The following is a 114,100-nucleotide window of genomic DNA, read 5'->3' as shown; positions in this document are numbered from 1 at the left end:
CATCAGGGTGCCCACGGTATACTCGTTGTGCCAGCGCATCAGCCCAGGGCCGGCCTCGCGGCGCGCCTGCTCGCGCGTCTCGGCGATGTGCCAGGACAACAGCACGCGCCAGTTCGCGCGGCTCACGCTCGTGCCGTGCTTCTTCGCAGCATCCTCGGCGAACTCCCATTGCTGCGGCAGCGCCATCAGGCCCTGCGTCGACATCGAGCCGAGCGAGATGATGCCGATGCCGTATTTGCCCGCGAGCGTCATGCCGGACGGCGAGATCTGCGACGCCACGACGAACGGCATCTCCTCCTGCAAGGGGAGGATCTGCAGCGCTGCGTCATTCATCGTGAACCAGTCGCTCTTGGCGGTGACGCGTTCGCCGTTGAACAGGCGACGGATGATCGCGATCGCCTCGTCCTGACGGTCGCGCTGCGTCATCGGATCGATGCCGAGCGTGTGGGCATCGGAGGCGAGCGCGCCCGGGCCCGAGCCGAAGATGGCGCGGCCGCCGGTCATGTGATCGAGCTGCACCATCCGCTGCGCGACGTTGTAGGGATGATGATAGGGCAGCGAGATGACGCCGGTGCCGAGTCTGATGCGCTTGGTGCGCTCGCCGGCTGCGGCGAGAAACATCTCGGGCGAGGCAATCATTTCCCAGCCGCTGGAATGATGCTCGCCGCACCAGAACTCGTCATAGCCGAGCTCGTCGAGCTGAGAAACCAGATCGAGGTCGCGGCGGAATTGCAGCATCGGATGCTCGCCGATCGGATGATGCGGAGCGAGGAAAGCGCCAAATTTGAGCCGCGCCATGTGTGTTTTCTCCCAAGCGGAATTCGTTGTTGCTTGCCGATCAGGCTAGTTGGCGCCTCGGTGTGAGGCAATCATCTTGCCGCGCACGGCGACCGGTGCATGGCTGCCATTTGTTTGTTTACTGATCGCCGATCGGTGCTCACACTTCATTCGCGCGGAGCGATTCGCCATGTGATGATGCCGTCGAGCGCGTGGTGCGGGTCTTGCTGGTTGCGGCGCGCCTCGCTCTCACGTTCGCGGCGATTGACGTGCTCCGCGGTTCGCGTTTCGGTGATTGCTGCGTGAAGTGCCGCCTCGGCGTGGCATTTAGATCGCAGCAAGAACGAAATTCGCAATCAAATTGCTGAGGTCCGCAGTCTCGCGGGCTTTTTCTTTTGCGCTGCAGCAACCATCTGGGTGATGGTGGATTGTCTACCCGCTGACGTGAATACGTGAATGCCTAAGGAGCTTGCCGTTGTCCCTCGCTGAAAATGTTGAGTACTTGCGAAGGCTGCGCGAGCTGAACAGCATCACCGGATTTGCCGATTTTCATCGTCAGCCGCGTCGCGCCCCGGAGACTCCACTGATCGAGATCGAGCATTTCGGCACCAATCCTGGGCGCCTGAAGATGTTCGCCCATGTGCCGGCGCAGCGTCAGCCGCTGGCGCCGCTGGTCGTCGTGCTGCATGGCTGCGGGCAGGGCGCCGCCGAGTACGATCTCGGCGCCGGCTGGTCGACGCTCGCCAAGCATTTCGGCTTCGCGCTGCTGTTGCCGGAGCAGCAGCGGGTCAACAATCCGCAGCGCTGCTTCAACTGGTTTCAGTCGGAGGACATCACGCGCGACCAGGGCGAGGTCGCCTCGATCCGTGAGATGATCGCGCGCATGGTGGCGGACTATGCCATCGATCCCAGGCGCATCTACGTCACCGGCCTGTCGGCGGGCGGCGCGATGACCATGGCGCTGCTCTCCGCGCATCCCGAATTGTTCGCTGCCGGCGCCGTCATCGCCGGGCTGCCGTTCGGCACCGCGCGCAGCATGCGCGACGCGATCCTGCAGATGCGGATGCCGCCGGCGCGCCCCGCCGGCGAGCTCGGCGATCTCGTTCGCCGTGCCTCGAACCACCGCGGCAAGTGGCCGAAGCTGTCGGTGTGGCACGGCACAGCGGACTACACGGTGCATCCCGACAATGCGGGCGAGATCGTCAAGCAGTGGCTGGACCTGCACCATCTGCCGTTGGCGCCAATGGCCGCAGCCGAGGTGAACGGCTATCCGCATGAGCAATGGTGGAATGCCGACGGCGAGACCGTCGTGGAATCGTTCACGATTTCCAACATGGCGCATGGCACGCCGATCGGGCTCGCGGCCAACGACAAGCGCTATGGCAAGGCCGGACCGTTCCTGCTCGAGGCCGGCATTTCCTCGTCCTATCACATCGCGAAATTCTTCGGCGTCACCGATTGGATTCGTCCGCTCAAGGCGGCCACGACGTCGCCGAGCACGAAGCTGATCCCGCAGGTGTCGCCGATCTCGGCGGTGCCGGCCTTGACCAAGATCTTGCGACGCGCGGCGGACGCCCCATCCCCCGCTGCGGAGCCGGTCGACGTCAAGCCAGCCGAGATCAAAGTGGTCGAGCCCCGAATGTCGCCGACCGGCATGTTGCTCTCTGCACCGGCATCCGCTGCGGTCCCGCAGCCCAAGGTCGCGCCCGAGGCGCCGGCATCCGAGTCGCGGAAGGCGGCCAAGCCCAAGCCGGACCAGAAGCCGGAGTCCAAGCCCGTGGCGGTCTCCAAGCCCCCAGAGCCGAAACGGCTGGAGTCGTCGACCGGCGAATCTTCGATCAACGGCAGTGGCGCGACCGCCAAGCCGCGGCGCCGGACCATCAACGTCGCCGCCGTGATCGACCGTGCCCTGCAAGCGGCCGGCCTGAAGTAGACGCGCCGCCGCCGTTCATGGCTCGCGCGCGAGGGACGTGCGGGTCAGACGTTCCCCGTCAGGAACGGGTTCGTCATCCGCTCCTGGCCGAAGCTCGATCCGGCGCCATGGCCGCAGATGAAGCCGACGTCGTCGCCGAGCGGCAGCAGCTTGTCCTTGATCGAGCGGATCAGCGTGTCGTGGCTGCCGCCGGGCAGGTCGGTGCGGCCGACCGAGCCGTTGAACAAGACGTCGCCGACATGGGCGAAGCGCATTTCCTTGTTGAAGAACACGACACTGCCCGGCGAATGGCCGGGGCAGTGCAGGATGTCGAAGACGAGCTCGCCGATCTCGACCGTATCGCCTTCCTCGAGCCAGCGGTCGGGCGTCACGTCGCGCACGCCCGTGATGCCGAAGCGCGCGCCGCTGGTGACGACGTTGTCGAGCAGGAATTTGTCGGCGACATGCGGCCCCTCGATCGGCACCTTCAGCTGATCGCGCAGATCGGCCGCGCCGCCGACGTGATCGATATGGCCATGCGTCAGCCAGATCTTCTCCACGGTGACATTGGCCTGCGCGATCGCCGCCTGGATGTTCGGCACGTCGCCGCCGGGATCGATCACGATCGCCTTCTTCGTCGCCTCGCACCACAGGATGGTGCAGTTCTGCTCGAACGGCGTCACGGGCACGATCATCGCGCCGGCCTTCGCCCTGGTCTGGTTCTGCTCGGTCATGGCGCCAGCATGCCGATTTTTCGCAATGCGCCAAGTGAAAAACACCCTGCGGGCGGCGGCTCGACGTCCCGGCCAGGGCGACCAAGGCGGGGCTTGTGAACCTGCCGCCGGTTCCTGCGTTGGGCCGCACGTTGCGAGCAGAAAGCGGTCGACATGGCGGAGCAGGGCGCCTGGTGGCGCGAGGGGATTTTCTACCAGATCTATCCGCGCTCGTTCCAGGACAGCGACGGCGACGGGGTCGGCGACCTCACCGGCATCATCCATCGCCTGCCCTATCTCTTGACGCTCGGTGTCGATGCGATCTGGCTGTCGCCGATCTTCACCTCGCCGATGGCCGATTTCGGCTACGACATCGCCGACTACACCGGCATCGATCCGCTGTTCGGGACGATGGAGGATTTCGACGCGCTGGTGAAGGCCGCGCATGACGGCGGCCTCAAGCTCATTCTCGATCTCGTGCCGAACCACACCTCCGATCAGCATCCCTGGTTCCTGCAGGCGTGCCGCTCGCGCGACGACCCGCACCGCGACTGGTACATCTGGCGCGATCCGGCCGCCGATGGCGGGCCGCCGAACAACTGGCTGTCCGAGTTCGGCGGCAGCGCCTGGCAGTTCGCGTCCCAGACCGGGCAGTACTACTATCACGCCTTCCTGGCGGAGCAGCCGGACCTGAACTGGCGCAATCCGCAGGTGCGGGCGGCGATCTATGACGTCATGCGGTTCTGGCTGCGCAAGGGCGTCGACGGCTTTCGCGTGGACGTGATCTGGCACCTCATCAAGGACGCCGAGTTTCGCGACAACCCGGCCAATCCCGACTATCACGGCGGAAGGCCGCCGCATGAGCAGATCCTGTCGCGCTACTCCGCCGACCAACCGGAAGTGCATGAGGTCGTCGCCGAGATGCGGCAGGTGATCGACGAATTCGACGACCGCGTGCTGATCGGCGAGATCTACCTGCCGCTGGAGCGGCTGATGACCTATTACGGCAAGGATCTCGGCGGCGCGCATCTGCCGTTCAATTTCGCGCTGCTGTCCGCGCCCTGGCATGCGCGCGAGATCGAGAGGATCATCGCCGACTACGAAGCCGCGCTGCCACCGGGCGCCTGGCCCAACTGGGTGCTCGGCAACCACGACCGGCCCCGGGTGGCGAGCCGTGTCGGACCCGAGCAGGCGCGGGTAGCGGCGATGCTGCTGCTGACCTTGCGCGGCACGCCGACGCTGTATTACGGCGACGAGATCGGGATGCATCAGGTCGCCATCAGCCCGGAGCAGGTGCGCGATCCCTTCGAGAAGAACGTGCCCGGCATCGGCGTCGGCCGCGACGGCTGCCGCACCCCGATGCAATGGAGCGCGCTGCCGCAGGCCGGCTTCAGCCAAGCCGCGCCGTGGCTGCCGGTTGCCGATGACTACATGCATGAGAATGTCGTCAATCTGACCGCCGACCGGCGCTCGATCCTCAATCTCACCCGTGCGCTCATTCGTCTGCGGAAGCAGCACCGCGTGCTCGTCACCGGGTCCTATCGGTCGGTCGCGGCGCAAGGCGATCTCCTGCTCTACCGCCGCGAAGACGACGGCGAGGTGCTGACCATCGCGCTCAATCTCGGCGGCGAGCCGGTTTCCATCGCGACCGAAGCAGGCGGCCTTACCGGCGAGATCCTGCTCTCGACCTGGCTCGACCGCGGCGGCGAGCGCATCGACGGCACGCTGGATCTGCGCGGCAATGAGGGCGTGGTCGTCGGCAGGAGGACGTAGCCACTTCTCCGGCGAGGGGGCGGCGCGTCGCAATCGATGTCGTTGAGGCCCGATCGCAGGGCTTCGCTGGACGCCTTCAGCCGTATTGCTCGGGTCTTCCGTGCCGCCGTGTCCCCGGAATTGTTGAGGTTCCCACCGAACGGCGCCATATTGCGCGACAGATGCCGGGGAATCTTCGGCCTTCAAGGAGATGACGTGTACTGGTCTCCGAAACCGGTACTTCGCGGGAGTTCGAACTGATGAATACGCCGCCGCCGACGACGTCTGACAGTCTCACCGCGGCCGTGACCACGATCAATACGCCGCTGCCGGTCCGCATTGGCGAGGCGACGTTGCTGGCCTGCCTCAAAGCCGAGAAACTGGAGCCGAAATGGCGTGTCCACGTGCAGGCGTTCTTTGACGAAATTGATGCCTCTGTGATCCATCATCTCGTCCTCGACAAGGCTGTGACGTTCGAAGAACTATCGAAGGCGATCGACACTTGGCAGGTTGTGGGGTCCGAAAATGAGAGATGGGTCAGGGAAATGGCGGCCTTCGAGGTGGCAAGACCTCATGCAGAAGGCGCTGCTGTCCCTCGATAGCCTGGAGGGCGGCCCTGGGGCGTGGACGTTCGGGGGCGGCACGGCCCTGGCGCAGAGCTTCGATCATCGCATCAGCTACGACGTCGACATCTTTCTGGATTCGAGCACGGCCCTGAAGCGGCTCGCGCCGAACATGAATCCTGTCACGAAGGCCCTTTGCGATACGTGGCAATGGCCGGGCAAATATCTGAAGCTGATTCTCCGGGACGTAGGTGAGATCGATTTCTTGAATGCGCCCACCTTTACGGATCATCCGACGTATCCGTTGAGCTTCGGCGGCCGGATTATACCGGCGGAGCGACCGGCAGAGATTGCGACGAAAAAGTTGATCTATCGTGCATCGACCTACACGGCGCGCGACACGTTCGACCTTGCCGCGGTCTATCTCTATGATCGACCGGCGCTCGGCGAGATCGCGCAATCTCCGGCAATGACCCGCGATGTCGTATCGGCCGCACACAATCGTTTAAGTCTGGCAAGATATCAGTTCCAGGCGGAAATGCGAGACCTCATCAATTTGACGGCTCGCGGAGAGAAGTTCGTCGACACCTCCTGCGAAATGGCGTTGGAGGCGTTGGTCGAAATTCAGCGCCTCGTTCACGAACGAGATGCGCAGCCGAGCGGCTGAAGCCGTTCTCCTTGAAGACGCCCGTCATCAGTTGGTCGTCGATCGCCGCCGCGCCTTCCGCCGCTTTTTCACCGGGCTCTTCGTCTCGATATCGCTTCGCCGCAGCAGATAGTCCAATCCGCCGACGCGGTACCAGCGGTAGCCGTAGGGCTCGAGCACCAGGGTGTGGCGGCCGCGGTCGTCGGCCTGGCTGTGATCCTCCGACAGCAGATTGATCAGCAGCTTCCCGCCATCGTCCGGCAGTCCGGCATCGAAGCTGATCTCCCGCGGCTTCTCGTCGAGATTGTGCACGAACAGCACCGAGTTGTTGCGCCAGTCGTAGCGCATGATCAGCACGGCCGGATCCCTGGTCGCGATCACCTCGAAATCGCCCCAGCCGACTTCCGGCACCTCCTTGCGCATGCGGATGATGCGCTCGGTCCAGTTCAGCATGGAATTCGGATCACGCCGCTGCCGGGCGGCGTTGATGTGATCATAGCCATAGGGGCCGTGATCGATCACCGGAGACGCCGGCGCGTCGCTCTTGGTGAAGCCGCCATGCGGCTCGGTCGACCATTGCATCGGGGTGCGCGCGCAATTGCGCTCGGCCAGGCTGAGATCGTCGCCCATCGCGAGCTCGTCGCCATAGCGGATCACGGGCGTGCCGGGCAAGGTGAACATCAGGCTGTAGGCGAGCTCGATGCGGCGGCGGTCGCCGCCGAGCATCGGCGCCAGCCGCCGCCGAATGCCGCGATCGTACAACTGCATGTTCTTGTCCGGGCCGAACGCCGCGAACACCGCCGCGCGCTGCGGCTTGGTCAGGCGTCCCAGATCGAGCTCGTCGTGATTGCGCAGGAACAGGCCCCATTGCGCCGAGGCCGGCCGCGCCTTCGTCTGATAAAGCGCCTCGGCCAGCGGCCGCGTGTCGGAGGCCGCCAGCGCGTAGAACAGATGCTGGTTGACGTGAAAGTTGAACATCATGTGCATGCGGTCGCCGTCGTCGCCGAAATACTCCATGTCGGTTTCCGGCAGCACGTTGGCCTCGGCCAGGATGATCGCTTCGCCCTGGCGCCATTGCAGGAATTCGCGGAAGGTCCTGAGCATGTCGTACTGCTCGACCGGCTTCCTGACATCGGCGCCCTTGGCCGCGATCACGAACGGAACCGCGTCCATGCGGAAGCCGGAGACGCCGAGCTGGATCCAGAAGCCCATGATCTTCAGGATCTCTGCCTGCACCTCGGGATTGGAGGTGTTGAGATCGGGCTGGAAGTCGTAGAAGCGGTGGAAGTACCAGGCGCCCGATTCCTTGTCGCGGGTCCAGGTCGACTTCTGCACGCCGGGAAACACCATCCCCTTGTCGGCATTGGCCGGCTTCTTGTCCGACCAGACATACCAGTCGCGGTAGCGCGATTGCTTCGAGCTGCGGGCCTCGACGAACCAGGGATGCCGGTCGGAGGTGTGGTTGACGACGAGGTCGATGATCACGCGGATGCCGCGCTGCTTGCAGCCATGCGTGAACTGGACGAAATCACCGAGCGTGCCGTAGCGCGGGTCGACGCCGTAATAGTCGGCGACGTCGTAGCCGTCGTCGTGCTGCGGCGAGGGCTGGAACGGCATCAGCCAGATCGCGGTGATGCCGAGCCCGTGCAGATAGTCGAGCCGGCGCGTCAGCCCCTTGAAATCGCCGATGCCATCGCCGTCGGCGTCCATATAGGTGCCGACCGACAGACAGTAGAACACCGCATTCTTGTACCAGAGATCGTCGATCATGGACGGCGCCTCGTTGCGCCGCCCGGCCGGCGGCCGCTTGTTAAGCGGAAGGCCGGCGTCAGGTTCCGGTTCCCGGGTGATCGGCGGGCTTGGGCGACGCCTGGAATCGGTTATGCTGCGGCAATGGAATCGTCCGCCGCCAGGATCAGCCTCGTTCCCATCGACCGCCGCCAGTCCGAGACGGCGCTGGCGATCGCGCGCGGCACCTCGCGCCTGCTGCGCTCGCTCGGCTTTGCCACCATCAGCGAGCTGCCGCTGCCGTCGGGCCGTCGCGCCGACCTGGTGGCGCTGAACGAGCGCGGCGAGATCTGGATCGTCGAGATCAAGTCGTCGGTCGAGGATCTGCGCGCGGATCACAAATGGGAGGACTACCGTGCCCATTGCGACCGGCTGTTCTTCGCCTTCACGCAGGATCTGCCGTACGAGATCTTTCCGCAGGACACCGGCCTGATCGTCGCCGATGCCTATGGCGCCCACCTGCACTGCGAGGCGCCTGAGCACCGATTGCCGGCGCCGACGCGCAAGTTGATGACGGTACGCTTCGGGCTCGCGGCGGCGCAGCGGATCAACCGGCTGATCGACCCGCAGGGTCACGCGGACCTCTAGAGAATCCTCAAGTGCGCTCCACTGGACGGGATTTCCCCGCCTAGGTAGGTGACAGAGGCTCCGTCAGGTCACGAGTCTCGAGATGAGAGACATCAGCATCGCTGAGAGCCGATCCGCATCACCGCCGGCCTGGCCGATCGCCGGCAGGCATCGCCTTCAGAAATTGGCGGCGACGAGATCGTAGGAGCCCCGGCTGCCGCGGACATAGAGCCGGGCGGCGGCGGCGCAGATCCGCTCGCGGTTGGAATCGAATGCGGTCAGAAAGCCCGACTCGTCGGGGCGGGCGTCGGGCTGAAGGCGTCTCAACGCACCCTCGTCGACGAAGAACGACGCTTCCATCGCGCTGTCATAGCCCCAGAACCGTACGGCACGTCGCGTGCGGTCATAGGAGCGGCTGTGATTTGGAAACTCAATCATGTGTGTGACCGATCAGGTTCGGAGGACACCGCGGTGAGGGCGGACGTCATCCAAGGGGCGTCGTTCGGCAATGGTCGCCGGCGACAAAGGGGTTGCGCGCATCTCAATCGAAGGCCGACGGCAACTCACCGTGGCGGAAGAAGATCGTCGGCTCATCGTCATAGTCGCCCATGTCGGGATCGCCCGAGGATGAGAACGCGACGACGCCTGCCTTGCTGGACACCAGCCGTTCCGCAGTCCGGAGCGCGCTCGCTTCCGTCTTGCAGGCGATCGGCGTCTCGGCTTTCGCGCGTCCGCCCCGGCCGGCGCTGAACGCCTGAACGACATAGATCGTTTCGCGCGCCATGTTCTGTCCTTTGGGCTGTCTATCGGTCGGCCGCGTCGTCGCTGCTTGCGCGCGGCCTTGATTGCGCACGGCCTTGCGTGCGGGAGACCATCCAGACTGATGAGGACCGGAAATCCCCTAGCGCTTCTTCTTGTCGCTGGAAAAATCCGGCTGCCATGCTCCGGCCTTCTGACTCGGCGCTGCGGCAATGCTCTTGGGCTTTTCCTTCTTGGGTTTCTTGGCTTCGCGATTGCCTTTTTGCTGACCTTTGGCCATGTCGGTCTCCTCGACTCGGGTTGGAGCTGGTTCAACGCATCGGACGAGCGCCCCGTCGATCCTGCGTGCGCAGCGTCACTGCCGGTCGGCCGTCGTCCACCGGTTGCCGATGCGGGCGCCGCGGTGGTCGGATCTACGAATGCAGTGCGGCAACTGCGAGCGCGAGAAGGATCAGCAGAAGCGGCACGATAATGGGTGGAACGATCCACTCGCTCAGACGAAACTGCGGCATTGGCTACCCCTCGCGTGGTTTGCGGCGGGAGCGCTCGTGACCCTCAGTCACCGGTGAATGCCGTCGGAATGGCGGTGATCGCCATTGATACACCCTGGCTCCTGCAATAGCGAGCACCAAAGCGCAGCGACACGGTCCGATGACGCCACGCCGCTCATCACGTCGTGCTGATGAGAAAGCGGTGGCTATTGCCGGCCGCAAGGCGCATGCTTCGAAAGACTTCGAAGTCGCGACAGCGACAGCCGTTGCGAAAGGTAGGCGCAGATGAGCATCCGCTCGCGGCGCGAATTCGTCACATTCAAACACCCGTTCCGGATCAGGAGCATCGAGCGTCTCTTGCCCGAGGGCACCTACGAGGTGGTCACGGACGAGGAACTGATCGAGGGATTGTCCTTTGCTGCCTACCGCCGGGTTGCGACAATGATGATGGTCCCGGTCGCCGGTTCGCGCTCCGCTGCCGTCGAGATGCTGTCCATCAGCTCGGTCGATCTTGCAGACGCGCAGCGTGTCGACGCGAGTGCGTCGGATGACTGACGAGCCGCTCGATCTCGACAGGCACCGCGGGATGAGCGCGCAGAAGGCCGTGGACCTCCGTCGCGCGTTGGCAGAGGCCGAAAGTCATGCGCGGGAGCTGCGCGAGCGGCAGGCCGTTCTCGAGCAGCACCTGCTCGCCAACGCGGCCGAGTCGTGGCCGGAAGCCGCCGCGAAGGCGCGCTATCTCCTGAACATCTACGCCGCGAGCCTTGCGGAACAGGATACCAGGCATCGGGAGCTGATCGCTGCTGTCCTGGCCGATTTCTCCCGGCTGACGGGGGAGAGCTGACGTCGGGCCGGCGCATCGTGGCGCCTTCCAGATCCACCTGTGAATCCGCCCGCGCCCGATTCAGGACCGTTGCCAGCGCGCGACAACATCCGCTCGTCCCGGCCTCCTGGCAATTTCCCCGGCTCTGCCCGACAATTGCCCCGCATGGGGCGCAACATGCCGGAACATTTTTAAGGCTCGAGCGGTATCCAGCCCAGGGGTGCGGACAGGGACGACAGATGCGACGGGTGGTCTTGGCGTTGACACTGCTCTTCGCGACCGGAGTCCGCGCGGAGGAAATGGCGTTCTACGTCCTGGGCGTGGGCGCCGATTCCTGCGAGCGCTTCATCGCCGCCGCCGAGGAGCAGCCACCCGGCACCTACAAGGCCATCACCAGTGGCGACGGCCCCTACGTCAACGCCATCTCAAAATATCAGCAGTGGATGATGGGCTACGTGTCCGCCATCAACGCGGATCGCGGCGATGAGGGCCGGCAGATCAAGCTCGATCTGACCGAGGTCGACAGCTGGATGCGCAATTGGTGCAGCCGCAACCCGCGGCGCACCGTCTTCCATGCGTTGCAGGCGTTCGTGAAGTCGCATTGACCCGCGGCGAACAAAAAATCCGCCTATTTCGGTGCGCGCTTGGCGAGGATGCGCTGCAGGGTGCGGCGGTGCATGTTGAGCCGGCGCGCCGTTTCCGAGACGTTACGGTTGCACATCTCATAGATGCGCTGGATATGCTCCCAGCGGACACGGTCGGCCGACATCGGATTCTGCGGCAGCTCGGATTTTTCGCTGGTGGTCGACAGCAGCGCTGCAACGACGTCGTCGGCATCGGCCGGTTTGGCGAGATAGTCGACGGCGCCCATCTTCACCGCCGTCACGGCGGTGGCGATGTTGCCGTAGCCGGTCAGCACGATGGCGCGCGCTTCGGGACGCTTGCGCTTCAGCGCCGACACCACGTCGAGGCCGTTGCCGTCGCCCAGCCGGAGGTCGACCACGGCGAAGGCCGGCGCCGCCTTGCCGATCTGTGAAATACCTTCGGCGACGCTTTCGCAGGAGGTCACCGTGAAACCGCGGGTCTCCATGGCGCGCGACAGGCGCTCCAGGAACGGCTTGTCGTCCTCCACGATGAGGAGAGAGCGGTCCGGATGGTTCGTCAGTTCGGCGATGGCGCCCACGGTCATATCCTTGAGAAGAAGGCTCGATGGTTGCGAGACGATCTGGTCCATCCTCATATGGTCTGCCGAGTCGCCGCTGCCAAGATCGCGGGTTGCCGCAGTCTGCGGCGTGACGCCGCGCGGGGCCGGTGTGCTGTATGCCAGGACCACGCCGACGGCGGCTGCCCCGGAGGTTTCATTCCGGCTCCGCCTCGCCATCGTCGTCCTCGCTGGCCTCGAAGCGCCGCCGCGGCCAGACGATCTGGACCACGGCGCCATGGTCGGGGAAGGTGCGGTTGCTGAACGAGACCTTGGCTCCGGTCCGCTCCAGCAGGGTGCGGGCGATGAACACGCCGAGCCCGAGGCCGCCGCCCTGGTTACCTCCCGGGCCGTCCTCGGCGCTGGGCCGGCGTGACAGATAGGGCTCGCCGATCCGCTTCAGGATATCAGGCGCAAAGCCGGGGCCGTCGTCGGACACCACGATCTCGACCGTCTCGTTGTTCCACCAGGCGTTCACCTCGACGGCGTTGCGCGCGAAATCGACGGCGTTCTCCAGGATGTTGCCGACGCCATAGAGGATTGCGGGATTGCGCGAGCCGACCGGCTCCTTGGCCGCGGTGACCGCGACGCGCACCTTGATGTCGACGCCAAAGTCGCGATGCGGTGCGACCGTCTCCTCGATCAAGGTCGACAGCTTCATCCGGTCGTACATCGACCCGATCGAGGACAGCTGGGTGATCTTGCCGAGAATGTCGCGGCAGCGCTGCGCCTGCTCGCGCAGGGTCTTGATGTCGGAGGTGACCTGGCTGTTGTCCTGCAGGGCGCGCTCCAACTCGCGCGAGATCAGCACGATCGTCGCGAGCGGGGTGCCCAGCTCGTGCGCGGCGGCCGCCGCGAGGCCGTCGAGCTGGGTGAGGTGCTGCTCGCGCGCCAGCACCAGCTCGGTCGCCGCCAACGCGTCCGACAGCTTGCGCGCCTCCTCGGTCACCTGGAACGCATAGAGGCTGGTGACCCCGATCGCGAGCGCGATCGAGAGCCAGACACCGAACAGATAGATCGGCGGGAAGATCAGCGGCTCCTCGCCTTCCCACGGCAGCGGCAGATGCATGAAGAACAAGGCGGTGGCGCAGGTGACGGCGAGCAGGCCGAGCATGATCGTCAGGCGGACGGGGAGGGCGGTCGCCGAGATCAGCACCGGGGCGAGGAACATGTAGGAGAAGGGATTCTCCAGCCCGCCGGTGAGATAGAGCAGCACCGTCAGCTCGATGATGTTGAGCGCGAGCAGGCCGCCGGCGTGGGCCGGCTCCAGCAACTGCATCGGGTTGAAGGCGATCTGCAGGCCGAGATTGAGCAGCGCCGAGATGCTGATCACCGCGAGACAGGGCACCACTGGCAGGTCGAACTCCAGGCCCTGCACCACGATGAAGATCGCGCTCAATTGACCGAGCGCGGCCAGCCAGCGCAGCCGCAGGATGGTGTCGAGCCGGACGCGCTGTCGCGGATGGCGATAGTCGGTGTCGGGCGTGTCGATGATCAGGGCGTCGTCGGTCATGACGGGAACCTAATGCCGCGCAAGCACGGCGACAAATCTGGCCCGCCGTTGGTGGCCTGTTGCGGTTTGCGGCACAATGCCTCAATGAACCCCTCCCATGACGCAAGATGACGCAGTGCCGACCCTCTCATCCGATTCCAGCTCGGTTTCCCCCGCGATTGCCGTGTCGCGGCTGACCAAGGTCTACAAGACGACGACCGCTGTCGACGGCGTCTCGTTTGCGATCCGCCGGGGCAGCATCACCGGGCTGCTCGGCGGCAACGGTGCCGGCAAGACCACGACGATTGCGATGATCATGGGGCTGGTGCAGCCGACCTCGGGCGAGGTCGCCGTGCTCGGCCACAGGATGCCGGACGAGGCTGCGGCCGTGCTGGGGCGGATGAATTTCGAGAGCCCCTATGTCGACATGCCGATGCGGCTCACGGTGCGGCAGAACCTCACCATCTTCGGCCGACTCTATGCAGTGGACCACCTCAAGGAGCGGATCGCCGAGCTCGCGGCGCAGCTCGACCTGAGCGACTTCATCGATCGGGCCAATGGCAAGCTCTCGGCCGGGCAGAAGACCCGCGTGGCGCTGGCGAAGGCGCTGATCAACGATCCCGAGCTGCTGCTGCTGGATGAGCCGACGGCCTCGCTCGATCCCGACACCGCCGACTGGGTGCGCGGCCATCTTGAGCGATACCGACAGCGCCGCGGCGCCACCATCCTGCTCGCCTCCCACAACATGCTCGAGGTCGAGCGTCTATGCGACCGCGTCATCATCATGAAGCGCGGCCGCATCGAGGACGACGACAGCCCGGCGCAGATCATGGCGCGCTACAACCGCTCGACGCTCGAGGAGGTCTTTCTCGACGTCGCCCGCGGCCGCAACCGGGAGGCGGCGCAATGAACGATCTTTCGCTCCGCATCGCCCCGCACCGGATCTGCGCGATGATCCTGCGCTACTGGTATCTACTGCTGTCGTCCTGGCCGCGGCTGCTGGAGCTGATGTACTGGCCGACCTTGCAGATCATCACCTGGGGGTTTCTGCAGACCTACATCGCCGCCAATGCCGGCTTCTTCGCCCGCGCCGGCGGCACCCTGATCGGCGCGGTGATCCTGTGGGACATCCTGTTCCGCGGACAGCTCGGCTTCTCGATCTCCTTCCTGGAGGAGATGTGGGCGCGCAACATCGGCAACCTGATGATGAGTCCGCTGACCCCGATCGAATTCCTGCTGGCGCTGATGACGATGAGCCTGATCCGGCTGGCCATCGGCATCATTCCGATGACCCTGATCGCGGTCTGGTTCTTCGACTTCAACTTCTACAGCATCGGCCTGCCGCTGATCGCCTTCTTCTGCAACCTGATCTTCACCTCCTGGGCGGTCGGCATCTTCGTGTCGGGGCTGGTGCTGCGCAACGGGCTCGGCGCCGAAAGCATCGTCTGGACACTGATGTTCGCGCTGATGCCGCTGGCCTGCGTGTACTATCCCGTTCAGGTGCTGCCGCACTGGCTGCAACTGGTTGCCTGGTCCCTGCCGCCAACCTACGTGTTCGAGGGCATGCGCGCGCTGCTGGCGGATCACGTCTTCCGGTCCGACCTGATGCTGACCGCGCTCGGGCTCAATGCCGCCCTGCTGCTGGCGTCGTTTGCGGCATTCATTGCTCTCTTGCGCAGCGCACGCCGCGCCGGCTCGCTGCTGGCGTCAGGGGAATAATTGCGCTTTTCCCGTGGATTTCCGGGCTTTTTCGTCGCTTTGAGGCACCTTCTCGTACACCACCGCATTGACGCATAATTACGCATTCGGCAGTATGCTGCGCTGCAGAGAGGTTGAACGAGAATGCCGATAGGTGAGTTTGGCGGTGCACCGCCCCTGGCGTCGGAAGGCAGTCCGGTCCTGACGACGCCGATGTACTGGATGTACGAAATGGCGCATGCCTCGCTCAATCCGGCGCGCGCCGTCACCGACGCCACCAAGATCCTGTTTCAGAATCCGCTCAATCCCTGGGCCCACACCCAGATGGGCAAATCGGTCGCGGCGGCCTGCGAACTGTTCGAGCGCACCACACGCCGCTACGGCAAGCCCGAATGGGGACTCGACGAGACCGAGGTCAACGGCATCCGGACCCCGGTCGAGGTCCGCTCGATCTGGGAAAAGCCGTTCTGCAGGCTGCTCTATTTCGACCGCAAGCTGACCCGCCCCTTGCGCGCGCCGCAGCCCCGGCTGCTGATCGTGGCGCCGATGTCCGGCCATTACGCGACCCTGTTGCGCGGCACGGTGGAAGCGTTCCTGCCGACCCACGAGGTCTATATCACCGATTGGTCCGATGCGCGGATGGTCCCGCTGGCCGAAGGCCGCTTCGATCTCGACGACTACATCGACTATGTCATCGAGATGCTGCGCTTTCTCGGCACCAACATGCACGTCATGGCGGTGTGCCAGCCGGCGGTGCCGGTGCTGGCGGCGGTCTCGGTCATGGAGGCCGAGCGTGACCCGTTTGCGCCGATCTCGATGACCTTGATGGGCGGCCCCATCGACACCAGGCGCAACCCCACCGGCGTGAACAATCTCGCCCAGGAGCGCGGCATCGACTGGTTCCGCAACCACGTCATCACCAAGGTGCCGTTCCCGCATCCGGGCGTGATGCGCGACGTCTATCCGGGCTTCCTACAGCTGAACGGCTTCATCAGCATGAATCTCGACCGCCATGTCGACGCCCACAAGGCGCTGTTCGCCAACCTGGTGAAGGGCGATGGCGATCAGGTCGACAAGCATCGCGACTTCTACGACGAGTATCTCGCCGTCATGGACCTGGCTGCGGAATATTACTTGCAGACGGTGGAGACGGTGTTCATCAAGCACGCGCTGCCGAAGGGCGAGATGACCCATCGCGGCACCCTGGTCGATCCGTCGAAGGTTACGCGTGTGGCGTTGATGACGGTCGAAGGCGAGAAGGACGATATCTCCGGTCTCGGTCAGACCGAGGCGACGCACGGACTCTGCTCGTCGATCCCGGATCACCGCCGGGTTCACTACGTGCAACCGGGTGTCGGTCACTACGGCGTGTTCAACGGCTCGCGATTCAAGTCGGAGATCGTGCCGCGCATCAACGATTTCATGTTGTCGGCAGCCGATCCGAAGTCGCTGCTCGCCATTGCGGCTGAATGAGCGAAGACGATGGTCACCGCGCATCCGAATCCGGCTGCGCGGTAACCCTTTGAAGGGACGGTCGAAACCGAAACTCAGGAGTGACTCAAGCAGTGAATGTGGCGTCGCTTCTTGAGCGATGCTTTTGAATCTGAATTCATGTTTTCGGGGGCGCGCGAGGCCCAACTGCTAGGGTGCGGAACCTTCTGAACCCCTGTATGTTGGGCAAATGATTTGTTTTTGCGCCGAGCGCTTTCCCTGGCGGTGGATATGGCAAAATCCGGGCGAGCTCTTACCCCCCGGACTGACAGAAATGGCCACTCGCGCGCTACTCTATCGGCGGCCCGCCGAACCCTCGCGTCTTCTCGTCAAGCATGGCTCGCAAATCTACTCGATTAGATTGCGGCGTCACCGTCGTGCGCGACGTTATACCCTGAGAATTCATCCGTCGGATCGCGAGGCGATCCTCACGATGCCGCCGCGCGGCACCATCATCGAGGCGAAAGACTTCGCGCAGCGTCACGGCGCCTGGATCGCAGCCCGTCTAGGACGTCTGCCGAAGGCGGCGCCGTTCCTGCCGGGCACGTTGGTGCCGCTTCGCGGCGTGCCGCACAAGATCGTGCATCGCGCGGGCGAACGCGGCACGGTGTGGACCGAGACGCGAGACAGTGGCGAGAAGATCCTGTGCGTGGCCGGCGGGATCGAGCACACTGAACGCCGCGTGCTCGACTTCCTGAAGCGCGAGGCGCGCCGCGACCTGCAGAAGGCGGCCGACGCCTATGCCGAGCAGCTTGGCGTCAAGGTCAAGCGGCTGTCGATCCGCGACCAGTCCAGCCGCTGGGGCTCGTGCACCTCGGCCGGCTCGCTGTCGTTCTCGTGGCGCCTGATCCTGGCGCCGCCCTTCGTGCTCGATTATCTCGCCGCGCACGAGGTCGCGCATCTGATCGAGATGAACCACTCGCCGCGGTTCTGGAAGGTGTGTGGCCGGATCTGCGCCTCGGTCGAGCGCGCCAAGAAGTGGCTCGACACCTGCGGCAACGACCTGCATCGCTACGGCATCGACGATTGAGGTATCGACGACGGACCGCTCGACGATGTGAATCCCAATGGCCCGGCCGTCTGGTCCGGGCCATTTCTTCGTCGGGTTCCAATCTGCAACGATGAACTCAGAACCCGCCTGCGGACTATCGAATTCTTAAGCCTTCTCGCCTGCAGTCGGAGGATATTGCCCAATTCGGCGGCGCTTTAACGTGGCTGTAACGCTGCGCTCGCCAGATTTACCGCAATCAAACCCAAGGTGACGTCCCAGCGAGCTGCCGGGTCGTTCGCTGCAACCAAAGCGCAGATCGTTTCTCTCGAAACGTGCAGCGCGCCTCGAATCGAACGATGCTTGCAAGCGAGTTCCAACCGGCCGCATCCACACAATTGCTCTCGGCCGCGCTCGACGGTGTTTCCGAGGCGATTCTCTTTCTCGACGCGCAGGGCCACGTCCAGCACGCCAATCGGGCGGCGTCGGTGCTGCTGCGGCGTGAGCCGGCCGCTCTGGTCGGCGCCGACCTCGAAAGTCTGGGTCTGCCCGCGGATCTGATCCCGGCGATCGCGTGCGACGAGACGACCGACGCGCAGCAGGAGGCGGACCAGTCCGACGCCCGCGAAATGACGATGCGCCATGCCGACGGCGGGTGGACCCGCCTCCGCCTGTCGCTGTGCGCGCTCCCGCCGGGCCGGGAGGATCAGCCGGTCCGTTCGCTGCTGTTCATTCGTGACGTGACCACCGAAGTCGACATGCGCGAGCGCAATGCGCTGCTGACGTCGGTCGCCGACCGGACCAACCGGGCCGTCATCGTCACCGATCGCGATCTCAACGTCCTCTACACCAACGCCGCCTTTGCCAGCCTGTTCGGCTACGCGCCTGAACAGGCGATCGGGCGCCGCGCCGAGGAGCTGCTGATCGGCCCCTGCACCGATCCCGCCATCGTCGACCGGCTGAGACAATGCCTCGAGGACGACCGTGGCATCGAAGAGGACGTGCTGGTCTACGACAAGGACGGCCGCGAGATCTGGACGACCGCCTATGTCAAGGCGCACCGGACCAAGCGGGGCAAGGTCAGATATCTGTTCGGGCTGCTCACGGACATCCGGGAGACCAAGCAGTTGCGCTCGCTGCAGCAGTTGATCATGGCGTCGCTGGCGTCCGACGTTTCGATCACGACCATCGCCGATCAGCTGTGCCGCCGGGTCGAAGAGCTCGCTCCGGACGCCGTCTGCTCGATCCTGCACGTCGATTCCGATGGGCACGTACATCCGCTCGGCGGCCCCAGCCTGCCGCCCGCTTATTCGGCCAGCCTCGACGGCGTCGCGATCGGGCCGGACGTCGGCTCCTGCGGCACCGCCGCCTATCTCTGCGAGCCGGTGCTGTCGCACGACATCGATAATGATCCGCGTTGGCAACCCTACAAGGCCGGCCCGCTCGCCGCCGGCCTGCGTGCCTGCTGGTCGTCGCCCATCAAGGGTAAGGATGGCCGCGTCATCGGCACCTTTGCCTTCTACTTCCGTGAATGCCGCGGCCCCAGTCCCTGGCACGAGCAGATCGTCGCCGCCTGCGTCCAGCTCGGTGCGCTCGCCATCGAGCGCCAGGAGGTCCGCTCGACGATCTCACAGGTCGCCTATCACGACATGCTGACGGGCCTGCCGAACCGGGCCCGCATCCCGTCGCTGATCGCCGAAGCCATCAAGGCGTGTCCGGACGGCGGACACGTCGCCGTGGCCTTCCTCGACGCCGACAATTTCAAGGACGTCAACGACACGCTGGGCCATGCCGCCGGTGACGAGTTCCTGGTCGGCTTCGCCAACCGCCTGCGAGCGCAGATCCGCCCCGGCGACATGCTGGGCCGGCTCGGCGGCGACGAGTTCGTGATCGTGCTGCAGAACCGCGATGCCCTGGAAGCCTCGCTCGCGGCCGCGCGCATCACCGCCGCGCTGGCGATGCCGCTGACGATCGGCAAGCGCCAGGTGCCGATGTCGGCGAGCATGGGGCTCAGCCTCTATCCTGATAATGCCAAGGACATCGAGACCCTGATCAAGCAGGCCGACGCGGCGATGTACAAGGCCAAGCGCGGCGGCCGGGCGACCTACCGCTTCTTCAGCGCCGACATCGACAAGCTCGCCGAAGAACGGCTGATGCATTCGACCGCGCTGCGCGAGGCGATCGCCAGCGAGGCCCTGACATTGCACTATCAGCCGCAGATCCGCACCCGCGACGGCGCGATCCACGGCGTGGAAGCGCTGGCGCGCTGGCACGATCCGGTGCTCGGCGAGGTCTCGCCCGCCAAGTTCATTCCGCTCGCCGAGGAATGCGGCCTGATCGAGCAGATCGGCGTGTGGTCGATCAAGCTGGCCTGCCAGCAGATGGCGTCGTGGCGGCGTGCCGGTCTCGACATCCCCTGCATCTCGGTGAACCTGTCGCCGATCAACTTCCAGAACGTCAACCTGGCGGCGATGGTGGCGCAGATCCTGGCCGCCAACGACCTGCCGGCGAAGATGCTGATGCTGGAGATCACCGAGGGCGTCATCCTCAACGAGCGCGCCACCGTGATCGCGACCATGAACGAACTGCGCAACATGGGCGTCGGCCTGTCGCTGGACGATTTCGGCACCGGCTATTCGAGCCTGAGCCGACTGGCCCAGCTGCCGATCGACGAGCTGAAGATCGATCGCAGCTTCATGCGCGATTTCGAGAACGACAGCGGCACGCGGGCGATCGTGACCGCGGTCGTGCGTGTTGGCCAGAGCCTCGACGTGGCGGTGGTCGCCGAAGGTGTCGAGACCGAGCCGCAGCGCAAGCTGCTGGCCGAGCTCGGTTGCGATGCAATGCAGGGCTTCCTGTTCGCGCGGCCGATGGCCGCCAGCGCCTTCAGCCGCTGGCTGCTGGACTACAGCGCGCTGCGGGCGAGCCTGATGCTGCGGCAGATCGGGCGCAAACTGGCTCGAGCGTCCGGCGCGGCAACGGCCGAGCCGGCAGCGCGTCCCATCGCCGCAGCCGCCAGCTGAGAAGGGCGCATCCCCTCGCGGATGCGCCTCTCACCTCATCTTCGCCGGCTCAGCGCTTTCCACCGAACAATCGATCCACCAGCCAGCCGTCGAGGCCCGCGGCGGCTTCCGGCCGCGCGTTGCCGCGGCTCGGCGGCGCCGAGCGTGCGCTCGGTGCCGGCGCGGATGGCGCCGTGATCTGCGAGGCGATCTGCGCCAGGGTCGGGACCAGGCCCGAGCCCTGCGCGTTCGGCAGCGCCGCGACCGGCACGCCCTGATGCGCTGATCGCATGAAGCGGGTCCAGACCTCGACGGGCAGGCCGCCGCCGGTCGCCTTCTTGGTCGGCGAGTTGTCGTCATTGCCGAGCCAGACGCCGGTGACGAGATGCGCGGTGTAGCCGATGAACCAGGCGTCGCGGAAATCCTGGCTGGTGCCGGTCTTGCCGGCAGCGATCCAGCCCGGGATCTCCGCCTTCTTCGCGGTGCCGGAGATCAGCGTCTCCTGCATCATCTGATTCATCATCGCCGCGTTGCGCGGCTCGATCACCTGCACCGGCTGCTCGGTCTGGCGCATGTAGAGCAGCTTGCCGTCGAGCGTCCTGATCCGCGTCACCACATGCGGCGAGACGGTGAGGCCGCCATTGGAGAACGGCGCGTAGGCGCCGACCAGCTCGATCATCGACACCTCGGAGGTGCCGAGCGCGATCGACGGGTTGGGATCGAGCTTGGAGGCGATGCCGAGCCGGTGTGCGGTCCGCACCACGTTCTTCGGTCCGACCTCGAGGCCGACGCGCACCGCGACCGTGTTGAGCGACATCGCCAGCGCCTGGGTCAGCGTCACCGGGCCGAAATATTCGCGGGTGTAGTTCTCCGGCTTCCAGCCCTTCAGATCGAGCGGCGCGTCCTGGCGGACCGTGTCCGGCGTCAGGCCCTGCTCGATCGCGGTGAGATAGACGAACGGCTTGAACGCCGAGCCGGGCTGGCGTTTGGCGGTTACGGCGCGGTTGAACTGGCTGTCGGCATAGTTGCGACCGCCGACCATGGCGCGCACGGCGCCGTCGGGGGTCATCGCCACCAGCGCGCCCTGGCTGACGTTGAACTTGACGCTCTTCGCCGCGAGCTCGTCGATGATGGCCGCTTCCGCCACGCTCTGCAGCTTCGGATCGATCGTGGTCTCCACCACGATCGACTCCTCGACTTGGCCGACGAGGTCGTCGAGCACCTCGCCGATCCAGTCGGCGACGTAGTTGATGGTGCCGGCGCCGGCCGGCTTCACCGCGACGGATGGATGCGCGATCTGGGCCTGCGCCTGGGCCTCGGTGATGAACTTGGCCTCCGCCATCGCCGCCAGCACGGTCTGGGCGCGCTTGGCCGCGCCCTCCGGGTTGCGGTTCGGCGCCAGCCGCGACGGCGACTTGACGAGACCTGCGAGCATCGCGGCTTCGCCGATCGTCACCTGCCGCGCCGACTTGCCGAAATAGCGCTGCGCTGCGGCCTCGACGCCGTAGGCGCCCGAGCCGAAATAGACCCGGTTGAGATACAGCTCGAGGATCTCGCGCTTGGAATATTTGCGCTCCAGCCACAGCGCCAGCTCCGCCTCCTGCAGCTTGCGCGCCAGCGTGCGCTCCTGGGTCAGGAACAGGTTCTTGGCGAGCTGCTGCGTCAGGGTCGAGCCGCCCTGCGACACGCCGCGATGCAGGATGTTGGCGACGACGGCGCGGGCGATGCCGATCGGGTCGATGCCGAAATGCTGGTAGAAGCGGCGGTCCTCGATGGCGATGAACGCCTTCGGCAGATAGGGCGGCAGATCCTTCAGCGCGACGTTGGCGCCGGCCATCTCGCCGCGCTGCGCCAGCATGGTGCCGTCATAGCCCACGATCTCGATCGTCGGCGGCCGCTTGGGGATCTCCAGCGATTGGATCGGCGGCAGATGCGCGCCGGCCCAGATCACGACGCCGACCAGCGCGATCACGCCCCACAGGCCGCAGACCAGCGCCCAGTAGAACATGCGCCCGATCGACATTCCCCAGCGCGACTTGCCACGTCTCGGCTTTGGTTTCGGTGTCGAGGCCTTCGGCTCGCGCGCCGGCACATCGTCCTCGTCGTCGGGCTCGACCGGCCTTTTCTTTGCAGTCTTTGCAACTGACTTCTTGGGCGTGTCGTCGGAGGGAATGCGATCCTTGGGGCCGAGGCGCAGATCGGCCATCGCGGCCGCAAGACCGAATCGCGGCTCCTTGCGTCCGCCGCCCTGTTTCCGTCCCCGCGCCATACGCAACCCGAGCCCGCGACCCCGCCGTCCGACCACGGTAACGTCCGGAGTTTAAGGGGCAGTTAGAAAGACCTTAACGCGCGATTAGGAGTTTCGCGCCGCTAACGCCGCGTTATGGTTAAGCCAAGGTAAACAACAACAGGCGAGGGAGTTCATGGGCCATATCGATCCCACCAAGGAGGTGTTCGCGCAGTTTCGGGAGAACGACCGCCCGGGGCCGATCCACATGCTGAACCTGGTGCGGCTGCGCGGGGAGGCAGCCTATCCCGATGGACGCAAGGTCAGCGGCGCGGAAGCCTATGCCGCCTATGGCCGCGAGAGCGGCCCGGTGTTCGAGCGCCTCGGCGGCCGCATCGTCTGGCAGGGCCGCTTCGAGCTGATGCTGATCGGTCCGCAGGACGAACGTTGGGACCACTGTTTCATCGCCGAATATCCGAGCGTGCAGGCCTTCGTCGAGATGATCCGCGATCCCGTCTATCGCGAGGCGGTGAAGCATCGCCAGGCGGCGGTCGAAGACTCGCGCCTGATCCGCCACGCCGTGCTGCCGGTGAGCAAGAACTTTGGCGAGGTGCCAGCGGTGTAAGTCTGACTACACCAGCAAGATTGGTAGTTCCCAGTCGCCAAGCAAAAGGTACGTTCCCTCCCCCTGTGTGGGGGAGGGCTAGGGAGAGGGGGCGCTCCGGGCGACCGTCTCCGTGGCTACTCCCTCCCCAACCCTCCCCCACAAGGGGGGAGGGAGCGCGGCAGTGGGCTGGGTGAGAGCGAATGCTGATCCAGTGACGCTTGCACGACACATAAGTTTATGCTTATGTGTTGGCATGATCGAGAGTGACATCTTCAGGGCCCTGGCTGATCCGACGCGATACGCGATCTTCGAGAAGCTGGCGAACGGCAGCATGAATGCCAGCGCGCTTCGCGAGGGTCTGACGATCAGCCAGCCGGCGATGTCCCAGCACCTCGCGGTTCTCCGAAGCGCGGGATTGGTGAGGGAAGAACGGCAGGGTCGCTTCGTCAACTATGAGGTCGATCCGGAGGGCCTGGCGCAGATCGCGCGCTGGCTGGCGAAGTACCGTGCCTACTGGCCGTCGCGGGTCGATGCGTTGAAGGCCGTGCTGAAGGACATGGACCAATGACCGATATCAAGGCTGACCTGCAGAGCGACGATCTGGTGCTCGACTACGAACTGGACGCGCCGCCGGAGAAGGTCTGGCGTGCCATCAGCATTCCTGCGCTGCGCGAGAACTGGCTGCCGCGCGGCGACCTCGCCGATGCTGCGCCAATCTCCGCGACGCCCGGCGAAGAAGTCCGCTACCGGATGCGCGACCACGAACCGCCGTTCCTGGAGAGCATCGTGACGTTCCAGGTCATGCCCAATGCCGAGGGCGGCACCAGGCTCAGAATCATTCACGGGTTGGTCGCCACGACGCTGATGCGGCGGACGCCGTCGGCGGCGAACAGCAACAGGCGCAGCCTGATGCGCGCGGCCTGATTCTCCAAGTCACCGACACCTCACTGAAACCGGGAGCTCGCGCATGCGCGACACGATGCAACTCGTCCCTATGGTCATCGAGCAGTCGAGCCGGGGAGAGCGATCCTTCGACATCTATTCGCGGCTGCTGCGCGAGCGGATCGTCTTCCTCAACGGCGAGGTCAACGATACGGTCTCCGCCCTGGTCTGCGCGCAACTGCTTTTCCTCGAGGCGGAGAACCCAAAGCGGCCGATCCATCTCTACATCAATTCACCCGGCGGCGTGATCACCAGCGGCCTGGCGATGTATGACACGATGCAATTCGTCAAAGCACCGGTGCACACGCTCTGCATGGGAACGGCGCGTTCGATGGGCTCGTTTCTTCTGATGGCGGGAGAGCCGGGCGAGCGGACGGCGCTGCCCAATGCAAGCCTTCACGTCCATCAGCCGCTCGGCGGCTTTCAGGGCCAGGCGTCCGACATCCTGATTCACGCGAGGGAGATGGAGCAGACCAAGCACCGCATGATCAGGCTCTACGCCGAGCATTGCGGGCGCAGCTATGAGGACGTCGAGCGCACCCTGGATCGCGATCACTTCATGACCGCGGACGAAGCCTTGCAGTGGGGCTTGATCGACCGCGTCGTCAAGCAACGCGACCTGGGTGACGTCATCAACGACTGATACTCCCTCGACGCGGCGGCGGATCCTGCCGCAACAGCCGTCGTTACCCGCGATGCGGTCGAATGACCGTCGGCGAGCGCACGCAGCGGCGAACGGGCGCAACCCGTGCCGCAATGCAGAACGGGGCCGCGCCATCGCGCAGCCCCGTACCATCGATGTTGACCGCGTCATTCCGGGGCGATGCGCAGCATCGAACCCGGACTCTCGAGATTTCCCGGTTCGTCGCTGTCGCGACGCCCTGGAACGACGTCGAGTGCAGCTAGCCCGCCGCGCCCTTGTCCTCCAGGATCGGGCCGAACAGCTCCCAGCGCTCGCCGTTGAACTTCATCATCTGCAGTTGCTTGTTGACGCGATAGTCGGTCGGCGAGGTGTTGATCTTCATTCCCGGTAGCGAGAAGTCGCCGGTTACATCCTTCAGCGACGCCGCCTGCTTCATGACGTTCTCGTGCGTCAGGTTGTCGCCGCACATCTGCAGCACGGTGACCAGGAGCTGCGCGGTCGAATAGCCGTAGGTGTTGAAGTTCGAGTTCTTGTCACCCTCGGGATAATACTTGGCCATGAAATCGAAATAGCGCTTCAGGCCCGGATCGTCCTTCCACTGCGGGTCGAGCGGATCCTTGCCGTAGTTGACGGAGATGACGCCCTTGGCAGCGTCGAGGCCCGCAGGCTGCATGACCGCGCCGACCGAGGTCGCGTTGATGTCGACAATGTGCACGGGGTGCCAATCGAGCTCATGGAGCTTCTTGATCGCCTGCGCGGCTTGTTTCGGCGTCGCGGCCGAGAACAACAGGTCGGCTCCCGCCGACTTGATCTTCAGGATCTGCGAGTCGATGGTCGGATCGGAAACCTCGTAGGAGGCTTCGGACACGATCATCGTCGACGCCTTGTCGCCGAGGCCGGCCTTGATGCCGTTCAGGTAGTCCTTGCCGAGATCGTCATTCTGATAGAGCACGCCGATCTTGGCGTTGGGATGCTCCTTCAGAATATACTGGCCGTAGATGCGGCCCTCGGTGAAGTAGTTGGGATTGTACCCCATGGTCCACGGGAAGTTCTTGGGGTCCGTGAACTTGGTGGCGCCGGTGGCGGCGAACAACTGCGGCACCTTCTTGGCGTTGAGGTATTTCTGGACCGCGGCGTTGGACGGCGTGCCGATGATCTGGAAGGTCAGCAGAACTCCGTCGTCCTCGACCAGCTTGCGGACCTGCTCGACGGCCTTGGGCGGCGAATAGGCGTCGTCATACTGGATCAGCTTGATCTTGCGGCCGTTGATGCCGCCCTGCTCGTTGATCATGTTGAAATAGGCGGCCTGGGTCTTGCCGATCGAGGCATAGGCCGAGGCGGGACCCGAGAACGGCACGGTCTGGCCGATCTTGATCTCGGTGTCGGAGGCGCCGGGGTCGTACTTCTTCTGGGCCGAGGCTGACGTGACGGAGAGGGTGACGGCCAAAGCGGCCGCCCCTGCAAGACGGAAATATCCCTGTCGCATGGGGTCTATCGTTCCTCCTGATTTGTTATGCGGCTGGTCTGCCCGACCGGGGCGCCATCGCTGGGAGGGAGTGTGGAGGAAGGGCTGGGCGGACGCAAGGCGAGGGGAGCACGGGTGCGGCGGTTCCGTCGATGTCGCTATGATGAGCCCAACTGGCTCAACAAGTTCGGTGTCGTCCCGGCCAAGCCCGGCGTCGCGCAGCGACGTCGGGCGCAGAGCCGGGATCCATGGCCACAGGCCGTCGTGTGGCTACGGCTCGGAGTGGCGATCCTGCCCCAAAACGCTGCCTGGGATTATGGGCCCCGGATCGGCGCCGCGACGCGCTTGTGCGCGTCACGGCTTGTCCGGGACGACACAGAGGATGGAGATACAGCCCGGCTCAGCCCGCGAGCCAAACCAGCACCAGGCCGATCGTGGCCGGCACGCTCTGGATGAACAGGATCTTGCGGCTGGCGGTGGCGGCGCCATAGAGCCCGGCGACGAGCACGCAGAGCAGGAAGAAGATCTTGATCTGGAACGCGAAGGCCGGCGTCGGGTGCGCCAGGCCCCAGAACAGGCCGGCGGCGAGGAAGCCGTTGTAGAGGCCCTGATTGGCGCCGAGCACCTTGGTCTGCTCCGCGCGCTCCGGCGTGTTGTTGAACGCTCTCAAGCCGGCCGGTTTGGTCCAGAGAAACATCTCGAGTACCAGAATGTAGACGTGCAGCAGGCCGATCAGCCCGACGACGATGCCTGCAATCAATGCCATGGTTCGGCTCCCCCAAGCCTGCGTGGGCCGGCGCTGGTGCCGGTCCCCTCGTTCAAATCGAGCTCCGAGCGGCTCAGGGCCGCGCGATGGTCGCTCATGCCGCCGGTTGAGCGGCCGCGTCGTCGTTCGCCAGCAGATGCAGCAGCGCGCTCTTGATCGCGGCCTGCCGGGTCGGCGCGTTGATCTGCGCGCCCAGGAGGTCGGTGACGTAGAACACGTCGCGGGCGCGTTCGCCGAAGGTGGCGACATGGGCCGAGGCGATGTTGAGATTCAGCTTCGAAATCGCGGTGGTCAGCTCGTACAGCAGGCCGGGGCGATCGAGGCCGGAGACCTCGATGACGGTGTAGAGCTCCGACCATTGATTGTTGATGGTGACCTCCGGCTCGACCGAGAATGCCTTGTGCTGCTTGCCCCGCGTGGTCCGCCGCGCCACGGCGTCCGGCAGCCGCAGCTTGCCCTCCAGCACCTGCTCGATGGTCTCGCCGATCCGCGTCGCGCGGCGGCCTTCGTCCTCATCGCGCTCATACTCGCGGGAGATCGCGATGGTGTCGAGCGCGCGGCCGTCGGTCGTGGTGTAGATCTGGGCGTCGACGATGTTGGCCCCGGCGGAGGCGCAGGCGCCGGCGATGATCGACAGCAGCCACGGATGGTCCATCGCGAAGATCGTCAGCTCGGTCACGCCGCGCGCCGGATCGAAGCCGACATTGATCGCGAGCTTGTGGCCGGCATCCTCGCTCGATCGCACGAAGCGGGCATGGCGGATCTTGCGCGGCAGCTCGACCTTGAGCCAGTAGGCCGGATAGTGCCGGCCGATATAGGTGTTGAGCTCGTCCTCGGGCCAGTCGGTGAAGGCGTTGCGGAATTCGGCCTGCGCTGCGGTGATGCGCTTGGCGCGGTTGACCTCGGAGAAGCCGCCGGTCAGTACCGGCTCGGTCTCGTAATACAGCGTACGCAGCAGCTGCGCCTTCCAGCCGTTCCAGACGCCGGGGCCGACTCCGCGGATGTCGGCGGTGGTCAGGATGGTCAGCAGCTTCATCTGCTCGACGGACTGCACCACGGCGGCGAAATTCTCGATCGTCTTGCGGTCCGACAGGTCGCGCGACTGCGCCACCGTCGACATCGTCAGATGCTCCTCGATCAGCCAGGCGACCAGTTCGGTGTCTGCATTGTTGAAGCCGAGCCGCGGGCACAGCCGGCGCGCGATCTTGGCGCCGGCGATGGAATGGTCCTCGGGCCGCCCCTTGGCGACGTCGTGCAGCAGCACGGTGATGTAGATGACAGCGCGGTGCTCGGGCCGGATCTTGCGCATCAGGTCGGAGGCCAGGGTGAACTCGTCGATGCCGCCGCGCTCGATCTCCTGCAGGAACCCGATGCAGCGGATCAGGTGCTCGTCGACCGTGTAGTGATGATACATGTTGAACTGCATCATCGAGACGATGCGGCCGAAGGCGCGAATGAAGTGGCCGAGCACGCCGGTCTCGTTCATCCGCCGCAGCACGACCTCGGCATCGTTGGAGGTCAGGATCTCCATGAACAGCCGGTTGGCCTCGGGATCGTCGCGCAGCTCGGTGTTGATCAGGTTCAAAGAGCGCGTGACCGCGCGCATCGCGTCGGGATGGAAGGCGAGGTTGTGCTTCTGCGCCAGCCGGAAGATGCGGATCAGATTGACCGGATCGTGCTTGAAGACGTCGGGCGCGGCGAGGTTGATGCGGTTGTTGTCGACGATGAAGTCGTCGCTCTCCGGCACGCGCCGCCAGGTGGCGCCGGTGGTCAGGCGCGAGATCATCCGGCTCAGCACCGGCGCCGGCTTGGCCTGCTGGTCCTCGAGCTTGGCGCACAGGATGGCGGTGAGATTGCCGACCTCCTTGGCGACCAGGAAGTAGTGCTTCATGAAGCGCTCGACATCCTGCATGCCGGGATGGCTGGTGTAGCCCAGCCGCACCGCGATCTCGCGCTGCAGGTCGAACGACAGCCGTTCTTCCGGACGGCCGCTGACGAAATGCAGGTTGCAGCGCACCGACCACAGGAAGTCCGCGCAGCGCCGGAAGGTGCGGTATTCATGCGCGTCGAACACGCCGCGCTCGACCAATTCGGCGGTCTCGCGCACGCGGTAGACGTATTTGGCGATCCAGAACAGCGTGTGCAGGTCGCGCAGGCCGCCCTTGCCGTCCTTGACGTTGGGCTCGACCAGATAGCGCGACTGGCCGCCGCGGCGGTGCCGCTCCTCGCGCTCGGCGAGCTTGGCGGCGACGAACTCGGCTGCGGTGCCCTGCACGACCTCGGTGTCGAAGCGCGCGACCAGCTCGTCATAGAGCGGCCGGTCGCCCGCGAGATAGCGCGTCTCCAGGATGGCGGTGCGGATGGTCATGTCGCCGCGCGCTTGGCGGATCGACTCGTCGACCGAGCGGGTCGCGTGGCCGACCTTCAATCCCATGTCCCACAGCGAGTACAGAATGGCTTCGGCGACCTGCTCGCCCCAGGCGGTCTGCTTGTAGGGCAGGATGAACAGGAGATCGATGTCGGACTCCGGCGCCATCAGGCCACGGCCATAGCCGCCGGTGGCGACCACCGCCATGCGCTCGGCGCCGCTCGGCACCTGCGAGCGATAGAGGTGCTGGGTGGCGGCGGCGTAGAGGATGCGAATGATCTCGTCCTGCACGAAGCAGAGCTGCTCGGCGCAGCGCCGGCCATGGCGGTCCTTCAACAGTTGCGCCTGGGCCGCCGCGCGCGCCTTGACCAGCTCGGCCTTGAGGAATTGCACCACGGCGGCGCGGAACATGTCCTCGCGTCCCGAATGCTGCGCGGCCAACGCGTCGACCGCAGCCGCGATGCCGGCGCTGTCGAAATCGGAAAGGCTATCAGGGTGGGAATGGGGGGCGACGCTGTCCATGGATGCAACCGGATATCGAACAAGGCCTGTGCTGTCACGAAACTTCCAATGCAACAATTGATCCATGCTGTCATCGGTGCTCACGGGATGATGATCGTTCTGAACGGTGCCGTCGAAAGGAAAAGCAATTCTCGCGCGCCCCTGGCATAACTCATTGAAACAACAGCAATGTTTCTTGAGGGTTGGAGGGGTGACGATGGGTGGATTGTCGAGGCGCGGATTTGCTGCGGTTGCGGCCGTGGTTCTACTGGGATGCGGCGCTGCACGCGCGGCCGAGCCGGTGAAGGAGATCCGCATCGATTGGGCGACCTATAATCCGGTGTCGCTGGTGCTGAAGCAGAAAGGACTTCTGGAGACGGAGTTCGCCAAGGACGGCATCAGCATCGTCTGGGTGCAGTCGGCCGGCTCCAACAAGGCGCTCGAATTCCTCAACGCCGGCTCGCTCGACTTCGGCTCGACCGCCGGCTCCGCCGCGCTGGTCGCCCGGATCAACGGCAACCCGATCAAGTCGGTCTACGTCTATTCGCGGCCCGAATGGACCGCGCTGGTCACGGGCAAGGATTCCAAGATTGCCTCTGTGGCCGACCTCAAGGGCAAGCGGGTCGCGGTGACCCGCGGCACCGATCCGCACATCTTCCTGGTGCGCGCGCTGCTGTCGGCGGGCCTCACCGACAAGGACATCACGCCGGTATTGCTGCAGCACGCCGACGGCAAGGCGGCGCTGATCCGCGGCGACGTCGACGCCTGGGCCGGGCTCGATCCGATGATGGCGCAGGCCGAGGTCGAGGAGGGTGCCAGGCTGTTCTACCGCAAGGCCGACGCCAACACCTGGGGCATCCTGAACGTGCGCGAGCAGTTCCTGAAGGACAATCCGGAGATCGTCCGCCGCGTGCTCGCCACCTACGAGGTCGCGCGCAAGGACGCGCTGGCCAACTACGACGACCTCAAGAAGACCTTCATCGCCGTCACGAAGCTGCCTGAGACGGTGGTCGACAAGCAGCTCAAGGAGCGCACCGAGCTGACCCATAGCCGCATCGGCGCACCCCAGCGCGAGTCGATTTTGGCCGCTGGCCTGGCTTTGCAGCAGGCCGGTGTCGTCGATGCCAAGGTGGATGTGAAGGCCACGCTGGACGCCCTGATCGACGACCAGGTCCCGTTGCCGACGAATTAGGACTTGCACGGCTCGGGCAATAGGCCGCTGCGCCAAATCGCCTATGCCAAGAGCCGGCGATCAAAAACCGGTGTCGTCCCGGACAAGCTCGCCAACGCGATGGCGTTGGCGGGCGCAGATCCGGGACCCATACTCCGTGACGCCTGTTGTTGACCACGCTTGAGCGGCATCTCGCTCCACAACGACCGCCGCGGAGTATGGGTCCCGGCGCAAGGCCGGGACGACAGCGATTGCTGGGCGCCGTCCTTGGTCACCATGCTGATCGGCCACCACGACTATCCGCCAACGCCACGCCTTGCATTCCCGCGCGAGACACTGTTCTCACTATGACCATGACCGTCGAATTGCAGGCACCGGCTTCGGCCGCCCCGACATCCCAGACCGCTACCACGCCGCGGCTCGCACGCTTCGCGCGGCCGCTGGTGGGCCTGCTGCTGCCGCTATCGCTCGCACTCGCCTGGGAGCTTGCCGTCCGGGCCGGCTGGTCCAACGGCCGGCTGGTGCCGCCGCCCTCGAAGGTCTTCACCACCATCGCCGAGCTCGCCCGCTCCGGCGAACTCTCCCGCCACATCACGATGACCTTGACCCGCGTCGGCATCGGCTTCGGCCTCGGCCTCGCCGCCGGCACGCTGCTCGGCGGCATCTGCGGCTATTGGGGTTTCGCGCGCCGGCTGGTCGATCCGACGATCCAGGCGCTGCGTGCGATTCCGTCGATCGCCTGGGTGCCGTTGTTCATCTTGTGGCTCGGCATCTTCGAGACCTCCAAGGTGGCGCTGATCGCAGTCGGCGTGTTCTTCCCGGTCTATCTCGGCCTGACCGGGGCCATTCTTTCGGTCGACCGCAAGATCGTCGAGGTCGGCCGCGTTTTCCGCCTGTCCGGACCGGCCATGATCCGCCGCATCCTGCTGCCCGCGGTGCTGCCGGCCTATGTGGTGGCGCTGCGCGTCGGCCTCGGCCTGGGGTGGATGTTCGTCGTTGCCGCCGAGTTCATGGGCGCCTCCGAAGGGCTTGGCTACCTCCTGATCGACGGCCAGCAGCTCGGCAAGCCGGCACAGATCGTGGCGGCCATCGTCATCTTCGCGATCATCGGCAAGGTCACCGACTGGCTCCTGGAGATATCAACCGCGCCGCTGCTGCGCTGGCAGGACAGTTTCGCGCGCCAGAGCGGGGCGGCCTGATGCTGCAGCTCGCATCCGTTACCAAGGTCTATCCCAACGGTGTCCACGCGCTGGAGCGGTTCTCGGCCGGGATCCAGCTCGGCGCGATCATCGCCATCATCGGCGGCTCCGGCTGCGGCAAGTCGACGTTGTTGCGCACCATCGCCGGGCTCGACCGCGCCAGCGCCGGCGCCGTGACGCTCGACGGCGAGGCGATCATTGCGCCGCATCCCAAGGTCGGCATCATCTTCCAGGAGCCGCGGCTGCTGCCGTGGCTCACGGTCGCCGACAATATCGGCTTCGGCCTGTCCGAGCTGCCGGCGGCCGAGCGTCGCGACCGTGTCGCGCGGGCGCTGCAACGTGTCGGCCTCGCCGACAAGGCCAAGGTCTGGCCGCGCGAACTGTCCGGCGGCCAGGCGCAACGCGTCGCGATCGCCCGCGCATTGGTGGCGCAGCCGGAGGTGCTCCTGCTCGACGAGCCGTTCTCTGCGCTCGATGCCTTCACCCGCAAGGATCTGCAGGATCATCTGCTCGATCTCTGGGCCGATACGCGCCCGACGCTGGTGCTCGTGACCCACGACGTCGAGGAGGCCGTGGTGCTGGCCGACCGCGTGCTGGTGATGCGGCCGCATCCGGGCCGGCTGTTCGAGGAGATCACCATCAATCTGTCGCGGCCGCGCGACCGCAACGCGCCCTTGTTCGAGCAGTTCAAGCGGCATGTCTTGACCGCGCTGGACCGCTCGCTCGACCGGACGATGCCGGACACGCAGGGCAGGCGTGAGCCCGGCGGCGGCCTGTGGTGGTGACTTTGGCGGCCCGGCCCGGTACATCTCGTCTGAAATAAATCCGGGAGAGAACGACAAATGGATGCTGCCGAGCTGCGCGCCATGCAGGCGCCGATCAAGGAACGCTACAAGGCCGACCCGTCCGCCGCCGTGATCACCTTGAAGGCCAAGGGCGAGGTCGGGCAGGAGGGGCTGACCTGCAAGCTCGAGACCGGGCGCGCGATGGCGGTGGCCGGCCTGCATCCCGGAACCGGCGGCTCGGGGCTCGAGCTGTGCTCCGGCGACATGTTGCTGGAGGCTCTGGTGGCCTGCGCCGGCGTCACCTTGAAATCGGTCGCGACCGCAGTCGAGGTGCCGCTCAAGAGCGGCCACGTGTTCGCCGAAGGCGATCTCGATTTCCGCGGCACGCTCGGCGTCGACAAGGAGGCGCCGGTCGGCTTCCAGGAAATCCGTCTGCGCTTCGAGGTCGACACCGACGCGCCACAGGACAAGCTCGACCTCCTCCTCAAGCTCACCGAGCGCTATTGCGTGGTCTATCAGACCATCAAGAACGGCCCGAAGGTGTCTGTCAGCTTGAAGCGGGTGTAGTGCGCGGCGGCGCTGCCTCTGAGGAGACAAGCTGTTGAGGCTCGCTCGGTCTGCGCCTCCCCCGCCTGCGGGGGAGGTCGCCTCGCATCGCCGATGCGAGGCGGGTGGGGGACTTCTCTCCACACGGCACACCCCATCATCGCCACCCGAGCCGCGCCCCCACCCCAGCCCTCCCCCGCAGGCGGGGGAGGGAGCCCACCGCCTGCGCAGCATGAACTGATGTCCCTCGATCCCTCCTTCCTGCTGCTGCTGGCTCTGCGCATGGCGATCGCGGCGTCGTTCGTGGTGTCGGCGTCGATGATCGCCGAGCGCACCGGCCCGGTGATCGGCGCGCTGGTCGCGACCCTGCCGATCTCGGCCGGCCCGACCTACGTTTTCCTGGCGCTGGATCACGATGCCGCCTTCATCGCGCAGGGCGCGCTGACCAGCCTGCCGATCAATGCCGCGACGATCTTCCTCAGCCTTGCCTATGCCGTGCTGGCGCAGCGCCGCAGCGTGCTGGTGGCAAGCGCCACCGCGGTCGCGGTGTGGCTGGGTCTCGCCGCGCTGATCAAGAGCGTGCAATGGACGCTCTTGATGGGCATCGTCGCCAACATCGTCACTTTCGCGATCTGCCTGCCGTTGTTGCAGCGCTATCGCCATGCGAAGATGCCGCTGATCACCCGGCGCTGGTACGACGTGCCCTTGCGCGCCTCGCTGGTGGCAACGCTCGTTGCCACCGTCACCTCGGTGTCCGGCTGGGCCGGCGCCAGCGTGTCCGGCATCCTGGCGCTTTTTCCGATCGTCTTCACCTCGATGATGCTGATCCTGCAGCCGCGCATCGGCGGGCCGGCGACGGCGGCCGTGCTGGCCAACGGCGCCTGGGGCCTGATCGGCTTCTCGCTGGCCGTGTTGGTGCTGCACCTCGGCAGCCTGCACCTCGGCGCCGCCGCCGGCCTGAGTGGTGCGCTGGCGACCTGCGTCGGCTGGAATCTCGGACTATGGTGGCTGGGGCGACGGAAGGTCGCTGCTGTCCGATAGGTCTCTCCAAGTCATTGCGAGCGAAGCGAAGCAATCCAGGGCTGCGGGCGGGACTCTGGATTGCTTCGGCGCAAGGGCGCCCCGCAATGACGACCAGCTACGACTTCGGCAATTTCGCCTTCAGCGCATACAGCGCGTCGATCGCCTCGCGCGGCGTCATCTCGTCCGGATGCAGCGCCTTCACCGCGGCGATCAGCTCTTCCGCTTCCTTCGACATGGTGGGCTCGACCGCCGCGCGCGAGGGCACCGCGAACAGCGGCAGATCATCGACCAGCGCGCGGGCGTTTTGGCCGCGGTCGGCGGCCTCCAGCTTCGCCAGCACCGATTTGGCGCGGCCGATCACGGCCGGCGGCAGGCCGGCGAGCTTCGCCACCTGGATGCCGTAGGAGCGGTCGGCGGAGCCCGGCAGCACCTCGTGCAGGAACACGACGTCGCCCTGCCATTCCTTGACCCGCACCGTGGCGTTGAACAGCCGCGGCAGCTTTGCGGCGAGCGCCGTCAGCTCGTGATAATGCGTGGCGAACAGCGTGCGGCAGCGGTTGCTCTCGTGCAGGTGCTCGATCGCCGCCCAGGCGATTGAGAGGCCGTCGAAGGTCGCGGTGCCGCGCCCGATCTCGTCGAGGATGACCAGCGCGCGCTCGCCGGCCTGGTTGAGGATCGCCGCGGTCTCGACCATCTCGACCATGAAGGTCGAGCGCCCGCGCGCCAGATCGTCGGCGGCGCCAACGCGCGAGAACAGCCGGTCGACGATGCCGATGCGGGCCCGGCTCGCCGGCACGAACGAGCCGATCTGCGCCAGCAGCGCAATCAGCGCGTTCTGGCGCAGGAAGGTGGACTTGCCCGCCATGTTCGGGCCGGTGAGCAGCCAGAGCTGACCGCTCTTGTGCCCCGGCGTCGGCGACAGGTCGCAGGAATTGGCGATGAACGGCTGCCCCTCACGCTTCAGCGCCTGCTCCACCACCGGATGACGGCCGCCCTCGATGGCGAAGCCGAGCGAGTCGTCGACCTCCGGGCGCACATAATTGTCGTCGACCGCGAGCTTCGCCAGCGCGGTCGCGACATCGAGCATCGCGAAGCCGTGCGCGGCGGCGCGCAGATCGTCGCCGATCGCGAGCGCCTGTGCGCACAGCCGGTCGAAGATCTCGAGCTCGAGATTGAGCGCGCGCTCGCCGGCATTCGCAATCTTGGCCTCGATCTCGCCGAGCTCTGATGTCGTGAAGCGCACCTGGCCCGCCAGCGTCTGGCGGTGGATGAAGGTCGCGTTCAACGGCGCCGACATCAGCTTGTCGCCGTGCTGCGCGGTGACCTCGACGAAATAGCCGAGCACATTGTTGTGCCGGATCTTCAGGGCCTTGACGCCGGTCTGGTCGGCGTAGCGCGCCTGCATCGAGGCGACGACGAGGCGCGAGGCGTCGCGCAGATTGCGGGTCTCGTCGAGCGTCGCGTCGTAGCCGGATCGGACGAAGCCGCCGTCGCGCTTGATCAGCGGCAGCTGCTCGTCAAGCGCGCGGGCGAACTCCTCGGCCAGCGCGCGCGCCGGCCGCGCCAGCGCGGCCATCACCGAGGCGATCTCCTGCGGCGGCTGGTCGAGCGCCGACAGCCGCGCCAGCGCCTGGTCGGCCGCAACGATACCGTCGCGCAGAGCGGCGAGATCGCGCGGACCGCCGCGGCCGACGGACAGCCGCGCCATAGCACGGGTCATGTCGGGCGCGCCGCGCAGGATGGAGCGGATGTCCTCGCGCGCGGCGCTGTCGGCGACGAAGACGTTGACGGCATCCAGCCGCCGGCCGATCTGCACCGGCTCCGTCAGCGGCGCGGCGAGCCGCTGCGCCAGCAGGCGCGAGCCGGCCGAGGTCACCGTGCAGTCGATCGCGTCGAGCAGCGAGCCGCGGCGCTCGCCGGCGAGCGTGCGCGTCAGTTCGAGGTTGGCGCGCGTCGCCGGATCGATCGCCATCGTGCTGCCGGTCGCCTCGCGCGCCGGCGGCGCCAGCGGCGGGCGCTGCCCCACTTGCGTACGTTCGACATAGGTGACGCAGGCGGCCGCCGCGGTCGCTTCCAAACGCGACAGCACCGCGAGGCCGTCCATGGTGGCGACCGCGAAATAGTCGCACAGCCGCCGTTCGGCGGTGGCCCCGTCGAACACGTCGCGCGTGAGCGGCGTCACCGCGGCGAGCTCGCGCAGCACCGGCTCGAACGCTTCGTCCGAGTACAGCGCGTCGGAGACGATGACTTCGTTGGGATTGATCCGTGCCAAGGTCGCCGTCAGCTCGGCGAACGCGCATTCGGTGACGATGAAGTCCGACGTCGAGATATCGATCCAGGCAAGCCCGAGCCGGTCGCCGCCGGAGGAGCCGCGGCTGCGCGCGATCGACAGCAGATAGTTGTTGGCGCGCGCATCGAGCAGATTGTCTTCCGTCAGCGTGCCCGGCGTGACCACGCGCACCACGCCGCGCTTGACCACGCTCTTGTTGCCGCGCGCCCGCGCCGCCGCCGGATCCTCCATCTGCTCGCAGACGGCGACGCGGATGCCTTGCGCGATCAAGCGATGCAGATAGTCCTCGGAGCGCTCCACCGGCACGCCGCACATCGGGATGTCCTGGCCCAGGTGCTTGCCGCGCTTGGTCAGCACGATGCCGAGCGCTTTCGAGGCGGCTTCCGCATCCTCGAAGAACAGCTCGTAGAAGTCGCCCATCCGGTAGAACAGCATCAGCCCCGGATGCGCTGCCTTGATGTCGAGATACTGCTCCATCATCGGCGTGAGCTTGGCCGGCGCCTCGGCGGGCGCGGCCGCAGGCATTGATTCTTGCGGAACCGGGGCGGAGATGGGCTGCTGGATCGTCATGGCGCGGAAACTAGCCAATTTGCCCGGACGGTCCTACCGCTTTGCAGGCGATGTCCCGGTTTTCCACGATGAGCGGTGCCTGCTGTTGCATCTCCCCCGCTTGCGGGGGAGATCGTATCGCATCGAAGATGCGATACGGGTGGGGGAAGTCTCTCCTCACGGGGATTCTCGCTTGGGGCGGCCCCCACCCCAACCCTCCCCCGCAAGCGGGGGAGGGGGCGCACCGCTCGCGTTGAGATAGCGTCGCATACGACAGCGCCGCGCATGCCACCCCGCGCTCCCGTCATTTGACCTGCCCCGATCGCACTCCTAAAACCGCCGTCAATTCTGACCAGAAACACGAAAGTTCGGGAGAGAGCGATGCGAGACGTGTTCATTTGTGATGCGGTGCGGACTCCGATCGGCCGGTTCGGCGGAGCGCTGGCCAAGGTGCGCACCGACGATCTCGCGGCCACCCCGCTCAAGGCACTCAAGGCGAAGCATCCCAATCTCGACTGGGCTGCCGTCGACGAGGTGTTCTTCGGCTGCGCCAACCAGGCCGGCGAGGACAACCGCAACGTCGCGCGCATGGCGCTGCTGCTCGCGGGCCTGCCGGATTCAATTCCCGGCCAGACCTTGAACCGTCTCTGCGCCTCCGGTCTCGACGCGGTCGGCGCGGCGGGACGTGCGATCCGCGCCGGCGAGGTCGATCTCGCGATCGCGGGCGGCGTCGAATCCATGACGCGCGCGCCGTTCGTGCAGGGCAAGGCGACGGAGGCGTTCTCGCGCTCGGCCGAGATCTTCGACACCACGATCGGCTGGCGCTTCATCAATCCTCTGATGAAGCAGCAGTATGGCGTCGATTCGATGCCGGAGACCGGCGAGAACGTCGCCGAAGAATTCCAGGTCTCGCGCGCCGACCAGGACGCGTTCGCGATCCGCTCCCAGCAGCGCGCCGGAAAGGCCATCGCCTCGGGCTATTTCGCCGCCGAGATCACGCCGGTCATGGTGCCCGGCGGCAAGGCCGGACCTGTGACGGTGGACAAGGACGAGCATCCGCGGCCCGAAACCACGCTGGAAGGTCTGGCCAAGCTGAAGCCGATCGTGCGCAATCCGGGCACGGTCACCGCCGGCAACGCCTCGGGCGTCAATGACGGCGCCGCCGCCATGATCCTCGCTTCCGAAGCCGCCGTGAAGAAGCACGGCCTGACGCCGCGGGCGCGCGTGCTCGGCCTCGCCTCGGCCGGCGTGCCTCCGCGCATCATGGGCATCGGCCCGGTGCCGGCCGTGCGCAAGCTGATGGAGCGGCTCGGCCTGAAGATCACCGATTTCGACCTGATCGAGCTGAACGAGGCGTTCGCGTCCCAGGGCATCGCCTGCCTGCGCCAGCTCGGCGTCGCCGAGGACGCCGATTTCGTCAACCCGCATGGCGGCGCCATCGCGCTCGGCCATCCGCTCGGCATGAGCGGCGCGCGCATCGCGATGACCGCGGTGCACGGCCTCGAGGTCCGCGGCGGCAAGCGTGCGCTCGCCACGATGTGCGTCGGCGTCGGCCAGGGCGTCGCGCTGGCGATCGAGACGATCAACTGACGACGCGCTGAGCGCTTCGTCATTCCGGGCAGCCCGCAGGGCTGAACCCGGAATCTGGAGATGAGTCCTGCAATATCGAGATTCCGGGTTCGACGCTGGCGCGTCGCCCCCGGAATGACGGAGTCCTGACGATGACCATCTCCCGCGAACAGGACGTCACGCCGGCGGTGCTGGCGGTGATGGAGCGCACCGAGAACCCGCGGCTGCGCGAGATCATGGTGTCGCTGATCAAGCACCTGCACGGCTTCGTCCGCGATGTCAGGCTTACCGAGGTCGAATTTCGCGAAGCCGCCGCCATCATCGCCGAACTCGGTCAGCGCACCAACGACAGCCACAACGAAGTCGTGCTGATGGCCGGCTCGCTCGGCGTCTCGCCGCTGGTCTGCCTGCTCAACAATGGCGATGGCGGCAACACCGAGACCGCGCAGTCGCTGCTCGGCCCGTTCTGGCGGTTGAACTCGCCGCGCACTGATAACGGCGGCTCGATCGTGCGCTCGGCGACGCCCGGCCCGGCGCTGTTCGTGCACGGTCGCGTGGTCGATCCGAACGGCGCGCCGGTCGCCGGCGCCGAGGTCGACGTCTGGCACGCCTCGCCGGTCGGCTACTACGAGAACCAGGATCCCGATCAGGCCGACATGAACCTGCGCGGCAAGCTCGTGACCGATGCCGATGGCCGCTTCTGGTTTCGCTCGGTGATGATGGTCGGCTATCCCATCCCGACCGACGGGGTCGTCGGCCGCCTGCTGAAGGCGCAGGGCCGCCATCCCTATCGCCCGGCGCATCTGCATGCGCTGATCGTCAAGCCGGGATTCAAGGTCCTGATCTCGCAGGTCTACGACCCCAACGACCCGCACATCGACAGCGACGTGCAGTTCGGCGTCACGAAGGCGCTGCTCGGCAATTTCGTCCGCCACGACGAGCCGCATCCGACGGACGCCGACGTCACCACGCCCTGGTATTCGCTCGATCACGTCTACCGGATGGAGATCGGCGACACCGTGCTGCCGCGCGCGCCGATCAAGTAGCGATTCGGAATATCCATGCTAGTGTGGGCTAAGCTGCAACCCTGAAGGGACGGCGCCCACATGTCCTCCACCGACTTGCCGTCCGTCGCCGAGCCCGCCGCGTTGACGGCGACGATGCGCGAGGCGGGTGTGCTCCAGTCCGGCGCGGTCTCCGACGTCGCCGTGATCAGCGACCGGCCGATGCTGGTGTCGCGCATCATCCGCCTCGGTTTGTCCTATAGCGGCGCGGCCCCGGACGCGCCGAAGACGCTGATCCTGAAAATCCCGATGCCGGCCTTCGCCAAGACGCTGTGGCGGGGCGGGCGCCACGAGGTCAATTTTTATCGCGGACTGGCGCGGCTCATGCCGACGGGCCTGGTGCCCGCCTCTTACGGCGGCGCGTGGGACGAAGCCGCGCTCACCTGGCACTTGCTGCTCGAGGATCTCACCGACACGCACCAGACGGCGACGCCATGGCCGCTGCCGCCCGCGCTGCCCCAGGCCGAGGGGATCGTGCGGGCGCTGGCGCGGCTGCATGCGGCGTGGTGGGACGATCCGCGGCTCGGCGTGTCCATCGGCAGCTTCGCGACCGCGGACGAGCGCGCCGAGCGCAGCAGGACCTTTGCCGGCCACTATCAGCGCTTCGCCGATCAGTTGGGAGACCGCCTGAGCGCGGACCGCCGCGCGGTCTACGAACGCCTGATGGCGGCGACGCCGCGGCTCTCGGAACGCTATCTGTCGCGGCGAAACCTCAGCATTGCGCATGGCGACGCGCATGTCTGGAATTTTCTGGTGCCGAAGGCCGCCGACAGCGACGACGTGCGCGCCTTTGATTTCGACCAGTGGCGGATCGGCGTGCCCGCGAACGATCTCGCCTACATGATCGCGCTGCAAATCTATCCCGACCGTCGGGCGCGGATCGAGCGGCCGTTGCTCGACAGCTATCATCAGACATTGGTCGCAGGCGGTGTGACCGGCTACGACAGGGCGGCGCTGGATCAGGACTATCGTCTCGCCGTGCTCTGGCACATCGCCCAGCCGGTCTGGCAATGGGCGATCCAGCTCCCGCCGGTGATCTGGTGGAATAATCTCGAGCGCATCTTCCTTGCGTTCGACGATCTCGGCTGCCGCGAATTGCTGGACTGACGGCGCTTCCCTCGCGACAGGGCCGCACGCGCGCGGCGAGGTCTTTGTCGCTACACGTCACTGCGGTGCATTTGCCGGCGTCGCTAGCAGCCCCCTTAACGATCACCAGAGATTGTTCGCCGGCCTTAAACCGCCGGCCAGCATCGGCGCGACATATCGGCATGGGCATGGCGTTCGACATGGTCACGGACGGGAGCGGCGTTCTTGGATCGGGAGCTGGCTTGCTAAAGCACGGATATTGTGCTTTAACGTTCCCGATGGCCGGAAGCACTTACGATCAGGCTGTTCGCTACCGTCTGCTCCTCTCCCCCGAGGCGCGGGACGCGATCGAGGCGACCTTCGCCGACTATGCCCGGATGATGGACATGCTCGACGAGATCGCTGCTGGCAAAGGCATCGGCGCCAATCTCGTCACGCTGCACGGCCATGCCTACGACCCGATCCGCAAGGCCACGCGGCTGCCGTCGCGCCTCGTCACGCTCGGCTTGCGCGACCGTGCCGCCTATCGCGCCGCCTCGAACCCGCGGCTGCCGCTCGACGACCGTCTGGTGAATGTCAGGAATGCCGGCATGTTGTCGCTCGGCACCGCGCGCGGTCGCTTCGCGATCCCGTTCGAGGTGACCGGCTACGTCGCGGGCTGGCCGCACGCGACGCCGGCGCAGCTCGTGCGCACGGACCAAGATGACTTCGAAGTCCATTTCGGCGTTACCGCAACGTCACACGCTCGTCTCAGCCCAACAGTCAGCCCACGAAAGGACCACGTCATGCTCGCCGAACACGCGCCGGCTCCCGACACGCTCCTGTCACGCGCCGGGCGCCTCATCGCCGGGATCGCCTATGGAGCGATCGAAAAGGCCGAGGACAAGAACCGGGTCGCGCTGGTCAGCCAGGCGATCCGCGAGATCGAGCAGGCCGAGCGCGAATCGCGCGAGAGCCTGTCGCATGCGCGCGCGGAGGAATATCGGCTCAATGCACGCCGCGCCGAGATCGAGCGCGAGACGACCGTGCTGGCCGAGCAGATCCGCATCGCCATCGTCGAGCACCGCGACGATCTCGCCCGCGCCGGCATCGCCCGGCAGATGGATCTCGAAGCCCAGTTCGAGGTGCTGTCGAAGGCGATCGACGAGAATGCCGAGCGCATCGATGCGGTGCTGACGACCCTGCGTGCGATTCTGTCGAGCCTGCAGGACGCGCAGGCGCGTCTCGCCGAACTCGAACGCAGCGAGGCGCGCGCCGACCAGCCGAAGGCCACATCGCGCAAGGGGCCGGATGCCGGCCTCGCCAAGGCCGCGCGCGCCTCCCGCGTCATCGCCCGCGCCACCGGCGTGCCGGAAGGCATCCCGCCGTCGCCCGACATCGACGAATTGTCGAAGCTGAAGCGTGACAAGGACATCGCCGAGCGGCTGGCGCGGCTGAAATCGCAGAATTGAGCGGGCGGGGGCGCGTCGTCCCATGACCATCGTCGACCATTTCATGCAACCCGAGGTGCGGCCGTTCGCGATTGCCGCCGTGATGATCGTTCTGGTCGGCGGCGTCGAGATCGGCTCGATGCTGATCGGCCTGTCGATCAGCGAGTTGCTCGGCCAGACCGTCGATCTCGGTCACGACGGCCACAGCACCAGCGTCGGCCACGTGCTGTCCTGGATCAATGTCGGCGGCGTGCCGCTGATGATCTGCATCCTGCTCGCGCTCGGCATCTTCTCGATCACGGGCTTTCTGATCCAGGATGCCGCGCGGCTGGTGGCGGTGGCGCTGCCGCCAACGGCCGCGGGCGTGCTCGCCGCCGTCGTCACGGTGCCGCTGCTGCGGCGCTCGACGCGCTACGCGGCGCGGCTGGTGCCGCAGGATGAGAGCTATGCGGTCGGGCTGTCCGATCTCGTCGGCCGCATCGGCGAGGTGGCGGTCGGCCCGCTCGATGGCGGGCTGCCCGGCCGCGTCCGCGTCAAGGACGTCCACGGCAACTGGCACATGGTGACGGCCTCGGCCGCGCCGGACTCGCCGTCCTTGCCGGTGGGCGCGTCGGTTCTCCTCGTCGACCGCAAGGATGGCCGCTTCATCGCGATCGCCGCAGCCGACGAGCTCACGAACTCCAAGACACCTTAGCTCCAAGACACTTTCCTCAACCCGAAAGTAAATCCCATGTTTGATCTGGTTCTGCCTGCGTCGATCGGCGTTGTGCTGCTGGTCGTTCTCGGCACTGTCTTTGCCGTTCTCTACCATCGGTCCACCCGCGACGAGGCGTTCGTGCGCACCGGCCTGGGCGGCAAGAAGGTGGTGCTCGACGGCGGCGCCGTGGTGCTGCCGATCTTCCACTCCATCGCGCGCGTCAACCTCAAGACCTTGCGGCTCCGCGTCGAGCGCTCGAAGAAGGATTCGCTGATCACCAAGGACCGCATGCGCGTCGACATCGACGCCGAGTTCTACGTGCGCGTGAAGCCCGACGTGGATTCGATCGCACTGGCGGCGCAGACGCTCGGCGCCGTCACCAACAATGCCGAATTGCTGCGCGACCAGGTCGAGGCCAAGTTCGTCGACGGCCTGCGCTCGGTCGCGGCGACGATGGAGCTGTTGGACCTGCAGGAGAAGCGCTCGGATTTCGTCAAGCACGTCCAGGCCGCAGTCGAGGCCGACGTGCAGTCCAACGGCCTGGAGCTCGAGTCTGTATCGTTGACCAAGCTCGACCAGACCGACATCTCGTTCTTCAATGCCGAGAACTTCTTCGACGCCGAAGGCCTGACGCTGTTGAAGACGGTCACCGAGACGCGGCGCCGCGACCGCAACGCGATCGTACGCGACAACGAGGTCGCGATCGCGCAGAAGGACCTCGAGGCGCGCCAGCTCACGCTCCAGATCGAGCGCACCAAGAAGGAGGCCGAGCTCAGCCAGGAGCGCGACATCGCCAACAAGACCGCGAGCACCCGCGCCGAGGTCGCAAGCGCGACGCAGACGGCGTGGCAGACCGAGGAGAATGCGCGCATCGAGGCGCAGCAGAAGATCGCGCAGCGCGAGGCGGAAGCCTTGAAGGTGCGCGAGACCGCGGCGATCGAAAGCAATCTCGCGATCAACCGCCGCAAGACCGACGCCGACCGCGAGATCCAGATCGCCACCCAGGACAACGACATCCAGATCGCGACCAAGAGCAAGGAAACCTCGGAGGCGCGTGCGGTCGCCAAGGCGGCCGAGGCGCTGGCGGTCTCCGCGGAGGAAAAGGTGACGACGGCGCGCGCCATCGAAATCGCCGACCGCGAACGTCAGACCGCGGTCATGGCGGCGCGGAAAGAGGCCGAGCAGCGCTCGACCGGCATTACCGTTGCCGCCGAGGCAGAAAAGCGCGCCGCGGTCGATCGCGGCGAGGCGGCCAAGACCCTGGCCGAAGCGGAGGCCGAGGCCAACAAGATCAAGGCCGTCGGCGTGCGCCAGATTGGCGAGGCGGAAGCCGCGGTCATCCTGATGAAGAACGAAGCCCAGAACAAGCTCGGCAGCAACGTGATCGATTTCGAGCTCGCCAAGCAGCGCATCGCGACCATGCCGGCCGCGCTCGGCGAGATGGTCAAGCCGATCGCCAATCTGAAGGACGTTCGCATCCTGCACACCGGCGGCGCGTTCGGCGGCAACGGCGGTGCCGGCGGCAATGTCGGCTTCGGCGAAGGCCTCGCCGGCGAACTGCTGCGCGTGCACGCGCTGAAGCCCTTGATCGACGAGATCCTGGTGCAGTCCGGCTTCAAGCCCGGCGACGATCCGGTGCAGGCGCTGGCCGGCGTGATCCTGCCGACGACCGAGGCCAGGCCCGCTGCCGCACCGGCGAAGATCGAGCCGCTGCAGAAGCCGTAGGCCAAGATGTGAAAAGGGAGGCCCCGGGGCTGGGGGCGGCGCTGGAGGAGCCACCGCCCCCGCCCGGCACATCACGAGTGGGGCGCTCATGAAGTGCAGTCCCTGCGCGCAACTCATACGCAGAGAACCGAGTGGGGTGCGCAGAAGATAGCCCGAAACGCGCCGGATTGAAGTTACAAATCCATCACGTCGTGGTCACCTTTTTGCTATCCCGCCCCCACCGTGTCTCGACAGCGCGCGCATTTTCCGTCGCGGGGAAGCAGTCACTCCATGACGGCGTGGTCGGCCGGGGCGGACTGCGCGCGCAACGCGGTGCGCGTCGAGCCGATCATGACCGCGAGCGGGATCGAGACCAGGATGAACGTCATGACCAGCTGGTAGTCGTGCGCGAATGCCAGGATCTGCGCCTGCACGGTCACCATCGCGTCGGCCATCGCGCGCCCGGCATCGGTGGACAGGTTCAGGAGGCCGGCAACATTGGGCATCTGCAGCGCGTGATTGAACGGGTTGATGTGCTCGACCAGGATCGCGTGGTTGCGCCGTGTTCCCTCGGTGAGCTGCGCGATCGCGATCGAGATGCCGATCGAGCTTGCGACATTTCGCACCAGGGTCAGCATCGAGGTTCCATCAGTCCGCAACTCGCCCGGCAAGGTCAGGAATGCCACGGTCGAAAGCGGCACGAACACGAGGCCGAAGCCGAACCCCTGCATGATGCTGATGGTGATGATCTCGGGCACGCCGGTCTGGTCGGTCCACGCCGTCATCTGGAACAGCGACAGCGCGGTCAGCGCCAGGCCGACGATGATCAGCGTGCGCGCCTCGATATAGCGCAAGAGACGCCCGACCAGCATCATCGCGACGAAGGTGCCGCAGCCGCGGGTCGCGAGCAGCACGCCGGCGGTGATGATGGGATAGCCGATGACGTTCTGCAGGAACGGCGACGACAGCGCCATGGTCGAGAAAAGCACGAGGCCCATCACCGTCATGAACACGCAGCCGCCGACGAAATTGCGGTCCTTGAACAGCGCGAACTGGATGAACGGCCGCTGCGTCGTCAGCGAATGCGCCAGGAAGTAATAGAAGCCGACGGCGGCGATGATGAACTCGATGATGATCTCGTTGCTCTCCAACCAGCCCTGATCCTCGCCGCGGTCGAGCGCGATCTGCAGCGAGCCGATGCCGATGGCGAGCGCCGCGAAACCGAACCAGTCGAAGGTCAGCTCCGCGTTCGGCTTGGTCTCCTCCATGAACGCCATCAGGCCGAGCACGGTCACGGCGCCGAACGGCAGGTTGACGAAGAACACCCAATGCCAAGAATAGGTCTCGGTCAGCCAGGCGCCGAGCGACGGTCCCATGATCGGGCCGAGCATCACGCCCATGCCCCAGATCGCCATCGCCTTGGCGCGCTCATGCAGCGCGTAGGAGTCGAGCATGACCGCCTGCGACAGCGGCACCAGCGAGGCGCCGAACACGCCCTGCAGGAGGCGGAACAGCACCATCTGGGTGATGTCCTGGGCGAGCCCGCACATCACGGAGGCGATGGTGAAGCCGGCCGAGCAGACGATGAAGGTGCGCTTGCGGCCGAAGCGGTTGGCGATCCATCCCACCGGAGCGGTCATGATCGCGGCCGCGACGATGTAGGACGTCAGCACCCAGTTGATCTGGTCCTGCGAGGCCGACAGCGTGCCCTGCATGTAGGGCAGCGCGACGTTGGCGATGGTGGTGTCGAGCGCCTGCATGATCGTCGCCGTCATGGCGCAGATCGTCACCATGTTCCGGCGGAAGCCCGGAACTGCGGATGAGGCCGCCGCAGGCGCGGTCATGACGCTACTCGTCCTTGTCCGCCGCGTGCGCCGATCCGAACAGCCCGGCCAGCGTGCGCTCGTGGCCGGTATCGATCGACACGTTGACGCTCATGCCGGCCTTGAGCTTCGCGACGAACCTGTCGGCCTTGTCGAAATAGATCCGGACCGGCACGCGCTGCACGACCTTGACGAAATTGCCGCTCGCATTTTGCGGCGGCAGGATCGCGAACTGCGCGCCGGTGCCCGGCGACAGCGAGCCGACCGTGCCCTTGAAGCGGTGGTTGGGGAAGGCATCGACGTCGAGCTCGACCGGCTGGCCGACCGCGACATAGGTGAAGTCGCTCTCCTTCGGGTTGGCGTCGACCCAGGGATTGCTGATGTCGATCACCGAGAACACCGGCGTGCCCGCGGCCACGAAGCGGCCGAGCTGGATCTGGTCGACCTGGGTCGCGATGCCCGGCATCGGCGCGCGCAAGGTGGTGTGGTCGAGGTCGCGCTGCGCGTCGTCCAGCTTGGCCTTTGCCTGGACGTAAGGCGGGAACTGCTCCAGCGGCAGATCCGGATTGCCGAGCAGCTGCGTTTTCGCGTTCGACAGCTGCTGCTTGATGTACTGCGCCTGCGCGCCGGCGGTCACCAGCGCATTCGCGGCATTGTCGAGGTCGAGCTGCGAGCCGAAATTGCTCTTGGCGAGCGTCTGCTTGCGCTCGACGTCCTTCTGCTTCAGGTCGATGCCCTGCTGCGCGAGATCGAGCATCTGGCCGTAGATCTTGATGTTGGCGGTGAGGTTGTCATAGCTGATGCGCGCCTGCTCCAGGGCCGCCTTGGCCTGGTCGACCGCCAGGCGATAGGGCACGGGGTCGATCTCGAACAGCTCGTCGCCTTTCTGCACCTGCTGGCCTTCCTTGACGACGACCTTGACGATCTTGCCGGAGATGTCGGGGGTGATGAGCACCTTCTGGGCGCCGACATAGGCGTCGTCGGTCGTCACGTAGCGGCCGCCATTGAGATACAGCACGAGGCCGCCGATGGCGGCGACGAGCGGCAGCACCACCAGCAGCAGCGTGCGACGGTAGCGGCGCAGCAATCCGGGGCGCGCCGGCTTCGCGTCGGCGGCCGCGGGCGGCGCTGCATCCGGGCTGGCCTTCTGGTCGGGGGCGAGTTTCAGGGCGGGCTCAGCCATAGCGCTGCTCCTTTCGCTGCTCGTCGCACAGCGACTGCAGGGCGTTTCTCACGTTTTCCTTGATGGCTTCGAGATGGGTCATCAGCCGCTCGGCATCACCGGCGCTGATGCCCTGGAGGGCGGTGTCGGTCAGATCGCCGCGCAGCACCGCGAGCTTCGCGAGCAGCGGGCGCGCGGCCTTCTTCAGATAGAGCCGGTTGACGCGACGGTCGCTGTCGTCGCCGCGCCGCTCGATCAGCCCGGCCTCGGCGAGCTTGTCGATCAGCCGTGTCAGCGTGATCGGCTGCATCTCCATCTGCTCGGCGAGCTCGGACTGCTTCATCCCCTCGTAGCGCTCGACCTTCGCCAGCACGGCCCATTGCGCGCGGGTCATGCCGAAGCGCGCCGCCTCCTTGTCGGCATAGGCGCGCACCAGGCGCTGCAGCTCGCCGAGCGTAAACAGGAAGTTCACGTCCACCGACGTGCGGGTCATGGCTGATCTCGATTCCAAGAGGGGGAACTAAGCTTTGGCTGTAATGAGCCTCGGATATGATAAGCAAGCTTATGAATATTTGATGGCCCTGCCGAGCGCACCCGCCCCGCCGCAGATGCATGGCTCGGCCGCGGCCTTTGGCGAGACCGGCCCGAGATGCTAGATTGTCGGCAATGACCCTCGCAAAGCCCACCTTCCCGGCGCCGGACCACGACCATGGCCGCTGCGCGGCCGATGCCCTGGACCATGCTGAGCGCATCTGCGCCCAGCGCGGCCAGAAGTTCACGCCGCAGCGCCGCCAGGTGTTGGAGGCGCTGCTGTCGAGCCACCGGCCGCTCGGCGCCTACGAGATCATCGAGGAACTTGCCAAGGTCGCCGCGCGGCCGGCGCCGATCACAGTCTATCGCGCGCTCGAGTTCCTGATGGCGAACGGCCTGGTGCACCGCATCGAGAGCCGCAACGCCTTCCTCGCCTGCGCCCATGACCACGAGCAGACTGCGCTGGTGGCGTTCCTGATCTGCGAGAGCTGCGGCGCCGTCGGCGAGGTTCCGGCAGCGCCGATCGCCGAAAGCCTGAAGCTGGCCGCCGCGGCATCGGGCTTCACGCCGAAACTGTCGGTCGTCGAGATCACCGGGCTGTGCGCCCATTGCCAGAAGGCGGCGTGAGAACGCTCACTGCGGCCCAAGCTGTACACGTGTGAATGACCGTCGTATTCGAGTTTCTGCGCGAGACCGGTGCGCGCAGGGAGAGGCCAGCACCGCCGCTCTACGTCCGCATCGTCTCCGACCGACCAAGACAAAGCTGACCACACCTTGATGGCGGTCCAGAAAACGAAACGCGCCAGGGAGCCAACGTCCTCGTGTCCGCAACGTCAACCTCATCCGCCGCGACCCGGCCGCTCGGCCTGGGCGCGATCGCCGTCATCCTCGTGCTGTGCCTGTCCTGGGCGTTCAACCAGATCGCCGTGAAGCTCGCGCTGCCTGAAATTCCGCCGCTGCTGCAGGCCACCTTCCGTTCGCTCGGTGCGCTGCCGGTGCTGCTGGTGTTCGCGCGGGTGCGCGGCGTGAAGATGTTCGAGCGCGACGGCACGCTGGGGCTCGGCCTGGTGGCAGGCCTGTTGTTCGGCTTGGAATTCGTGCTGATCTATCAGGGCCTGCTGCTGACCTCGGCGTCGCGCGCCATCGTGTTCCTGTATACCGCGCCGTTCTTCGTCGCGCTCGGCTCGTTCCGCTTCCTCGGCGAACGGATGGGGCCGGCGCAATGGGGCGGGCTGGCGCTCAGCTTCACCGGTGTGGCGCTGGCGATCGGCATTCCCCAGGCCGATGTCGACGGCCGCGTGCTGCTCGGCGATCTCCTGGTGGTCGGCGGCGGCCTGCTCTGGGGTGTGACCACGGTGTTCGTCAAAGGCACCCGGCTGCGCTTCATCGCGCCCGAGCGGGCATTGGGGTACCAGGTGGCGGTCTCCGTCCCGATCATGGCCCTGGCGGCCCTCATTGCCGGGGAGCGGTTGACCCAGGTTCCCAGCCCGTTCGTGATCGGCCTGATGGCCTACCAGTCGATCTGGGTGGTCGGGACCACGTTCACGATCTGGTTCGCCCTGATCAAGGCCTACTCGGCCAGCAAATTGTCGGCATTTACCTTCATCACCCCTTTATTCGGGGTGGTGGCGAGCTATTTCATCCTGCATGACGCCCTGACGCTGGCCTTTGGCCTGGCTGCCGTGCTTGTGATCGTTGGGCTTTTTCTCGTAAACCGCCCGAACCGCGTGGTCCTGGCCGCGACTGATCCATTGCTGAATGTCACCAAAACCTGATATCCGAGCGCCCATGAACAAGCCCGAGATCCTGACCGAGAACACCTCAGCGTCCGATGTCGCCGGACCCGCTCCCCGGCATCAGACCACCCGCGTCATGGTCGGCAACGTCGCCGTCGGCGGCGGCGCCCCGATCGTGGTGCAGTCGATGACCAACACCGACACCGCCGACGTCGACCAGACGGTGGCCCAGGTTGCAGCGCTGGCGCGCGCCGGGTCCGAGATGGTCCGCATCACGGTCGACCGCGAGGAGGCCGCCGCGGCCGTCCCGCAGATCCGCGAGCAGCTCGACAAGCGCGGCATCACCACGCCCCTGATCGGCGACTTCCACTATATCGGCCACAAGCTGCTGACCGACTATCCAGCCTGCGCCGAGGCGCTGGCGAAATACCGCATCAATCCCGGCAATGTCGGCTTCAAGGACAAGCGGGACACGCAGTTCTCGACCATCATCGAGCTCGCCAACAAATACGGCAAGCCGGTGCGCATCGGTGCCAATTGGGGCTCGCTCGATCAGGAGCTGCTCAGCAAGCTGATGGACGAGAACGCCGCCTCCGCGAACCCGCGCGATGCGCGCGCGGTGATGCGCGAAGCCATGGTGCAGTCGGCATTGCTGTCGGCCGCCCGGGCCCAGGAGCTCGGCATGCCGAAGGACCGCATCATCCTGTCGGCCAAGGTCTCGGCCGTGCAGGACCTGATCGCGGTCTATCAGGACCTCGCCGCACGCTCCGACTACGCCATCCATCTCGGCCTCACCGAGGCCGGCATGGGCTCGAAGGGCATCGTCGCCTCCTCGGCGGCGCTCGGCATCCTGCTGCAGCAGGGCATCGGCGACACCATCCGCATTTCGCTGACGCCCGAGCCCGGCGGCGACCGCACCCTCGAGGTGCAGGTCGCGCAGGAGCTGTTGCAGACCATGGGCTTCCGCACCTTCGTGCCGCTGGTCGCGGCCTGCCCCGGCTGCGGCCGCACCACCTCGACCACGTTCCAGGAGCTGGCGCGCTCGATCCAGGACTTCATCCGCGAGGAGATGCCGGCCTGGAAGACGCAATATCCCGGCGTCGAGGCGCTCAACGTCGCCGTCATGGGCTGCATCGTCAACGGCCCCGGCGAATCCAAGCATGCCAATATCGGCATCTCCCTGCCGGGCACCGGCGAGGCCCCGGCCGCGCCGGTCTTCGTCGACGGCAAGAAGTTCCGCACCCTGCGCGGCCCCACCATCGCGGCCGACTTCAAGGCGCTCGTCATCGACTACATCGACCAGCGCTACGGCAGCGGCGCCAAGGCGCCGGAGAGCGTGACCGCGGCGGAGTAGGGCGGGCACGCTGGTCCCGGCTCAGCCAGCGGCGCCTCCTGTGCCGCTGGGTTGATCGCGCGGTTGCTTGCGGCGAGAAGGTCTGACCATTCGTTACTCCGTCACGCCCGGGCTTGTCCCGGGCATCCATGTCGTTCCGAGGATGCCGAGCGGCGTGGATGGCCGGGACGAGCCCGGCCATGACGATGTGGCAGCAGACGGGCGCACAACTCCGATCGTCATATGCGATCGCTCTGTCGCAGGCGAGGAGCTTGAGAAAGAGTCCTCGGCTAGATTTCATGTCCAATCGGCCTGCCGTGAGAGCGACAGCCGACCTGCAACCGACGGCTGCTTGTGCCGCGCGCCGCGGTCTGAAATTTTTGCATGCGGATCGGCTGCAACGCACGCCGTGATGTCGCGGTTGCCCCCATCAGAACGGCGCCGCCCCACTGCCGCCCGCATGATCAGCACCTTGAGGCCTGCTGAAGAGGACGCCTCGATGAATCTCGACATCCGCGAAATGGAACTTGCCGAGACCTCGCTGGTCATCGACTACTTCTATTCGTCGAGCATCGAGCAACTCGACCTGATGGGCATCGACCCGACGCGGATGCCGACCAGGCCGGTGTGGGCCGGACTCTTCCAGACCCTGTACGAGACGCCGTTGGCCGAGCGCGCGGCGCTGCTGGTGATCTGGCGGCTCGACGGCCGCGCCATCGGCTTTTCCAGCTGCGACCGCATCGTCTACGGCAACCGCGCCCACATGCATCTGCATATCACCGAGCCCGAGCTGCGCAGCCGCGGCCTCGGCACCGCATGCGTCCGCCGCAGCATCGATTTCTATTTCGAGAGGTTGCGGCTCAAGCAGCTGTTCTGCGAGCCGCACGCCTACAACACCGCCCCCAACCGTGCGCTGCAGAAGGCCGGCTTCCGTTACTTGAAGACCTACAAGACCGTGCCTGGTCCGATGAACTACCATCAGGCCGTGACGCGCTGGATGATCGAGCGGTGAGGATGTGCGTTGCGCACGTGTCATTCGCGTGCAGCACCTGACATCGATGAAATTATGCCCGGCTCTCTCCGCGCCGTCATTCCGGGGCATTCGCGCGCAAAATGGCGAAGCCATTTTGAAGCAGCGCGAATGAGCCCGGAATCCATAACCACAGGCGGTCGTTGGTCGAAGATGGGCGCCACAGGCATCCCGCCTCCTCGTAACCGCTTGTGGCTATGGATTCCGGGCTCGCGCTCCGCGCGCTCCGGAATGACGCGTGGAGAGCGCGTGCTTCCTTCTGCGCCGCTGCAGGCGCAGCCAGCGCTGATGTGCCCGTCGCGTTACCATGTCGCACCTCCGGGCCTTGTGCCGTCGGGCAAATCAGATCGATGCTTCCGCCCATCCCGCCTCACTCACGAGGGGCGCTTCGCGGTCGTCACGAACGTGGAGGCGGGATGCGGTGGACGCGACGTGGCGCAGTGAGCTTCAGTGCTTGCGGACGAACGTCATGGCGCGGACGGTCAAGTCGCATGGTCCTGACATCCCGATGCTGATGCCAAGCTGGCGGTGATGATCCGCTGGTGACGGGGGCAAATAAGCCCGGTCCCCGGGGAGAATGCGAAGCAGCCGTTAAAACCATCGCGCAGGGAAGGCCGGGTCTTGTCCGGCTGAACCTGTGGTACCTGCCGCCTGCATTCTTTTCGCAGGCGGGCCACGGGCCTCAGTCGGGGCCCGGCCTTCCCTGCGCCCTCCGACGAGAGAGGGCGAAACCGATCAACGCTCGGACGCGAAAAGCGGGCGCGAGGATGAGGCGCCATGTTCGACAACCTCCGCTGTCGTCCCGGGCAAGCGGGCCAACGCGCATGCGTTGGTGCGGCGCCGACCTGGGATCTACACTCCCGGAAGCTGGTTTGCGGCACGCTGGCCCTGCGAGATGTGCCACCCACGAAGCGCTTGTGGCTATGAATCCTGGTGTTCGCCGGGATGACAGTGGTGGTTTGGGAAACCGCTCGGGCCATAGTCGTCATTGCGAGCGCAGCGAAGCAATCCAGAATTCTTGCGGGACCCTGGATTGCTTCGCTGCGCTCGCAATGACGGCATGCATGCTGCAAGACCGCGCTCTGCAACTCACCCGCCTACAACGGCAGCTCGCCGTACGACCGGTTGGCGAGGCTCGCTTCCTCCAGATCGAGATCGCGTTCGATGCGGCGGCGGGTCTCGTCGGTGATCTTGCCGTCGCGCAGCATCACGTGGATGAATTTGCGTTCTGCCGTGATCAGCTCGCGGGTCAGCTCGATGCCGAGCGCGGATGCGTCGTTGTCGTCGGGCTTGAGACCTTCCGGGAGCTGGTTGGTCCGGACCTCGTGGCGCGCCCGCAGCAGCCGCACCACCTCGTCGGACAGCTCGCGATCGCTGGTCATCGTCTCCAGCGACCGCAAGGCGCCGTCGAGCGCCTCGCGCCGGGCGGCGATCTCCTGCTCATGCTCGCGCTGATGCTCGGCGCGGCCCTGGTTTCCGACCCCGAGCCAGCGCACCACGGCCGGCAGGGTCAGGCCGAGCCCGATCAGGGTGAAGAAGATCACGCCGAAGGCGATGAACAGGATCTGGTCGCGATAGGGAAACGCGTCGCCGGTCGACAGCGTCAGCGGAAGCGCCAGCGCGGTGGCGAGCGAGACCGTGCCGCGCACGCCGGTGAAGCCGATGATGAAGGTCTGCCGCCAGGGCGGCAAGGGATCGCGGGCTCGCAGCGACGAGCTCAGCAAACGCGGCAGGATGGTCGCCGGGAAGGTCCAGGCGAAGCGCGCGATCACGACGATGGCGAGCACCAGCGCGGTCGCGATCATGATCTCGTCGAGCGGAAAGACCTTCGACTTCTCGTAGATCAGCCGCATCTGGAAGCCGGTCAGCAGGAACAGCATGCCCTCGATGAGGTAGATCATCAGGTCCCAGAAGAAGATGCCCTGCAGGCGGGTCGCCGAGGAGATCCACAGCGGTCCGTTCCAGCTCATGTAGAGGCCGCAGGCCACCGTCGCGATCACGCCGGAGCCGCCGACATGCTCGGGGATCCAGAACGCCAGATACGGCGTCAGCACCGACAGGGTGATCTCGACCTGCGGGTCGCGGGCATAGTGACGGGCGCGCAGCATCAGCCAGCCGACGCCGATGCCGAACGCGATCTCGCCGACCACGATCAGGCCGAACTCGCCGGCCGCGACCGGAAAGGAGAAGGCGCCGGTGGTGATGGCGGCCACCGCGAAGCGATAGAGGATCAGCGCGGTCGCGTCATTGGCGAGGCCCTCGCCTTCGAGAATGACCATGACCCGGCGCGGCAGGTGCAGCCGGCGGGCGATGGCGAGCGGCGCCACCACGTCGGGCGGCGCAACGATGGCGCCGAGCAGGAAGCCGAGGCTCCAGGGCAGGCCGAGAAGATAGTGGGTCGCGGTGGCCACCATGGAGGCGGTGAAGATCACGCAGCCGACCGCGAGCAGCACGATCGGCCGCAGATTGCGCTTGAACTCGCGCCAGCTCATCGCGACGCTCGACGAATAGATCAGCGGCGGCAACACCACCAACAGCACGAGCTCGGGCGGCAGCGCGAACGCCGGCATCGTCGGCACGAAGGCGAGCGCGATGCCGGCGAGCATCAGGAGGATCGCCGGCGCGAGATTGGCGCGTCGCGCGATCAGGGCGGTTCCCGCCAACACGGCCAGCAGGATCAGGAATATCTGAAAGTGAGCTTCCATGGCTGGGGGCTTGGCGTCGTCGCGCCGGCGTCAATCCCGGAGGTCGTAGCGGTAGGACTTCGACACGATCTGCCAGCCGTCCTTCAGTTTCATCGCCACGAGATAATCGGTGAAAAAGCGCGGCGGCAGCTGGCAGCGCACCTTGATGAAGGCCGTCTTGTCGTCCGAACGATCGATGGTGACGATGAAGTCCTCGCGCGGCTTGCCCTCAGCCTTGGCCGATGGGCGCTTGCGCACCCAGGCCAGCCAGTCCGGCACGGTCAGGATCTTGAGTTCGCCATTCTCGACCCAGCGCAGGTCGGCGGTGGGGTGGAACACGGCACCGAGCTTGTCGGCGTCGCCCTCGTAGAGCGCATCAAAATAGCCCTGAACGACGGCCTCGACGGTGGAACGGTCTGTGCTCACGGCCAACTCCCTGGGAACCTGGACAAACAAGGATCGCATTTTCGATGCAAAACGGCGCTTGGCAAGGCATGAACTGGCGCCATTGCGCCAGCGACAGACTATAATGGCCGAGGCCAGGTGGATCGGGAATAAATCTGCGTGATCCCGGTCACAAGCCTAATGGGCTGCACTCTGATAGGCAGGTCCCAGCAGGTCTCCCAGCGGTATGGGGTAGGTACGATGTCTTGGTCACTTCGATTAGGCGGTTACATCCTGGCGGGAGCGCTGCTGCTGGTCGGCCACCCCGCGCTCGCCGACAAGCGAGTGGCGCTCGTCATCGGCAATTCCGCCTATCAGAACGTGCCGCAACTGACGAACCCCGCCAATGACGGCGCGGTGATGACGGCGACCTTCAAGAGCGCGGGCTTCGATGTCGTCGATTACCGGCGCGATCTGACCGCGCGGGAGACCAGGCGGGCCTTGCGCGATTTCGCCGACGCCGCCCGCGATGCCGATATTGCGGTGGTCTACTACGCCGGCCACGGCATGGAGGTCGAAGGGGCGAACTATCTGATCCCGATCGACGCCCGGCTCGAGCGTGACACCGACGTCTATGACGAGACGCTGTCGCTCGACCGTATTCTGGTCGCCGTCGAGCCGGCGAAGAAGCTGCGCCTGGTCATTCTCGACGCCTGCCGCGACAACCCGTTCACCCGCAACATGCAGCGGACGGTGGCGACCCGCAGCCTCGGCCGCGGCCTCGCCAAGGTCGAGCCGACCAGCCCAAATACGCTGATCGCCTATTCCGCCAAGGCCGGCTCGACCGCGCAGGACGGCGACGGCAAGAACTCGCCATTCACGCTAGCGCTGTCGCGGCATATCGCGACCCCCGGCCTCGACGTCCGCAAGGCGTTCGGCTTCGTCCGCGACGAGGTGCTGAAAGCGACCGCCAACCGCCAGGAGCCGTTCGTGTACGGCTCGCTCGGCGGCGAGGACGTGCCGCTGGTCCCTGGCGTGCCGCGCGTCGTGACACAGATGCCGGTGACGCCGCCGCCGAGCCCGCAGGCCGACATCCGGCGCGATTACGAGCTCGCGATGCAGGTCGGCAACAAGGGCGCGCTGAACGCCTTCCTGGCGCAATATCCCGACGGATTCTACGCCAGCCTCGCCAAGTTGCAGCTCGACAAGCTCACCGCCGAGGAGAATCGCGCCACCGCTTCCGAGAAGGCCCGCGCCACCGAGGCCGAGCGGGCGCGGCTCGCCGCCGAGGGCGCGCGCAAGGAGACGCTCGCCAAGGCGGAGGCCGAGGCCAGGGCGGCGGAGCAGGCTCGGATTGTCGCTGAGAAGGCCAATCAGGTCGCGCAGCAGCAGGCGGCCGACGCCGAGAAGAAGCGCGGTGAGCAGCAGCTCGCTGCGGTCGACAATCCGCGCGCGGCGACCTCGCCCGGCGCGCCCACGCCCGCAGCACCGCAGCAGGGCCAGGTCGCCTCGCTCACCCCGGCCGCGCAGCCCGCTGATCTCGCCAAGTCGGTGCAGCTCGAGCTGCGCCGCGTCGGCTGCCTCACCGAGGATGCCGATGGCGACTGGGGCTCGGCCTCGCGCCGCTCGCTGTCGCAGTTCAACCGCTATGCGGGCACCAAGCTCGATACCCAGGCCGCCTCGGCCGATGCGCTGCAGGCGATCAAGCTCAAGCAGGCGCGCGTCTGCCCGCTGGTCTGCCAGCATGGCACCAAGCCGGACGGCGACCGCTGCACCCGCATCGTTTGCGCCGAGGGTTCGTTCGTCAACGACGACAATGAATGCGAGAAGCGGCGCGACAGGAAGCCGGTCGCCAAGCGCGATGGCAGCGACGAAGATGTGCCGTCGCGCCGCCGCGCCCGTGCGGCGCCGGAGGCCGGCCTGCCGATGCCGGCTCCCGGTGTGGGCCCCGGGGTTGGGATCGGAGGTGGTGGCGGCGTCGGGACGGGCCCGGGCTACACCAGGCCCCAGACGCAAGCCGCCCGGCCGCCGAAGTCGGGCGGGCAGATCTATTGCGACGCTTATCTGTGCCGCGCCGTCAGGCCCGGTTGCCGGCTGGAATATCGCGGCGGCGGCGGCCCGGCCAACAATGCCAGCGTCGAGGTGTGCAACTGATCAGGACGAGATTACGCTGGCGGCGATGTTGACCATCAGGGCGACCAGTGCGGTGTTGTAGACGAACGAGATGATGCCGTGCACGGTCGCGGTGCGGCGGATGATCTTGTCGGTGATGCCGACGTCGGAGACCTGGGCGGTCATGCCGATGATGAAGGAGAAGTAGACGAAGTCCCAGTAGTCGGCGTGCTCGTCCGTGTCGCCGCTGGGGAATTGCAGGCCGCCGGGCTTGGCGCCGCGGTAGTAGTCATGGGCGTAGTGCAGGGCGAAGGTCGCATGCACCGCGGCCCAGGACAGCGAGACGGTGAGCAGCGCCAGCGTCAGCGCCGGAGCGTCGCGCTTGGAAGCGCCGAGCTCGAGCACGATCGCGGCGATGCTGGCGAAGGCGCCGAGCGCCGTGACCAGCAGGATCACGAAACGGCCGTCGTCCTGCATGACCGCCTTGCGGCGGATGTGATGATGCTCGCTGCGCAGCATCATCGCCGCGACCAGCACGAGGTAGAGCGCGGTGAAGATGTCCCAGCTGATCAGGAGCCGCGTGATCAGCCGCAGCGCCGGCGACAGCAGGAAGAACGCAACGATCGCGAGGCCCAGCGATATGAAGGTGCGCGGCCGCGCATAGATGACGCGCAGCGCAGCCGGCAGCCGCGTGAAGCGGGCGAGGTCCGGATCGTCGGGATGGACTCCGCCCAATGCCTCGCCTCAGCTCTTGCGTTCGGCGACGAAGTGCGCGGCGGCCCGCAGCACGTCGCCCTTGGCGCCGAAGACCGATAGCGCGGCATCGCCGCGGGCGAGCAGGTCGCGGACGCGCTGCCTGGCGCCCTCGACGCCGAGCTGGGTGACGAAGGTGGTCTTGCCGAGCTCGGCGTCGGCACCGGCCGGCTTGCCGAGGGTGGCGGCATCGCCCTCGACGTCGAGCAGGTCGTCGGCGATCTGGAAGGCTTCGCCGAGCGCGCGACCGTAGTCGTCGAGCGCCTGGTACTCGGCCGCCGAGGCCTGGCCGAGCAGGGCGCCGGCGATGCAGCCGAAGCGGAGCAGGGCGCCGGTCTTCATCTGCTGGACGCGGGCGACGTCGACCGGGCCACTGTCGCCGAACCGGCCCTCGCCGGCGAGGTCGAGGATCTGGCCGCCGGCCATGCCGCCGACACCGGCGCAGCGGGCCAGCGCCCGGGTCAAAGCGAGGCGGACGCCGGCATCGGGATGGATCTCGTCGCGGGTGATGATGTCGAAGGCGATGGTCAGCAGCGCGTCGCCGGCCAGGATCGCGGTGGCGTCGTCATAGACCTTGTGCAGGGTCGGACGCCCGCGCCGCAGGTCGGAATTGTCCATCGCCGGCAGATCGTCGTGGATGAGCGAGTAGCAGTGGATGCATTCGAGCGCCGCGCCGGTCAGCAGCGCGCCCTTGCGCGGGACGCCGAACACGGCGGCGCTCTCGACCACCAGGAACGGGCGTAGCCGCTTGCCGCCGTTCAGGCTCGAATAGCGCATCGACTCGATCAGCCGCTTCGGCCTGATGATCTCGTCCGCCAGCGGCGCATCGCCGAGGAGCTCGCCGAGCAGGGCTTCGGTCTCTTCCGCGGTCTTGTCCAGGCGTTGGGTGAAGTCGGTGAGGGCCGTCGCAGTCATTTAACAAGAGCTCCAGGGGCAAAATTCGCCGGACAATCGTTGATGGCGGCGACTTCGTCAATTGCCGGAGCGGTGGCGGCTTTCGGCCGCAACGGCGGAAAAAAGCAGGAAACCACATCGAGATGTCGGATAATCCCGGCCAATTGTCCGCCCCCGCGGTGGTCCCAACCGAGCGGCGCCTGCCCTTGCGTACCGTCAGAACCATCCTCGTGATCGCCGTGCTGGTGCTGCTCGTGCCCTATGCGCTGACGCCGTTCTATGCCGTGGGTCACCCCGTCTCGACCCTGATGCTGTGGCGGTCGGTGACGGGGCAGCCGGTGACGCGGCACTGGATCGACCTCTCGGCGATGTCGCCGTATTTGCCGCGCTCGGTGGTGGCCGCGGAGGATGCCAAATTCTGCAGCCATCACGGCATCGACTGGGGCGCGCTGCGCGAGGTCATGGACGATGCCGAGGACGGCGAGGTCTCGCGGGGCGGCTCGACCATCACCCAGCAGGTCGCCAAGAACCTGTTCCTGTGGCAGGGCCGCAGCTATGTTCGCAAGGCGCTGGAACTGCCGCTGGCGCTGTGGATCGACCTCGTCCTCGGCAAGCGGCGCATCCTCGAAATCTACCTCAACATCGCCGAGCTCGGTCCCAGCGGCCAGTTCGGGGTGGAGGCGGGCGCCAATTACGCGTTCAACCGCTCGGCAGCTGGCTTAGGGCCGCGCGAGGCGGCGCTGATGGCCTCGATCCTGCCGAACCCCGTCCGGCGCAGCGCCCGGGCCCCGGGGCCGGGTGTGCGGCGGCTGTCGGCGACCTACATGGTGCGGGCCCAGGCCTCCAGCCTGCAGGCCTGCTGGGGGGAGCGGCGGTGAGGTCCGAGCGGGCGCAATTTTGGCCAAAAATGCCTCGGAGAGCCCTAGCCATGCCGCACCCCTTCCTCTATAAGCGCGGCCTTGATCGGCATCCGGGCTCGCCAGCTTCATGGCTGCAGCCGTCCTTTGCGGACGATGCCTTGCAAAAATACCCTAGAGGATACCGATATGGCCGTCCCCAGAAGAAAAACTTCGCCGTCGCGCCGCGGCATGCGCCGCTCGGCTGACGCCATCAAGAAGCCGACCTATGTCGAGGACAAGGATTCCGGCGAGCTGCGTCGTCCGCACCACCTGGACCTGAAGACCGGCATGTACAAGGGCCGCCAGGTCCTGAAGAAGAAAGACGCCTGATTGTCCGCGCGGGCCGCTTTCCAAGCTGCCCGAATTCGGCCATCGATGGGGTTGAAAGCGGTCCCGTGCGACGTGATTCGCCGGGACCGTTGCGTATCTGTGTCGCGTGATCCCGTCTCGCTGTCTCATCTTCGCACCGATTGACTTTGCGCCGGGCCGCCGCCCGCGCCATCCAAGGCTTCAACCGATGTCCATGGTCGGTTTCCCGCTGCTGCTGATCCCGCTGGCGATCTACAACATGATCGTCTTCCTGATGCCGGGGGTCGCGTTCAGCGAGACGCTGCTGCGCCTTCAGCTTCCGTCCGGCGAGGTCTGGACGATCTCGCTCGGCGACATGCTGCTGGCCCTGGGCGTGCTGCTGCTGCTGCTCGAAATCATCAAGGCGGCGAAGCCGAACGGGAAATATCTGACCGATCATCTGCTGTCGCTGCTGGTCTTCGGCGGCGCCGCGGCGGAATTCGCGATGTGGCAGAAGTTCGGGAATTCGACCTTCCTGCTGCTGACCCTGCTGGCGATGGTCGATTTCTTCGGCGGAGTCTCGCTGCGCACCAAGCGCGCCGCCCGCTCAGTCGTCGCAGCTCCCGCTTCCGTGCCGGCGCCGGCCGAAGCGACCGTGCCTGATTCGGAACCTCAGCCGATCGAGGAGCCGGCCAGAGAATCGGTCAAAGAACCGGCCAAGGCGGAGGTTGAGCAGGCGGAGGTTCAGAAGGCGGATGCTGCCGCGCCCGTCGTTGAAGAGCCGATCGATGCCGTGCCGGCTGCTGCTTCGGTCGCCGAGTCCGTGCTGCTCGACCGCTCGGTCCCCCGGCCGGCTCCCGCTCCGACGACCGGCTGGGTCGCGGAGGCAAAGGAGACCGAGACCGCTGCTCCGGGCGCTCCAGAGCCGCCCAAACCCGACGCGCCGAAGCCCTGAGGCGCAGGAGCGCGCCGCTCAGATCATTTCTCGGGTCCGGCCGCCGGCACGCGTGACCGGCTGAAGCCTCGCCGCATAGGCACTGTGGACGTCGGCAACCGCCGCGCGCCTGAGCGTGCGGGTTTGCGGCAGCTGCTCGGCGGTCGCGATCAGATGGGTCACGAAGCCGGCGTCGGGGCGTGCTGCGCGAACGATCCGCGCGCGAAGGTCATGGCTCGCATCGCTCGGCAGCAGCGTCACGGAGCGGGAGGTCTGCTCCGACCCATCCAGGCGATCGCCGTCCTGATCAATCGTTAACATTGTCCAACCACCGCCGGCGCGATTGTCACGTTCTGGGACGCCGGAGCCTTTCGCTCCTCGATCTCGCAAGAGCAATGCCGTTCCAAGCGCTCTGGAGCGCTGCATGTTCCAAACATGGTTGACGCGTCTCGGACACGCGCTCGTCGCCTCGGCATGCTCTCCGTTAACCAGAGATGCGTAGTCTGATTCGCGAACTCGGCCGCCGCCGCTCGCGCGGATGCGCGCTGGCCGTTCCCAAATCAGCGCCGGTGCTGCCGGCCTGTGCCGAAACGAGGCGACCTTGACATCCGAATTGCCACAGACCGCGATGATCCTGGCATCCCTGGGCCAAGCCGCCTTCGTCTGGGATCTGGCGAGCGACGTGATCGTCTGGAGCGATCACGTCGGGGCGGTGTTTGCCGACGTTCCGCTGCCGCAACTCTGCAACGGCGCCGAATTCAGCAAGCTGATCGAGCCGGACCGCAGCATCCGCTCCGAGATCATGCACCAGGGGGCGCCGCTGCATGGCGCCGCCGGCACGCCGTACCGGATCGAATATGGCGTGCGCACCCACGCCGGTGCGCCATTGATCTGGGTCGAGGAGACCGGCTGCTGGTTCGCCGGCCCCGATGGGCGGCCCTTGCGTGCCCAGGGCATCGTGCGGATCAACAACGAGCGCCACGCCCGCGAGGAGCAGCTGCTCAAGCTGTCACGGCACGATCCGCTGACCGGCGAGCTGAACCGGACGCATCTGCTGGCGACGCTTGCCGAGGTGATCGAGGAGTCGCAGCGGTTCCGCTTCTCCTGCGCCTTCATGCTGGTCGGCATCGATCATCTCGCGCGCATCAACGACGCCTTCGGCTTCGACGTCGCCGACGGCGTCGTGCTGGAGATCGCCCAGCGCATCCGAGGCCGGCTCCGCGGTGGCGACACGCTCGGGCGGTTCTCGGGCAACAAGTTCGGGTTGATCCTGAAGAACTGCACGATGGACGACATGACCACCGCGGCCGAGCGCTTTCTCGCGACCGTGCGCGACGAGGTGGTGCCGACCAAGTCAGGTCCGGTCGCCGTCACCGCGACGATCGGCGCCGTGAGCGTTCCCCGTCACGCCCGCTCGGTCGAGGAAGCGGTCAACCGCGCCCATGAGACGCTCGACGCCGCCAAGCGCCGCCGCATCGGATCGTTCTCGACCTGGCGGCCGAACGTGGAGCGCGACGCACAGCGCAAGGTCAACATCCGCGTCACCGACGAGATCGTGACCGCGCTCAATGAGCGGCGCATCGTCACAGCGTTCGAGCCGGTGGTGAATGCCAACACGCTTGCGCCCGCCTTCTATGAATGCCTGGTGCGGATGCGCCAGGATGACGGCCGGGCCTTGCTGGCGCCGGACGTCGTCCCAGTCGCCGAACGGCTCGGTTTGATCCGTCTGGTCGATCACCGCATTCTGGAGCTGGTGGTGGCGGAGCTCGCGAGCACGCCCGACGTCACCCTGAGCCTCAACATCTCGCCTGAGACCACCATGGATCCGGACTGGTGGGCCTCGATCGAGTCCATGATGCGCGCCCATCCTGGGGTCGCCGAACGGCTGATCGTCGAGATCACCGAGACGGTCGAGATCCAGGACGTCGACGATCTCCGCGGCTTCGTGACGCGGCTGAAAGATCTCGGCAGCCGAATCGCCATCGATGATTTCGGCGCCGGGCACACCTCGTTCCGCAATCTGCGCAAGCTCGGCGTCGACATCGTCAAGATCGACGGCGCCTTCGTGCAGAATCTCGTGCGCTCGGCTGACGACCGCGCCTTCGTGCAGACGCTGGTCGAGCTGGCGCGACGGCTGCAGATCAAGACGGTCGCGGAATGGGTGCAGGACGAGGCGTCGGTCGGGCTGCTGCGCGACTGGGGCTGCGATTACATCCAGGGCCGGGTGATTGGCCTCGCCTCGGTCGATCGGCCGTGGATCGGTAACGGCAGGGTGGAGCTGCCGGCGGCGGGTTGATCAGCCGCCGGCCTTCGGCGTCAGCCTTGCTGCTCGTCCTTCTTCGGCTCCGACATGCGATCGAGCCGGTCCTGCATTTCCTTCATCTGACGGCGCAGCTCGTCGATGTTGTCGTCGGCGGCCGGGGCCGGCTCGGCGGCCTTCTCGTCGGCGCGCACCGGCGGCGTGAACGGCTTGAACATCGAGAACGTCTGCTGGAACAGTTCCATGTTGCGGCGCACCTGCTCCTCGAGCGGCGCGAACGGCGTCCCGCTGAAGGTGTCGGCGATCTGCTTGCGGAACTTCTCCTGCTCCCGGGTCAGGGTATCGATCGACTGCTCAAGGTACTTTGGCACCACCATCTGCATGCTGTCGCCGTAGAAGCGGATCAGCTGGCGCAGGAACGTGGTCGGCAGCAGGTTCTGACCGGCCTTGTTCTCCTGCTCGAAGATGATCTGCGCGAGGACCGACCGCGTGATGTCGTCGCCGGTCTTGGCGTCGTAGACCAGGAAATCCTCCCCGTTCTTAACCATCGAGGCCAGATCTTCGAGGGTCACGTAGGTACTCGTCCCGGTATTGTAGAGCCGCCGGTTCGCGTATTTCTTGATTGTGGTGGGTTGGTCAGATTTCGCCATGAGCTCACACATGCAAACCGAGAACAGGGAACCCGGCGGCGTCGCCGCAGGGCGAAGAGCTACGCAATGCAATAACGTAATCACTTTCGAGCGAGTTCGGCTACGGTTTTGTGCGGAACGGTTAATCCCGCAGCAGAAATCTTGCCCACGAAACGGCCAAGCATCCCAATTTGAATGCGCTGCAACAGGAATTGCTGATGCCGCCAATTGACATGTCGCAACGACGTTAACAGGATGAAGGACGAAGGTTGCGCACTCGCCAATCCGGGGCTTGCGGAGGGCCGGCACGACCGTGAACTGAAAAGATCATTTTCATTTCAAATACCCTCGAGTCTCAAGCCCTCGCTTTCACGTCCAAGATCAAGAACCCCAGGAGATGCTCATGTCAGACGATGTCGTCATCGTCAGCGCCGCCCGCACCGCGGTTGGAAGTTTCAACGGTGCCTTCGCCAGTGTCCCGGCTCATGAATTGGGGGCGGTGGCCATCAAGGCCGCGCTGGAGCGCGCCGGCGTCGAGCCGGGCCGCGTCTCGGAGGTCATTATGGGCCAGATCCTGACTGCGGCGCAGGGCCAGAACCCGGCGCGCCAGGCTTCGATCGCCGCCGGCATTCCAGTCGAGAGTCCGGCCTGGGGCATCAACCAACTGTGCGGCTCCGGCCTGCGCTCCGTGGCGCTCGGCTACCAGGCGCTCGTCAATGGCGACTCCGACATCGTGGTCGCCGGCGGCCAGGAGTCGATGAGCATGGCGGCGCACGCGCAATATCTGCGCGCCGGCGTGAAGATGGGCTCGCTCGATCTGGTCGACACGATGATCAAGGACGGCTTGTGGGACGCCTTCAACGGCTATCACATGGGCAACACCGCCGAGAACGTTGCGAAGCAATATCAGATCACGCGCGCGCAGCAGGACGAGTTCGCCGTTGCATCGCAGAACAAGGCCGAGGCGGCTCAGAAGGCCGGCAGGTTCAAGGACGAGATCGCACCCGTGACGGTCAAGAGCCGCAAGGGTGACACCGTGGTCGACACCGATGAATATCCGCGTCATGGCGCGACGATCGAGGCCATGGCCAAGCTGCGTGCGGCGTTCGAGAAGGACGGCACGGTCACGGCCGGCAACGCGTCGGGCATCAATGACGGCGCGGCTGCCGTGGTGCTGATGACCGCCAAGCAGGCGGCCAAGGAGGGCAAGACCCCGCTGGCGCGGATCGTGTCCTGGGGCCAGGCCGGCGTCGACCCGAAGATCATGGGCACCGGCCCGATCCCGGCGTCGCGTTCGGCGCTGAAGAAGGCCGGCTGGAACATCGCCGACCTCGACCTGATCGAAGCCAACGAGGCGTTCGCCGCGCAGGCTTGCGCGGTGAACAAGGATCTCGGCTGGGATCCGGCCAAGGTCAACGTCAACGGCGGCGCGATCGCGATCGGCCATCCGATCGGTGCGTCCGGCGCGCGCGTGCTCGTGACTCTGCTGCACGAGATGCAGAAGCGCGACGCGAAGAAGGGTCTTGCCACGCTGTGCATCGGCGGCGGCATGGGCATCGCGCTGTGCGTTGCACGCGACTAAAAAGCCGGCAGTGACTGCGAACCGTTCAGCCTTCGCAATCGCGTCCAGCTCAACTAAAGATCAACGCCCGGCGATCTCGCCGGGCGTTTTGTTCTTGATGTCCGTCAAACACGTCGCATAATCGACCACTAAAAAAATGGAGTTGAGCGAGCATGGACGGTCGTGCGGCAAGTTGATCGTCGCGCGGAGGTTCATGATCCAATAACAACGGCAAGCGCGGCGACAGCCAGAGGTTGTCCTGTGCGATCAGTCATCGAGGGAAGGATTCGACATGGCACGTGTAGCGTTGGTGACGGGGGGAACGCGCGGTATCGGAGCGGCGATCAGCAAGGCGCTGAAGGCGGCTGGATACAAGGTCGCGGCGAATTACGGCGGCAACGATGCCGCGGCGGAGAAGTTCAAGAGCGAGACCGAGATCCCCGTCTACAAATGGGACGTCAGCTCGTTCGAGGCCTGCGGCGAAGGCATCAAGAAGGTCGAAGCCGATCTCGGTCCCATCGATGTGCTGATCAACAATGCCGGCATCACCCGTGATACGGCCTTCCACAAGATGACGCTCGAGCAGTGGAGCGCGGTGATCAACACCAATCTCGGCTCGCTGTTCAACATGACCCGCCCGGTCATCGAGGGCATGCGCGCGCGCAAGTTCGGCCGCATCATCAACATCTCCTCGATCAACGGCCAGAAGGGCCAGTTCGGCCAGGTCAACTACTCCGCGGCGAAGGCCGGCGACATCGGCTTCACCAAGGCGCTCGCGCTGGAGACGGCCAAGGCCGGCATCACCGTCAACGTGATCTGCCCGGGCTACATCAACACCGAGATGGTGCAGGCGGTGCCGAAGGACGTGCTCGAGAAAGCCATCCTGCCGCTGATTCCGGTGGGGCGCCTCGGCGAGCCCGAGGAGATCGCGCGCGCCGTGGTGTTCCTCGCGGCTGATGAGGCCGGAGCCATCACCGGCTCGACGCTGTCGGTCAATGGCGGCCAGTACATGGTGTGAGCCTCGCCGGCGGCGTTGCCTCCGGCCACCATCTGCGGTTAAGGAAAACCTGATGCCCGCGCTCGCCGCGGGCATTCACGTCTTGGACGCTCCCCGCACGGACGCAGGCGTGGGTGGCCGGCATGAGCCGGCCGTGACGGAGCCTGCCGCCTGATGTCCCAGCGCAATGCGACCCTGATCGGTCTGACCGCGATCCTGATGTGGTCGCTGCTCGCCTTGTTGACGGTGGCAACTGGCACGATCCCCGCCTTCCAGCTTGCGGCGATGACCTTCGCGATCGGCGGCGCGGTCGGCCTGCTCAGTCTGGTCCGCCGACCGGACGGGCTACGGGTGCTGCGGCAGCCGCTGACGGCGTGGGCCGTGGGCGTCGGTGGGCTGTTCGGTTATCACGCGCTGTACTTCCTGGCGCTGCGCTTCGCGCCGCCGGCAGAAGCCGGGCTGCTGAACTATCTTTGGCCGCTGCTGATCGTGCTATTTTCGGCCTTTCTGCCGGGGGAGCGGCTCGCGGTTCATCACGTGACCGGCGCCGTGATCGGGCTTGTCGGCACCGCGCTGCTGTTGCTCGGCAACGGTGCGAGCTTCGCTGCGAGCCAGTTGCCGGGGCTCGCGGCCGCCTTCGTCGCGGCGTTCGTGTGGGCGATCTATTCGGTGCTCTCGCGCCGTCTGAAGGCGGTGCCGACCGATGCCGTCGCCGGCTTCTGCATGGCGACGTCCGCGCTCGCGGCCCTGGTCCATGTTGCGGTCGAGCGAACGGTCTGGCCCGACGGCCCGACGCAGTGGCTCGCTGTTGCCGGTCTCGGCATCGGCCCGGTTGGCGCCGCGTTCTATGCCTGGGACATCGGGATGAAGCGCGGAGACATTCGCGTGCTCGGTGCCGCATCCTATGCGACGCCGCTGCTGTCGACGGCTTTCCTGATCGTTGCCGGCTATGCCCGGCCGAGCGCCACCCTGGCGGTGGCCGCACTGCTGATTGCCGGCGGCGGTCTGGTCGCGGCCAAGGACATGTTCCTCCTGCGCAAGCGCTGACCGCGTCAGGTCGAGCGACGTCAGGCGGCGCCGGCTCGCATGCGGACTCGGCACGGCGGTCCGAATCCGCCGGTTATCCTTGATGCGCACTTAACCGTGCGCAAAACCGGCGCGCCGGCCGGTAGCTCACAACCGCCGATTACAGTTTGCCGCGGTCTGCACCTAACCCGCCCTTTACCCGTGCTGAGCGATAGTCCCTGCGAAATGGTGCTGACAACGGGGCGGCAATGCCGGACGTGAGACGTTACATGGCCCGCGCAGGGGAGTTGTTTCGCGTTCCCGCCGACAGTCCCGAGCTGACGCGCGCGCAGTTCCAGGCGTTCTCCAAGCAGGTGCCGCTGCTCTATTTCATTCTCATCACCAACAGCCTGGCGCTCGCCTACACGTTCCTGCCGCTGGCGCCGACGTGGCTCACGATCTCGGTGCCGGCGTTGCTATCGACGATTACCGGCGCGCGCATGCTGTGGTGGCTGCGGCAGGGCGAGGCCGCCAGCAGCGACGCCGAGGTGCTGCGCAACCTGCGTGTCACCAACCGGATTGCCGGCCCGATCGGGGCGCTGTTCGTCGTCTGGTCCTTCGCGTTGTTTCCCTACGGCGACCCATTCGCCAAGGGGCAGGTCGCGTTCTACATGGCGGTCACGGTCATCGGCATCATCTTCTGCCTGATGCACCTGCGCTCCGCAGCCCTGATCGTGACCCTCGTGGTCATCGTGCCCTATGTCATCTTCTTCATGTCCACGGGCGTTCACGCGCTGCGGGCGATCGCGGTCAATCAGCTGCTCGTGTCCGGCGCGATGGTCACGGTGCTGTTCATCTATTATCGGGATTTCGCCGCGCTCGTCGCCAGCCGCAAATCGCTGCTCGCGGAGCAGGCGGCGACGCAAGCGCTGTCGGATGAAAACTTCCGCCTCGCCAATCTGGATTCGCTGACCGATCTGCCCAATCGCCGTCGCTTCTTCTCGGAGCTCACGCAAGCTTTCGCCGAGGCCGACCGGGACGGCACGCGGCTCGCCGTCGGCATCATCGATCTCGACGGCTTCAAGCCGATCAACGACACCTATGGGCACACGGTCGGCGACCGCGTGCTGATCGAGGCCGCGCGCCGCATCCGCGACGCCTGTGCCGGCCATGGCGGCCAGGTCCATCTCGCCCGGCTCGGCGGCGACGAGTTCGGACTGGTGGTCGCCGGCAATCCCACGGACGACGATCTGCTCAACCTCGGACGGCAGATCACCGACCTCATCAAGCTGCCCTATCAGTTCGACACGACCCATACCGGCCTGTCGTGCTCGACCGGCTTTGCGTTGTATCCGCGCTCGGCCATGGTTGCGGATGCGCTGTACGAATGCGCCGACTATGCGCTCTACCACGCCAAGCGCCGCGCCCGCGGCCAGGCCATCATCTTCTCGACCGAGCTCGAGGCGGAGATCCGCAGCCGCAGCGTGATCGAGCACCTGTTGCGCACGGCCGATTTCGACGCCGAGATGGACCTGGCGTTTCAGCCGATCATGGACGCGACGAATTCGCGCACCACCGGATTCGAGGTCCTGGCGCGCTGGCACAGCCCCAAGCTGGGTACGGTGTCGCCCGCAAGCTTCATCCCGGCCGCCGAGCGGATCGGCGTCATCCGCAGCCTGACGCGTTGTCTGCTGGTCAAGGCGCTCGCCGCCGCGCGGACCTGGCCGGACGACATTCGCGTGTCGTTCAATCTCTCCGCGCACGACATCTGTTCGCCGGATGGCGTCCTGCCGCTGCTGGCGGTCATCCATGCCAGCGGCGTGCCGCCGCGCCGCATCGAGTTCGAGATCACCGAGACCGCCGTCACCTTCGACTTCGCCCGCGCCGAGCAGTCGATCGCGGCATTGAAGGCGATCGGTTGCGGCATCTCGCTGGACGATTTCGGCACCGGCTACTCGTCGCTCAGTCACGTCCACCGGCTGCCGCTCGACAAGCTCAAGGTCGACCGCAGTTTCGTGAGCGACGTCAACGCTAACCCGATCAGCCACAAGATCATCAAGTCGCTGACCGGCCTCTGCGCCGACATGGAAATTTCGTGCGTCGTCGAGGGTGTCGAGACCAAGGAGCAGCTCGACAGCCTGCGGCGTCTGGGCGCGGACTACATCCAGGGCTACTACTTCGCGAAGCCGATGCCGGCCGACGCGATTTCCGGCTTCCTCGCCCAGGAGCGCCAGCGCTTCGCCGAGCCAGCCGCGAAGGTCGCCGGCGCGAGCGCCTGACTCAGACCTCCGGCTCCCAGCCGGGCGGCGCAAGCTCGAATCCTTCGAACATGAAGCCCGGCGCCACCGTGCAGCCGACGAGCGTCCAATCGCCGGCGCTCTCGGCGGCCTGCCAGGCATGGGCGGGCACCACCGCCTGCGGCTGCTGGCCGGCTGCGAGGTCGATGCCCAGCGTCGTCGTTTGCGGCGCCTGGCCTTCGGCGGCGATCCGCAAGGTCAGCGGCGCACCGGCATAGAAGTGCCAGGTCTCGACCGCGTCGACCCTGTGCCAATGCGAACGCTCGCCGCGCGCGAGCAGGAAATAGATCAAGGTCGATGCGGCGCGGCCGGAGGCGTCGACGGCCGGATCGCGGAAGGTCTCGCGAAAATGTCCGCCCTCCGGATGAGGCTGCAGGCCGAGACGCGCGATGATGTCGGCAGCCGAGAGCGTGGCCATCGTCGTCCTCGCCGTTACGACTTGTTCTTGCGCTCGCGCAGCTCGCCGAATACCTGCTCGGCGCTGGCGCCCTTCATGCGCAGCCGCACTGCGACGGCCGGATCGTCGGCGCGCAGGAACACGTTGGCGGTCTTCTCGTCGCCCAGCAGCGACGGAATGGTCGGCCGGTTGGCGGCACGCAGCCGCGTGACCTCCTCGGCGCGAGCCTTCAGCGCCGCGTTGTCGCCGTCGACGGTGAGGGCGAATTTGACGTTCGAGGCTGTGTATTCGTGGCCGCAATAGAGCCGGAAGTCGTCCGGCAGCGCGCGCAGCTTGAGAAGCGAGTCCCACATCATCGGATAGGTGCCCTCGAACACCCGGCCGCAGCCGACCGAGAACAGCGTGTCGGCCGCAAACAGCGCCTTGTCGGCATCGAACACGTAGGAGACGTGGTCGAGCGTATGGCCCGGCGTTTCCAGCACCCGCGCGAGCAACTCGCCGATCTTCACGACATCGCCATGGGCGACTCGCAGATCGACGTTGGCGATCGCCGTCGTCTTGTCGTGGGGCGCGACCACCCGGCAGCCATATTTCTGCTTGAGCTCGGCGACGCCGCCGACATGGTCGTGATGATGATGCGTGATCAGGATGTCGGTGAGCCTCCAGCCTTCGGCGTCCAATTGCCGGACGATCGGTCCGGCCTCGGGGGCGTCGATCGAGGCAGTCGCACCGGTCGCGGGGTCATGGATCAGATAGCCGAAATTGTCGGACAGGCAGGTGAAGGCGCGGATGTCGGCGGCCATGATGTCTCCGTCGGCGGGACCGGGCGAGGCACGATGGTCGCGCTCGCGATGCCAGAAGGTCGTGGAAGCGGAGCCCGGGCGCAGCGCTGCGGGGCGGCCTCCGATGTCCCGCGCAGAGATATGGCGTTAACGCTGGAGGCGCAACGCAATATTCGGCGCGCGGCAGCGCGCGCTCGCATGATACATTGACGTCATGGACGTGATCGATCTGCGAAATTTCTATTCGGGTCGCCTCGGGATCGTCGCGCGGCTCTTGATCAACCGCGGTATCCGCGCGCGCTGGCCGAGCGCGGCCGGGCAGCGGGTGCTCGGCGTCGGCTATCCCACGCCCTATCTTGGCCTGTTCCGCGAGGATTCCGAACGCTGCATCGCCTTCATGCCGGCGGCGCAGGGGGTGCTGAAATGGCCGACGGCGCGGCCGACGCTGGCCTCGCTGGTGGACGAGTTCTCGCTGCCGCTGCCCGATGCGGCGATCGACCGCATCCTGATCGTGCATGCGCTGGAGATGTCGGACGACCCGGCCGGGCTGCTGCGCGAGATGTGGCGGGTGCTGGCGCCGGCGGGACGCATGATCATCGTGATCCCGAACCGGCGCGGCGTCTGGACGCGGACCGACAACACGCCGTTCGGCCATGGCCGGCCCTATTCGCGCTCGCAGATCACGCAACTGCTGCGGCAGACCTGGTTCACGCCGACCGGCTGGGGCGAGGCGCTGTTCATGCCTCCGGTCGGCGGCTGGTTCCTGAAATCGGCGATGGCCTGGGAGCGAGTCGGCGCAGCGCTGTCGCTGCCGTTCGCCGGTGTCCACATCGTGGAGGCGACCAAGCAGGTCTACCGGGTGATCCCGGCGCGCCGCGAGCGCATCCGGCTGATCCCGCGGCTCGAACCGGTGCTGGCGCCGTCACCGTCGGCCCCCGGATCCGGTGGCGCTGGTCGCCGCGAGGTCGGTCCGCCGTCGCACGAAGGATGATCCCGGGCCGTTTTCCTGCGCGCTTCCCGCGCAAAAAAACGGGTGGGCTCAGAGCCCACCCGTTTCGTGTTTCACGACGGAGCGAAATCGCTATTCGCCCGGATTGAGGTCCTCGCTCGGCGCCGGCGCAGCAGCGGCTGCTTCAGCGCGCGGACCATGCGGACGCCGGCGGCGCCGCGGATAGCGCTCGGCAGCGCCCTCGAAGGCGGCCGGGGGATTGGCGATCTGCGGCTGCGGACCGGTGATGAAGGACGGCAGCCGATCGACGCCGCTGTCGGCGATGACGGGCTGGGGTTGCGGCTGCGGCTGGTACTGGACGGGCTGCGGCCGCTCCCGGTGCTCGCGCGGCTCCCGCTCGCGATGTTCGCGGGGTTCACGGTGTTCCCGCGGCTCGCGGTGTTCGCGCGGCTCGCGATGCTCACGCGCTTCGCGGTGCTCGCGCGGCTGCTGCTCGCGCTGATAGGGCTGGTTGTCGCCGCGCTCGCGCTGGCCGCCTTCGCGGTCGCGCATGAAGGGTTGGGGCTGAGGCTGCGGCTGGGCCGGAACGAAGCCGGGCTCCTGGCCGAAATGCGAGAAGCTCTCACCGTCATCGTCGAGGTCGTCGACGGTCAGGTCCTCGGTGTTGCGCGGCTGCTGCGGCTGGTTCTGGCGGAACTGCTCCTGCGCGGCGGCAATCAGGCGGAAATAATGCTCGGCGTGCTGGTAGTAGTTCTCGGCGGCTACGGGGTCACCCGAAGAGCGGGCGTCGCGGGCAAGCTGGACATATTTCTCGGCGACATGAGAGGCAGTGCCGCGGATCTTGATGTCCGGTCCATTGGACTCGAACACCCGGGTCAGCGGATTCTGGCCGCGCCGGTTATTGTTGTTGTTACCGCCGCTGTTCCGGTTGCGCATCCGCTTGTTGTTCTGACCGTTTCTCATGTCCTGCCTTTATTCCAACCCTGCGTTAGGAGCACCGATTGTCTGAGCACTGATTGTTATCGGAATACCGAGAGTGTATTGAAATACCTTCGCCGGGCTCGGACGCCTCGCGCGCGGTCCAAATGGTCCCATCCGACCCATGTCGGTTCCGACATGCCGGTTTGACCCATGCCGATGTGATCGACAGCCGATTCTCTCGACAAAAGCGCGTTCAAAACGCGTTCCCCACCCGCCAGCCCCTGGGACCGGCGAACCACGTCATTCAGCCAGCCAAGGCGACATGCGCCACGACCGACCCAGTTTGCTTAGCGTAAGACCTCAAGTGCAAAGTCAGGCTTTCGTTCGCTTTGCAGTCGCGGGCTGCGCAGCCATCCGGGCTCTCGCGCTCAGCAGATCTGCGTTCTGGAACCTATCGCCCGGCGCGGCTCTCTGGCATCTGACCGCGGCGGTGTTCCGTGAATACCGCTCGTCGTGGCCTGCACCGGTGCTATGGATGGAACGTAGTCGCTCCCGGGGGATATTCCAAGAGCTTTTTCTGCATCCCCCGACCTTTACCGGAGCTTTTTTAGGCCCATGACGGTTCGGGGAATACCGGCCAGATCGGCCCGGATCGTCGAGGAATCGGCCGTCAGGCCAGCCCTCACCATCAATGCAGCGACCTCGTCACTCTGGCCAAGCCCGACCTCCACGATGACAGCGCCGTCCGGCCGCAGCAGGGCCGCCGCCTGCGGGATCAGCGCGCGGTAGGCGTCGAGCCCGTCCTTGCCCCCGTCCAGGGCGCGCAGCGGATCATGAGTGCGCACCTCGACGTCGAGCGCACCGATCTCGGACGATGGGATGTAGGGCGGGTTCGACACGATCAGGTCGAAACCCGCAGACAGCGCTGCGGCGTAGGAGCAGGCGACGAAGCCGGCGCGGTCGGCCAATCCGAGCGCGCGCGCATTATCCCGCGCGGTGGTCAGCGCGGCCAAGCTGATGTCGGTACCGAGTCCAAAGGCCCGCGGCAGCTCGGACAGCAGCGCCAGCAGGATCGCGCCGGAGCCCGTGCCGAGATCGGCGATGCGCAAGCGACGCTTCAGGTCGCCGCCGGCCGCGAGATGTTCCAGTGCCAGCTCGACGACAGTCTCTGTGTCCGGCCGCGGCACCAGCGTGTCGGCCGACAATCGCAGGTCCAGGCCCCAGAACTCTTTGGTGCCGAGGATGCGGGCGACCGGTTCGCCGGCCAGCCGGCGCTGCACCAGCGTTTCCAGGCGCTGCGCGTCGTCATGGGAGAGCTGTCGTCTCCCGTGCATCACGAGCCCGGTGAGCTCGAGCTGCAGCGCATGGCCGACCAGCAGCCGCGCATCGAGCTCGGGCGAGTCGAGGCCCGCATCTGCAAAGCGCGCGGCCAGGGCACGGCGGGCGGCATCGATCGTCACGCCGGCGATGAGGCCGGTCATCGCGCAAACTCCCTCCACGCGTCATCCCCGCGAACGCGGGGAGCCATACGCCGTGCCGTGGCGGGACGGGCGGTCGGAGTTGCCTTCTGTGACAGCCACGAAGGCCGGTGGTTAGGGGTCCCTGCGTTCGCCGGGACGACACCGTTTGTGTCGGGGCAGCGTCGCATCGCCTCCTGCAATGCGCCGGTGCGCATCACGCCGCAGCACCTTGCGCGGCGAGCTGCGCGGCCTGGTGCTCGGTCGTCAGCGCGTCGATGAGTTCGCCCAGCGCTTCGCCGGCGATCACCTGCGGCAGCTTGTAGAGCGTCAGGTTGATGCGGTGGTCGGTGACGCGCCCTTGCGGAAAATTATAGGTGCGGATGCGCTCCGAGCGGTCGCCCGAGCCGACTTTCTCCTTGCGCTCGGCCGAGCGGGCCGCGTCGACCTTCTGCCGCTCGGCGTCGTAGATGCGCGAGCGCAGGATGTTCATCGCGGAGGCGCGGTTCTTGTGCTGCGAGCGGCTGTCCTGCATCATCACGACGATCCCGGTCGGGATATGGGTGATGCGGATCGCCGATTCCGTCTTGTTGACGTGCTGGCCGCCGGCGCCTTGCGCGCGCATGGTCTCGATGCGCAGGTCGTCCGGCTTGATGTCGACGTCGACATCCTCGACCTCGGGCAGCACGGCGACTGTCGCCGCCGAGGTGTGGATGCGGCCCTGCGTCTCGGTATCGGGCACGCGCTGCACGCGGTGCACGCCGGATTCGAACTTCAGCTTGGCGAAGGCGCCGCGGCCCTGCACTTCGGCGACGATCTCCTTGTAGCCGCCGACGGTGCCTTCGGAGGCCGAGACCACCTCGACCTTCCAGCCCTGCAGGGCGGCGAAGCGCTCATACATCCGGAACAGGTCGCCGGCGAACAACGAGGCCTCGTCGCCGCCGGTGCCGGCGCGGATTTCGAGCACGACGTTGCGGTCGTCCATCGCATCCTTCGGCAGCAGCGCGACGCGGATCTTCTGCTCCAGCTCGCCGCGGCGCGCGATCAGTTCGTCGCGCTCGGCCTCGGCCATCGCGCGCATTTCGGCATCCGTGGTGGGATCGGCGATCAGCGCCTCAGTGTCGGCGAGCTCCTTGACGCCGGCGCGATAGGCCTTGACCGCGTCGATCAGCGGATTGAGCTCGGCCAGCTCACGGGTGATCTGCACGTAGCGGTCGGAATTGACCTGGCCGAGCAGCTCCGCCTCGAGCGAGGCGTGATGCGCGAGCAGGATATCCAGTTTGGCTTGGGGAAGCGACGACATGATGCAATCTGTTCTAGGAGCAAACGATACGAACGGAAGACGCGCAGGCCGCGACAGACCCGCTACAGCGCGAGGCCTTCGCTCTCGGCGAACTCGGTCAGCTTCTGCCGCATCGAGAAGCTGCCGGCCGGCGCGGCCAGCCATTCGGCCATCTTCGTCGCCGCCTTGCCGGCGTCGAGTTCGAGGATCATCGCCTTCACAGGGCCGTGCGCGGTGGCCGACAACGACAGCGAGCGGTAGCCGAGCGCGATCAGTGCCAATGCGCCGATCGGCTTGGAGGCCATCTCGCCGCACAGTGACACCGACCGCTTGGCGGCCTTGGCCTTGTGCACGATCTGCTGCAACGCCCGCAGGATCGGCGTCGACAGCGTGTCGAAGCGCTCGGAGACCTTGGCATTGCCGCGATCGACCGCGAACAGGAACTGGAACAGGTCGTTCGAGCCGACCGAGATGAAGTCGACCTTCGAAAGCAGCTCGTCGAGCTGATACAGCAGCGCCGGGACCTCGAGCATGGTGCCGACGTCGACGCGTTCCGGCAGCGTATGGCCGTGCTGGCGCAGATAGGTCAGCTCGCGCTCGACGATCGCCTTGGCCGTGTCGAACTCGGCGACTTCCGAGATCATCGGGAACATGATGCGCAGCGAGCGGCCGCCGCCGGCGCGCAGCAGCGCCCGGATCTGGCCGCGCAGCAGGCCCGGACGGTCGAGGCCGAGGCGGATCGCGCGCCAGCCGAGCGCCGGATTCTCCTCGATCACGGTCTCCATGTACGGCAGCGCCTTGTCGCCGCCGATGTCCAAGGTGCGGAACGTGACCGGCTTGTGGCCGGCGGCGTCGAGAACCGTGCGATACAGCGCCAGCTGGTCGCTCGAGCGCGGCAGGCTGGCGGACACCATGAATTGCAGCTCGGTGCGGAACAGGCCGATGCCGGCGCTGCCGGTGTCCTCGATGTGCGGCAGGTCGATGACCAGGCCGGCATTGATCATCAGCTCGACCGGCTGGCCGTCCTTGGTCACGCAGGGCTTGTTGCGCAGCTCGCCATATTGCGCCTGACGGCGGGCGCGGAAGCGCACCCGCTCGGCATAGGCGGATTCGATCTCCGACGACGGGCGCACATAGATCGAGCCTGAGGTGCCATCGACGATGATGGCGTCGCCGGGATCGGCGATGCCCGGCGCGTTCGGCACCTCGCCGACGGCGGGAATGCCCAGTGCGCGCGCCACGATCGCGACGTGCGAATTGGCGGTGCCTTCCTCGAGCACGAGGCCGCGCAGCCGCTTGCGGTCGTAGTCGAGCAGCGCCGCCGGACCCATCGCGCGTGCGATCAGGATGGCGTTGTCCGGCAGGTGCTCGCGCCGCGGCGCGTGGTCCTGGCCGACGAGCTGACGCAGCAGCCGGTAGCCGAGATCCTCGAGGTCGTGCAGCCGCTCGCGCAGATACGGATCGGTCGAGCGCAGCATGCGGGCGCGGGTGTCGGACTGCACGCGCTCGACGGCGGCTTCCGCCGTGAGGCCGGTCGCCACCGCCTCGTGCAGCTTGTGCGACCAGCCCTGGTCGTTGGCGAACATGCGATAGGCTTCGAGCACCTCGCGGTGCTCGCCGCCATCGGCGACGTCGCCACGCTCCAGCATGCGGTCGAGGTCGGCGCGCAGCTTGAGCAGCGCGGCGTCGAGCCGCTTGATCTCCTTGGGCAGGTCCTCGGCAATGTAATTGTTGATGACGACGCGCGGCTCGTGCAGCACGACATGGCCGAGCGCGATGCCATCGGACAGCACCGTGCCGGTCTTGTGGATCGAGTGCCGCGCCGCCGGCTCGGCGCCGGGCTGCGCCAGTGCCGCGAGCTCGCCGGAGGCGATCATCTCGGCGAGCACCATCGCGGTGGTCTGCAGCGCCTCGACCTCTTCCTCGACATAGGTGCGCTTGGCGCGGTTCTGCACCACCAGCACGCCGAGCGTGTTGCCGGCGCGCAGGATCGGCACGCCAAGGAAGGAGTGGTAGATCTCTTCGCCGGTCTCCGGCCGATACGAAAAGGCGGGATGGCTCTGGGCGTCGTTCAGGTTGAGCGGCGTCGCTTCGCTGGCGACGAGGCCGACGAGGCCTTCATGCGCGCTCAGCACGGTCATGTGCACGGCGTCGCGGTTCAGACCTTCGGTCGCGTAGAGCTCGAGCGTGTTGTCGACACGCAGCACATAGACCGAGCAGACCTCCGCGACCATGTTGGCCGCGATCAGCACCACGATCTTGTCGAGCCGCTCCTGTGCCGAGACCTGCTCCGCCATGGTCTCGCGAAGCCGTCTGAGCAGGACGCGGGGGCCTCCCGACGCGCTTCGCATGTGGCACAATCCCCCTTCCTGGGGCCAGCCCGGCACGCGGCCGGATCTGGCGCTAAACTCGCGGCATCGAACAGCTTTCTCGATTCGGCACTATCGCACGCTCAGAGTGCCGGCCCGAACCAGAACAACCATCACTGGAGCACAGTTTGCGGCTGCCATCCTGCGATGGCGTATAGCGAATTAGGGCTTGTTTTGCCAAGCAAAACGCCTGCCACCGCGGGCGGCGTCAACGGCTTTCGAACGATCTCCGGCCCGTCCCGCTGTCACAGAACGGGACAGGTGTGGTCGCGGAGGAGGATTTTCTAGGCCTGGTCCAGTCCGTAGAGCGTATGCAGCGTGCGGACGGCGAGCTCGGTGTAGGCGGCGTCGATCAGCACCGAGAACTTGATCTCGGAGGTCGTGATCGCGCGAATGTTGATGTTGCGGGCGGCGAGCGCGGCGAATCCCTTGGCGGCGACGCCGGCATGGCTGCGCATGCCCGATCCGATCACCGAAACCTTGGCGACGTCGGTCGCGGTATCCAGGCGCTGATAGCCGATCCTGTCCTTGGCCGCGGTGATGGTCTCGCGCGCGCGATTGTAATCGGTGGCCGGCACCGTGAAGGTGAGATCGGTGGTCTTGCCGTCTTCGGAGACGTTCTGGACGATCATGTCGACGTTGATATTGGCATCCGCCAGTGGTCCGAAGATCGAGGCGGCGACGCCCGGCTTGTCCTCGATCTGGCGCACCGAGATCTGGGCCTCGTCCTTGGAGAAGGCGATGCCGGTCACGACGTGATTTTCCATGATTTGTTCCTCGCTGCAGATCAGCGTCCCCGGCGGCTGGTTGGCGTGCGGGTCGATATCCTCGGGCTTGTCGAATGAGGAGCGGACGAAGATCGGCATGTTGTGCACCATGCCCAGTTCCACCGAACGGACCTGCAGCACCTTGGCGCCCTGCGACGCCAGCTCCAGCATGTCCTCGAAGGCGATCTTGTCGAGCCGCTTGGCCTTCGGCACCACCCGGGGGTCGGTGGTATAGACGCCGTCGACGTCGGTATAGATGTCGCAGCGGTCGGCCTTGATGGCGGCCGCGATCGCCACCGCCGAGGTGTCCGAGCCGCCGCGGCCGAGCGTGGTGATTCGCCCGGTTTCGGCGTTGATGCCCTGGAAGCCGGCGATGACCGCGACCTCCTTGCGGTCGCGAAAGCGCTGGATCAGCTCGGAGCCGTCGATATCGACGATTCGCGCCGAGGCATGGGCATCGCTGGTCTTGATCGGGATCTGCCAGCCCTGCCACGAGCGGGCCTGGATGCCCATGCTCTGCAGCACGATCGCCAGCAGGCCGGACGTGACCTGCTCGCCCGAGGCCACGACGGCATCGTATTCACGCGCATCGTGCATCGGCGACGCCTCGGTGCACCAGGCGACCAGTTCGTTGGTCTTGCCGGACATGGCCGAGACCACGACGGCGACCTCATGACCGGCGTCGACCTCGCGCTTGACGTGGCGCGCGACGTTGCGGATGCGGTCGATGTTGGCGACGGATGTGCCGCCGAATTTCAGCACGAGGCGACCCATGACGACGCGCTCATTCCCATCAGGAGGATAAGTTGACCGGCTGGGCGCGAAACCGGAGGCGCGCCAGCCGAAACGCGCGTATACATAGCGCCGCGGCTGGGGGCAAGACGGTTCCTTGTGGTGACAGGGTCAGGTAGAGGCTTTGGAATGGCGCGTTACATCGACGAAATCCTGCAACCCGGCGAGAAGGTGCTGTATTCGACCAATGCACATTGGATGTTCTACCTGCCGGCGATCGGGGCCTGGATCGTCGTGTTTGGATTGCTCGTCCTCTCCCGCATGACCGTGAACGACAATCTGGTCATGCTGTGCCTGGCCACCGCCGCCGTCATCGCCATTGTTGCCCTGTATTGGACGGTTCGGGCCTGGTTCCATCGCCTGACCACCGAGACGGACGTCACCAATCGCCGTGTCGTGCACAAAACCGGTTTCATCAAGCGCCGTACCTTCGAGATGGCTCTCGACAAGGTCGAGAGCGTCGACGTCAACCAGACCATCATGGGACGGGTTCTCAATTACGGCGATGTCACCATCTTGGGTGTGGGCGAGGGCAAGGAAACCATTTCGACCATCGCGGAGCCGCTGGCGTTCCGGAACGCCATCACGGCGCGTTAGCCCGGTACGGCGCCGCAGCTTCGATCATTGAGTATTCAGCGATGACAATGCCTCAGGATTCCCGCAGCACTTCTGTTCCCTCCGGCTCGACCGTCGACCCGGCCGAGATCGCGAAGTTCTCGAAACTGTCCGAGACGTGGTGGGACCCCAAGGGCAAGATGGCGCCCCTGCACAAGATCAACCCGCTGCGCCTGACCTATATCCGCGATGCCGCCTGCCGGAAATTCGAGCGCAACGCCAAGAGCCTCAACTGCTTGTCGGGGCTGCGCATGCTCGACATCGGCTGCGGCGCGGGACTGCTGTGCGAGCCGTTCACGCGGCTGGGCGCGCAGGTCGTCGGCGTCGACCCCTCGGCCAGCAACATTGCCGCCGCCAGGCTGCATGCCGAGAAGGGTCATCTGTCGATCGACTACCGCTGCACCACGATCGAGGAGATGGATCCGCGCGAGCGCTTCGACATCGTGCTGGCGATGGAGGTCGTCGAGCACGTCACCGACGTCAGCGCCTTCCTCGGCCGCTGTGCCGCGGTGCTGAAGCCGGGCGGCATGATGGTGGTCTCGACCCTCAACCGCAACTGGAAGAGCTTTGCGCTCGCCATCGTCGGCGCCGAATACGTGCTGCGCTGGCTGCCGCGCGGCACGCATGAGTGGAGCAAGTTCGTCACGCCGGACGAGCTGACCAAATACCTGCTCGACAACCGCCTGGTCATCACCGAGCAGAGCGGCGTGGTCTACAGCCCGTTCGCCGACCGCTGGAGCCTGTCGACCGACATGGACGTGAACTACATGATGGTCGCCGAGCAGATGGTTTAGCGCGCGCGGCCATTCATCGGCTTGACCCGTCTGCCGCTCCATAACCGGTGTCGTCCCTGCGAACGCAGGGACCCATAACCACAGGGAGGGGTTTGAGGCACGCTAGGAGATCAGGTCGCTGAGATCGCGCCATTCAAGATTGTCGCGCTCGATCAGTTCGATTTTCCAATCACGCTTCCAGCGCTTGAGCTGCTTCTCGCGGGTGATCGCTTCCGCAGCAACAGTGTAGATTTCGACGTAGACCAGCCGAAACACCCCGTACTTCTTCACGAACTCCGAGCCTTCGCCCTTGCGATGCTGCTCGAGCCGAGTCCGTAACGAGTTGGTCACACCGATGTACAGCGTACCGTGACGGCCGCTGGCGAGAATATAGACATAGTACATCGCCGCACCATCGCGTGGATGGATCGCCTAACCCAATTGAAGCCGGTGGTTATGGGTCCCTGCGTTCGCAGGGACGACACCGGATGTGTGGCGCGAGCTTACCACAAGACGCAATCCGTCCTGGCCCTTCCGGCGAGAGCTGCAATCCTGACATGCGGCTGAACCGCCTCACCGCTGTTGACCCAGCGCCCCGTGGTCGTCACGGTGCCAATCTCACTACTGCATTGTGCCGCATGCTCTCCATCACCTCGCTCTGGATTCCCTTCACGCTGGTCGCCGCCGCTGGCCAGGTCGCGCGCAATGCGATGCAGCGGTCGCTGACGGCGAAGCTCGGCACCTGGGGCGCGACCAATATCCGCTTCCTGTTCGGCTTTCCGTTCTCGCTGGTGTTCCTGACCGCGGTGCTGCTGGCCACCGGCGACCACCTGCCGTGGCCGCCGGCGGTGTTCTGGCCGTGGCTGCTGCTCGGTGCGCTCAGCCAGATCATCGCCACCGGGCTGATGCTGCTGGCGATGACCGACCGCTCCTTCGTCGTCACCACGGCCTATCTGAAGACCGAGGCGATCCAGACCGCGATCTTCGGCTTCATCTTTCTCGGCGATCCGCTCTCGCTTCCAAAGGTGATCGCGATCCTGATCGCCACCATCGGCGTCGTCATCACCGCCCTCAGGCCCGGCGGTGAGAAGAGCTTTGCCGAGTTGAGGCCGACCGTAACCGGCCTGGTTGCCGCGGCGTCGTTCGCCTTGTCGGCCGTCGGCTTCCGCGGCGCCATCATCACCGTCGACGGCGTGTCCTTCGTCACCGCCGCGTCGTACACGCTGGTCTGGGGCCTATTCGTGCAGACGGCGCTCCTCACCGTCTATCTGCTGGCGCGCGCGCCCGACATCCTGCGCGGAATCCTGTCGCTGTGGCGGCCATCGATGATGGCCGGCTTCGTCGGCGCCTTCGCATCGCAATTCTGGTTCCTGGCGTTCGCGCTGACCGCGGCCGCCAACGTCCGCACGCTCGCGCTGATCGAGGTACTGTTCGCGCAGGGCGTGTCGTACTATTCGTTCAAGCAGCCGGTTTCGCTGCGCGAGATCGGCGGCATCACGCTGATCGTCGCCGGCGTGGCGCTGCTGGTCGCCGTGTAGTCAGCCCTTGATCGCGATCAGCACGGCGCCGGCCGCGATCAGGGCGATGCCGATCCAGCCCTGCAGGCTCGGTCGTTCGCCGAGAAACACGACGCCGAACAAGGCGACCAGCACGACGCTGAGTTTGTCGATCGGCGCGACCAGCGTCGCGGGTCCGAGCTTCAGGGCGCGGAAGTAGCACAGCCACGAGGCGCCGGTGCCGAGCGCCGACAGTGTCAGGAACACCCAGCTCTTGGTCGAGATCGGTCCCGGGCTGGTGAGCTGGCCCGTCGCGAACAGGATCAGCGCCAGAGTCACCAGCACGATCGCGGTGCGGATCAGCGTGGCAAGATCGGAGTTGAGACCTTCGACGCCAACCTTGGCGAAGATGGCGGTGAGGGCCGCGAACAGCGCGGAGAGGAGGGCCCAGAGCTGCCAGGACGAGGAGAGGGGGGACATGTCGTCACACCGGCGAAAGAGAGAGTGCAGGCCGAGATCTCTCTCCCGTCGTTGCGAGCGAAGCGAAGCAATCCAGAATCTTTGCCCGGCGCTGGATTGCTTCGCTTCGCTCGCAATGACGGAGAGGGCGTCTCTATTGCTCAATTCCGGTCGTCCGGCAGCACCGGGATCGGCGCGACCTCGATGCCTTCCTCGATCAGTTCGCGGGCCTCGTCGAGCGAGGCCTCGCCATAGATCGGCCGGTGCTCGGTCTCGCCGTAATGCATCTTGCGGGCTTCGGTCGGGAATCGTTCGCCGACATCGTCGGCGTTCTTGACGATGTGGTCGCGCAGCTCCTTGAGCTTGGCGCGCAGCTCGCGCTCCTGCGCCATCATCAGCGCGGTCGATCCCGGCGGAATCACTTCCTGCGCTGGCGTCGGTGAGGCCGGTACCGGCACGGCCTCGCGGCCCTTCTTGCTGACGATGCGCGGCGCCATGATAGCCTTCTCGACCTTGGTCGAGCCGCAGGTCGGGCATTCCACCAGCTTGCGCTTCACCTGCGAATCGTAGGCCGAGGAGCTCTGGAACCAGCTTTCGAACGTATGGTCACGCTCGCAGCGCAGCGCATAGCGGATCATGCCGAGCCCCGCACCAGGTGCAGATAGTCCGGACCCGCGTTGGGGTCGGCGATGCCGAACCGGCGGCCGTGCTGCAGCGAAGGAATGGTCTGGCGCACGCTCTCGACCCGCGACGGATCGATGCGCGCCATGATCACGCCGGGCTCGACGCCGCCCTCGGCGAGAATCTCGCCCCATGGATCGATGATCAGCGAGTGGCCGAAGGTCTCGCGCTTGTTCTCGTGCAGGCCGCACTGGGCGGCGGCGAACACGAAGCATCCCGTCTCGATGGCGCGGGCGCGCAGCAGCGTGTGCCAGTGCGCCTCGCCGGTCTTGCGGGTGAAGGCGGAGGGCACGCTGATGAAGGAGGCGCCGCTCTCGGCCAGCGCGCGATACAGCGCCGGGAAGCGCACGTCGTAGCAGATCGTCAGCCCCAGACGACCCCAGGGCAGATCCGAGATCACGGCCGTCTCGCCCGGTTGATAGTTGGCGGACTCGCGATAGCTCTCACCGCCCGGCAGATCGATGTCGAACATGTGGATCTTGTCGTAGCTCGCCAGCACGTTGCCCTCGGGGCCGATCAGGAACGAGCGGTTCACGGCCTTGTCTGCCGAGAAGCGCAGCGCCAGCGACCCGATGTGCAGATGGATGCCCAGCTCCTTGGCGAGCGCCTGATAGGCTTTGAGAGAGGGATCGTCCGCCTCGCTCTTGAGCTGCTCGAACAGCGCCGTCCGGTTGAGCTGCATCATGTTGCTCACTTCCGGCGTCTGGACATACTCCGCGCCCTGCGCGACCGCTTCCCGGATCAGCCTGATGCCCTGCTCGAGGCTCGGCTCGGGCAGGAGCGAGGTGCGCATCTGCACCATGGCGGCGGTAAAGCTGCGGTCGTTGCTCATGATGTCGCCTTGTCTCCCGCCAGCATGGCGTCGAGCCTGCCCTCGCGATCGAGCGCATAGAGGTCGTCGCAGCCGCCGACATGGGTGTGGCCGATGAAGATCTGCGGAAAGGTCGAGCCCGGGCCGACACGATCATACATCTTCTGCCGAATCGTCGGATCCTTGCCCGCGTCATGCTCGGTGAAGGCAACGTTCTTGCGGGTCAGAAGCGATTTGGCGGCCGTGCAGTAGCCGCACCCCGGACGGGTATAGATTTCGATCGCAGCGGTCATGTCGCGCTCAGCTGTTTCAGAACGATAGATTATATGGGAGCGCGGGGCGCATCGACAACCCGGGCGAAGACCAGCACGCTGACCTCGGCCGCCTTGGCGCGCAGCAGAGCGCGGGCGCAGGCATCCACCGTCGCGCCGGTGGTCAGCACGTCGTCGACGATGACGATGCGGCGCCCCTGCACGTCATGCAGGCGGTCTGAAGATACCTGGAATGCGCCCTGCACATTGCTGGTGCGCTGGGCGCGCGACAGTCCGACCTGCTGCTCGGTTGCCCGCACGCGGCGCAGCGCATCGCCGTGCATTCGGACGCCGCTGGACCGGGCGATCACCCGCGCCAGCGCGCCGGACTGGTTGTAGCGGCGGCTGAAGCCGCGCCGCCAGTGCAACGGCACGGGCACCACGAGGTCGGCCTCGGCCAGCAGCTCGCGGCCGGCGCGCGCCGTCCAGCGGCCCATGATCGGCGCCAGATCAGTGCGGTCCTGATATTTGAGCTGATGCACCAGGGTGCGGGCGACCTCGTCATAGCGCACGGCGGCGCGGGCCCGGGCGTACGCCGGCGGCGCCGCGATCGCTTCCATCGAGAGCAGCTCGGGGCCCGGATCGTAGACGAAGGGGATGCCGAGCTTCGGGCAATACGGCCGCTCGATGAACGACAATTTGCCCCAGCAGGCCGCGCAGACGCCCTCGCCGTCGACCGGCTCGCGGCAGGCGATGCACAGGGTGGGAAGCGCGACGTCGAGTGCGAGCTTCGCAACGTGCGCGAGACTGCCATGCAGGGCGCCCACGGCTGCACGAAGTCGTTCGACGCTGATTGGAGCAAACGTCACACCCATGTATTGAGGCTAGCGCCGCAAGCCACGCGGCTCAAGCGGTGCATTGCCCGGCCGCGAGGATCGGCGTAACCAGCCCCCATGACCCCGCCCGGCACCGCTCCCGTTCTGTTCGATCGCAGCTTGCTCGCGCTCAGGCTGCGGCGGGCTGCGCGCGCGCCCGAGACCTTCCTGCTGGAGCGCGTCGCCGAGGATATCGCGGATCGCCTTGCCGCGGTGAACCGGTCCTTCACCGCGGCTGCCGACGTCTGGACGCCGGCCGCCGGCTTGAAGCCGTATCTTTCGGGACGCCTCTCGCTGCTCGCGCATATCGCCGCGCCCGCCACCGCGGACGAGCGGCTGCCGTTGGCCGCGCAATCGCTCGATCTCGCGCTGTCGGCGCTGGCGTTTCAATTCGTCAACGATCTGCCCGGACTGCTGGTGCAGATTCGCCGGGCCTTGCGGCCCGATGGTCTGCTGCTGGCGGCGATGATCGGCGGCGATACGCTGACCGAGCTCCGGCAATCCTTCGCCGCCGCCGAGGCCGAATGCGAGGGCGGCGTCTCGCCGCGTGTCGCGCCGTTCGCCGATCTGCGCGACGTCGGCGGTCTGCTGCAGCGTGCCGGCTTCGCGCTACCCGTCACCGACGTCGACCGCGTCGTGGTCCGCTATGCCAGCGCGCTCGGCCTGATGCAGGATCTCCGCCGCATGGGCGCGACCAACAGCCTGGTCGAGCGCCGTCGCACGCCGACGCGCCGCGCCACCCTGCTGCGCATGGCCGAGATCTATGCCGAGCGCTTCGCCGATCCCGACGGCCGCATCCGCGCCACCTTCGACATCATCTGGATCTCCGGCTGGGCCCCGCACGAGAGCCAGCAGAAGCCGCTGAAGCCGGGCTCGGCGACGACGAGCCTCGAGGCGGCAGTGAAGCGGAGCCCGCGCGAGGAATAAAACCGCTCGTCATCGCCGGGCTTGACCCGGCGATCCATCCCTCTCGAAGAGTCCGAAATGTAGATGGATGCGCGGGCCTTCGCCGCGCCGAAGGGGCTACGGCCCCGCAGGCGGGTCAAGCCCGCGCATGACGAGTGAGCGTGAGGCTATCGCGGCGCCTCACATCAACAGATCGATCAGATGCGGCAGCAGCGGAATGTCCGCCGGGGGCATCGGGTAGTCGCGCAGCTTGTTCGGCCGCACCCAGGCCAGTTGCTGTCCCTCGCGCGCGGTGACCACGCCTTCCCAGCGCCGGCAGATGTAGAGCGGCATCAACAGATGGAACGTCTCATAGCCGTGGCTGGCAAACGTCAGCGGCGCGAGACAGGCCTCGCGCACGATGATGCCGAGCTCCTCGTCGAGCTCGCGGATCAGGCTGGCTTCGGGGCGCTCGCCGGGCTCGAGCTTGCCGCCGGGAAACTCCCAGAGTCCCGCGAGCGTCTTGCCGGGCGGCCGCTGCGCCAGCAGCACACGATTGTCGGCGTCGACGAGCGCGCAGGCGACCACGAGCGTGAGTTTCAGGTCGGGCATGGTCCGATCGGTTTGAGAGGGATGCGCCGGTACGAGAACCAAGTGCGCCTGTTGAGGGAATCTTAACCTAGGCCGTTTCGAGCCCGGTTTCCACGGTCGAAATAAGCCAACCTTAATGGCCGGCCGCGTATTTTCACGGGTGAACGCCATGGCCTCCTCATGGTTTGTTAGGCATCATTCATGCGAATTTTATCCAGCCTGCTCGGCCGCCTGCGGCGCGACGTCAGCGGCAACGTCGCGGTGACGTTCGCGATCGTCTGCGTCCCGCTGATCACCGCGGTCGGCTGCGGCGTCGACTACAGCCGCGCCAACCAGATGCGCGCCAAACTGCAGGCGGCGGTCGACGCCGCCTCGGTCGGCGCGGTGTCCCGGACCTCGCCGGCCTTCATCGCCGCAGGCACGATGACCTCGGACGGCGTGATCGCCGCCGGCAATGACGACGCGGCGAAGATCTTCAACGGCAACATGTCGGGCACCTCAGGCTATACGCTGACCAGCCTGACGCCGGAGGTGAAGAAGGCCGGCTCGGTGCTGAGCGCCACCGTGTCGTTCACGGCCACCGTGCCGATGATGTTCATGAACATCGTCGGGTTCAAGACCATGACCCTGCAGGGCTCGTCGACGGCCAAGGCCTCGATGCCGAAATACATCGACTTCTACCTGCTGCTCGACAACTCGCCGTCGATGGGCGTGGCGGCGACGCCGGCGGACGTGACCAAGATGGTCAATGCGACATCGGACGCAAGATACGGCAGCAACCGCTATTGCGCCTTTGCCTGCCACGACTACAACGATTCGAACAACTTCTATAACCTCGCGAAGAGCATCGGCGTCACCACCCGGATCGACGTGCTGCGCAGCGCCACCCAGCAGCTGATGGACAAGGCGCAGCAGACCCAGACCTATCCGAACCAGTTCCGCATGGCGATCTATGATTTCGGTGCGGCGTCGAAGACGATCGGGTTGCGGTCGCTGTTCTCGCTCTCGTCGAGCCTCTCCAGCGCCAAGAGTGCCGCCGGGAACATCGACCTGATGGGCGTGTATGGCAACAACGATTCCTATACGGCAGACAAGGATACGCCGTTCACCAGCGTGTTGCCGGCGATCAACAACGAGATTGCGACACCGGGCGACGGCACGTCGGGTTCGCCGCTGAAATACCTGTTCTTCGTCTCCGATGGCGTCGCCGACGAGAGCAATGCCGCGTGCCTGAAGCCCAAGGCCGGCGGCAACCGCTGCCAGTCGCCGATCAATCCGGCGCTGTGCACGGCGCTGAAGAGCCGCGGCATCAAGATCGCCGTGCTCTACACGACCTACCTGCAGCTGCCGACGAACAACTGGTACATGAACTGGATCGATCCGTTCAACAAGGGGCCGTTCGGCCCCTCGCCGAACAGCGAGATTGCGCAGAACATGCAGGCGTGCGCGTCCGATGGGTTCTATTTCGAGGTGTCGCCGACCCAGGGCATCTCGGATGCGATGCAGAAATTGTTCGACAGGGCGGTCGCCGACGCACGGATCGCGGGTTGAGTTGGCGCGGATTGCAATCAAAAATGGCGTTGATCGCCGTCACGACCTGAGGTGAAATCCCATCGGGTGCTCGACCCGATGGGAGGTTCGCGTGATCAAGGCTGCTGCGCTGGCGTGTGTGCTGGCTGTCGCGTTCTCGGCGGGGGCTTCGGCCGCCAATTGCATCGTACCGCCGTTCTCGACGCTGGAAAACCAGACGGCTCAAGGGCACATGTACGCTAAAACCGGCAGGCGCTGCAGCATCGCAGTCCTGCACTCGCGCGGACCGATTTTCGGCGTCCGCGTGCTGTCTGCTGCGAGCCACGGCGTGGTCTCCGTGCAGGGGGCGCAGGTCGTGTACGTCTCGAAGCCGGGCTTCGTCGGCGAAGACCACTTTGCCTACGTCCGGCACGGGGCCGATATGCTCAATCGGCCGGTGACCAAGGGCGTCGAGGTCACCGTCCATGTCAGCCAGCAGCTCTGATCCCGGCGGCTACGAGCGGTAGTCGCCGTTGATCGCGACATACTCCTTGGTCAGGTCGCAGGTCAGCACGCGGTCGCGGCCCTTGCCGAGGCCGAGCGCCACCTTGATCTGCACCTTCTGCGCCTTCATCGCCTCGGAGACTTCCGTCTCGTCATAGGACGGATCGCGCGCGCCCTTGGAGGCGACGCGGATGCCGTTGAAGGAGATCGAGAGCTTGTCGCGGTCGGCCGGCTCGCCGGCCTTGCCGACGGCCATCACGACGCGGCCCCAATTGGCGTCCTCGCCGGCGATCGCGGTCTTGACCAGCGGCGAGTTGGCGATCGACATCGCGATTCTGCGCGCCGACGGCTTGCTCTTGGCGCCCTCGACGATGATCTCGACCAGCTTGCGGGCGCCCTCGCCGTCGCGCGCGACCTGCTCGGCGAGGTCGGCCAGCACGGCATTGAACGCCTTCACGAACGCTTTCGCGCGCGGATCGCTGGCGCGGCTGATCTTCGGTGCGCCCTTCGCCGCGGCGGCCCCGGTGGCGAAGGCGAGCAGCGTGTCGGATGTCGAGGTGTCGCCGTCGATCGTCACCGCGTTGAAGGTGTCCTCGACGCCGGCCTTGAGCAGGGCCTGCAGCGCGGGGGCCGAAATCGGCGCATCGGTGAAGATGAACGACAACATCGTCGCCATGTCGGGCGCGATCATGCCGGCGCCCTTGGCCATGCCGTTGATCGTCACCTTGGCCTTTCCGAGCTTGACGGTGGCGGTGGCGACCTTGGGGAAGGTGTCGGTGGTCATGATGGCGCGCGCTGCGCCCATCCAGTCCTCAGGGGCCGCGGTGCCCGCCAACCCTTCGAGCACGCCGTCGAACTTGGTCGCATCCAGCGGCTCGCCGATCACGCCGGTCGAGGCGAGGAAGATCTCGTCCTGCTTGCAGCCGACCGCCTTGGCGGCGATCGCCGCCGTCAGGGCCGTCGACTGCTTGCCGGTCTTGCCGGTGAAGGCGTTGGCGTTGCCGGAGTTGACCACCAGCGCGCGTGCCTTGCCGCCCTTCAGCTTGGCCCGGCACCATTCGACCGGCGCCGACGGGCATTTCGACAGGGTGAACACGCCGGCCACGGTGGTGCCGGGATCGAGCAGCGCCAGCAGCACGTCGGTGCGGTTCTTGTAGCGGATGCCGGCCGCCGCAGTCGCGAGCTTGACGCCCGCAACGGCGGGCATGTCGGGGACATCGGTGGGGGCGAGCGGGGAGACGGCTGAGGACATCGGAGAGGCTTCCGGGAATGAGCGGGAAGCGCTCTGTATCATCTCGGTCGTCGTTGTGGGAGTGGATGTCACTGCACCCACTGCTGTCATCCCGGCGAACGCCGGGATCCATAACCACAGGGTCCAGTTGGGAGCCCCGGTATCGGCCGCGTGCCTGTTTCAAACATCACGCGGTATGGGTCCCGGCTTTCGCCGGGACGACACCACTTATGACGCGACCATGTCCCGTCTCAAGCCAAGTAGCCGAGCCGCTTACTTCTTCGCCGGCTCGGCCGGCTTCGCGTCCGCCGGCTTGGCGGCGTCGGCGGCCGGCTTGTCCAGGCGCTCGATCTTGGCGGCCTCGCGCAGCTTGCCGACGTAGTCGGCCTGGGCCTTGCGGGTGACGTAGGTCTCGATCTGGCCCTTGACCTGGTCGAACTCCGGCGGCTTGCGGCTGCGCTTTTCCTCGACCTTGATGACGTGCCAGCCGAACTGGGTCTTCACCGGATCGGAGATCTTGCCCGGCTCCAGCGAGAAGGCGACGTTGGCGAATTCCGGCACCATCTGCTCCTTGGTAAAGAAGCCGAGGTCGCCGCCGTCCGAGGCACCGGGATCCTTGGACTTCTTCTTGGCGAGTTCGGCGAAATCGGCGCCCTTGGCGAGTTCGGCCTTGACGGCCTTGGCGTCGTCCTCGGTCTCCACCAGAATATGGCGGGCGTGGACCTCCTGCTCGCCACCGATCTGCTTGGCGGCCTCCTCATAGACCTTCTTCATCGCGTCCGGCGTGGTCGCGGCCTTGCCCTCGCTGGCCAGCAGGCTGTCCATCAGCAGCCGGTTGCGGGTGAAGGCGAGGCGCTTCTTGAACTCCTCGGTATCGGCGACCTTCTTGTCCTCGGCCGCCTTGGCGACCAGCTTCATGTCGATCAGGAACGACAGCACGTTCTCGTCCTTGGTCGCCGGATCCATCTGCGCGAGGCTCTGTCCGAGCTCCTCCTCGGCGAGCGTCACGTCGCTCTTGCGGATCTCGGCGCCGTTCACCTTGGCCAGCACCGGGTTGGCATCGTCGGCGGCGCGTGCGGGCGCGGCAAGCAGGGACAACGCGAGACTTCCGGCGAGAGCGGTGGCAAGGCCGAGGCGCAGGCCGGTTTTCGTAACCGGGAACGACGTGGTCATGGAAAATCCTTGTTGAGAAGAGGGGGCTCGAGGGGGAGGCCTCAGGGCGGCCGGGACACTCGCCCAATCGCCGTGCCTTGGCAACGCGAAAAGTCTGTCAATTTCGTGAAATCGGCGACAGGTTGGCGACGACGGCCCCGCTGTCGGGCGCCGTTGACAACGTTCCCCCCCAGCCATATCTCTGCCCGGTCGCTTCAAGGGCGATGGCGCTTATTTTGCTGCGTTTTTGGCCGTTGAACCCTGGTTTGCCTGTCTCCCACTCATCTGGCGGACGCCGCCCGGCGCCGAAGGTCGAGGCTGGCGCGGGTGCTGCGGTGCATCACGTCGGGAACAGCAAACCCAAACCATGAGTTACGGCTGCAACGCAGACCCATAGAGGCAGGATTTCAGCAATGATCGGCGCGCTCGCCCGTAAGCTATTCGGCTCCGCCAACGACCGTCGCGTCAAGGGTTACCAGTCCCGTGTCAATGCCATCAATGCGCTGGAGCCGGAGCTCGCCAAGCTGACCGACGAGCAGCTCAAGGCGCGCACCGATGAGTTCAAGAAGCAGCTCGCCGACGGCAAGACGCTCGACGACATCCTGGTCCCGGCCTTCGCCACCGTCCGCGAGGCCTCCAAGCGCACCCTCGGCCAGCGCCATTTCGACGTCCAGCTGATCGGCGGCATGGTGCTGCACGAGGGCGACATCGCCGAGATGAAGACCGGCGAAGGCAAGACGCTGGTGGCGACCCTCGCGGTCTACCTCAACGCGCTCGCCGGCAAGGGCGTCCACGTCGTGACGGTGAACGACTACCTCGCCCGCCGCGACGCCGGCTGGATGAGCCAGATCTACGGCTTCCTCGGCCTGACCACAGGTGTGATCGTGCACGGCCTCGACGATGCCGAGCGCAAGGCGGCCTATGCCTGCGACATCACCTACGGCACCAACAACGAATACGGCTTCGACTATCTGCGCGACAACATGAAGTACCGGCTGGAGGACATGGTCCAGCGCGGGCACTTCTTCGCCATCGTCGACGAGGTGGACTCCATTCTCATCGATGAAGCGCGCACGCCGCTGATCATCTCCGGCCCGCTCGACGATCGCTCGGAGTTCTACAACACCATCGACACCTTCGTGCCGAAGCTCGACAAGACCGACTACGAGGTCGACGAGAAGCAGCGCACGGTGACGCTCACCGAAGCCGGCATGGAGAAGATCGAGACCCTGCTGCGCGATGCCGGCCAACTCAAGGGCGAGTCGCTCTACGACGTCGAGAACGTCTCCGTCGTGCACCACATCAACCAGGCGCTGCGCGCGCACACGCTGTTCACCCGCGACAAGGACTACATCGTCCGCGACGGCGAGGTCGTGATCATCGACGAATTCACCGGCCGCATGATGCCGGGCCGGCGCTATTCGGAAGGCCTGCACCAGGCGCTCGAGGCCAAGGAGCACCAGCCGGTGCAGCCCGAGAACCAGACGCTGGCCTCGATCACCTTCCAGAACTACTTCCGGATGTACGAGAAGCTCGCCGGCATGACCGGCACGGCGGCCACCGAGGCCGACGAGCTGTTCGACATCTACAAGCTCGAGGTGCTGGAGATCCCGACCAACCTGCCGGTCGCGCGTCTCGACGAGGACGACGAGGTCTATCGCACCCAGCAGGAGAAATACGCCGCCATCCTCGCCGAGATCGAGCGGGCGAATTCACGCCTGCAGCCGGTGCTGGTCGGCACCGCCTCGATCGAGAAGTCCGAGGTGCTGGCCGCCTATCTCAAGCAGCACGGCTACAAGCAGATCGATTTCGGCAGCGAGCGCGCGCTCGACAAGCTCTATGCCGCGGCCCGCGCCGGCAAGCCGGCAAAGCTGTTCGCGGTGCTGAACGCGCGCTTCCACGAGCAGGAAGCCTACATCGTGGCCGAAGCCGGCGTGCCTGGCGCGATCACGATCGCGACCAACATGGCCGGCCGCGGCACCGACATCAAGCTCGGCGGCTCGCTCGAGATGCGCCTGCAGCAGGAGACCGCCGGGATCACCGACGAGGCCGAGAAGGCCGCCAAGATCGAACAGATCAAGGCCGACATCGCTCGCTTCCGCGAGATCGTGCTGAAGGCCGAGGAGACGGTCGAGATCGAGCCCGCCAAGGGCTCGAAGGCGGCGAAGACCGTGACTAAGCCGGGCGGCCTCTACATCATCGGCTCCGAGCGCCATGAATCCCGCCGCATCGACAACCAGCTGCGCGGCCGCTCCGGCCGTCAGGGCGACCCCGGCCGGTCGAAATTCTTCCTGTCGCTGGAAGACGACCTGATGCGCATCTTCGGCTCCGACCGGCTCGACAGCATGCTGACCCGGCTCGGCCTGAAGGAAGGCGAGGCCATCATCCATCCCTGGATCAACAAGGCGCTGGAGAAGGCGCAGCAGAAGGTCGAGGCACGCAACTTCGACATCCGCAAGAACCTCCTGAAGTTCGACAACGTCCAGAACGACCAGCGCAAGGTGATCTTCGACCAGCGCGTCGAGCTGATGCAGGACGAGAGCGTGGTCGAGACGATCACCGACATGCGTCACGCCTTCATCGACGATCTCGTCGCCAAGCACGTTCCCGAGCACGCCTATGCCGAGCAGTGGGACGTCGCCGGCCTGAAAGAAGAGCTGAAGCGCGTGCTCGACATCGACCTGCCGGTCGACGAATGGGCGAAGGAAGAGGGCATCGCCGACGAGGAGCTGCTCAAGCGCATCGAGACCCACGCCGACGAGCGCATGGCCGCCAAGGTCGCGCAATGGGGCCCCGACGTGATGCGCTACGTCGAGAAGACCATCCTGCTGCAGACGCTCGACCACCTCTGGCGCGAGCACTTGGTGATGCTCGACCATTTGCGCCAGGTCATCGGCCTGCGCGGCTACGGCCAGCGCGATCCGCTGCAGGAGTACAAGTCGGAAGCCTTCACGCTGTTCGAGGCGATGATCGCGCATCTGCGCGAGGCCGTCACCGCGCAGCTGATGCGGGTCGAGATCGTGCCACCCGAGGAGCAGCAGCCGACGCTGCCGCCGATGCAGGCGCACCACGCCGATCCCAGCACCGGCGAGGACGAGATGGCCTTCGCGAACGTCTCCCTGGTGCCGTCCTCGGGGGCCGCTCCGGTCCCGGCCGAAGCACGCAACCCGAACGATCCCTCGACCTGGGGCAAGATCGGCCGCAACGAGGACTGCCCCTGCGGCTCCGGCAAGAAGTACAAGCACTGCCACGGCCGCTACGCGTAGCTGAAAGCCTTTGATGGTGGTGCGAAGATCCGAGAAGCCCGACGGAGACAGCCTTAAGGTGAAGCTGTCGCCAAACCTGTGGCCAGCCAAGTCTGCTGTGAGAATGGCTCTGGTTAACGGGGAGACGCAAGTGGAATCTCGAACGAAAATCAACCCTTAGTTGAGGTAGATCAATTTTGATTGCGACGCGACGTGTAGCCTTTCGAACAAAATGGGAGGCTTCCGATGATGATACGGTCGCATGAAGTCTTGATAATCTTGGCTTGTCTGTGCAGTAGCGCGAGCTATGCAGCCGAATCCCAAGCCGGGCCTTATATCCCTCCGCTACGGCCGCCTGAAGGCGTCAAACCTGCTCCAGAATACAAGCCGGGTCCGTTGTCTCCTGGGGAGTTACGCCCACCTCGCGAAATCCCGACCTACACGCCAAGGCCGGAACCTCCAGGCCCCATGACCCCTCCAAGCCGCTTTCCAAAGTGAGAACTTAGCGGGCATGGGTGAAAGCAATTCAGAGGCCTACAACCGCTTCGGGTTGCTTCGCTGCTTGTGCTCCTCGCGATAACGGAGGGTGGCTCTTACCGTGCCATCTAGTAGTCAAGCGGCCTTGGTCGTATCGACCCGCGCCCCTTCCGCAATCGTCCTTGGCGCGGCGTTGAGCTGCTCGATCGCGAACCCTGCCGCCTTCTTGTAGCCGGCCATGAAGGCGTCGCGCTCGGCCGGCGGGATGACCTCGTCAATATTGGTGAACGTCCCGCCGCAGCGCTCGTCGACCAGGTTGAGCAATCCGAACGGCCCGGCGCCGCGGTTGCGCAGGATGACCTGCGAAATCGGGCCGCACAGCTTCTCGTCATACGCCGAGAGCGCCGCCGGTGTGACGCCATGCGCCAGCAGCGAGGCGCCGAGCACGCGGGCGTCGACGATGGCCTGGCTGGCGCCGTTGCTCCCCGTCGGATACATCGCATGCGCGGCGTCGCCCATCAGCGCCACCGGACCGTCGACCCAGGTCGGCACCGGATCGCGGTCGATCATCGGGTTCTCATAGGCGCCGTCGGCGCCGGCGATCAATGCGGGCACGTCGAGCCAGTCATAGGTCCAGCCCGCGAAATGATGCGCAAACTCCTTGACCGGCACTTGGCGGAACCAGCCGGTCTGCTTCCAGCCCTCGGTGTTGTCCATCGTCACTTCCGCGATCCAGTTGATCAGCGCCAGCCCCGTCTTGGGGTCGGGATGCGAGATCGGATAGACCACGACGCGGTGGCGATGGGTGCCGAGTCCGACGAAGGATGATCCGGTGCGCATCGGCTTCGCCCAAGTGACGCCGCGCCACATCACCGCGCCGCCCCAATGGATCGGCGGCTGCGCCGGGTGCATCTGCGCGCGCACCGCCGAGTGGATGCCGTCGGCGCCGATCAGGAGCCGCCCGCGCTGCTCGGAGCGCAACCCATCGGCATGCTCGACGCGTGCGGTCACGGAGCCGTCCGCATGCTTCTCATAGCCGCTGACGCGGCTGCCGAGCCGTACGCAATCAGCGCCAGTCCGCTGCACCAGCCGGCTGTACAGCAGCATGTGCAGCTTGCCGCGGTGAACCGCATATTGCGGCCAGTTGTAGCCGGCAAGCAGCCCGCGCGGCTCGGAATAGATGTCGTTGCCGTTCAGCCCGACCAGCGCCCATTCCTTCGCGGGCACGCCGACCTGATCGAGATCGTCGGCGCCAATGCCCAGATCATACAGCTCGCGCACGGCATTGGGCTGCAGGTTGATGCCGACCCCGAGCGGCCGCATCTCGCGCACGCTCTCGTAGACCACGCAGGGCACGCCGATCTGCTGCAGGGTGAGTGCGGTCGCGAGGCCGCCGATGCCGCCGCCGGCGATGATGACAGGAAGGTCGGTCATGGGCATGGGTCCGTCGCGCCTGAACTCGGGAAACAAAGCTCGAAAGGAGGGTCGATAGGGATGCTGGCACGACGCGTGCAGCGCGCGGATCGCCTCCCTCGATCCATCCGTGGCCAGCGTTATCCGCCGGTCTGTGGCAAAGGCCTAATTCAGAAGGCCAGCCGAAACAAGGGGAATGGGCAATCCGCGCCGTCATGGTAGGCTGGTGCCATGCACCGTCCAACTCTCTCCCTCTGTGCGGCCCTGTTGCTGGCCGGTCTGGCGAGTCCCGCGACAGCCTTCGACGTCGAGGCTCATCGCGGCGGGCGGGCACTGCATCCGGAGAACACGCTGCAGGCCTTCGCCGCAGCGCTCGCGTTGGGCGTCGATACGCTGGAGCTCGATGTCGGCGCCACGGCCGACGGCGTGCTGGTCGTCTCGCACGAGCGGCGGCTCAATCCCGATCTCGCCCGCGACGCTTCCGGCAACTACGTCGCGCCGCCCGGACCGCTGCTGATCGACCTGCCGCGGGCCGAGTTGCAGTCCTACGATGTCGGCCGGATTCGCCCCGGCAGCGACTATGCCAGGCAGTTTCCGGAGCAGCAGCCGCTCGCGGGCGACGTGTCGCCGCGCATTCCGACCCTGAAGCAGGTGTTCGATCTCGTCAGGCGCTCGGGAGACGACCATGTGCGTCTCAACATCGAGACCAAGCTCGATCCAGCATTTCCCAACGAGGCGCCGGCCCCCAACCGGTTCGTCACCCTGCTGCTCGGCCTGATCGATGCGGAGCAGTTCGCGGATCGCGTCATGATCCAGTCGTTCGACTGGCGCACCCTGCAGTTGGTACAGCAACGCGCACCTCGGATTCCAACCGTCTATTTGTCACTGCAGCGGGGCAAGGCGCCGACGGTGTCGTTGACCGAGGCCACCCGCTGGACCGCCGGCTTCAATCCTGCCGATCACGGCGGCTCGCTGCCGCGCACGATCAAAGCGGCCGGCGGCAAGGTGTGGTCACCCTATTTCGCCGACGTCACGCAGGAGATGATTACCGAAGCACATGCGCTCGGGCTTCAGGTCGTGGTCTGGACCGTCAACAAGCCGGAGGACATGGCGCGGCTGATCGACACCGGCGTCGATGGCATCATTTCCGATCGGCCGGATCTGTTGCGCAAGGCCGCGGCGGAGAAGGGCATCGCCTTGCCCGTCGCATCCGCAACCGGACCAAACTAGCAATGAACGGCGGAGGCCTGTCCGTTGCCTTCAACGCCCGGAGAGGTAGAGCGCGTCTCAGAACCGATAGTTGACGCCGAGGGTCGCGGCGTGAATGCGGTCCTTGACCTCGAAGCCGGTGATGTTGACGACCGGCACCGTGTTGGTCATTACGATGCCGCTCTTGCCGAAATCGTAATAGTTGTACTCGGCATTCACGGACCAGTGCGGGGCAAAGGCCCACTCCACACCCGCGCCCGCCGTCCATCCGGTTCGCATTGAGGTCGTGCTCGGATCGACGGCGACTCCAGACGGAAGGATGAACGGATCCTCGTTGCGCTCGCGCGTCCAGGCCGCGCCGCCGCGGGCATAGACCAGCCAGCGTTCGGCGTAGACATAGCCGAGCCGGGCCGTTGCAGAGCCCAGGAAATCGTTCGTCGTGATGAACTGCGACGGGCGAATCACACCGGTGATGCGATTTCGGACCGTGCCGCCATGGCTGGTTCGCAGGCTGCTCCAGGCAGCGCGGGCCTCGGCGCCGATCACCCAGGCCGGTGCGAACTGATAATCGCAACCGATTTGGCCGCCGCCAACAACGCCGGCCCCGCTGTAGTCTCTGACGGCTCCCAAATCGTTGATCGTGGTGTCGGTGCTGACGACCCCTCCGACGTGACCGCCGATGGAGCAACCGGTCCAGCTGAACCTGACCGGAATTGGAGCTTTGGCCGTGATCGGCAGATCGGCAGCAGCCGCCGCTGCACCGGACAAAGCGATCGCCGTTGAAGTCAGCAGAACCTTGAGCATTCCAAGACACCTCAGCACATTCGCGCTGAGGTGGTAGCACCTGATGGTAGTTCTGTATGTTGTCCGCCAGCAACATGCCGCAAAAATACGGGAACTTTGCTGGCGACTCGGGGCAGCTCACCCCATCACCACCTCGTGCCGGATCACGAACGGCGCCAGCAATGTGTGCACCTCGTTTGCGATCGCCTCGCGGCTTTCCGCCGGCACGTTGCGCAAGGTCACCGTCGCGATGCTGCCGTGGCTGCCGTGCGGTCCGACCTTCACGCTGCAATCGATGCCGCGGTCGGTCAGTTGCGACAACACCTTGGCGAACACCCGCGTCGCGGCGTCCCAGCGCAGTTGCGGCTTGAACACCTTGCCCACACCCGTGACCGGCATCGGATCGATCGGGATGATCTGCACCGGCACCGCGGCGCGCTCCGGAGTGCGGGCGCGCACCCAGTCCTCCAGCTCGCCCGGTTGCACGCTCGCGCCGGGCTTGAGCTGCACATAGCCGATCGGCAGCTCGCCCGCATAGGCGTCGGGCTGACCGACCACCGCGGCGAAGCCCACGGCCGGATGCTGGAACAGGATCTCCTCGATCGGCGCCGGATCGATGTTGTGGCCGCCGCGGATCACGAGGTCCTTGGCGCGGCCAGTGATCCACAGGAAGCCGTCGGCATCGAGCCGGCCGAGATCGCCGGAATTGACCCAATGTCCCTGGACGAAGGCGCCCTTGTTGTGGGCGTCGTCGAGATAGCCGGAGAACACGCCGGGCCCGGCCATGATGACGACGCCGATCTCATCCGTTGCGCAGTCGCGCTCATAGCGCCCGTCGGCATCGAGCTTGACGATCCGCACCTTCGCGTAAGGCAGCGGCAGGCCGACCGAGCCGAGCCGGATCGGCTGGTCCGGATAGGCCATGGTGTGCACGCTCGCGGTCTCGGTCATGCCGTAGACCTCGATCACCGGCAGCTTGAGCTTGTCCATGATCGCCTGCCCCACGGCGACCGGAATCGCCGAGCCGCCGCCCGCGGCATAGCGCAGACTGGAGATGTCGGCCGCACCTTGTGGCACAGCCAGAGTCGCGGCGAGCACGGTCGGCACGCTCGACAGCGTCTCCGGCTTGAAGCGCTGCACCAGACCCCAGATGTTGCGCACCGCATTCGGATTGCGCCAGCCGGCGCCCGACAGCACGACGAGGGACCCGCCCGCCGACAGCGTCTGCAGCGCCTGGGTCAGCGATCCCCCGACATGAAACAGCGGCATGCCGAACAGCAAGGTGCCGCCGGGCTTGGCCTTCAGGACCAGGTTGATCCCCCAGGCCTGATAGACTTGGTTGCCATGGCTGTGGCGCACCAGCTTCGGCGTGCCGGTCGTGCCGCCGGTGTGGAAATAGGCGGCGGTGTCGCTGGCCTTGATCTGCCGGCCGCTGACGAGATGGTCGCCCGGCTGCGCTCCGATCAGGTCATTGAACGCGTGAATGCCGTTGGCGGGGTCCCCGCCGCCGCCATGCACCTGCACGATCGCCTTGAGGTGCTTGAGGCCGCCGCGCACCTTCTCGACCTTCTGCCAGATGTCGGTGCCGGGCAGGGGGCCGAGCGCCACCAGCACCTTGGTCCTGGCGGCATCGAGAATCTCGGCGATCTGGTGCGGCTCGAGCAGCGGATTGACCGGGTTGGCGATGCCGGCGGCCTCGGCGCCGAACAGCGTGACGAAGGCGTCGGGCACCAAAGGCAGCATGAAGCTGACGACGTCGTCGGGGCCGACGCCGAGCGCATGAAACATGTTCGCCGCCTGCGTCACCCGGGCGATGAAGTCGCGATAGGAGATCACGACCGGCGTGTCGGCCGGATCGGCGTTGGGCAGAAACTGGATCGCCGGCGCATCCGGATTGACCGAGGCGCCGCACTTCAACGCCTCATAGGTGCTCTGCGCGGCGATCCGTTCGCCATACGGCGTCTGCTCGAAGGCGCGGATGTCAGCGGTGCTTGCGAATGTCGGATAATCGCTGCCGATGGCGCGATCGAGCAGGTGAATGCCCATGGCCTGTCCTCCCTGTGTCGTGTCCTCGTCCGGTCGATTGCGGCCGGCGACCGCGCGCGGGCTCTATGCGGCCCGTTCGTCGCGATCGTCACAGGACAGGATGAGGGAGGATTCGTCTTGCGTCTATCCCGGCGTTGCCGGGCGGACCGCCCGGTTTGCCGCAGGCGAGGAGACGAGGCGTGGTCAAGTCGTCTTGATGCGACGCGAAGACCGCTCCGATTTCCGCGTCATTGCGAGCGCAGCGAAGCAATCCAGGGTGGTGGGCGGGGCTCTGGATTGCTTCGCTGCGCTCGCAATGACGGGAGGATAGAGCTTAGCCCTGATGTCGGCCGCGCAGCGTGCCTCAGCTCGCCGCGTCGATCAGATTTTCCAAGAGCCGCTTCAGCTCGCCGGTGGCCTTGTCGCCGTAGTTCTCCAGGATGTGCGCCTCCTGGCTGGCGGCCAGCGAGTTCAGCCGCTTGCATAGCGCCTTGCCATGATCGCTGATGAACATCAGCACCTTGCGCCGGTCGTGGGCGTCCTGGCGGCGGTAGACCAGCGAGTCGGAGACCATGCGGTCGATCATCTTGGTCAGGGTCGGGTGGTTCAGCAGGACCGCGTCGGCGAGATCGCCCATCGAGTGCCCCTCGCCGTCGGAGAGCACCTTGAGGATGCGCCACTGCTCGACGGGCACGCCCTCGGTGCTCAGGCGCGACTCCAGCTGCCGGTTGATCTCCCGGTTGGCCTGCGCGAGCAGGTAGGCGAGATGTTCGGTGAGGGGGCTGTTGGGATGGGGCGGTTTGGCCACGGTGAACTTCGCTTGCGGTCCCGACTTGAATGAATGTCCGGCAGTAGCTGCCCGATCTATATGCATCCCAATTCTTGAACATTCAACATTTTCGAATAGGATATTTGCCGAACGCGTGCTGATTTTGACGGCGTATGACCGCCGGCCCACAATGGGCCAGGCACGGTTGCGGCCAAGGAGTGGGTGTGCTCTCGACAGGATCTGTCACGGCCGGGCGTCTCCGTCTGCCGCCATCCCTGCTGTTCAGGAGCCCGCCCCGGCGGGCCGGCCTTCCTGCACTCGCCCCCTTCGATCCTGACCGTATCCAGCGGCGCGGCTCCCAGAACAGGCTGCGCATCGGCAACTTCCTCACCTTCTCCGGGTCACCCGGCATCTGGGGGCCGGCCGCGACCAACAGCGCGCTGCTCGCGGTGTCCGACATCAACCGCCACGGTGGCATTCTCGGGCGCGAGATCGAGTTGTCGTTCTACGATTCCGGCGGGCCGGCGGACGAGGTGGCCGAGCGCGCGAGGGACGCGCTCGAATTCGACGACATCGACGTGGTCATGGGCTCGCATATCAGCGCGGTGAGGCTGGCGCTGCGCCGGCTCACCCGCGGGCGCATCCCGTATGTGTATACGCCGGTCTATGAAGGCGGCGAGCGCACGCCCGGCGTGATGGCGATCGGCGAGACGCCGCACAGCCAGACGCGCCCCGCCATCCACTGGCTGGCGGAGAACAAGCGCGCCCGGCGCTGGTATCTGATCGGCAGCGACTATGTCTGGCCGTGGCAGTCGCACCTCCAGACCAAGACCTTCATCACCGAGGCCGGCGGCCAGGTGGTCGGCGAGGAGTTCGTGCCGGTGGGCGAGGATGACCACGAGGCGCATCTGGCGCGGATCCGCGCCGCCAGGCCCGACGTCGTGCTGATCTCGCTGATCGGCACCGACAGCATTACCTTCAATCGCGCCTTCGGCGAGTCGGGCCTCGCCGCGACCACCCTGCGTCTCGCCGGCGCGGTGGACGAAACGGTGCTGCTCGGCATCGGCGCCGACAACACCGAGAACCTGTATTCGGCCTCCGGCTATTTCAGTTGCATCGGCTCCAAGGCCAATGACGCGTTCATGAGCCGCTACACCGCGATGTTCGGCGCCGATGCGCCGCCGGTCGGATCGGTCGGCCAGTCGAACTACGAGGGCCTGCGCTTTCTCAAGGCGGTCGCCGAGCGCGCCGGCTCGCTGTCCCTGCAACCGCTCGCTGCCGCCGGCCGCAACATCGTCTATTCCGGCGCACGCGGCGAGGTGACGATCCGGCAGGGTCGCGCCGGCATGGCGATGCATCTCGCCGCGGCCGACGGGCTGGACTTCAAGATCATCCGCACGTTCTGAGTAACGCTGCGCCGAGCTTGGCCGGGCTGCGTGCCGCGGTCACCCTCCCCTGGAGGGGAGGGTCGCCTCACGGGGCGCGAAGCGGCGCGTGAGGCGGGGTGGGGTGATCTCTCCTCTGGAGCCGGCGCGTGGAGACATCACCCCACCCCGCTCGCTTCGCGTGCGATCGACCCTCCCCCTCCAGGGGAGGGTGAGCCATCACATTCGCGGCCGCCTGTTCAGTTCAGCCGCAAGGCAATCACGATGACAAGATCTGCCGTCACGCGGCCGCAGCCTTCTTGGCATGCACGCCGACGGCAGCCGCCGGCGTACCTCCGACCTCACGAATCATCCGGCTGATCGCCTCCTGCGGCATCGGCTTGCCGAACAGGAAGCCCTGTACGCTGCTGCAGCCTTCCTCGCGCAGGAAGGCGAGATGCTGTTCGGTCTCGACGCCTTCGGCGAGCACGGGAATGTTGAGGCTGCGCCCGAGCAGCAGGGTCGCCTTGACGATGGCCGCGGCGTGCACGCTGGTCTCGACCGACTGGATGAAGCTCTTGTCGACCTTGATCTTGTCGAATGGAAACACCTGCAGGGTCGACAGCGACGAATAGCCGGTGCCGAAATCGTCCATCGCCACGGTGACGCCGATCGCCTTCAAGGCCTGCATCACCTGCAGCGCATGCTGGCGGTCGGCGATGATACCGGTCTCGGTCAGCTCGATCTCCAGCCGCTCCGGCGCCAATCCAGTCTCGCGCAGCACCTCGGCGACGCGCTTCGGCAGGTCGTGGTTGAGCTGCATCGGCGCGACGTTGACGGCGACCTTGAACGGCTGGCTCCAGGTCGCGGCGGTGGCGCAGGCGGTGCGCAGCACCCAGTCGCCGATGTCGACGATCAGCCCCGTTTGTTCGGCCATCGGAATGAAATCGTTCGGCGGCACGCGGCCCTTCACCGGATGGTTCCACCGCAGCAGCGCCTCGAAGCCGACGATGCCGCCGCTCTGCGTGTCGTTCTGCACTTGGTAGTGCAGCTCGAACTCGTTGCGCACCAGCGCGCGCTTGAGGTCGATCGCGAGCTCGGCGCGGCGCCGGCTGGCCTCGTCCATCGACGGCTCATAGGTGCAGATCTTGCCCTGGCCGAGACTCTTGGCGCGGTACATCGCGAGATCGGCGCGGGTGAGAAGCTCGTCCGAGGTCAGGCCGTGGTCGGGATGCAGCGCGATGCCGATGCTGCAGCCGACCGAGAGGCTGCGCTCCTCCCACTCGACGGGCGCCAGCACCAGCGCGCGCATCCGCTCGGCGAACTTCGCCGCCTCGGTGCGCGCGAAGATCTCGCTCTTGACGGCGACGAACTCGTCGCCGCCGATTCGCGCCAGGAACTCGCCCGGCTGCAGCGTCGATGCAATACGCTGTGCGATCACCGTCAGCACCGCATCGCCCGCGGCATGGCCGTGCGCGTCGTTGACGTCCTTGAAGCGATCGAGGTCGATCGCGAGCACCGCCAGATGCGCGGTCTCGTCGCCCTCGGTCAGCAGCGGCGCGAGCCGCTGGCCGAGGCCGCTGCGGTTCGGCAGGCCGGTCAGCGGGTCCTGCAGCGCCAATTGCCGATAGCCTTCGACCGCTTCCTGCGTCGCCTGCATGTCGATCATGTAGGCCGAGGCGGCCATCGCCATGATCAGGCCGATGCCGGTGACCACCGTGATCAGCATCAGGCTGTCCGACAGCGACTGCACCGGCGCGCTGCTGGCCGCCATTGGTGCCAGGGTCAACGCGAGCATGCCGGTGAAGTGCAGGCTCAGGATCGCAAGCACCATCGCGAGCGAGCTGCCATATTTGCAGAAGCGCGTGACGGGACGCGCGATCCGGTTGGCGGCAACGGCGCCGAAGCCCATCGCGAGCGCGATCGAGAGCCACACCATCGGCACGTTCCAGGTCAGCACGCCGTCGAGCTTGAGCGCGCTCATGCCGCTGTAATGCATGGCGGCGATGCCGAAGCCGAACACCGCGCCGCCGGCCTCGATCAGCGGGCCGCGCTGGGTGCGTGTCGTGATGAAGAAGCCGAGCCACGCAAAGGCCACCGCCAGTCCGAGCGAGGCGAAGGTCATCGCCGGCTCGAACGAGCGGTATCCTGGCGTGTCGTAGCCGAGGACCGCGGCGAAGTGCGTGGTCCAGACCGTGCCACCGGCCACGAGTCCGGCCAGAAACAGCAGATGGAAGCGGCGGAGGCCGGCGTTGCGACGGACCCGCGCGAGCAGCCGCATGGACAGGATCGAGCCGAGCACGCAGACGAGCAGTGCGGCGGCGACGTAGCGCAGATCATGATCGGCGGGCAGGCAGGACAGGATCGTCAACATCGGCAATGAACCCTCGCTCAGCCGAGCTACGGTCCGTCGCGTGCCGCGTTTCGGCGCGCCGGAATCGCGGTTAGCGAAACGTCAATCCGGGCAGCACCTTGTGCCCGCTCCGATCCATGCATGAGTTTTGAAAGCCGACGCTTAAGGCGCGAGGCGCCGCCCGTGGGTTCCTGCAAGGAACTCCGGACATCGTGACGAAACTCCCAACGCCGGCCGCAGGGCTCGCCGGCACACGGCCTTTTGCGATCCTCCGTGGCCGGAATGGGTTGCCGCTGCATGACGGAATTAATACGATCCCATGTCGTTCACATGAAATTTGGAGTGCCCGGATGCGTGCGCAGTCGCGAGCCCTGTCGAACCCGGTCGCCCTGTGGTGGGCGATGCTGACGCTCGTCAGCCTCGCCAACATCGTGTTCTGGTTCATCCTGTACCGGCAGCTCAACGGCGGCAGCAGTTCGTCGGGTCAGGCGTCCCAGACCAGTTCGATGCTGGCGCTGTCGGCGGCCTATGTGTTCGGCTGCGCCTTCCGCTCGGTGCTGCCGCGCGCCGACGTGCAGCGCATCTGCCTGGTCGACAGCTGGCTGTCGAGCGTGTTCATCGGCCGCACCGTCGCGACCATCGCCGAGATCGCCTTCGCGGCGCAGTGGGCCATCATCCTCGCGCAGCTCGGCGCGATCGCCGATGCCGAGACCGCGGTCAACATGGCCCGCATCATCGTGCCGCTGATCGTCGTCGCGGAGATCTGTTCCTGGTACGCCGTCGTCACCCGGAATTTCCTCTACAACGCGATCGAGAACTCGCTGTGGGCGGTGGCCTTCCTGTTCGTCGGCATCGGCCTCGGCCGGCTGCTGCCGGAGTTCGACGGCCTGGTGCGCGGCCTTCTGATCGCGGGCCTCGTCGGCATCGCCTGCTATCTCGCCTTCCTGGTCGTGATCGACGTCCCGATGTATGTGAAGCGCTGGCGCATCGAGCGCGCCGCCGGCACGCCACTCCTGCATCCGCTCGCCGGTCTGCGCGACTCCGCCACGCGTTGGACCGTCACCCACGAGTTCGAGCACTGGAAGGAAGAGATCGCCTGGATGTCGCTGTATTTCAGCGCCGCCGTCTGGGGCTCGCTGGCGCTATGCGCGCTCTCGGCGATGAACGATCCCCTGCCGCGAGATCGCGCGCAGGCCACCGGTGCACCGCCGGCCATCGTCCAGCACGACGCCGATCGATCCTGACGCGACATCCCGCCGTGACGATCACGGCGGGATGCCTGCCGGCCGAGCGGCGTTGCCTCAGCCATGCATCGCGAAGTGATGCGCGTCGTCCATCTGGACGATGTGGCTGTAGTCGGCGTGCGGCGCGTCGTGCACGGCCACCGGCGCGTGGTCGAAATTCGGCGGTACGATGCCGGTGTTGCCCGCATGGCCATGGTCGCCGAAATTGTCGACGATGATCGGGTTGTGCGACGAGCCCTCGCCGTGCAACGGGCCGGGGAAGCCGGGGCCGGGGCCCTGGCCGCCCTGGACGTTGTCGGCGGACTGATGGATCGCCTGCGCGATCGAGTCCCAGAACCCGCCATGGCTGCCGCCGTCCTGTCCCGCATGAGCGATCTGGATGCTGCCGTCGCTGCGCAGGCCGTCCTGGGCCAGCTTGAAGACGTCGCCGATCGCCGCGCCGAGATCGCCATGGCTGAGGTCGTTGACCAGCGAGCCCAGGTCGTGGCCGATCGCGTCGAGCTGCTGCCCCAGAGAGTGGCTCAACTCGCCGGCGGTCTGTGCCAGCCCGTTGAGACCCTCGCCGACGAAATGGCCGACGCCATCGACGATGCCGGTGCCGACCGCATCGGCGCCGTGGGCGATGCCGGAGATCGCCTCGCCGATCGGTCCGCCGATCAGGTGGCCCGCCGCCGACGCCGTGTCGGTGACCACGCCGATGGCGCCGTCGGCCACCGCTACGCCGGCGTCGAAGCCGCCCTTCACCACGGCGCCTGCAGCGTCGAGCGCGTCCATGCCGACCTCGCCGGCCGTTCCGACGATGGTGCCGGCCATGCCGAGCGCGCCGTGGCCGACTGCGCCGGCCGCCTCCAGCCCGGCCTCGCCGAGGCCGACCGCGGTGTGTGCGAGGTCGCCGGCGACGTCGAGGGCGCCATGCGCCACGTCGCCACCGACCTTGAGCCCGCCGTCGACGATGTCGCCGCCGATATGCTTGACGTCGTTGATGACGCCGTCGATGTCGCCATGTACCAGGTGGCCGACCCCGGACGCCACGTCGCCGGCGACGTTGATCCCGGTATGGAGGACGTCGCCGCCGACATGGACCACGGTCGACGCGACGTCGCCTACGGTGTGAAGCAGGCCGCCGCCGATCGCCTCGGCACCGTGCCCGATCGCGCCGAGTACGCCGCCCACGGTATGGATGGCCTCGCCGCCGAGCGCGCCGATGCCATGCACCACGCTGCCCACGGCATGGGCCGCATCGCCGGCGACGTGCTCGACCGTATCGACCACGGCGCCCGCCGCACCGCCGACCGCACCCGCCACATCCTTCGCGACGTCCTTCACGTCGTCCACGGCGGAACTGACGGCATCTCCGATATCATCCCAAAAGCTCATGACCTGCTCCTCTCGGTTGCGTCACCTCGCCTCGGGTGACGCGCCGTTTGTCGCAGATCGCGTCCCGGCGCTCCGTGCGCGACATCACGCAGGCTGAGACGTGGCACGGCTCCGGCGCGAAGCCTGTCCGCGAGCCGCGTCATCCACCTCTTCGGGGGCCGCGGGGAGGGACATGCGTGGATGCCGGCGCAGGCCGGGCAACTAATTAGCAGGCCCTGATCGCGATCGTTCAGGGCGCATCGGTGTGATGCTCGGCGGCGGTTCAGGCGTGGCCGATCCAGCCATGCCAGGTCAGCGCTGTGAAGAATGGACGGGCATCGCGAAAGCCGCCGTCACGCAGGATGGCTTCATCCTCCCCTGGGCTCAGCATGTTGACGCTGGCATCGACGGTCGCGCGCATCGTCCTGGCCTGCTCGGGGTCTGTGCCGGACGCAACGGCATAGGCCGCGTACCGATCCAGCCACAGCGATCTCTCGACGGGCTCGTTGGGCAGGCAGCTATGGGCCACCACGAAAGGCGCTCCAGGGTGGAGCCGGTCGTGCACGGCGCGGACTGTCCGCAACCGTTCCGATGCTGCCAGAAAATGCAGCGTCAGCAGGCATGTCGCCGCGTCAAACGGGCCGGCCGGCGCATCGTCGATGGTGCCCTCGATCAGTTCGACCCGGCTCGTCCGCGCGCCGAGCGTGCGTTCGGCGAGTCGCAGCATCTGCGGCGCCGGATCGACGCCGACGAAGGTCCACGATGGTTGCGCTTCCGCCAACGCGTTGAGCTCGAGCCCGCCGCCCGCGCCCAGCACGAGCACCCTCGCATGTTCGGGCGCCCGCTCGGCCAGCAGGACCGCCGTCATCCGGTGCAGCCCGTCGAGACCGGGCACGAAGCGACGTGGACCATCCGTGTAGCGCGCGACGAATTCGGGATCGGAAAACGCGCGGATGAACTGCTGAGCGCCGTCGGCAATGTCAGCCGGCATGACAAATGTCTCCTTTGCGAGGTCGCTTGCGTCGTTCGAGGCGGTCGTGGAAATCAGCGCTCAGCGCCGCCAGCGTGATGGCGCCGAGACGGGACAGCAGCAAGGTCTCGGCGGCCCGGATGGAGGTGTCGAGCGCCGCATTGACCGCCTGCTCGACGAGGCAGTCGGGAGTCTCGCTCCGATGGCCGATGGCGAACAGCGATGGACGCCCGAGTGAATCGTAGACGTCGCGCAGGGTGACGGTCGCCAGATCGCAGGCGAGCGTCCAGCCGCCGCCATGGCCTTTCTCGGAGCGCACATAGCCGCTGTCCCGGAGGCCCGCCATGATTCTGCGGATCACGACCGGATTGGTCTGCATCATCGCTGCGAGGGCCTCGGACGTGACCGGACCGTCGTGCTCCGCCATGTGGAGCAGGACGTGCAGGATGCCGGACAACTGGCTGTTGGGTCTCATGTAACTTTTAATATGACATGATATTCCAGCCGTCAACCGGCCGGCCCGGCCATGAAGGCTTGGGCGCCGACGCTGGCGCCTCTGCCCGTCGGGCGATTCGGTCCTGCATCCCGCGTGCGGCGGGCGGGTCCATGCCTCCCAACGATGAGAAACGCACTGCGCGGAAAGACTGAATTTGCCCGCGCGTTCAAGCTGATTTGGGCTGTCCAGTCCCATCAGTAAAAATATGCTGCTTCTCAATTTCGGAATTTCGTGATTTATTCCGTCCGTCCCGCCTCATCGACGAGGGGCGCTGCGCGGTCGTCACGAAGCGTGGAGTGCGGGATGTGATGGGCGGGCCGGTTTGCAGCGTGATCATTCGCGCGGACGAACAACATCGGCTCGCACGGTCAAGTCGCGTGGTCCTGACCTCCCGATGCTGAGGTCAAGCCGGCTGATGATGCCCCGCGCATCTCGCCGGTGATGGGGGCAACACAGCCCGGTCCCCAGGGAGATCGCGAAGCAGCCGTTAAAACTAGCGCGCAGGGAGGGCCGGGTCGTCCGGCTGGACCTGTGGTACCTGCCGCCTGCATTTTTTTCGCAGGCGGGCCACGGGCCTCAGTCGAGGTCCGGCCTTCCCTGCACCCTCGCTTCGGAAGAGGGTGAGATCGATGCATCACTCGGACGCCAAGAGCGTCGCGAGGACAATGACGCGCGTCCCCAAATGCAGTTTGAGATTGCTGACCACGACGGCACCACAAACGCGGTGCCCACCCTCCCCTGGAGGGGGAGGGTCGCCTCACGAGGAGCGAAGCGAAACGTGAGGCGGGGTGGGGTGATGTCTCCGCGCGCAAAAGCATGCGTGGAGAGATCACCCCACCCCGCTCGCCCGCTTCGCGTGCGATCGACCTTCCCCCCTCCAGGGGAGGGGGGCACCGAGCGCGCGGCTAGCTTGCGCGCGTCCGGCGGCCCTCGGTGTCTCGCAAAAAAAGCGGCGCTCGATGGACGGCTTGCTATTTGAATCCTGCGAACCGGCTGTCGAACGAGTTCGACTGCAGCACTGGCACGGCGCCGGAGACCAGCGCGGTCTGGGTCTGCGCGGGGGCCGAGGCCGTGGTGGCGGGCGCGTCGCCGGCGGCGGGCTTGAACGGCGGCCGCGCGGCGGCCTGCCGGGTCTCGGCGGGCTTCGCCGCGACCGGCTTGGGCGCAGGCTTGATCTCGGCGGGCTTGATCTCCGAGGGCCTGGCGTCCGCGGTCTTGCTCTCGGGCTTCGCGGTCGCAGCCTTGGTGTCGGCCGCGGCATTGCCGGCGATTCCGACCTTGCGGGCGAGGCTCGACATGAAGCTCGGCTTCTCCGGCGCACTGACGGCCGCCACCCGGGTGGCGGGCGCCGCTGCGGGAGCCGGAGCCGCACTGGCCGGCATCGCGGCGACCTCGTCGGCGCCGGGCGCGCGCGGCGGGTTGACATGACCGGGGATCGTGCCTGGCGCCGGCGTGAAATTGGCGAGCGACAGGCCCGGCGCTTCGCCGGCGTCGGACAGGCCGGTGGAGGCGCCCGGCACGCGGCTGGCGAAGATGGGGTTCATGCCGCCATCGATGCCGGTGTTGAGCTTGGCGACCGGCGTGCCCTTGGAGACGAGCTTGGCATATTCCGCCTCGTCCGCCTGCTGCTTGTCGCGCACGGCGGCGGTGATCTCGTCGGGCACGACGTAGGCCGGGCACTTGGCGGAGGCGTCGAACACCGGATCGTGCGTCGCGCCCGGCGGCTTCTGGGCGTCGAAGACGTACTTCTTCTCGCAGAAGTCGACCTTCGGCTCCTGCCGGGTGACTTCGAAATGGTCGTAGCCTTCCTTGATCATGCGCCAGAACGGCATGTTCGGATTGTTGCGGTGCCTGGCCATGTTCACCGGCGTCATCCGGAACGGATAGGCCTGGAACTGGAAGGCGCGCTGGCCGCCGAAGAAGGACTCGCGCCCGAGCGCATAGATCTCGGCGATCTGCTCGTCGGTCATCGCGAAGCAGCCGCGCGAGGAGCAGTCGCCATGCACCATCAGCTGCGAGCCGGTGCGGCCGAGCGCCTTGTCGAACGCGTTCGGATAGCCGGTGTTGAAGGACAGATAGTAGGCCGATTGCGGGTTCATCTGGCTCGGATTGATCGAGTAGAAGCCCTCCGGCGCCTGGCGGTCGCCCTCGCGCACCTTCGGTCCGAGATCGCCGGACCAGCGGCAGATCGGATAGGTCTTGAGCAGCGCGAACTTGCCCGAGCGGTCCTGCTTCCAGACCTCGAGCTCGGCTTCCTGCTTGAACACGCGGACCAGGATCGGCGACTGCAGATCCATGTCCTTCTCGCCCATCGTCGCGACGAGCTTCGGCGGCACCGGCTGGTTGGCCTTGGCGTTGGTGGCGAGCGCGACCTGATCGCTGTTGCAACCCGTCAGCAGCGCGCCGGCGGCCAACACCGCCGAGGTCATCAGAACCCGGACGAAAGCGCGGTTGATCAAAGCAAAGCTCCCCGCAAACCCGGCATGCCGCAACACCCCAGTCTCATCTCACGCGATCGGCCCGAAAGCTGGATAAATCACGGGTCGACCCTGCGTCATGCCGTCAAACCATTGATTAAAATTGTAGCCTTTGACCCCAAGCCTCGCAACCCGCGCTCCGGCGATGCCGAAAGGCCCCGGCCGCTTTGGTCAACAACTCCTAAACAGCAGACCCCGCCGGCGGGGCCGAAATGCGGCCAAACGGCTGGAAAGACTCACAAAACCGCGAGCGCCGGGAGCTCGGCTCCGGCCCGGTCAGCCGAGCTTGCGGCCGATGTCCATGAACTTCTGCCGGCGCTGCTTGCGGATCGCGTCGGCGTCGAGGCCCTTCAGCTCGTCGAACGCCTGGGCGATCGCCTCGCCGGTGGCGGCGATCATCGCCGCCGGGTCGCGGTGGGCGCCGCCGACCGGCTCCTTGATGACCGTGTCGACCACGTGGAAGCGGAGCATGTCCTGGGCGGTGATCTTCATGTTGTTGGCGGCTTCCTGCGCCTTGGTGCCGTCGCGCCACAGGATCGAGGAGGCGGCTTCCGGCGAGATCACGCTGTAGATCGCGTGCTCCAGCATCAGCACCCGGTTGGCGGTGGTCAGGGCGATGGCGCCACCCGACCCGCCCTCGCCAGTGATGATCGCGACATTCGGCACGCCGAGCGACAGGCAGGCGTCGGTGGAGCGGGCGATGGCCTCGGCCTGGCCGCGCTCCTCGGCGCCGAGGCCGGGATAGGCGCCGGCGGAATCGACCAGCGACAGCACCGGGATGCCGAACCGCTCGGCCATCTCCATCAGCCGGACCGCCTTGCGGTAGCCCTCGGGGCGGGCCATGCCGAAATTGTGCTTCAGTCGGGATTCGGTGGTGGCGCCCTTTTCCTGGCCCATCACGCAGATCGGCTCGCCGCGGAAGCGGCCGAAGCCGCCGAGCAAGGCGGCGTCCTCGCCGAACTTGCGGTCGCCGGCCAGCGGCGTGAACTCGGTGATCAGCCCGCTGACGAAATCGGTGAAATGCGGCCGCTGCGGGTGGCGCGCGACCATCGTCTTCTGCCAGGGCGTCAGATTGGCGTAGAGCTCGGCCAACGCCTGGCCGGCCTTCTCCTCGATCCGGCTGACCTCCTCGCCGATGTCGGTGCCGGAGGCGGCCATCGCACGGAGTTCGTCGACCTTGGAATCGAGCTCGGCAACGGGCTTTTCGAAATCGAGGTAGCTGCGCATGGGATCCGGCATGGAAGAGCTGAAGGAAGAGCGCTGGGAGACGAAATCGGTTCGGCCTTCGGACCTGAAGATGAAGGACTTCAGGAGCTTAGGGTGCGATCGGTGCGCCGCACCCAGGCGTCGTGCCGGGAGAACGGGCAGGATGGCGCTCTTTCGGGGCAGACGGGCGCGAAGTCAAGCCGGCCGGGCGTCACGCCGGCGGATTTGGTTTCGGGAAGGTGTGAAGCGAGGTCAGGTCTCGGCCAGCGGGTGCAGGTCCCGCACCAGGCTCTTGAGCCGCTCCTCGACCACGTGGGTGTAGATCTGGGTGGTCGAGATGTCGGTGTGGCCGAGCAGGGTCTGGACGATGCGCAGGTCGGCGCCGTTGTGCAGCAGATGGCTGGCGAAGGCGTGGCGCAGCACGTGCGGCGACACCAGCCGGGCCGGCAGGCCGCTCGCCACCGCGAGCTCCTTGAGGTCGCGGGCGAAGTGCTGGCGGGTGAGGTGGCCGCTCTCGCCGAACGAGGGAAACAGCCATTTGCCGAAGGTGGCGCTGG

Annotated in this window: 101 protein-coding genes (2 of these 101 running past the window's edge); 52 read left to right on the top strand and 49 right to left on the bottom strand. The window is 66.3% G+C overall.

Going from position 1 to position 114,100, the window contains the following annotated elements:
- Window positions 1-798: the 5' portion of an LLM class flavin-dependent oxidoreductase gene (locus QX041_RS19440; RefSeq protein ID WP_316166297.1), read on the bottom strand. It extends 444 nt beyond the left edge of the window; the window shows 798 of its 1,242 coding nt (coding positions 1-798); it begins with the start codon at window positions 796-798; its stop codon lies beyond the left edge, outside the window.
- A 454-nt stretch (window positions 799-1,252) separates the two neighbouring features.
- Here QX041_RS19440 and QX041_RS19435 point away from each other — a divergent pair, with 454 nt between their 5' ends.
- Entirely contained in the window at window positions 1,253-2,710 is a 1,458-nt protein-coding gene (locus tag QX041_RS19435; protein WP_315751890.1) for a PHB depolymerase family esterase, read from the top strand.
- Between the two features lie 44 nt (window positions 2,711-2,754).
- Here QX041_RS19435 and QX041_RS19430 read toward each other — a convergent pair whose 3' ends face one another.
- Complete coding sequence (locus QX041_RS19430; RefSeq protein ID WP_316166296.1) at window positions 2,755-3,423, bottom strand: MBL fold metallo-hydrolase; 669 nt, start codon at window positions 3,421-3,423, stop codon at window positions 2,755-2,757.
- A 153-nt stretch (window positions 3,424-3,576) separates the two neighbouring features.
- On the opposite strand from QX041_RS19430, the gene QX041_RS19425 reads away from it, so the two are divergent.
- From QX041_RS19425 to QX041_RS19415, 3 genes are all read left to right on the top strand, one after another.
- Window positions 3,577-5,175 carry an alpha-amylase family glycosyl hydrolase gene (locus tag QX041_RS19425; RefSeq protein ID WP_316166295.1) on the top strand — a complete coding sequence of 533 codons (1,599 nt, stop codon included), beginning with the start codon at window positions 3,577-3,579 and terminating at the stop codon, window positions 5,173-5,175.
- Between the two features lie 239 nt (window positions 5,176-5,414).
- Complete coding sequence (locus QX041_RS19420; protein ID WP_315825563.1) at window positions 5,415-5,756, top strand: hypothetical protein; 342 nt, start codon at window positions 5,415-5,417, stop codon at window positions 5,754-5,756.
- Complete coding sequence (locus QX041_RS19415; protein ID WP_315715130.1) at window positions 5,728-6,384, top strand: nucleotidyl transferase AbiEii/AbiGii toxin family protein; 657 nt, start codon at window positions 5,728-5,730, stop codon at window positions 6,382-6,384. The genes QX041_RS19420 and QX041_RS19415 overlap by 29 nt, the downstream gene beginning before the upstream one ends.
- 27 nt (window positions 6,385-6,411) lie before the next feature.
- On the opposite strand, the gene QX041_RS19410 is transcribed toward QX041_RS19415, so the two are convergent.
- Entirely contained in the window at window positions 6,412-8,133 is a 1,722-nt protein-coding gene (locus tag QX041_RS19410) for an alpha-amylase family protein (RefSeq protein WP_316166294.1), read from the bottom strand.
- Window positions 8,134-8,256: 123 nt separating this feature from the next.
- On the opposite strand from QX041_RS19410, the gene QX041_RS19405 reads away from it, so the two are divergent.
- Entirely contained in the window at window positions 8,257-8,739 is a 483-nt protein-coding gene (locus QX041_RS19405) for an MmcB family DNA repair protein (protein ID WP_316166292.1), read from the top strand.
- Between the two features lie 156 nt (window positions 8,740-8,895).
- Here QX041_RS19405 and QX041_RS19400 read toward each other — a convergent pair whose 3' ends face one another.
- The 3 genes from QX041_RS19400 to QX041_RS19390 form a co-directional block, all read right to left on the bottom strand.
- Window positions 8,896-9,156 carry a DUF1488 domain-containing protein gene (locus QX041_RS19400; protein WP_315715133.1) on the bottom strand — a complete coding sequence of 87 codons (261 nt, stop codon included), beginning with the start codon at window positions 9,154-9,156 and terminating at the stop codon, window positions 8,896-8,898.
- Window positions 9,157-9,259: 103 nt separating this feature from the next.
- A complete protein-coding gene (locus tag QX041_RS19395) occupies window positions 9,260-9,502 on the bottom strand; it encodes a hypothetical protein (RefSeq protein WP_315751895.1) in 243 nt (80 codons plus the stop codon).
- A 117-nt stretch (window positions 9,503-9,619) separates the two neighbouring features.
- Window positions 9,620-9,757, bottom strand: a complete 138-nt coding sequence (locus QX041_RS19390; protein WP_172115158.1) for a hypothetical protein — start codon at window positions 9,755-9,757, stop codon at window positions 9,620-9,622.
- A gap of 496 nt (window positions 9,758-10,253) precedes the next feature.
- On the opposite strand from QX041_RS19390, the gene QX041_RS19385 reads away from it, so the two are divergent.
- The 3 genes from QX041_RS19385 to QX041_RS19375 all read left to right on the top strand — a co-directional run bounded on the left by QX041_RS19385 (window position 10,254) and on the right by QX041_RS19375 (window position 11,396).
- On the top strand, window positions 10,254-10,523 hold the full coding sequence (locus QX041_RS19385) for a hypothetical protein (protein ID WP_172115156.1): 270 nt from the start codon (window positions 10,254-10,256) through the stop codon (window positions 10,521-10,523).
- Complete coding sequence (locus QX041_RS19380) at window positions 10,516-10,812, top strand: hypothetical protein (RefSeq protein ID WP_315751896.1); 297 nt, start codon at window positions 10,516-10,518, stop codon at window positions 10,810-10,812. The genes QX041_RS19385 and QX041_RS19380 overlap by 8 nt, the downstream gene beginning before the upstream one ends.
- Window positions 10,813-11,030: 218 nt before the next feature.
- Complete coding sequence (locus tag QX041_RS19375) at window positions 11,031-11,396, top strand: hypothetical protein (protein WP_315715136.1); 366 nt, start codon at window positions 11,031-11,033, stop codon at window positions 11,394-11,396.
- Between the two features lie 23 nt (window positions 11,397-11,419).
- Here the strand turns inward: QX041_RS19375 and QX041_RS19370 are convergent, their stop codons facing one another.
- Both QX041_RS19370 and QX041_RS19365 read right to left on the bottom strand, forming a co-directional pair.
- Entirely contained in the window at window positions 11,420-11,974 is a 555-nt protein-coding gene (locus QX041_RS19370; protein WP_315715137.1) for an ActR/PrrA/RegA family redox response regulator transcription factor, read from the bottom strand.
- A gap of 175 nt (window positions 11,975-12,149) precedes the next feature.
- Window positions 12,150-13,505, bottom strand: coding sequence for an ActS/PrrB/RegB family redox-sensitive histidine kinase (locus tag QX041_RS19365; protein WP_315715138.1), 1,356 nt, complete (start codon window positions 13,503-13,505; stop codon window positions 12,150-12,152).
- A gap of 97 nt (window positions 13,506-13,602) precedes the next feature.
- On the opposite strand from QX041_RS19365, the gene QX041_RS19360 reads away from it, so the two are divergent.
- From QX041_RS19360 to QX041_RS19340, 5 genes are all read left to right on the top strand, one after another.
- Window positions 13,603-14,394, top strand: a complete 792-nt coding sequence (locus QX041_RS19360; RefSeq protein WP_315715139.1) for an ABC transporter ATP-binding protein — start codon at window positions 13,603-13,605, stop codon at window positions 14,392-14,394.
- Window positions 14,391-15,203, top strand: coding sequence for an ABC transporter permease (locus QX041_RS19355; RefSeq protein WP_316166291.1), 813 nt, complete (start codon window positions 14,391-14,393; stop codon window positions 15,201-15,203). The genes QX041_RS19360 and QX041_RS19355 overlap by 4 nt, the downstream gene beginning before the upstream one ends.
- Window positions 15,204-15,326: 123 nt before the next feature.
- Window positions 15,327-16,655, top strand: a complete 1,329-nt coding sequence (locus QX041_RS19350) for a polyhydroxyalkanoate depolymerase (RefSeq protein WP_315715141.1) — start codon at window positions 15,327-15,329, stop codon at window positions 16,653-16,655.
- Between the two features lie 208 nt (window positions 16,656-16,863).
- Window positions 16,864-17,703 (top strand): SprT family zinc-dependent metalloprotease, encoded by an 840-nt coding sequence (locus QX041_RS19345; protein ID WP_315715142.1) that lies wholly within the window; start codon window positions 16,864-16,866, stop codon window positions 17,701-17,703.
- Between the two features lie 317 nt (window positions 17,704-18,020).
- Window positions 18,021-20,684 carry an EAL domain-containing protein gene (locus tag QX041_RS19340; protein WP_316166290.1) on the top strand — a complete coding sequence of 888 codons (2,664 nt, stop codon included), beginning with the start codon at window positions 18,021-18,023 and terminating at the stop codon, window positions 20,682-20,684.
- Window positions 20,685-20,733: 49 nt separating this feature from the next.
- Here the strand turns inward: QX041_RS19340 and QX041_RS19335 are convergent, their stop codons facing one another.
- Window positions 20,734-22,932: a penicillin-binding protein 1A gene (locus QX041_RS19335; RefSeq protein WP_316166289.1), complete on the bottom strand. Its 2,199-nt coding sequence runs from the start codon at window positions 22,930-22,932 to the stop codon at window positions 20,734-20,736.
- 154 nt (window positions 22,933-23,086) lie between these two features.
- Between QX041_RS19335 and QX041_RS19330 the strand changes: the two genes are divergently transcribed.
- The 4 genes from QX041_RS19330 (at window position 23,087) to QX041_RS19315 (ending at window position 25,082) form a co-directional block, all read left to right on the top strand.
- Window positions 23,087-23,515, top strand: a complete 429-nt coding sequence (locus QX041_RS19330) for a DUF1330 domain-containing protein (RefSeq protein ID WP_316166287.1) — start codon at window positions 23,087-23,089, stop codon at window positions 23,513-23,515.
- Between the two features lie 235 nt (window positions 23,516-23,750).
- On the top strand, window positions 23,751-24,065 hold the full coding sequence (locus tag QX041_RS19325; RefSeq protein WP_315715146.1) for a metalloregulator ArsR/SmtB family transcription factor: 315 nt from the start codon (window positions 23,751-23,753) through the stop codon (window positions 24,063-24,065).
- A complete protein-coding gene (locus QX041_RS19320; RefSeq protein ID WP_315715147.1) occupies window positions 24,062-24,421 on the top strand; it encodes an SRPBCC domain-containing protein in 360 nt (119 codons plus the stop codon). Before QX041_RS19325 ends, QX041_RS19320 begins: the two co-directional genes overlap by 4 nt.
- Before the next feature lie 43 nt (window positions 24,422-24,464).
- Entirely contained in the window at window positions 24,465-25,082 is a 618-nt protein-coding gene (locus tag QX041_RS19315) for an ATP-dependent Clp protease proteolytic subunit (protein WP_315715148.1), read from the top strand.
- A gap of 259 nt (window positions 25,083-25,341) precedes the next feature.
- Here QX041_RS19315 and QX041_RS19310 read toward each other — a convergent pair whose 3' ends face one another.
- The 3 genes from QX041_RS19310 to QX041_RS19300 form a co-directional block, all read right to left on the bottom strand.
- Entirely contained in the window at window positions 25,342-26,568 is a 1,227-nt protein-coding gene (locus tag QX041_RS19310; RefSeq protein WP_315715149.1) for an ABC transporter substrate-binding protein, read from the bottom strand.
- A 379-nt stretch (window positions 26,569-26,947) separates the two neighbouring features.
- On the bottom strand, window positions 26,948-27,313 hold the full coding sequence (locus tag QX041_RS19305) for a DUF1304 domain-containing protein (protein ID WP_315825557.1): 366 nt from the start codon (window positions 27,311-27,313) through the stop codon (window positions 26,948-26,950).
- A 94-nt stretch (window positions 27,314-27,407) separates the two neighbouring features.
- A complete protein-coding gene (locus QX041_RS19300) occupies window positions 27,408-30,203 on the bottom strand; it encodes a [protein-PII] uridylyltransferase (RefSeq protein ID WP_315715151.1) in 2,796 nt (931 codons plus the stop codon).
- Between the two features lie 196 nt (window positions 30,204-30,399).
- On the opposite strand from QX041_RS19300, the gene QX041_RS19295 reads away from it, so the two are divergent.
- The 5 genes from QX041_RS19295 to QX041_RS19275 all read left to right on the top strand — a co-directional run bounded on the left by QX041_RS19295 (window position 30,400) and on the right by QX041_RS19275 (window position 34,924).
- Window positions 30,400-31,374 carry an aliphatic sulfonate ABC transporter substrate-binding protein gene (locus QX041_RS19295; RefSeq protein ID WP_316166286.1) on the top strand — a complete coding sequence of 325 codons (975 nt, stop codon included), beginning with the start codon at window positions 30,400-30,402 and terminating at the stop codon, window positions 31,372-31,374.
- Between the two features lie 326 nt (window positions 31,375-31,700).
- Window positions 31,701-32,552, top strand: a complete 852-nt coding sequence (locus QX041_RS19290) for an ABC transporter permease (protein ID WP_316166285.1) — start codon at window positions 31,701-31,703, stop codon at window positions 32,550-32,552.
- The gene (locus QX041_RS19285) at window positions 32,552-33,337 is read left to right on the top strand and encodes an ABC transporter ATP-binding protein (protein ID WP_316166284.1); all 786 of its coding nucleotides are present in this window, start codon (window positions 32,552-32,554) and stop codon (window positions 33,335-33,337) included. The genes QX041_RS19290 and QX041_RS19285 overlap by 1 nt, the downstream gene beginning before the upstream one ends.
- Before the next feature lie 57 nt (window positions 33,338-33,394).
- Complete coding sequence (locus tag QX041_RS19280; protein WP_315715155.1) at window positions 33,395-33,904, top strand: OsmC family protein; 510 nt, start codon at window positions 33,395-33,397, stop codon at window positions 33,902-33,904.
- 219 nt (window positions 33,905-34,123) lie between these two features.
- Entirely contained in the window at window positions 34,124-34,924 is an 801-nt protein-coding gene (locus QX041_RS19275) for a hypothetical protein (protein ID WP_316166283.1), read from the top strand.
- Window positions 34,925-35,021: 97 nt separating this feature from the next.
- On the opposite strand, the gene mutS is transcribed toward QX041_RS19275, so the two are convergent.
- A complete protein-coding gene (gene mutS / locus QX041_RS19270) occupies window positions 35,022-37,766 on the bottom strand; it encodes a DNA mismatch repair protein MutS (RefSeq protein WP_316166282.1) in 2,745 nt (914 codons plus the stop codon).
- A 360-nt stretch (window positions 37,767-38,126) separates the two neighbouring features.
- Here mutS and pcaF point away from each other — a divergent pair, with 360 nt between their 5' ends.
- The 6 genes from pcaF to QX041_RS19240 all read left to right on the top strand — a co-directional run bounded on the left by pcaF (window position 38,127) and on the right by QX041_RS19240 (window position 45,316).
- Window positions 38,127-39,335 carry a 3-oxoadipyl-CoA thiolase gene (gene pcaF / locus QX041_RS19265; protein ID WP_315751909.1) on the top strand — a complete coding sequence of 403 codons (1,209 nt, stop codon included), beginning with the start codon at window positions 38,127-38,129 and terminating at the stop codon, window positions 39,333-39,335.
- 131 nt (window positions 39,336-39,466) lie between these two features.
- Window positions 39,467-40,360, top strand: coding sequence for a dioxygenase (locus QX041_RS19260; RefSeq protein WP_316166281.1), 894 nt, complete (start codon window positions 39,467-39,469; stop codon window positions 40,358-40,360).
- Between the two features lie 60 nt (window positions 40,361-40,420).
- The gene (locus QX041_RS19255; RefSeq protein ID WP_316166280.1) at window positions 40,421-41,485 is read left to right on the top strand and encodes a phosphotransferase; all 1,065 of its coding nucleotides are present in this window, start codon (window positions 40,421-40,423) and stop codon (window positions 41,483-41,485) included.
- Window positions 41,486-41,742: 257 nt separating this feature from the next.
- On the top strand, window positions 41,743-42,915 hold the full coding sequence (locus tag QX041_RS19250) for a PspA/IM30 family protein (protein WP_315825821.1): 1,173 nt from the start codon (window positions 41,743-41,745) through the stop codon (window positions 42,913-42,915).
- Window positions 42,916-42,937: 22 nt separating this feature from the next.
- Window positions 42,938-43,588, top strand: a complete 651-nt coding sequence (locus QX041_RS19245; protein ID WP_315825552.1) for an OB-fold-containig protein — start codon at window positions 42,938-42,940, stop codon at window positions 43,586-43,588.
- Between the two features lie 36 nt (window positions 43,589-43,624).
- Window positions 43,625-45,316, top strand: a complete 1,692-nt coding sequence (locus QX041_RS19240; RefSeq protein WP_316166279.1) for a flotillin family protein — start codon at window positions 43,625-43,627, stop codon at window positions 45,314-45,316.
- Between the two features lie 263 nt (window positions 45,317-45,579).
- On the opposite strand, the gene QX041_RS19235 is transcribed toward QX041_RS19240, so the two are convergent.
- Genes QX041_RS19235 through QX041_RS19225 form a run of 3 tightly spaced genes read right to left on the bottom strand, consistent with a single transcriptional unit; the run spans window position 45,580 to window position 48,773 of the window.
- Window positions 45,580-47,139, bottom strand: coding sequence for an MDR family MFS transporter (locus tag QX041_RS19235; protein ID WP_316166278.1), 1,560 nt, complete (start codon window positions 47,137-47,139; stop codon window positions 45,580-45,582).
- 4 nt (window positions 47,140-47,143) lie between these two features.
- Window positions 47,144-48,301, bottom strand: coding sequence for an HlyD family secretion protein (locus QX041_RS19230; protein ID WP_315715163.1), 1,158 nt, complete (start codon window positions 48,299-48,301; stop codon window positions 47,144-47,146).
- Window positions 48,294-48,773, bottom strand: a complete 480-nt coding sequence (locus QX041_RS19225; protein ID WP_315715164.1) for a MarR family transcriptional regulator — start codon at window positions 48,771-48,773, stop codon at window positions 48,294-48,296. Before QX041_RS19225 ends, QX041_RS19230 begins: the two co-directional genes overlap by 8 nt.
- Before the next feature lie 173 nt (window positions 48,774-48,946).
- Here QX041_RS19225 and QX041_RS19220 point away from each other — a divergent pair, with 173 nt between their 5' ends.
- From QX041_RS19220 to QX041_RS19205, 4 genes are all read left to right on the top strand, one after another.
- Entirely contained in the window at window positions 48,947-49,438 is a 492-nt protein-coding gene (locus QX041_RS19220) for a Fur family transcriptional regulator (RefSeq protein WP_315751916.1), read from the top strand.
- Between the two features lie 194 nt (window positions 49,439-49,632).
- Entirely contained in the window at window positions 49,633-50,586 is a 954-nt protein-coding gene (locus QX041_RS19215; RefSeq protein ID WP_315715166.1) for a DMT family transporter, read from the top strand.
- Between the two features lie 13 nt (window positions 50,587-50,599).
- Complete coding sequence (ispG, locus tag QX041_RS19210) at window positions 50,600-51,901, top strand: flavodoxin-dependent (E)-4-hydroxy-3-methylbut-2-enyl-diphosphate synthase (protein WP_316166277.1); 1,302 nt, start codon at window positions 50,600-50,602, stop codon at window positions 51,899-51,901.
- Between the two features lie 478 nt (window positions 51,902-52,379).
- A complete protein-coding gene (locus QX041_RS19205; RefSeq protein WP_316166276.1) occupies window positions 52,380-52,892 on the top strand; it encodes a GNAT family protein in 513 nt (170 codons plus the stop codon).
- A gap of 1,115 nt (window positions 52,893-54,007) precedes the next feature.
- Here QX041_RS19205 and QX041_RS19200 read toward each other — a convergent pair.
- Together QX041_RS19200 and QX041_RS19195 are read right to left on the bottom strand one after the other, a co-directional pair.
- Complete coding sequence (locus QX041_RS19200) at window positions 54,008-55,615, bottom strand: Na+/H+ antiporter (RefSeq protein ID WP_316166275.1); 1,608 nt, start codon at window positions 55,613-55,615, stop codon at window positions 54,008-54,010.
- Window positions 55,616-55,645: 30 nt separating this feature from the next.
- Window positions 55,646-56,020, bottom strand: a complete 375-nt coding sequence (locus QX041_RS19195; protein ID WP_315825547.1) for a nuclear transport factor 2 family protein — start codon at window positions 56,018-56,020, stop codon at window positions 55,646-55,648.
- A gap of 219 nt (window positions 56,021-56,239) precedes the next feature.
- Between QX041_RS19195 and QX041_RS19190 the strand changes: the two genes are divergently transcribed.
- The gene (locus QX041_RS19190; protein ID WP_316166274.1) at window positions 56,240-58,132 is read left to right on the top strand and encodes a caspase domain-containing protein; all 1,893 of its coding nucleotides are present in this window, start codon (window positions 56,240-56,242) and stop codon (window positions 58,130-58,132) included.
- On the opposite strand, the gene QX041_RS19185 is transcribed toward QX041_RS19190, so the two are convergent.
- Both QX041_RS19185 and QX041_RS19180 read right to left on the bottom strand, forming a co-directional pair.
- Complete coding sequence (locus QX041_RS19185) at window positions 58,133-58,825, bottom strand: DUF1345 domain-containing protein (RefSeq protein ID WP_316166273.1); 693 nt, start codon at window positions 58,823-58,825, stop codon at window positions 58,133-58,135.
- A gap of 9 nt (window positions 58,826-58,834) precedes the next feature.
- Complete coding sequence (locus QX041_RS19180) at window positions 58,835-59,758, bottom strand: farnesyl diphosphate synthase (protein ID WP_315751923.1); 924 nt, start codon at window positions 59,756-59,758, stop codon at window positions 58,835-58,837.
- Between the two features lie 185 nt (window positions 59,759-59,943).
- On the opposite strand from QX041_RS19180, the gene QX041_RS19175 reads away from it, so the two are divergent.
- The 3 genes from QX041_RS19175 to QX041_RS19165 all read left to right on the top strand — a co-directional run bounded on the left by QX041_RS19175 (window position 59,944) and on the right by QX041_RS19165 (window position 61,879).
- Window positions 59,944-60,615: a transglycosylase domain-containing protein gene (locus QX041_RS19175; RefSeq protein ID WP_315751924.1), complete on the top strand. Its 672-nt coding sequence runs from the start codon at window positions 59,944-59,946 to the stop codon at window positions 60,613-60,615.
- Between the two features lie 168 nt (window positions 60,616-60,783).
- Window positions 60,784-60,966 (top strand): 50S ribosomal protein L32, encoded by a 183-nt coding sequence (rpmF, locus tag QX041_RS19170; protein ID WP_006610266.1) that lies wholly within the window; start codon window positions 60,784-60,786, stop codon window positions 60,964-60,966.
- Between the two features lie 187 nt (window positions 60,967-61,153).
- Window positions 61,154-61,879, top strand: a complete 726-nt coding sequence (locus QX041_RS19165) for a hypothetical protein (protein WP_315751925.1) — start codon at window positions 61,154-61,156, stop codon at window positions 61,877-61,879.
- A gap of 18 nt (window positions 61,880-61,897) precedes the next feature.
- Here the strand turns inward: QX041_RS19165 and QX041_RS19160 are convergent, their stop codons facing one another.
- Window positions 61,898-62,119, bottom strand: a complete 222-nt coding sequence (locus tag QX041_RS19160) for a hypothetical protein (RefSeq protein WP_315715175.1) — start codon at window positions 62,117-62,119, stop codon at window positions 61,898-61,900.
- Window positions 62,120-62,486: 367 nt separating this feature from the next.
- Between QX041_RS19160 and QX041_RS19155 the strand changes: the two genes are divergently transcribed.
- Window positions 62,487-64,154 carry an EAL domain-containing protein gene (locus tag QX041_RS19155; protein ID WP_316166459.1) on the top strand — a complete coding sequence of 556 codons (1,668 nt, stop codon included), beginning with the start codon at window positions 62,487-62,489 and terminating at the stop codon, window positions 64,152-64,154.
- Window positions 64,155-64,174: 20 nt separating this feature from the next.
- Here the strand turns inward: QX041_RS19155 and phaR are convergent, their stop codons facing one another.
- Complete coding sequence (gene phaR / locus QX041_RS19150; protein ID WP_315715176.1) at window positions 64,175-64,768, bottom strand: polyhydroxyalkanoate synthesis repressor PhaR; 594 nt, start codon at window positions 64,766-64,768, stop codon at window positions 64,175-64,177.
- A gap of 382 nt (window positions 64,769-65,150) precedes the next feature.
- Between phaR and QX041_RS19145 the strand changes: the two genes are divergently transcribed.
- The 4 genes from QX041_RS19145 to QX041_RS19130 all read left to right on the top strand — a co-directional run bounded on the left by QX041_RS19145 (window position 65,151) and on the right by QX041_RS19130 (window position 70,589).
- Window positions 65,151-66,329 carry an acetyl-CoA C-acetyltransferase gene (locus tag QX041_RS19145; protein WP_315715177.1) on the top strand — a complete coding sequence of 393 codons (1,179 nt, stop codon included), beginning with the start codon at window positions 65,151-65,153 and terminating at the stop codon, window positions 66,327-66,329.
- Window positions 66,330-66,600: 271 nt separating this feature from the next.
- Entirely contained in the window at window positions 66,601-67,326 is a 726-nt protein-coding gene (locus QX041_RS19140; protein WP_315715178.1) for a beta-ketoacyl-ACP reductase, read from the top strand.
- Between the two features lie 153 nt (window positions 67,327-67,479).
- Window positions 67,480-68,352, top strand: a complete 873-nt coding sequence (locus tag QX041_RS19135; protein WP_316166272.1) for a DMT family transporter — start codon at window positions 67,480-67,482, stop codon at window positions 68,350-68,352.
- 227 nt (window positions 68,353-68,579) lie between these two features.
- A complete protein-coding gene (locus tag QX041_RS19130; RefSeq protein WP_315715180.1) occupies window positions 68,580-70,589 on the top strand; it encodes a putative bifunctional diguanylate cyclase/phosphodiesterase in 2,010 nt (669 codons plus the stop codon).
- Window position 70,590: 1 nt separating this feature from the next.
- On the opposite strand, the gene QX041_RS19125 is transcribed toward QX041_RS19130, so the two are convergent.
- Together QX041_RS19125 and gloB are read right to left on the bottom strand one after the other, a co-directional pair.
- Window positions 70,591-71,025, bottom strand: a complete 435-nt coding sequence (locus QX041_RS19125; RefSeq protein WP_315715181.1) for a cupin domain-containing protein — start codon at window positions 71,023-71,025, stop codon at window positions 70,591-70,593.
- A 14-nt stretch (window positions 71,026-71,039) separates the two neighbouring features.
- Window positions 71,040-71,807 carry a hydroxyacylglutathione hydrolase gene (gene gloB, locus QX041_RS19120; RefSeq protein ID WP_316166271.1) on the bottom strand — a complete coding sequence of 256 codons (768 nt, stop codon included), beginning with the start codon at window positions 71,805-71,807 and terminating at the stop codon, window positions 71,040-71,042.
- A gap of 193 nt (window positions 71,808-72,000) precedes the next feature.
- Here gloB and QX041_RS19115 point away from each other — a divergent pair, with 193 nt between their 5' ends.
- Window positions 72,001-72,777: a class I SAM-dependent methyltransferase gene (locus tag QX041_RS19115; protein ID WP_316166270.1), complete on the top strand. Its 777-nt coding sequence runs from the start codon at window positions 72,001-72,003 to the stop codon at window positions 72,775-72,777.
- Between the two features lie 90 nt (window positions 72,778-72,867).
- Here QX041_RS19115 and QX041_RS19110 read toward each other — a convergent pair whose 3' ends face one another.
- The 5 genes from QX041_RS19110 to QX041_RS19090 all read right to left on the bottom strand — a co-directional run bounded on the left by QX041_RS19110 (window position 72,868) and on the right by QX041_RS19090 (window position 80,305).
- The gene (locus QX041_RS19110; RefSeq protein WP_315751931.1) at window positions 72,868-73,698 is read right to left on the bottom strand and encodes a DUF4167 domain-containing protein; all 831 of its coding nucleotides are present in this window, start codon (window positions 73,696-73,698) and stop codon (window positions 72,868-72,870) included.
- 551 nt (window positions 73,699-74,249) lie between these two features.
- Window positions 74,250-75,137, bottom strand: coding sequence for a peptide chain release factor N(5)-glutamine methyltransferase (gene prmC / locus QX041_RS19105; RefSeq protein WP_316166268.1), 888 nt, complete (start codon window positions 75,135-75,137; stop codon window positions 74,250-74,252).
- A gap of 193 nt (window positions 75,138-75,330) precedes the next feature.
- A complete protein-coding gene (gene prfA, locus QX041_RS19100) occupies window positions 75,331-76,416 on the bottom strand; it encodes a peptide chain release factor 1 (protein WP_316166267.1) in 1,086 nt (361 codons plus the stop codon).
- Between the two features lie 62 nt (window positions 76,417-76,478).
- A complete protein-coding gene (gene ptsP, locus QX041_RS19095) occupies window positions 76,479-78,746 on the bottom strand; it encodes a phosphoenolpyruvate--protein phosphotransferase (RefSeq protein WP_315715187.1) in 2,268 nt (755 codons plus the stop codon).
- A gap of 302 nt (window positions 78,747-79,048) precedes the next feature.
- On the bottom strand, window positions 79,049-80,305 hold the full coding sequence (locus QX041_RS19090) for an aspartate kinase (RefSeq protein ID WP_315715188.1): 1,257 nt from the start codon (window positions 80,303-80,305) through the stop codon (window positions 79,049-79,051).
- Window positions 80,306-80,452: 147 nt separating this feature from the next.
- Here QX041_RS19090 and QX041_RS19085 point away from each other — a divergent pair, with 147 nt between their 5' ends.
- Together QX041_RS19085 and ubiG are read left to right on the top strand one after the other, a co-directional pair.
- Window positions 80,453-80,920 (top strand): PH domain-containing protein, encoded by a 468-nt coding sequence (locus QX041_RS19085; protein WP_316166266.1) that lies wholly within the window; start codon window positions 80,453-80,455, stop codon window positions 80,918-80,920.
- Between the two features lie 47 nt (window positions 80,921-80,967).
- Complete coding sequence (gene ubiG / locus QX041_RS19080) at window positions 80,968-81,732, top strand: bifunctional 2-polyprenyl-6-hydroxyphenol methylase/3-demethylubiquinol 3-O-methyltransferase UbiG (protein WP_409977941.1); 765 nt, start codon at window positions 80,968-80,970, stop codon at window positions 81,730-81,732.
- A 102-nt stretch (window positions 81,733-81,834) separates the two neighbouring features.
- On the opposite strand, the gene QX041_RS19075 is transcribed toward ubiG, so the two are convergent.
- A complete protein-coding gene (locus tag QX041_RS19075) occupies window positions 81,835-82,116 on the bottom strand; it encodes a GIY-YIG nuclease family protein (RefSeq protein ID WP_315715191.1) in 282 nt (93 codons plus the stop codon).
- 233 nt (window positions 82,117-82,349) lie between these two features.
- On the opposite strand from QX041_RS19075, the gene QX041_RS19070 reads away from it, so the two are divergent.
- On the top strand, window positions 82,350-83,249 hold the full coding sequence (locus QX041_RS19070; protein WP_316166265.1) for a DMT family transporter: 900 nt from the start codon (window positions 82,350-82,352) through the stop codon (window positions 83,247-83,249).
- Here the strand turns inward: QX041_RS19070 and QX041_RS19065 are convergent, their stop codons facing one another.
- The 5 genes from QX041_RS19065 to QX041_RS19045 form a co-directional block, all read right to left on the bottom strand.
- Entirely contained in the window at window positions 83,250-83,687 is a 438-nt protein-coding gene (locus QX041_RS19065; RefSeq protein ID WP_315751935.1) for an EamA family transporter, read from the bottom strand.
- Window positions 83,688-83,827: 140 nt separating this feature from the next.
- Window positions 83,828-84,304, bottom strand: a complete 477-nt coding sequence (locus QX041_RS19060) for a DUF1178 family protein (protein ID WP_315751936.1) — start codon at window positions 84,302-84,304, stop codon at window positions 83,828-83,830.
- Window positions 84,301-85,179 carry a carbon-nitrogen hydrolase family protein gene (locus QX041_RS19055; RefSeq protein WP_315715195.1) on the bottom strand — a complete coding sequence of 293 codons (879 nt, stop codon included), beginning with the start codon at window positions 85,177-85,179 and terminating at the stop codon, window positions 84,301-84,303. The genes QX041_RS19060 and QX041_RS19055 overlap by 4 nt, the downstream gene beginning before the upstream one ends.
- Entirely contained in the window at window positions 85,176-85,451 is a 276-nt protein-coding gene (gene grxC, locus QX041_RS19050; RefSeq protein WP_315715197.1) for a glutaredoxin 3, read from the bottom strand. Before grxC ends, QX041_RS19055 begins: the two co-directional genes overlap by 4 nt.
- Before the next feature lie 29 nt (window positions 85,452-85,480).
- Entirely contained in the window at window positions 85,481-86,284 is an 804-nt protein-coding gene (locus QX041_RS19045; RefSeq protein ID WP_316166264.1) for a ComF family protein, read from the bottom strand.
- 78 nt (window positions 86,285-86,362) lie between these two features.
- Between QX041_RS19045 and QX041_RS19040 the strand changes: the two genes are divergently transcribed.
- The gene (locus QX041_RS19040) at window positions 86,363-87,211 is read left to right on the top strand and encodes a methyltransferase domain-containing protein (protein WP_316166262.1); all 849 of its coding nucleotides are present in this window, start codon (window positions 86,363-86,365) and stop codon (window positions 87,209-87,211) included.
- A gap of 159 nt (window positions 87,212-87,370) precedes the next feature.
- Here the strand turns inward: QX041_RS19040 and QX041_RS19035 are convergent, their stop codons facing one another.
- Window positions 87,371-87,781, bottom strand: a complete 411-nt coding sequence (locus QX041_RS19035) for a (deoxy)nucleoside triphosphate pyrophosphohydrolase (RefSeq protein ID WP_316166260.1) — start codon at window positions 87,779-87,781, stop codon at window positions 87,371-87,373.
- A gap of 180 nt (window positions 87,782-87,961) precedes the next feature.
- On the opposite strand from QX041_RS19035, the gene QX041_RS19030 reads away from it, so the two are divergent.
- Both QX041_RS19030 and QX041_RS19025 read left to right on the top strand, forming a co-directional pair.
- Window positions 87,962-89,311 (top strand): TadE/TadG family type IV pilus assembly protein, encoded by a 1,350-nt coding sequence (locus QX041_RS19030; RefSeq protein ID WP_315715201.1) that lies wholly within the window; start codon window positions 87,962-87,964, stop codon window positions 89,309-89,311.
- Window positions 89,312-89,402: 91 nt separating this feature from the next.
- The gene (locus tag QX041_RS19025) at window positions 89,403-89,774 is read left to right on the top strand and encodes a hypothetical protein (RefSeq protein WP_316166259.1); all 372 of its coding nucleotides are present in this window, start codon (window positions 89,403-89,405) and stop codon (window positions 89,772-89,774) included.
- Between the two features lie 9 nt (window positions 89,775-89,783).
- On the opposite strand, the gene argJ is transcribed toward QX041_RS19025, so the two are convergent.
- Together argJ and QX041_RS19015 are read right to left on the bottom strand one after the other, a co-directional pair.
- Entirely contained in the window at window positions 89,784-91,025 is a 1,242-nt protein-coding gene (argJ, locus tag QX041_RS19020; protein ID WP_315715203.1) for a bifunctional glutamate N-acetyltransferase/amino-acid acetyltransferase ArgJ, read from the bottom strand.
- A 252-nt stretch (window positions 91,026-91,277) separates the two neighbouring features.
- On the bottom strand, window positions 91,278-92,177 hold the full coding sequence (locus QX041_RS19015) for a peptidylprolyl isomerase (protein WP_316166257.1): 900 nt from the start codon (window positions 92,175-92,177) through the stop codon (window positions 91,278-91,280).
- Window positions 92,178-92,569: 392 nt separating this feature from the next.
- On the opposite strand from QX041_RS19015, the gene secA reads away from it, so the two are divergent.
- Window positions 92,570-95,422, top strand: coding sequence for a preprotein translocase subunit SecA (gene secA / locus QX041_RS19010; RefSeq protein ID WP_316166256.1), 2,853 nt, complete (start codon window positions 92,570-92,572; stop codon window positions 95,420-95,422).
- Window positions 95,423-96,013: 591 nt separating this feature from the next.
- Here the strand turns inward: secA and QX041_RS19005 are convergent.
- Window positions 96,014-97,312 carry a flavin-dependent oxidoreductase gene (locus QX041_RS19005; protein ID WP_316166254.1) on the bottom strand — a complete coding sequence of 433 codons (1,299 nt, stop codon included), beginning with the start codon at window positions 97,310-97,312 and terminating at the stop codon, window positions 96,014-96,016.
- A gap of 210 nt (window positions 97,313-97,522) precedes the next feature.
- Between QX041_RS19005 and QX041_RS19000 the strand changes: the two genes are divergently transcribed.
- Window positions 97,523-98,521, top strand: a complete 999-nt coding sequence (locus tag QX041_RS19000) for a glycerophosphodiester phosphodiesterase (protein WP_316166253.1) — start codon at window positions 97,523-97,525, stop codon at window positions 98,519-98,521.
- 57 nt (window positions 98,522-98,578) lie between these two features.
- Here the strand turns inward: QX041_RS19000 and QX041_RS18995 are convergent, their stop codons facing one another.
- From QX041_RS18995 to QX041_RS18985, 3 genes are all read right to left on the bottom strand, one after another.
- Window positions 98,579-99,304 (bottom strand): outer membrane protein, encoded by a 726-nt coding sequence (locus tag QX041_RS18995; RefSeq protein WP_316166251.1) that lies wholly within the window; start codon window positions 99,302-99,304, stop codon window positions 98,579-98,581.
- Window positions 99,305-99,421: 117 nt separating this feature from the next.
- On the bottom strand, window positions 99,422-101,329 hold the full coding sequence (locus QX041_RS18990) for an acyl-CoA synthetase (RefSeq protein WP_316166250.1): 1,908 nt from the start codon (window positions 101,327-101,329) through the stop codon (window positions 99,422-99,424).
- A gap of 343 nt (window positions 101,330-101,672) precedes the next feature.
- Window positions 101,673-102,116, bottom strand: coding sequence for a MarR family winged helix-turn-helix transcriptional regulator (locus QX041_RS18985; RefSeq protein WP_315715212.1), 444 nt, complete (start codon window positions 102,114-102,116; stop codon window positions 101,673-101,675).
- Between the two features lie 185 nt (window positions 102,117-102,301).
- Here QX041_RS18985 and QX041_RS18980 point away from each other — a divergent pair, with 185 nt between their 5' ends.
- Window positions 102,302-103,483, top strand: a complete 1,182-nt coding sequence (locus QX041_RS18980; RefSeq protein WP_316166249.1) for a substrate-binding domain-containing protein — start codon at window positions 102,302-102,304, stop codon at window positions 103,481-103,483.
- 259 nt (window positions 103,484-103,742) lie between these two features.
- On the opposite strand, the gene QX041_RS18975 is transcribed toward QX041_RS18980, so the two are convergent.
- Complete coding sequence (locus QX041_RS18975; protein ID WP_316166458.1) at window positions 103,743-105,815, bottom strand: putative bifunctional diguanylate cyclase/phosphodiesterase; 2,073 nt, start codon at window positions 105,813-105,815, stop codon at window positions 103,743-103,745.
- A gap of 329 nt (window positions 105,816-106,144) precedes the next feature.
- Here QX041_RS18975 and QX041_RS18970 point away from each other — a divergent pair, with 329 nt between their 5' ends.
- Window positions 106,145-107,038: a hypothetical protein gene (locus tag QX041_RS18970; protein ID WP_315715215.1), complete on the top strand. Its 894-nt coding sequence runs from the start codon at window positions 106,145-106,147 to the stop codon at window positions 107,036-107,038.
- Between the two features lie 57 nt (window positions 107,039-107,095).
- Here the strand turns inward: QX041_RS18970 and QX041_RS18965 are convergent, their stop codons facing one another.
- The 6 genes from QX041_RS18965 to xerD form a co-directional block, all read right to left on the bottom strand.
- Window positions 107,096-108,415, bottom strand: coding sequence for a hypothetical protein (locus tag QX041_RS18965; protein ID WP_315825528.1), 1,320 nt, complete (start codon window positions 108,413-108,415; stop codon window positions 107,096-107,098).
- 262 nt (window positions 108,416-108,677) lie between these two features.
- The gene (locus QX041_RS18960) at window positions 108,678-109,385 is read right to left on the bottom strand and encodes a class I SAM-dependent methyltransferase (protein ID WP_315715217.1); all 708 of its coding nucleotides are present in this window, start codon (window positions 109,383-109,385) and stop codon (window positions 108,678-108,680) included.
- Window positions 109,375-109,839, bottom strand: a complete 465-nt coding sequence (locus tag QX041_RS18955; RefSeq protein WP_315735202.1) for an Rrf2 family transcriptional regulator — start codon at window positions 109,837-109,839, stop codon at window positions 109,375-109,377. Before QX041_RS18955 ends, QX041_RS18960 begins: the two co-directional genes overlap by 11 nt.
- Before the next feature lie 992 nt (window positions 109,840-110,831).
- The gene (locus QX041_RS18950; protein ID WP_316166248.1) at window positions 110,832-112,319 is read right to left on the bottom strand and encodes a murein L,D-transpeptidase family protein; all 1,488 of its coding nucleotides are present in this window, start codon (window positions 112,317-112,319) and stop codon (window positions 110,832-110,834) included.
- A gap of 294 nt (window positions 112,320-112,613) precedes the next feature.
- On the bottom strand, window positions 112,614-113,576 hold the full coding sequence (locus tag QX041_RS18945) for an acetyl-CoA carboxylase carboxyltransferase subunit alpha (RefSeq protein WP_316166246.1): 963 nt from the start codon (window positions 113,574-113,576) through the stop codon (window positions 112,614-112,616).
- Between the two features lie 219 nt (window positions 113,577-113,795).
- Window positions 113,796-114,100, bottom strand: partial view of a site-specific tyrosine recombinase XerD gene (xerD, locus tag QX041_RS18940; protein ID WP_316166245.1) — the 3' end only. Its footprint extends 652 nt past the window's final position; the window shows 305 of its 957 coding nt (coding positions 653-957); its start codon lies off the right edge, out of view — the gene reads right to left on this strand; it ends in the stop codon at window positions 113,796-113,798.

The sequence above is a fragment of the Bradyrhizobium sp. SZCCHNRI2009 genome (assembly GCF_032485115.1).
In the GTDB taxonomy this organism is placed as follows: domain Bacteria; phylum Pseudomonadota; class Alphaproteobacteria; order Rhizobiales; family Xanthobacteraceae; genus Bradyrhizobium.
The sequence above is the reverse complement of the archived record's forward strand: the minus strand, read 5'-3'. Positions and strand labels throughout refer to the sequence as shown.

Bases quoted from the DNA above. Each gene is read 5' to 3' on its own strand.
- QX041_RS19430 (WP_316166296.1), bottom strand. From the start codon at position 3,423: ATGACCGAGCAGAACCAGACCAGGGCGAAGGCCGGCGCGATGATCGTG.
- QX041_RS19425 (WP_316166295.1), top strand. From the start codon at position 3,577: ATGGCGGAGCAGGGCGCCTGGTGGCGCGAGGGGATTTTCTACCAGATC.
- QX041_RS19420 (WP_315825563.1), top strand. From the start codon at position 5,415: ATGAATACGCCGCCGCCGACGACGTCTGACAGTCTCACCGCGGCCGTG.
- QX041_RS19415 (WP_315715130.1), top strand. From the start codon at position 5,728: ATGCAGAAGGCGCTGCTGTCCCTCGATAGCCTGGAGGGCGGCCCTGGG.
- QX041_RS19410 (WP_316166294.1), bottom strand. From the start codon at position 8,133: ATGATCGACGATCTCTGGTACAAGAATGCGGTGTTCTACTGTCTGTCG.
- QX041_RS19405 (WP_316166292.1), top strand. From the start codon at position 8,257: ATGGAATCGTCCGCCGCCAGGATCAGCCTCGTTCCCATCGACCGCCGC.
- QX041_RS19400 (WP_315715133.1), bottom strand. From the start codon at position 9,156: ATGATTGAGTTTCCAAATCACAGCCGCTCCTATGACCGCACGCGACGT.
- QX041_RS19395 (WP_315751895.1), bottom strand. From the start codon at position 9,502: ATGGCGCGCGAAACGATCTATGTCGTTCAGGCGTTCAGCGCCGGCCGG.
- QX041_RS19390 (WP_172115158.1), bottom strand. From the start codon at position 9,757: ATGGCCAAAGGTCAGCAAAAAGGCAATCGCGAAGCCAAGAAACCCAAG.
- QX041_RS19385 (WP_172115156.1), top strand. From the start codon at position 10,254: ATGAGCATCCGCTCGCGGCGCGAATTCGTCACATTCAAACACCCGTTC.
- QX041_RS19380 (WP_315751896.1), top strand. From the start codon at position 10,516: ATGACTGACGAGCCGCTCGATCTCGACAGGCACCGCGGGATGAGCGCG.
- QX041_RS19375 (WP_315715136.1), top strand. From the start codon at position 11,031: ATGCGACGGGTGGTCTTGGCGTTGACACTGCTCTTCGCGACCGGAGTC.
- QX041_RS19365 (WP_315715138.1), bottom strand. From the start codon at position 13,505: ATGACCGACGACGCCCTGATCATCGACACGCCCGACACCGACTATCGC.
- QX041_RS19360 (WP_315715139.1), top strand. From the start codon at position 13,603: ATGACGCAAGATGACGCAGTGCCGACCCTCTCATCCGATTCCAGCTCG.
- QX041_RS19355 (WP_316166291.1), top strand. From the start codon at position 14,391: ATGAACGATCTTTCGCTCCGCATCGCCCCGCACCGGATCTGCGCGATG.
- QX041_RS19350 (WP_315715141.1), top strand. From the start codon at position 15,327: ATGCCGATAGGTGAGTTTGGCGGTGCACCGCCCCTGGCGTCGGAAGGC.
- QX041_RS19345 (WP_315715142.1), top strand. From the start codon at position 16,864: ATGATTTGTTTTTGCGCCGAGCGCTTTCCCTGGCGGTGGATATGGCAA.
- QX041_RS19340 (WP_316166290.1), top strand. From the start codon at position 18,021: ATGCTTGCAAGCGAGTTCCAACCGGCCGCATCCACACAATTGCTCTCG.
- QX041_RS19335 (WP_316166289.1), bottom strand. From the start codon at position 22,932: ATGGCGCGGGGACGGAAACAGGGCGGCGGACGCAAGGAGCCGCGATTC.
- QX041_RS19330 (WP_316166287.1), top strand. From the start codon at position 23,087: ATGGGCCATATCGATCCCACCAAGGAGGTGTTCGCGCAGTTTCGGGAG.
- QX041_RS19325 (WP_315715146.1), top strand. From the start codon at position 23,751: ATGATCGAGAGTGACATCTTCAGGGCCCTGGCTGATCCGACGCGATAC.
- QX041_RS19320 (WP_315715147.1), top strand. From the start codon at position 24,062: ATGACCGATATCAAGGCTGACCTGCAGAGCGACGATCTGGTGCTCGAC.
- QX041_RS19315 (WP_315715148.1), top strand. From the start codon at position 24,465: ATGCGCGACACGATGCAACTCGTCCCTATGGTCATCGAGCAGTCGAGC.
- QX041_RS19310 (WP_315715149.1), bottom strand. From the start codon at position 26,568: ATGCGACAGGGATATTTCCGTCTTGCAGGGGCGGCCGCTTTGGCCGTC.
- QX041_RS19305 (WP_315825557.1), bottom strand. From the start codon at position 27,313: ATGGCATTGATTGCAGGCATCGTCGTCGGGCTGATCGGCCTGCTGCAC.
- QX041_RS19300 (WP_315715151.1), bottom strand. From the start codon at position 30,203: ATGGACAGCGTCGCCCCCCATTCCCACCCTGATAGCCTTTCCGATTTC.
- QX041_RS19295 (WP_316166286.1), top strand. From the start codon at position 30,400: ATGGGTGGATTGTCGAGGCGCGGATTTGCTGCGGTTGCGGCCGTGGTT.
- QX041_RS19290 (WP_316166285.1), top strand. From the start codon at position 31,701: ATGACCATGACCGTCGAATTGCAGGCACCGGCTTCGGCCGCCCCGACA.
- QX041_RS19285 (WP_316166284.1), top strand. From the start codon at position 32,552: ATGCTGCAGCTCGCATCCGTTACCAAGGTCTATCCCAACGGTGTCCAC.
- QX041_RS19280 (WP_315715155.1), top strand. From the start codon at position 33,395: ATGGATGCTGCCGAGCTGCGCGCCATGCAGGCGCCGATCAAGGAACGC.
- QX041_RS19275 (WP_316166283.1), top strand. From the start codon at position 34,124: ATGTCCCTCGATCCCTCCTTCCTGCTGCTGCTGGCTCTGCGCATGGCG.
- mutS (WP_316166282.1), bottom strand. From the start codon at position 37,766: ATGACGATCCAGCAGCCCATCTCCGCCCCGGTTCCGCAAGAATCAATG.
- pcaF (WP_315751909.1), top strand. From the start codon at position 38,127: ATGCGAGACGTGTTCATTTGTGATGCGGTGCGGACTCCGATCGGCCGG.
- QX041_RS19260 (WP_316166281.1), top strand. From the start codon at position 39,467: ATGACCATCTCCCGCGAACAGGACGTCACGCCGGCGGTGCTGGCGGTG.
- QX041_RS19255 (WP_316166280.1), top strand. From the start codon at position 40,421: ATGTCCTCCACCGACTTGCCGTCCGTCGCCGAGCCCGCCGCGTTGACG.
- QX041_RS19250 (WP_315825821.1), top strand. From the start codon at position 41,743: ATGGCCGGAAGCACTTACGATCAGGCTGTTCGCTACCGTCTGCTCCTC.
- QX041_RS19245 (WP_315825552.1), top strand. From the start codon at position 42,938: ATGACCATCGTCGACCATTTCATGCAACCCGAGGTGCGGCCGTTCGCG.
- QX041_RS19240 (WP_316166279.1), top strand. From the start codon at position 43,625: ATGTTTGATCTGGTTCTGCCTGCGTCGATCGGCGTTGTGCTGCTGGTC.
- QX041_RS19235 (WP_316166278.1), bottom strand. From the start codon at position 47,139: ATGACCGCGCCTGCGGCGGCCTCATCCGCAGTTCCGGGCTTCCGCCGG.
- QX041_RS19230 (WP_315715163.1), bottom strand. From the start codon at position 48,301: ATGGCTGAGCCCGCCCTGAAACTCGCCCCCGACCAGAAGGCCAGCCCG.
- QX041_RS19225 (WP_315715164.1), bottom strand. From the start codon at position 48,773: ATGACCCGCACGTCGGTGGACGTGAACTTCCTGTTTACGCTCGGCGAG.
- QX041_RS19220 (WP_315751916.1), top strand. From the start codon at position 48,947: ATGACCCTCGCAAAGCCCACCTTCCCGGCGCCGGACCACGACCATGGC.
- ispG (WP_316166277.1), top strand. From the start codon at position 50,600: ATGAACAAGCCCGAGATCCTGACCGAGAACACCTCAGCGTCCGATGTC.
- QX041_RS19205 (WP_316166276.1), top strand. From the start codon at position 52,380: ATGAATCTCGACATCCGCGAAATGGAACTTGCCGAGACCTCGCTGGTC.
- QX041_RS19200 (WP_316166275.1), bottom strand. From the start codon at position 55,615: ATGGAAGCTCACTTTCAGATATTCCTGATCCTGCTGGCCGTGTTGGCG.
- QX041_RS19190 (WP_316166274.1), top strand. From the start codon at position 56,240: ATGTCTTGGTCACTTCGATTAGGCGGTTACATCCTGGCGGGAGCGCTG.
- QX041_RS19180 (WP_315751923.1), bottom strand. From the start codon at position 59,758: ATGACTGCGACGGCCCTCACCGACTTCACCCAACGCCTGGACAAGACC.
- rpmF (WP_006610266.1), top strand. From the start codon at position 60,784: ATGGCCGTCCCCAGAAGAAAAACTTCGCCGTCGCGCCGCGGCATGCGC.
- QX041_RS19165 (WP_315751925.1), top strand. From the start codon at position 61,154: ATGTCCATGGTCGGTTTCCCGCTGCTGCTGATCCCGCTGGCGATCTAC.
- QX041_RS19155 (WP_316166459.1), top strand. From the start codon at position 62,487: ATGATCCTGGCATCCCTGGGCCAAGCCGCCTTCGTCTGGGATCTGGCG.
- phaR (WP_315715176.1), bottom strand. From the start codon at position 64,768: ATGGCGAAATCTGACCAACCCACCACAATCAAGAAATACGCGAACCGG.
- QX041_RS19145 (WP_315715177.1), top strand. From the start codon at position 65,151: ATGTCAGACGATGTCGTCATCGTCAGCGCCGCCCGCACCGCGGTTGGA.
- QX041_RS19140 (WP_315715178.1), top strand. From the start codon at position 66,601: ATGGCACGTGTAGCGTTGGTGACGGGGGGAACGCGCGGTATCGGAGCG.
- QX041_RS19135 (WP_316166272.1), top strand. From the start codon at position 67,480: ATGTCCCAGCGCAATGCGACCCTGATCGGTCTGACCGCGATCCTGATG.
- QX041_RS19130 (WP_315715180.1), top strand. From the start codon at position 68,580: ATGCCGGACGTGAGACGTTACATGGCCCGCGCAGGGGAGTTGTTTCGC.
- QX041_RS19125 (WP_315715181.1), bottom strand. From the start codon at position 71,025: ATGGCCACGCTCTCGGCTGCCGACATCATCGCGCGTCTCGGCCTGCAG.
- gloB (WP_316166271.1), bottom strand. From the start codon at position 71,807: ATGGCCGCCGACATCCGCGCCTTCACCTGCCTGTCCGACAATTTCGGC.
- QX041_RS19115 (WP_316166270.1), top strand. From the start codon at position 72,001: ATGGACGTGATCGATCTGCGAAATTTCTATTCGGGTCGCCTCGGGATC.
- QX041_RS19110 (WP_315751931.1), bottom strand. From the start codon at position 73,698: ATGAGAAACGGTCAGAACAACAAGCGGATGCGCAACCGGAACAGCGGC.
- prmC (WP_316166268.1), bottom strand. From the start codon at position 75,137: ATGACCGGCCTCATCGCCGGCGTGACGATCGATGCCGCCCGCCGTGCC.
- prfA (WP_316166267.1), bottom strand. From the start codon at position 76,416: ATGTCGTCGCTTCCCCAAGCCAAACTGGATATCCTGCTCGCGCATCAC.
- ptsP (WP_315715187.1), bottom strand. From the start codon at position 78,746: ATGCGAAGCGCGTCGGGAGGCCCCCGCGTCCTGCTCAGACGGCTTCGC.
- QX041_RS19090 (WP_315715188.1), bottom strand. From the start codon at position 80,305: ATGGGTCGCCTCGTGCTGAAATTCGGCGGCACATCCGTCGCCAACATC.
- QX041_RS19085 (WP_316166266.1), top strand. From the start codon at position 80,453: ATGGCGCGTTACATCGACGAAATCCTGCAACCCGGCGAGAAGGTGCTG.
- ubiG (WP_409977941.1), top strand. From the start codon at position 80,968: ATGCCTCAGGATTCCCGCAGCACTTCTGTTCCCTCCGGCTCGACCGTC.
- QX041_RS19075 (WP_315715191.1), bottom strand. From the start codon at position 82,116: ATGTACTATGTCTATATTCTCGCCAGCGGCCGTCACGGTACGCTGTAC.
- QX041_RS19070 (WP_316166265.1), top strand. From the start codon at position 82,350: ATGCTCTCCATCACCTCGCTCTGGATTCCCTTCACGCTGGTCGCCGCC.
- QX041_RS19065 (WP_315751935.1), bottom strand. From the start codon at position 83,687: ATGTCCCCCCTCTCCTCGTCCTGGCAGCTCTGGGCCCTCCTCTCCGCG.
- QX041_RS19060 (WP_315751936.1), bottom strand. From the start codon at position 84,304: ATGATCCGCTATGCGCTGCGCTGCGAGCGTGACCATACGTTCGAAAGC.
- QX041_RS19055 (WP_315715195.1), bottom strand. From the start codon at position 85,179: ATGAGCAACGACCGCAGCTTTACCGCCGCCATGGTGCAGATGCGCACC.
- grxC (WP_315715197.1), bottom strand. From the start codon at position 85,451: ATGACCGCTGCGATCGAAATCTATACCCGTCCGGGGTGCGGCTACTGC.
- QX041_RS19045 (WP_316166264.1), bottom strand. From the start codon at position 86,284: ATGGGTGTGACGTTTGCTCCAATCAGCGTCGAACGACTTCGTGCAGCC.
- QX041_RS19040 (WP_316166262.1), top strand. From the start codon at position 86,363: ATGACCCCGCCCGGCACCGCTCCCGTTCTGTTCGATCGCAGCTTGCTC.
- QX041_RS19035 (WP_316166260.1), bottom strand. From the start codon at position 87,781: ATGCCCGACCTGAAACTCACGCTCGTGGTCGCCTGCGCGCTCGTCGAC.
- QX041_RS19030 (WP_315715201.1), top strand. From the start codon at position 87,962: ATGCGAATTTTATCCAGCCTGCTCGGCCGCCTGCGGCGCGACGTCAGC.
- argJ (WP_315715203.1), bottom strand. From the start codon at position 91,025: ATGTCCTCAGCCGTCTCCCCGCTCGCCCCCACCGATGTCCCCGACATG.
- QX041_RS19015 (WP_316166257.1), bottom strand. From the start codon at position 92,177: ATGACCACGTCGTTCCCGGTTACGAAAACCGGCCTGCGCCTCGGCCTT.
- secA (WP_316166256.1), top strand. From the start codon at position 92,570: ATGATCGGCGCGCTCGCCCGTAAGCTATTCGGCTCCGCCAACGACCGT.
- QX041_RS19005 (WP_316166254.1), bottom strand. From the start codon at position 97,312: ATGACCGACCTTCCTGTCATCATCGCCGGCGGCGGCATCGGCGGCCTC.
- QX041_RS19000 (WP_316166253.1), top strand. From the start codon at position 97,523: ATGCACCGTCCAACTCTCTCCCTCTGTGCGGCCCTGTTGCTGGCCGGT.
- QX041_RS18995 (WP_316166251.1), bottom strand. From the start codon at position 99,304: ATGCTCAAGGTTCTGCTGACTTCAACGGCGATCGCTTTGTCCGGTGCA.
- QX041_RS18990 (WP_316166250.1), bottom strand. From the start codon at position 101,329: ATGGGCATTCACCTGCTCGATCGCGCCATCGGCAGCGATTATCCGACA.
- QX041_RS18975 (WP_316166458.1), bottom strand. From the start codon at position 105,815: ATGTTGACGATCCTGTCCTGCCTGCCCGCCGATCATGATCTGCGCTAC.
- QX041_RS18970 (WP_315715215.1), top strand. From the start codon at position 106,145: ATGCGTGCGCAGTCGCGAGCCCTGTCGAACCCGGTCGCCCTGTGGTGG.
- QX041_RS18965 (WP_315825528.1), bottom strand. From the start codon at position 108,415: ATGAGCTTTTGGGATGATATCGGAGATGCCGTCAGTTCCGCCGTGGAC.
- QX041_RS18960 (WP_315715217.1), bottom strand. From the start codon at position 109,385: ATGCCGGCTGACATTGCCGACGGCGCTCAGCAGTTCATCCGCGCGTTT.
- QX041_RS18955 (WP_315735202.1), bottom strand. From the start codon at position 109,839: ATGAGACCCAACAGCCAGTTGTCCGGCATCCTGCACGTCCTGCTCCAC.
- QX041_RS18945 (WP_316166246.1), bottom strand. From the start codon at position 113,576: ATGCCGGATCCCATGCGCAGCTACCTCGATTTCGAAAAGCCCGTTGCC.